Consider the following 114,197-nt stretch of genomic DNA (forward strand, 5'->3'; position numbering starts at 1 on the left):
CACGCCTCCACACCCCTTCACGGAAAGGCCGAACATCGTGAACAACCCCTGGGACGACACCGAGGGCACCTTCCTCGTGCTGGTCAACGACGAGGGACAGCACTCCTTATGGCCGTCCTTCACCACTGTCCCCGCCGGGTGGACGGCCGTCCGCGGCCCCGCCACCCGGCAGGAGTGCCTCGCCTACGTCGAGGAGAACTGGACCGACATGCGGCCCAAGAGCCTCGTCGAGCACCAGTCGCGGCTCTCGGAGGTGCGGTCCGCATGAAGGACGAACGCGCGCCCCTCAGCTACCCGTTCAACGAAGCGGTCGCCCTGGACGTCGACCCGCTCTACGCGAAGCTGCGCGCCGAGGAACCCGTCGTACGGGTCAGCTGCCCTTTCGGCGAAGACGCCTGGCTGGTCACCTCGCACGCGGACATGAAGACGATCCTCGCGGACCCCCGGTTCAGCCGGGCGCTGGCCGCCGAGCACGACGAGTCCCGCCTGACCCCGCTGCCCATCCACACCAGCATCCTGGGCATGGACTCCCCCGACCACACCCGGCTGCGCCGGCTCCTGGCCAAGGTCTTCACCATGCGCCGGGTCGAGCTGCTGCGCCCGCGCATCGAGCAGGAGGCCGACCGGCTGATCGACGCGCTGATCGCCGAGGGCCCACCGGGCGACCTCATGGAGGGCTTCGCGGTGCCCTTCGCGGGCACCGTCGTGTGCGACCTGCTCGGCGTGCCCTTCGAGGACCGGGAGCAGTTCCGCGGCTGGCTGGACGCCTTCTCCGCCACGACGGTGATGACGGAGGAGGAGATCGAGGCGGACACCGAGCGGCTGCACGGCTATATCGCGCAGCTGATGGTGCGCAGGCGCGCGGAGCCGCAGGACGACCTCATCAGCGCCATGGTCAAGGCCAGCGACGAGGAGGAGAAGCTCTCCGAGAAGGAGCTCGTGGAGCTGGCGAGCGTGCTGCTGATCGCCGGGCACGAGACGGTCTCCTCCCAGCTGATCGACTCCCTGCACGTGCTGTTCACCCACCCCGAACAGCTCCGGCTGCTCAAGGACAGGCCCGAGCTGATGCCCGGGACGGTCGAGGAGCTGATGCGCTTCGTACCGCTCATTTCCCATGTGACCTTCGCGCGCTATGCCACGGAGGACGTCGAACTGAGCGGGACGCTGGTGCGCGCGGGCGAATCCGTACTGCCCGCGATTCCGTCCGCGAACCGCGATGAATCGGTCTTCGAGAATGCCGACCGGTTCGACCTCACGCGGGAGCACAATCCGCATCTGGGATTCGGTTACGGAATCCACCGCTGCCTGGGCGCGCCGCTCGCCCGGCTGGAAATGCAGGTGGCGCTGGATTCGCTGCTGCGGCGGCTTCCCGAGCTGCGGTGCGCGGTTCCGGCGGAATCGCTGGAATGGAAGGACGGCATGCAGGTGCGGAGCCTGCTGGAGCTGCCGGTCCTCTGGTGACGCCAGGGTAGAAGCAGGGGAAAGAGGGGGCCTCCTCGCCGGCGCGAGGAGGCCCCTTTTCGTTCATGTGCCTCAGGCGAGGCGCCAGTCGGGGGCCGTGGGGCTGCTGTCCCGGGTGGCGCCCGGGTCGCGGCTGACCACCGGGCCGAGGGCCGCGTCGATCGCGGCCATGACGTCGGCCTCCAGGCGGATCCCGGCCGCCTTGGCGTTGTCGGCGATCTGCTCGGGGCGGGAGGCACCGATCACCGCGGAGGCGACGTTCGGGTGCTGGAGCACCCAGGCGAGGGAGAGTTGAGCGATCGTCAGACCGAGGCCGTCGGCGACGGGCCGCAACTGCTGGACGCGGGCGAGGACATCGTCCTTGAGCCAGGGCGCCAGCACGGGCGAGCCGTCGTTGGAGTCCCGGGCCCGGGACTCCTGCGGCCACTGCCGCCCCGGCAGATACTTCCCGGTCAGGACGCCCTGGGCCAGTGGCGACCAGACGATCTGGCCGACGCCCAGCTCCTCGCAGGCGGGCATGATCTCGCCCTCGGGCACCCGCCACAGCGCGGAGTACTGCGGCTGGCTGGAGATCAGCGAGATGCGCAGCTCCCGGGCCAGGGCGTGCCCGCGCCTGAGCTGGTCGGCGGTCCACTCGGAGACCCCGATGTAGTGCGCCTTGCCCGCGTGGACCACGTCGGCGAACGCCTCCATGGTCTCCTCCAGCGGGGTGGAGGGGTCGAAGCGGTGGGCCTGATAGACGTCGACGTGGTCCGTGTCCAGCCGGCGCAGGGAGTTGTCGATGGACTCACGGATGTGTTTGCGGGAGAGGCCGAGGTCGTTGCGGCCCGGGCCGGTGGGCGCGAAGACCTTGGTGAGGATCTCCAGCCCTTCCCGGCGCTCGCCTTTCAGCGCCCTGCCGAGGGATTCCTCGGCGAGGCCGTCCGCATAGACGTCCGCGGTGTCGAAGGTGGTGATTCCGGCGTCGAGCGCGGCCCGCACACAGGCGAGTTCCGTCTCCTCACTTCTCGAAGAACTCCGGGTCAGCCAGTTGCCGTAGGCGACCCGGCTGACTATCAGTCCGCTGCGTCCCAGGTGACGGAAATCCATGAGCCCACATTAGCAACGGAGTTGATCCCGTCCGGTGGGAACGGGAATTCACGGATGGTGCGCTCCGGCGCCCGGCAGCAGCGTCCCCGGCTCGGCGTCGGCGACCTCGACGGCCTCGGTCTTGGGGCTGCGGCGCTGCCGTCTGGCGGCCCAGTGGGCGAGCCAGGAGAGGATCATGCACATCCCGATGTAGATCGGCGAGATGATCATGACGACCGGGATGAACGGGAGCCCGTAGTCGAGATTGCTGGCGATCAGCTTGCCCGCGTGCAGGAACTCCTCGTAGGTGATGAGGAAGCCCAGCGAGGTGTCCTTCAGGGCCACGACCAGCTGGCTGATGATCGTCGGCAGCATCGCCCGGAGGGCCTGCGGGACCAGCACGAAGGTCATCACCTGGGTCTTGTGCATGCCCAGGGAGTACGCCGCCTCCCGCTGGCCGCGCTCCACGGAGTTCACGCCCGTGCGGAAGACCTCCGCGAGCACCGAGCCGTTGTAGAGCGTCAGTCCGGTGACGAGGGCGGGCAGCGGCTGCACCTTGAGGGCGACGAAGACGAAGAAGATCATGACCAGCACCGGCATCGCGCGGAAGAACTCCACGAGCAGGGTGGCGATCCAGCGCACCGGCCGGTGCTCGGAGAGCCGGGCCGTGGCGAGCACCCCGCCGAGGGCCAGGGAGAGCACGGCGGCGAAGGCGAAGGCCTTCAGGGTGTTGCCGAGGCCGCGCAGCAGCAGTTCCTGGATGCCCTTGTAGGTGAAGGGATCCCACTTCTGCGCCGTGAACTGGTGGGTGTCGAAGAGGAGATACACGAACCAGGCGAGGAGGCCGAGGATCACGGCGGTCGCCGCGACGCCGTAGATCAGGTGCCGCCGCCGGGCCTGCGGCCCGGGGACGTCGTAGAGCGCGGTCGTGGTCATCGGGCGACTCCCCAGCGCTTCTCCAGCACGTTGAAGAGCGCGCTGATGGTCAGGGTCACGATCAGATAGCCGACGGCGATCCAGACGAAGGACCAGATGATGCTGTAGCCCAGCTCGTTGAGGGTCTTGTAGGTGCCGAGCAGCTCGGTGACGCTGAACGAACCGGCGATCGCGGAGTTCTTGGCGAGCGCGATGAGCGTCGAGCCGACCGGCGGGATGACGGAGCGGAACGCCTGCGGCAGCACGATGGCGCCCAGCGTCTGCGTGAAGGTCATCCCGAGGCTGCGGGCGGCCTCGCCCTGGCCGGTCGGCACGGTATTGATGCCGGAGCGCACGGCCTCGCAGATGAAGGCCGAGGTGTAGCAGCCGAGGGCGAGAACTGCGAAGAGCTGGAAGGGCAGGACGACGCCGAACCGCGGCAGGCCGAGCAGCACCGCGAAGAACAGCAGGGTGAGCGGGGTGTTGCGCAGCACCGCCACCCACACCGTGCCGAGGACGCGCAGCGAGCCGACGGGGGCGACGCGGAAGGAGGCCATCACGAAGCCGAGGACGAGCGCGAGCAGGGAGGCGTAGACGGTGAGTTCGACGGTGCCGAGCAGCCCCTTGCCGTAGAGGGACCAGTTGTCGGTCAGGACGTTCATGACGGGCTCCCGTAGCGGTCGACGGCCGGGGGCTTGGGGGCCGGCACCCCGGACAGGCCGAGGGTCGCGTCGTACGCCTTCTTCCAGTCGCCGTTCTTCTCGTGCGCCTCGATGGCGTCGTCGAGGGCGAAGCGCAGGGCGTTGTCCCCGCGGGGCACGCCGATGCCGTAGGGCTCCTTGGAGAACGGCTTCCCGGCGATCCTCAGCTCGTCGGGCGCCTTGGCGGCGAAGCCCATGAGGATGGTGTCGTCGGTGGTGACGGCGTCCACCTGGAGGCTGAGGAGGTTGTCCACGCAGATCGAGTAGGTGTCGTAGGCGACGGCGATGGCCTTGGGGTAGTCGCGCTGGATGCGCTGGAGCGGTGTGGAACCGGCCGCGGAGCAGACCTTCTTGCCGGCCAGGTCCTGCGGCCCCTCGATGCCCTTCTCGTCCTTGCGCACCAGCAGCGACTGCCCGGCGATGTAGTAGGGCCCGGCGAAGCCGACCTGCCGTTTGCGTAGGTCGTTGATGGTGTAGGTGCCGACGTAGTAGTCGATCTGGCCGTTCTGGAGGGCGGTTTCGCGGTTGGCGGAGGCGATGGTGCGGAAGCGAATGGTCTTCGGGTCGAAGCCCAGGGAGGCCGACATCATCTTGGCGATCTCGATGTCGTAGCCGGAGTAGACGCCGGTCGCGGGGTCCTTCTCGCCGAGGTAGGGCTGGTCCTCCTTGGCGCCGACGACGAGGTGGCCGCGGCTCTTCGCGGCCCGCCAGGTGGCGGAGTCGGGCAGCCGGAAGCCGGTGTCCACGTGGTAGACGGGCAGCTGGTCGGGCTTGGGCCCCTTGACGGGCGGGCTGCCCTCCTTGCCGCAGGCTGCGGCGAGCAGGGCGAGGGCGGCGAGGGCGAGGGCCGCGGCAGCGCGGCGCGTACGGCTCGGCATCGGCGCGTTCACCAGCCCTCTCAGTGCTTGAGGATCTTGGAGAGGAAGTCCTTGGCCCGGTCGCTCTCGGGGGCGGTGAAGAACTCCTCCGGGGTGCGGTCCTCGACGATGCGGCCGTCCGCCATGAAGACGACGCGGTTGGCGGCGGAGCGCGCGAAGCCCATCTCGTGGGTGACGACGACCATCGTCATGCCGTCCCGCGCGAGCTGCTGCATGACCTCCAGCACCTCATTGATCATCTCCGGGTCGAGCGCCGACGTCGGCTCGTCGAAGAGGAGCGCCTTGGGGTCCATCGCGAGGGCGCGGGCGATGGCCACCCGCTGCTGCTGGCCGCCGGAGAGCTGGGCGGGGTACTTCTCGGCGTGGGCGAGCAGGCCGACGCGCTCCAGCAGTTCGCGGGAGCGCTTGTCCGCCTCCTCCTTGCCGCGCTTGCGGACCTTGATCTGGGCCAGGGAGACATTGGCGAGCACGGTCTTGTGGGCGAAGAGGTTGAAGGACTGGAAGACCATCCCGACCTCGGCGCGCAGCCGGGCCAGCTCCCGGCCCTCGTCGGGCAGCGGGTGGCCGTCGAGGGTGATGGTGCCGGACTCCACGGGTTCGAGGCGGTTGATGGTCCGGCAGAGGGTGGACTTCCCGGAGCCCGAGGGGCCGATGACCACGACCACCTCGCCCCGGCCGACGGTCAGGTCGATGTCCTTGAGGACGTGCAGCTTCCCGTAGTGCTTGTTGACGTTCCGCAGTTCGATCAGAGGATCGACGGCCATACCCAGCCCTCTCGCTGTCCCGCGCTGGACACACGCTGTCGGCGCACATTACCGCCCTTGCGGGCGGTTTGCCGGAATAACACCCGCATGTGGGTGTTTCACCCGGAGCCGCGCCCCGGCCCCCGCCGGGTCGCCGACCGCCGTGGCCTAGGTACGCAGACCGGCCTGGGTACCTAGCCTGTACACCGTCGGAGGGCACCAGGGGGAAGGAGCCGACGGTGGGCGACAGCAGGCCCGTCTACCAGCGCATCGCGGACGATCTGCGCCGCCGCATCGACGAGGGCGGGCTCGCCGTGGGGGACCGCATCCCCTCGCGGTCCGAGCTCAAGCGCGCGTACGCGGCCAGCGACCAGACCGTGGACCGCGCGGTGCGCGTCCTGAAGGCCGCGGGGTATGCGGAGGGCCAGTTCGGGCGGGGGGTCTTCGTCACCGACCGGGTGCCGCTCGGCAGCCTGCTGCGCTCGACCGGCGCGGTCGACTCCCCGTTCGCCGCCCGGATGACGGCCCGGGACACGGCCCTGACCTGGGAGGCGTCGTCCAGCGAGGCGGCCGCCTCGGACCGGGTCGCCGAGCGGCTGCGGATCGGGCCGGGCGAGCGGGTGCTGTGCACGCAGTACGAGTACCTCGCCAACCGCCACCCCGTGCAGCTCGCCACCAGCTGGGAGCCGCTCGCCATCACCGAGGGCACCGACGTGGTGCTGCCCGAGCGCGGGCCCTACGCCCGGCGCGGCGTGCGCGGCAGGCTGGCGGCCATCGGCATCCGGGTCGTGCGGGCACAGGAGCTGGTCGGCTCGCGCCCGGCGACGACACCGGAGGCGGAGGCGCTCGGCTGCGCGGCCGGGCAGTGCGTCACCGTCATCGAGCGCACCCACTTCGACGGGGACGGCCGGGCGGTGGAGACCTCCGACATCGTCGTCCGCGCCGACCGCTGGCGGCTGGAGTACGACATCCCCTTCGTCAACTGAAGCCCCGCGGCGGGGCCGTCAGTTCTCCGCCAGCTCTCCGTAGAGCTGGGACAGCTCGGGAGCGCCGTCGGCCGCCCAGCCCTGGCCCGCCTCGACCACGTCGATCTCCCGCCCGTTGGCGAGCCGGACGACCGGCTGGCCGTCGGAGCGGATCCACCAGCCCGCCCCCTCGACCGTGCGCACGACGACCGTGCCCAGATACAGCCCCGCGTCGTTGCCCAGCCACGGCAGCAGCTCGGGGTCCTCGCGCCAGCGCGGCTGGAGCTGGTCCAGCGCCTCCAGGGACGTCGGCGAGTCGTCGAGGGCGACCCCCGCCGACTGCGCGTGCGCGCGCAGCAGTTCGCATTCCGACAGCAGCTCGGCCAGGCCCTCCGGGTCCCTGTCGACCGCGTCCGCCAGCGCCACCCCGTGCGCCGGGGCGTGCCGCTTGCGCCAACTGTCCAAGAAGGGAATGTTCATACCGGCAAGGATCGCACTCGCACGGATGGCCTCACCACAGGCGCGCGGCGCCCGACGTGGCCGGTTGGCCTCCTTGACGTTCCCCAGGTGTCTCCTTAGCTTCATCCCGCCACATTCAGAGCGGGGAACGCTGGGAGGCATGACTCACATGCTCCGGACATCGAGGCTCGGCGGGGTACGGCACAGACGGTGGACGGCGGCCGGGGTCGTCGCGGCGGGCGCCGTCTGCGCCATTGCCGCAGCGAACACCCCGGCGCTCGCCGACACCGCGCAGCGCGAAAGAGAGCCGCTCCCTCTGGAGCGGCTCTTCGACAACACGGCGACGGGCGGGAACACCCGGCCGGGCGACGCCGACTTCGACGACGCGGGCAACGCCCTGTCGGCCCAGGACCTTTCCGCCGCCGGCTGGAGTCCGGGCCGCACCCTCACCATCGACCGCTCCGTGCTCCACTGGCCGCGCTCCGCCGCAGGTCAGCCGGACAACGTACGGGCCGCGGGCCAGAGCGTGCGGCTCCGCGGCAGCGGGGAGGCGCTCTCCTTCCTCGTCGCGGGCACCACCGAGGGCGCGCCGGGCGGGGACGTCACCGGCACGGGGACTATCCGTTACAGCGACGGCTCCCGCAGCACCTACCGGCTGACCGCGCCCGACTGGCGGCGCGGCCCCCTGACGACGAAGGCCGTCGGACTCCCCCATCTGAACACCCCCACGGGCCAACGGGCGGAGACCGCGCGGCTGTACGCGGTGACGGTGCCGGTCGCGCGCGGCCGCGAGGTCGAGTCGGTCGTGCTGCCGCAGGAGCCGGGGCGGAACACCGCGCTGCACGTGTTCTCGATGGCGTTGCGGGGTCCCACGAACGGGTGGACCGGCAGTTGGGCTGCTTCACCTTCGGGTTACGCCGCGGTGGGACCGTGGACCGACCGGACGCTGCGGCTGGTCGTGCACGGCAGCGCGGGCGGGCCGCGGACCAGGATCCGGCTGGAGAACACTTTCGCGCCGCGCCCGGTCCGCATCGGGCACGCCACGGTGGCCCTCCAGGGGCGCGGCGCGGCGGCGGCCGGCCCGCCCCGGGCGCTGACCTTCGACGGGCGGCCCGGTACGGAACTGCCCGCGGGCGCCCAGCAGTTCAGCGACCCGCTGGGGTTCCGGGTGCCCGAGGGCGCCGACCTGCTGGTGAGCATCCACCTGCCGGGCACGGTCCGGGCGCTGCCCGTGCACAGCTACACCAACTCGATGTCCTATCTGACGGCCGACGGAGCCGGTGACCGCACTGGCGAGCGCGGCGCGGGCGCGTACTCCGCGAAGCTCGACTCCTGGCCGCTGCTGACGGGCGTGGACGTCGGTGACGGGGCGGGGTCCGTGGTGACGCTCGGGGACTCGATCACCGACGGCGAGCGGTCGACGCCGGGCGCCAACGGGCGCTGGCCGGACCTGCTGGGGCGGCGGCTGCGCGGCCAGCACTCGGTGCCGAAGTTCGGGGTGCTCAACGAGGGCATCTCCGGCAACCAGGTCGTGACCGACCGCTATCCGGGCGACAACACGAGCACGATCCTGAGCGGGGTCAGCGCGGGCCACCGGCTGGAGCGCGACGTCCTGGCGCAGACCTCGGCCCGTACGGTCGTCGTCTTCGAGGGGGTCAACGACATCCGGGCGGGCACCACAGCCGCGCAGGTGATCCCGGCGCTGCGGGCCATGGCGGCGCGGGCGCACGAGCGCGGCATGCGGTTCGTCGCCGCGACCATCGCGCCCTGCGGCGGCTTCTACGACTGCACGGCGAACGCCGAGGCGCAGCGCACCGCCATCAACCGGCACATCCGGGCGAACGGCGGGGCGTACGACGCGGTGCTCGACTTCGACGCCGCGATCCGCGACCCCCGGCAGCCCGACCGGATGCTGCCGGCCTTCGACGGCGGCGACCACCTGCACCCCAATGACGCCGGGATGCGGGCCTTCGCCGACTCGGTCGACCTGCGCAAGCTGATCTGACGCGCCGCGCGGGGCGGGGCGCCCGGACCTCAGATCTCCAGGTCGACGACGACCGGGGCATGGTCCGAGGCGCCCTTGCCCTTGCGCTCCTCTCGGTCGACATAGGCGTCCTTGAACGCCTCGCCGAAGGGGGCGTTGCCGTAGACGAGGTCGATGCGCATGCCCTTGTTCTTGGGGAAGGAGAGCTGGCGGTAGTCCCAGTACGTGTACGGGTGGTCGTACTTCAGGGGGCGGGGCACGACGTCGGACAGGCCGATGTCGCGCAGGGCGGCCAGAGCGGCGCGCTCGGCGGGGGTGACGTGCGTGGCCCCCTCGAAGACCGCGGGGTCGAAGACGTCCTCGTCGGTCGGCGCGATGTTGAAGTCGCCGAGCACCGCGAACGGCCGCTGCGCTTCGGCGTCCGCGGCGACGGCGTCGCGCAGCGCCTCCAGCCAGCGCAGCTTGTACGCGTAGTGGTCGTGGCCCACCTCGCGGCCGTTGGGCACATAGACCGACCAGAGGCGGGCGCCCCCGCAGGTCGCGGAGATCGCCCGGGGCTCCTGCGCTCCGTCGTAGTCGGGGCCGCCGGGCAGGCCGCTGGCCACGTCCTCCAGGCCGACGCGGGAGAGCAGGGCCACCCCGTTCCACCGGCCGGTGGCGTTGACCGCGGCCTCATAGCCGAGCTCGCGGAGCTCGTCGAAGGGGAAGGCGTCCTCCGCGCACTTCGTCTCCTGTATGCACAGCACGTCCGTGCCGCTGCTCTCCAGCCAGGCCAGCAGCCGCGGGAGACGGGCGGTGATCGAGTTCACGTTCCAGGTGGCGATGCGCATGGGCCAACCCTAACGGCCGGGTGTGACAGTGTCAGAGCGTGACGGTCTCGCCGGGCGCGAGCCGGGTGTGGTCCGTGCCCACGCCGGGCCCGTCGGGACCGAGCATCCGGTCGTAGACCGGCCGGGCCAGGTCGGTGAGCAGCGCGTCGTGGATGTCGATGGCGCGCCGCGGGTTGACCTCTCGCAGGTAGTCGATGACTTCGGAGACCTTGTTCCACGGGGCCATGACCGGGACCATCAGGGTGTCGACGGGCCGGCCGGGCACGGTGAGCGCGTCCCCGGGGTGGAAGACCGAACCGTCCACGAGGTAGCCCACGTTGGTGATGCGCGCGATGTCCGGGTGGATCACGGCGTGCAGCTGCCCGTGCACCTCCACCTCGAATCCGGCCGCGGTGAAGGTGTCCCCCTCGCCGATAGTGTGCACCCGGCCGGGGAAGGCCGCCGAGACCTGCTCGGCGACGCTGCGCAGCGTCCACAGCTCGGCCGCCGGGTTGGCGTCCAGGGCGGCCCGCAGCCGGTCCTCGTGGAAGTGGTCGGGGTGCTCGTGGGTGATGAGGATCGCGTCCGCGCCGACGGCCGCGTCCTCCTCGCTGAAGGCACCGGGATCGATGACGAGCGTGCGCCCGTCCTTCTCCAGACGGACGCACGCGTGGCTCTTCTTCGTCAGCTTCATGATCCCCATACTGCTACGCCACACTGCTACGCCGCGCTACGCGGGAGGAGCCGATTCCTCCGCGATGACGCGTCGCGCGACCTGGAAGGCGGCGCCCGCGGCGGGGACACCGCAGTAGACGGCGGTGTGCAGAAGCGTTTCCTTGATGTCGTCCGGGGTGAGGCCGCAACGCAGCGCAGCGCGCGTGTGCACAGCGAGGTCGTCGAGGTGCCCGCCCGCGGTGAGGGCGGTCAGGGTGATCAGGGCACGGGTCCGGCGGTCGAGCCCGGGCCGGTCCCAGGCCCCGCCCCACGCGTAGCGGGTGACGAAGTCCTCGTAGTCGCCGGTGAGCTCGTCCTTGGCCGCTTCGGCGGCGTCCACGTGGGCGTCGCCCAGGACCTCGCGCCGGATCCGCATGCCGCGCCCGTACGGGTCCGGGTCCGGGTGGTCCGGACCCGGGGCGGCCGCGCCGGCGGCTTCCGGCTCCAGGACGGGCGGCGGCCCGAACCCGCCGGTCACAGGCGGTACGGGCGCGGGGGCGCCGGCACCCGGCGTGACGGCGGACTGCTGGACGGGCGGGAACCCGTACCCCGAGACGGGGCCCGGCAGGTGGCCGGGGGCCTCACCCGGGGCGTGGCCCGAACCCGGGGGCCGGCCGAAGCTCTGCCCCGGGGCGTGGCCCACGACGTGATCGGCCACGGCATGATCGGCCACCGCGCCCGGCATCTGTCCCGCGGTCCGCCCCTCCACCTGCCCGGGCACCACGCCCGGACCGTTCCCGGGAAAGCCCGGCCCGTGACCGGCCGACCGACCCGGATCCGAGCCCGGAGCGTGACCGGACCCCGGCCCCGGAACCGACAGCCGGTGGTCCCCGGCCTGGCCCGATGCCACGCCCGCCTCCGAGCCGTGCCCCGGGAAGCCCGGCGCGTGACCGGCCGAGGGTCCCGGCTGCGGCGCCGGGGCGGGACCCGGCGGCAGACCACCGGGGCCGGTGGCCCGGCCCGGCAGGTGGCCGAAGGCCCCGCCCGCGGCGCTGCCTGGGGCCTGGCCCGGCGCCGCACCCGCGTGCCCCGTCTCCGAACCCGGCGCGGGGCCGAACGCCTGCCCCGGCATGGGGCCCTGCGCGGGTGATGCGGTCCGGTTCGGCGGCGTCGGTGAGGTGACCGGGGTCAGGCCCTGCTGCGTGGACAGCTGCCAGGCCGTCGTGAAGTGGCGGACCAGCAGGTCCGTGACGGCCGCGGGTGCCTCGACCGGTGCGAGGTGGGACGCGCCGGGGACGACCGCGAGCCGCGCGTCGTGGATGCCCGCGACCAGGACCCGGGCGTCGGCGGGCGGCGTCACCTGGTCCTCCGCACCGACGAGCACCAGCGCGGGCACGCCGATCCGGCCCAGCTCGGCGCGCACGTCGAAGGCGGCCAGCGCATCACAGGCGGCGACGTAGCAGCCGGGGTCGGTGGTGCTGACCATCTGCACGGCCCAGTCCACGATGGCGGGCTGGGCGGCCGCGAAGTTCGGGGTGAACCAGCTCTCCGGCGCCGACCGGGCGATGGGGTCCATACCGCTCGTACGGACGGTGTTGCCGCGCTGGTGCCAGGAATCGGCCGTGCCGGAGCGGGCGGAGGCGGCGATCAGGGCGAGCGCGGCGAGCCGGTGCGGGTGGCGCAGAGCGAGGTCGGCACCCATCGCGCCGCCGATGGAGCAGCCCGCGTACCCGAAGCGGTCGACACCGAGGCCGTCGAGCGTGGCGAGAAGCCGGTCGGTGAGCTCCCCGACGGCCGGTGCGGGCTCGGCGGGCGCGCCGCCGTGACCGGGCAGATCGAAGCGGAGGACCCGCCAGTGGCGGGTCAGCTCCGGTATCTGCCGGTCCCACATATGCCATGTGGTACCCAGCGCGGGCCCCAGGACCAGGACCGGAGCGTCTTCTGGCCCGTCGGAGCGGTATTGCAGGGTTTCAGCCTTCGTCTTACTCACCCCCTCACGCTCCCACATCTCACAGATCTCACCGACAGGGGTCCGGGCCCCCACCCAGGCCACCCCAGGCTTCCGCCGCCGGACGAAGAACATCCATCCCCGGCTTCACGTACCGCTTCTTCGTCGTCCGGTGCGGGCCGAATCCCTCGCCGCTCCAAGTGAGGGGAACGTTTGACGAGGCCGGCGCCTCCTGACACAGCGACTGGACCCGACCACTCACCGACCCGACCGCTCACCGGGAGTCGCCATGTCGAACACCACGCCGCCGATGCCGGAACTGGCAGGCGTCAGTCATCACCACATCGAGGCGCGGGGGGTGCGGCTGCACATCGCCGAAGCCGGCTCGGGAGAACCGGTGCTCCTGCTGCACGGGTTCCCCCAGCACTGGTACGGCTGGCGGCGGCTGATCCCGCTGCTGTCCGGGGAATACCGGCTGATCTGCGTCGACCTGAGGGGATTCGGCTGGTCCGACGCCCCGACCCGGGGCTACGACACCGACAGCCGGGTGGCCGACGTGCTCGCCGTGATGGACGCCCTCGGCCTGGAGCGGGCCGCGCTCCTCGCCCACGACTGGGGCGCCTGGACAGGCTTCCACCTCTGCATGCGAGCACCTGAGAGGTTCACCCACTTCCTCGCCCTCAACATGCTCCATCCCTGGCCGCTTCACCGGAGGCTGATGCCGCACGCATGGCGGTTCTGGTACACCGCACTGTTGGAGCAGCCCCTGCTCGGCCGCTGGGTGCTGCACCACCGGCCGGCCTTCACCCGCTATCTCATGCGCAAGGGCGTCGCGCGGAAGGGCGCGTGGGAGCCGTCCGCGATGGCCGAGTTCCTCCGCTCCAGCAGCGAACCCGCGCGGGCGCGGGCGGGGGAAGCCCTGCACCGGGCGTTCGCACTGCGGGACATCGCCAAACTGGTCCTGGGCCGGTTCAAGAAGCTCCGGCTCACCACACCGACAGTGGTCATGGCGGGTGCCGAGGACTTCATGCTGCCGCCGAGCGTCCTGTCGGGCGGCGAGCGGCACGCGGACGACCTGCGGATCGAAGTGGTCGCCGAGTGCGGGCACTACCTCCACGAGGAACGCCCCGACCTGGTGGCGAAGGCCGCTCGCGAGCTGTTCTCCCGCTCTCGCTGAACACCCTCCGGCCCGTTTCCCGTGGCACCGTGCGCCCACGGGAAACGGGCCGGGCCGTTGCTACGGAATCGCCTGATCCGCAAAAAAGTCGAAACCCCGCGGAGTATGTGGACCGGGTACCGGCTCTTATCTGGTGTCGGTTGCCTCCGATCGATCGGTGAGCACCCGGTCTCCCACGAATCTCCATGACAGGGCCGCGTTTTCGCTGCCCGAAAGCAATGGCAGACCGAGCAGAGGGAATACGAATGCCCGACATGACCGCGCTGAATCTCGGCGTGTTGCCCCGACCCACCGCATCGCTTGGGGTGCTGCCGGCCGTCGCCGCCGAGAAATTCCCCGACACGCCGTTCCTCAGCGATACGCCGTGGCGCACCTACGACGGTCCGGTACGCAATTTCGCCGAATTCGCCCTGGCAGTCGACGACTACGCCGACCGGCTCTGGGCGGCGGGAATCCGCCGGGGCGACGTCGTGGCGGTCGTCCAGCGCAATCACATCGAGGTCGAGGCCGTGATGTGCGCGCTCGGCAAGGTCGGCGCGCTCCCCGCCCTGCTGTCCTCGGCCATGGAAACCGGTGAACTCCTCGAGTGTTTCGCACGCTTGGAGAATCCATATCTGCTCGTCGATTCCTTCGGCCTCTCCCGACTCGTCGACTCCCGGCGCACGCTGCGTGCACTGACCCGCAACGTGCTGTGTTTCGAGACGACCGACGAGAAGTGGGTGGTGCCGGTCCAGGACCGAATGCGGCACATCACCGACCCCCGCGACGAGGACGACTGGTTCGTCATCACGCACTCATCGGGGACCACCGGCGCCCCGAAGCTGGCGGCGCACTCCACCCGGTCGCTGTTCGGCATGGTCGCCCCGATGATCATGATATTCCGGGACCAGTACTCCACGAACGACCTGAACGCCAAGCACCTGTCGTTCGTGCACGCCCGCACCTGTGCAGGCACCCTGGCCTCCCTGGAGACCGCGATGCCCGCACTGGCCATCGCCGACCCGGACCCGGCGCACGTCAAGCGGCTGTTGCTGACCCACCGCCCGACCTCCGTCGAGACGCACCCGAACGTCTACATCCAGTGGGAGTCGCTCGCCGCCGACCCGGACCGCCCCTTCCAGCACGTCGAGCGGTTCATCAGCACCTTCGACGCGATGCACCCACGCACCGTGCGCGCCCTGCTGGGCGCGTCGGAGCAGCCCGGCGCCCACTACTTCCAGGCGTACGGGCAGACCGAGTCGGGCCCGATCTGCCTGCGCATCGTGACCCGTGAGGAGGCCGCGGACTACTCGCCGCGCAACGTCGGCCACCCCGGCGGCGGCATGGAGATCCGCATCGTCGACGAGCACGGCACCCCGCAGCCCGCGGGTACGCCCGGCACCATCGAGACCCGGTCGCCCGGCCGCATGCGCGGCTACGTGGGCGGCGACCCCATGCCGCCGGAGGACGCCTGGTGGCCCATGGGTGACATCGGCCGACTGCTCGACGACGGTTCCCTCGAACTGCTCGACCGCGTCGTCGAACACGTCGACGCCGTCGACAGCCTCCTGGAGAAGGAGGACCACCTCCTGGAGGCACTCCCCGAGCTCGTCGAGCTGGTCCTGGTCAAGGCCGGGGAAACCGACGAGGACACCGACGGCCGACTCTTCGCCGTCGCCTGCCCCCGCCCGGGCACGCTGCCCGACCCCGAACGGTTCCGCGCCGTGGCCGCCGAGGTCGGACTGCCCGACCTCCAGGTCCGCTTCTGGGACTGGGAGGCCATGCCCGTCACGGGCTCGTACAAGGTCCGCCGCTCCGTGCTCCGCCGCAAGCTCGCCAACCGCATCCAGCGCACGCACACACCCGACAAGGAGGCGTGAACGACATGGTCCACCTGTGGCGCCTGCTCTCCGAGTCCGTCCACGACGGCACTCTGCTCCACACTCCGTCGCGCAGGGAGGAACCGGTCTCCGGGCCCGCGCTCCTCGCCCGTGCAGAGCGCACCGCCGGGCACATCCTGGCTCTCTGCGACGGTCGCGCACCCCGTCGAGTCGGGCTGCTCATGGGCAACGGCGAGCCCTGGGTGCGCGGCCTGCTCGCCCTCCTCCGGCTCGACGCCGCGGCGGTGCCCCTGGCCCTGCCCGTGGCGTTCGGCGGAGCCGACGCCTACGCCGCGCACATCCAACGGCTCGCGGCCGATGCCTCCCTAGACGCCCTGCTCACCGACGGCAGCGTCGGGGGGCGGATCGTCTCCCGGGTCGCCGCCGCCGTGCCACACCTGCCGGTCATCGACATCGCCGAGCCCCCGCACCAGACCCCGCAGCTCCCGCCGACGCGCGGCGGCGGCGACGCGCCCGCGGTCATCCAGTACACCTCGGGCAGCACCTCCGCGCCCAAGGGAGTGGTGGTCAGCCACGACAACGTCGCCGCGGGGCTCGACGCCATCCAGGCCGGCACCCGCTGGAGCCCGCGGGACAGCCTCGGCCAATGGCTCCCGCTCTTCCACGACATGGGCCTGTTCACGATGCTCGCCTCGCTCAGGCAGGGCACCCCGGTCACCCTGTGGCAGCCGGGGGACTTCGTCCGCCGCCCCATGCAGTGGCTCGGCGAGTTCGCCGCCTCCCGTTCGACGATCCTGCCGGCCCCCAACTTCTTCTACGACTACCTCGTCGCGGCCGCCGCCAAGGGCATCCCCGACGACCTCGACCTCTCCGCCTGGCGGTACGGCGGCAACGGATCCGAGCCGGTGCGCCTGAGCAGCCTGGAGGCGTTCCACGAGACCTTCGCCCCGTACGGCCTGCGCTCCCACGTCGTACAGCCCAACTACGGGCTCGCGGAAGCCACGCTCATCGTCAGCACCGGCGTCCCGCGGTCCCCCCACCGCGGTCTCCTCGTGGACCGCGCCAGCCTGTCCGTGGGCGAGCGGGTCAGGGAGGTCCGCACAGCGGGCCCGGCCGTGCGCACCGTCGTCTCGTGCGGCCCGCCGGTGACCGGGATCGCGCTCAGGATCGGTGACGCCGACGGCACCCCGCTCGACGACGGGGTCGTGGGCGAGGTGCAGATCGGCGGGGCGCCGGTCTCCTCCGGATACCTCGGACTGCCCTCCGAACAGCAGCCCTTCACCCCCGACGGGATGCTGCGCACCGGAGACATCGGCTTCGTGCGCGACGGCGAGCTCTACGTCATGGGCCGGCTGAAGGCCATGGCCGTCGTCCGGGGCCAGAACTACTACGCCGAGGACGTCGAGGAAATCGTCAAAGCCACCCCGGGCGTCGACCGCAGGCACTGCGCCGCCTTCGCCTGGGACGAGGACGGACAGGAGCGGATGGTCGTGGTCTGGGAGACGAAGCTCGAAGCGGACGGCGCCGCCGCCGTCGGCGAGGCCATCCGCCGCCGGCTCGCCGAACACCTGGGACTGGGCGCGGTCGAGACCGTCGCCGTCTCCCCGCAGGTTCTCCCCTTCACCAGCTCCGGAAAGGTCAAGCGCTCCGGCGCGGCCGAGCTCTACCGACAGATGGACCACCCCGTTACCGCATCGGAAGGACACCACCAGTGAACGCGATCGAGACCTTGGACATCGTCGTACGGGCCCTGGCCGTCGAGGCGGGCGTCCCCGAACGCTCCATCGACACCGGCAAGCCCCTCTCCGCCGTCCCCGGCATCGAGTCGGTCAAGGCGCTGCGCGCGATCACCTCGATCGAGGACCAGTGCGCGGTGGTCATCCCCGACGACTTCCTCTTCGAGACCGCGACCGTGCGCGAACTCGCCGAGTTCGTGTCCTCTCTGGAGCGGGAGGACCACGCCGCATGAGCGTCAGCACCGCTGTGCCCGACGCGCTCCTCCGAGCGCTCGGCCGGTTCACGGTCGTCCCCCGGGACATCGCCCGGTACGAGACGGACACGGTGACCGCCGCCCAGGCGCTGCGCACCGATCCGGACCACGTGGCGCGGCTCGCGGCCGAAGGGCTGCCGCACGTGTCCGACCCCGACCGCGGCCCCCTGTTCGACTACGACGACCTGATGAACGTCGGAATGTTCTGCGGCACCGGACAGACCGTGCCCGAGCTGGGACTGCGCTTCCTCATGAGGTTCGCGGCCGCCCCGCGCGCCGGCTGGTACGAGCCCAGGGCATGGGCAGTCGGCGTCCGCCCCTTCCGCAGGGTCGGCGGCGAGCCGGAGGACACCGCCGACGAGCGGACCACCGTGCTGCCCGAAGTGACCGTGCGGGTGCCCGACCTGTCCGCACCCGGCGTGCAGTTGCTCTCCGAGGAGACCTTCGACGACCCCTTGCGGGCCGACGGCTACGAGGCGGTGATCCGTCTCACCGGGGCCGACCGGACCGTGCGCGACCCGCGGATCCACGCCGTGTGGAACGAGGTCGTCGAGGCCCTGACGACGCGCCGGGTCACCTATCAGACGGTGCCCGAAGCGCTGCGCACCGACCACCACCGGGCCTGGCGGCTCGGCGTCGTGGACTGCGTGGTGGCCTCTCGGCTGCTTACCGACCGCCTGCGCGCTGCCGGCTTCCAGGCCACGGCCCGACGCGGCTACCTGCTCGGCCTCTTCGGCAGCGACCACGCCTGGTGCGAAGTCATCGAGGACGGGGTGCACAAGTCGCTGGACCCCGTGTTCGCGTTCGTGGCCACGGTCGGCGACGAGCGCGGCGTCGCCGAGTCCCCCGAATTCGCCGCGGCCTGCTTCGGCAGCCGGTTCAACCGGCTGCTCCCGTGCCGCACGGACAGCGCCGATCCCCTCGTGTACTTCGACGGGGACGCCGCCCCCTACTGGGCCATGGCCGGCGTGGGCGCCCGCCCTTGGAGGAACTCATGACCCTCGCTCGGTCCTTCGTCCGGGACAGCCTGGACCACCCCGGTCTGCTCGACCGTGTCGGCGATGACGAGATCCTCGCGCAAGCGGGCGTCAACTCGGGCGAGTTGATCCGGCTCGCCCTGCGCCTCGAGGAGCACCTCGGCAGACCGCTCGACGACGAGGAACTGTTCGCCCTGACGTCGATCCGCGCGATCGCCGACCTGATCGGGAACGAGGCAGCCTGAGATGTGGCTCGGACACGTCGTGCGCCGTGGACTCGACCAGCGGCCGGACGCCCTCGCCCTGCGCGACGTCCGCCGCGACGTCAGCTGGCGGGGACTGCACCGGGACGTCACGGCCCTCGCGGCCCGGCTGCGGTCCGCCGCGGGGCCGGGCAACAGGGTCCTCGTCCTGAGCGACAACAGGGTCGAGGTCATCGAGACCTATCTGGCCTGTGCCGCGGCCGGCCTGGTGGCCGTGCCGGTCAATCCGGCGCTCACCGACCCGGAGCTCACCGCGATCGTGGAGTCGGCCGAGCCCGCCGCCGCAGTGGCCGATACCGCCGGCCTGGCCCGCGTCGAACGCCTCCTGCCCGGGCTCCCGCTGACGGACGTGGCCGAGGTCGCCGAGCTCCCGGACCCGGGAGACGAGCCGGCCGGGGAGCGGGGCGGCTCCCTAACCGACCCCGTCATGATCCTGCACACCTCCGCGACGACCGGACGGGCCAAGGGCGTCGTCGTCGACCAGCGCTCCTTGCAGACCAACGCGCTGTCCTGGCTGGCGGACGTACGGCCGGAGCCGGGCACCACCTTTCTCAACGCCGGGCCGCTGTTCCACGGCAGCGTGGTCATCGCCCTCGACCACCTCGCCGCGGGCGGCACCGTCTGCGTGCTCGAGCGATTCACCCCACAAGGCGCTCTGGCGGCGCTCCAGCGGTGGAAGATCGAGCACGCCTTCCTCGTCCCCTCCATGGTGCGGCTGCTCCTCGCCGCCAAGGGCCTCGCCACCACCGACCTGCGGGCCCTGCGACTGCTGCTGCACGGCGCCGCCCCGATGCCCGGGCAACTGGCGCGCGAGGCGCGGGAGCGCCTGGGCACCGAACTCCAGGCGGTCTTCGGGATCACGGAGGGTGGGGGCCCCGTGCTCACCCTGGCACCGGGCGTGCCGGCCGGCGAGCCGCCGGTCCCCGGCGCGGTCTGCGTCGGACGGCCGATGCTCGGAGCCGCGCTGCGCATCGTCGACCGCGAGGGCGACGATGCCGCCCCCGGCACCGTCGGAGAGCTGCACGTCACCGGCGACGGCCTGATGCAGGGCTACTGGAAGCTCCCCGAGGCCACGGCGGAGGTGCTGCGCGACGGCTGGCTCAACACCCACGACCTGGGCTGCCTCGACGAGGCGGGCCGGGTGTGGGTCGTCGACCGGCGCAACGATCTGATCCTGCGCGGCGGGCAGAACGTCTACCCCGTCGAGATCGAGCACGTACTGCGCCAGTCCCCACAGGTCGCCGATGTGGCGGTGGTGCCCCTGCACTCGGAGCTCTGGGGGCAGACGCCCGTGGCGTTCGTCCAGCCCGAGACGCCCGACGGCTTCGACGAGGCCGAACTGCTCGACCGATGCGTCGAGGGTCTCGCCTCGTACAAGCGGCCCAGCCACTTCCTGCCCCTGGAACACATCCCGCGCAACCCGGCCGGCAAGGTACTGCGCCCACACCTGCGTGACCTGGCCGCCCGGCTCATCACCGAGGGGAAGGACACCCCATGACCACGACCGACTACTCGCGGCCGGAAGTCCTCACCGCGCTGGCCGGCAGGTGGGCCGTGCCCCTCGGCGGCGACGCCGTCATCGAGTGGGACTACGACCGGCGCAACGACAAGCTGGTCCGGCTCTACCAGCAGGGCAAGCAACGGCAGTGGGACATGGACGAGCGGCTCGACTGGGACCACGAGGTGGACCCCGGCGACCCGCTCGGCCTCCCCGACGACTTCATATCCATCGCCGGCTCGCCCCTGTGGGACCGGCTGCCCGAGAGCGAGCGGCGCACCGTCCGGCGGCACAGCAGCGGCTGGCTGTACTCGCAGTTCCTGCACTCCGAGCAGGCCGCCCTCGTCGCCGTGGGCAAGATCCTGCTCACCGTGAACGGTCTGGACTCCAAGCTGTACGCGGCCACCCAGATGATGGACGAGGCACGCCACGTCGAAGGGTTCAACCGTTTCCTGCACACCAAGATCGGTCTGCGCTACGGCCTCTCGCCGTCGATCGCCGCCATGTTCGAGCACGCCATGCGCGAACCCCGCTGGGACTTCGGCGTGCTCGCGGCCCACATCCTCGTCGAGAACATGGGCCTGGCCACCTTCGGGGTGCACCGCGAGCGGCTGCGGGACCCGCTGGCCCGGGCGTTCAGCGCCTACGTGGCCCGGGACGAGGCACGCCACGTCGCCTTCGGCCGGCTTCTGCTGCGCGAGCACTACCCCCAGCTGAGCGACGCAGAGCTCAAGGAGCGCGAGGACTTCGTCGTCGAGGGCTGCTGGGCGCTGCGCGACCGGTACGTCGACGACGAGATCTGGCACACCCTCGGGTACGGCGAGGAGGCCGTCGCGGCGTCCCGTCGCTCACCCGCCAAGCGGGAGTTCCGCCGCCTGGTCTTCATGCGGATCGTCCCCGGTCTCAAAGAGATAGGCATGTTCGGGCCGCGGGTGCAGGAAGCGCTGCGGAAGATGGGCGTCCTCGGGTTCCACTCGGTCGACGAGGCCGCGCTGCGCGCGCTGGACGACAAGGCGGCCGTCGACGCGCTGACCCGGCGCGAACTGGAGCACCGGCGCCGCGACATCGACTCGGTGGTGGAGCTCGGCCGCCCGGCCGACGCCACCTGAACCGCACCCGCCGCCCGGCTCCCGTCCCCAGCCGGGCGGCGGGCCCCGTGCCGCCAGGCACGGCAGCCGCCTCGGGACAACACCCTCCCGTCCATGGACAAGCGGAGAAGCCACCATGCTCGAAACCCCTCTGCCCCCTGCCCGGCCCAGCCGGCTGCGCGGCCTCGCGGCGCCCGACGCCGACACCCCGGGCCGCCGGCTCCTGACAGGCCTGGCCGACGGCACGGCGCCCAGCCCACCGGCCGCACGCTCCCTCGCCCTCCCTCCCGCGACATCGTGGGAGCCGGGCCTGATCCGTTGCGAGACGGAGTTCGACGCGTCGCTCACGCTCACGCCGGGAGTGGTCTTCGGGGGCTGGATCGCCTGCCTGGTCGACCACTTCGCCGGCCTGGTGATGCTGTCCGCCCTCCCCGACCGGGCCGGATTCCTGACCGCCGGGCTGCACGTGGACTATCACCTGCCCCTGGTCCCCGGCCCCGTCGCGATCGAGACCGGGCTCGTCAGCAGTTCGAGCCGGCGCGCCGTCGCCGAGGTGCGCTTCGAGCAGGGCGGCCGGCTTGCCTGCACGGGCACCGTCGAGCAGATCCTCCACCGCGCCGGGAGCGGCCGTGCGTGACACCGGACTCACCGCGGAACACATCGCGTTCCGGGACCTGGTACGCGACTTCCTGGAGCGCGAGGTCGTTCCCTTCCATGCCGAGTGGGAACGTGCCGGCCTCGTCGACCGCCGGGTGTGGCGCACCGCCGGCAAGCTCGGACTGCTCGGCATCGACGTGCCCGAGGAATACGGCGGCGGCGGGGTGCGGGACTTCCGCTACCAGGTCCTCATCAGCGAAGAGATCATGCGGGTCGGCGCCACCGGCATCGGCTTCGCACTTCACAACGATGTCGTCGCCCCCTATCTTCTCGAACTCGCCACCGACGAGCAGAAGCGGCGCTGGCTCCCCGGCTTCTGTTCGGGAGAGCTGATCACCGCCATCGCGATGACGGAACCCGACGCCGGCAGCGACCTGCAGGCCATCCGCACCACCGCCCGCCGGGACGGGGACGCCTACGTGCTGAACGGTGCCAAGACGTTCATCACCAACGGCATCCACGCCGACCTCGTGCTCGTCGTCGCGAGGACCGGCTCCGGCCGGGGCTCCCGGGGGCTGAGCCTGTTCATGGTCGAGCGCGGCATGCCAGGGTTCGAGCGGGGCCGCAAGCTGGAAAAGATCGGCATGGCGGCGCAGGACACCGCGGAGCTGTTCTTCCACGATGTCCGGGTCCCCGCCGACAACCTGCTCGGACGCCCCGGCCGAGGCTTCCTGTACCTGGCCGGCAACCTGCCGCAGGAACGGCTCGGCATCGCGGCGTACGCGGTGGCCGCGGCGGAGACGGCGTTCGCCCAGACACTGGAGCACTGCAGGACGCGCACCGCCTTCGGCCACCCGATCGGAGCCTTCCAGCACGTCCGCTTCGAACTGGCCGAGATGGCCACCGAGCTGGACGTGGCCCGCACCTACGTCGACCAGGCCGTCGCCGAGCACAACGCGGGCCGCCTGCACGCCGTCGGAGCCGCCAAGGCCAAGTGGTGGGCCACCGACGTCCAGCGTCGAGTCCTCGACCGGTGCCTCCAACTCCACGGCGGCTACGGCTACATGCGCGAGACGCCGGTGGCGAGGGCGTTCGTCGACAACCGGGTGCACCCGATCTACGGCGGCACCAACGAGGTCATGAAGGAGATCATCGGCCGTGACCTCGGCGTCTAGCCCGACCAGCGCACCCGCCGCGCACCCCTGCCCCCTGCCGGAATTCGGAGACGCCACGTGAACGACAGGAAGTTGGAAGTCTGCATCATCGGCGCGGGCCCCCGTGGCCTCTCGGTGCTCGAACGGCTCTGTGCCAACGCGCGCCGACAGGTGGCCGGCCTCGCCGTCGTGGTGCACGTCGTGGACCCCAGCCGCCCCGGCGCGGGCCGCGTGTGGCGCACAGACCAGTCGCACCACCTGCTGATGAACACGGTCGCGTCGCAGATCACGCTGTTCACGGACGCGAGCGTGGACATGGCGGGCGCGCTCGCGCCGGGCCCCAGCCTCTACGCGTGGGCACGCGACCTCGTGGGCACGGACCCGCGCTACGACGACCAAGTGCGGGCCGAGGCCAGGGACCTGTCCCCCGACTCGTATCCCACGCGCGCCTTCTACGGCCACTACTTGGAGTGGGTCTTCCAGCGCGTGGTGGGCACCGCGCCCCCCGGGTTCCGCGTCGCCGTCCACCCCCTGCGCGCCGTTCGACTGCACGACGAGGACGACGGCCGGCAGTGCGTCACGCTGGCGAACGGCACCCGCATCGACGGCCTCGACGCAGTGGTCATGGCGCAGGGACACCTCCCGGTGGTCGAGGACGAGGACGAGCGGCGGCTGTCGGAGTTCGCCCGGCGACATGCGCTGCGCTACGTGCGTCCCGCCAACCCCGCGGACACGGACCTCTCCGGAGTGGCACCCGCCGAGGCCGTCGCCCTGCGCGGCCTCGGCCTCAACTTCTTCGACCACATGGCCCTGTTCACCGCCGGGCGCGGCGGCTCCTTCGAACGCCGCGGGAGCGCCCTCGTCTACTGCCCGTCAGGTCAGGAGCCGACCTTGTACGCGGGCTCCCGACGCGGCGTCCCCTACCACTCCCGCGGCCGCAACCAGAAGGGCGCCCACGGCTTCCACCGCCCCTGGCTGCTCACCCCCCGGAAGGTCACGGAGTTGCGGCGTGCCGCGGACCGCCGCGGCTTGGACTTCTCCCGCGAGCTGTGGCCGCTCGTCGCCAAGGAGGTCGAGACCGTCTACTACTCGTCCCTGCTCACGAGGCGCGCGTCTGCCGGCGAAGCGCGCCGCTTCCGGGAGCGCTCGCTCCCCCTGGCCTGGGGGTCGGCCGCGGAAGCCGCGGCGTTGGAGGAGTTCGGGATCGGACCGCGGGAGCGCTGGGACTGGGATCGCCTCGCGCGCCCCTACGGTGACCATTCCTTCCGCCACGCCGACGACTGGCGCGCGTGGCTGCTCGACGCCTTGCGCCGGGACGTGGCGGAGTCCGCGGCGGGCAACGTCGAGGGGCCGCTGAAGGCCGCCCTGGACGCCCTGCGCGACCTGCGCAACGTGATCCGGCTGCTCGTCGACCACGGCGGGCTCACCGGCCGCTCCCACCGCGAGGACCTGGAGCGCTGGTACACGCCTCTGAACGCCTTCCTCTCGATCGGCCCGCCGCCCAGCCGGACGGAGGAGATGATCGCCCTCATCGAGGCCGGCGTCCTGCACGTCCTGGGGCCGGACATGCGGGTGCTCATGGACGAGCGGGCCGGTGCCTTCGCCGTCGACTCGCCCGCCGCCCCCGGCTCACGGACCGTGGTGAAGACCCTGGTCGAGGCGCGGCTCCCGGAACCCGACCTGCGACGCACCGCGGACCCCCTCCTCCGCCATCTGGTCGCGACGGGCCAGTGCCGCCCCTACGCGATCCCCGACCCCGACCGGGGCGACCACGAGACCGGCGGACTCACCGTCACCGAACGCCCCTACCGGCTCGTCGCCGCGGACGGTCGGCCACACCCGCGCCGCTTCGCCTACGGGGTCCCGACCGAGTCCGTGCACTGGGTGACCGCCGCGGGCATCCGCCCCGGCGTGAACTCCGTGACCCTCGGCGACTCCGACGCGATCGCCCTGGCGGTGCTCCACCTCGCGACACCCACCCCGTTCCCCACGGCCCCGGCCGTACGAACCGCGCGAACCCCGCTCAGGGAGGTCTCATGACGACAGTGACGACAAAGCGGTGGACCACACCTGTCGGGGTCGAGGTCACCCGCCGGTCGGAACCCCTGGACCCGGGCCGGGCCGACGCGGAACTGGCCCTGCTGGAGGGCGCGCTGGACACCCGGCGGGGCCTGCTGCTGTCCGGGCGCTGCGAGCAACCCGGCCGCTACCGCCCGTACGACCTCGGCCACGTCGACCCACCCGTCGAGGTGAGCGCCGTCGGCGACCAGCTGCGGGTGCGGCCGCTCAACGAGCGCGGACGCGTGCTGCTGCCCGCCGTCGCCGACGCGCTGGCGGCCCACGGGCCGCAGTGGGAGTCCGACGCCCTCCTGGTCCTGGGCATCGGCGACGGACCGGCTCCGGCCACAGGGGACGGACGCGCCCCGGTCACGGAGGAGGAGCGGACCCGGCGTCCGTCCGTGCTGAACGCGGTGCGTGACCTCGTCACCGCCTTCGCCGGCCCGCACGACGCCCTGTGGGGGCTCTACGGGGCCTTCGGATACGACCTCGTCCTACGGTTCGACCCCGTGCCCCTGCACCAGATCCGGGACCCGCGTGACCGCACCATGGTGTTGCACCTCCCCGACACGATCCTGGCGGTCGACCGGCAGCGCGGCAGCGCCGTGCGGCACGCCTACGAGTTCACGTACGCGGGCCGCTCCACCACCGGTCTCGCGCGCAACACCCCCGACGCCCCGTACGGACCGCCGGCCGAGCCACTCGTCCACCGCGACCACGCGCCCGGCGAGTACGCCCAGTTGGTGCGCCGCGCCCAGCGGTACTTCCACGACGGCGAGATGTTCGAAGCCGTTCCCGGGCAGAGCTTCCACCGCCCCTGTCCCTCGGCACCCTCCGAGGTCTTCCGTGCGCTGCGGACGCGCAACCCGGCGCCGTACGGCCTGCTGATGAACCTCGCGGAGGGGGAACACCTGGTCGGCGCGTCGCCCGAGATGTTCGTCCGGGTGGATCCGGCAGCCGCGACCGTGGAGTCCTGTCCGATCAGCGGCACGATCGCGCGCGGCCGAAACCCCCTGGAGGACGCCGGGAGGATCCGCGCGCTGCTCGACTCCCGCAAGGAGGAGTCGGAGCTCACGATGTGCACCGACGTCGACCGCAACGACAAGGCACGTGTCTGTGTGCCGGGCACCGTGGAGGTCCTGGCCCGCCGCCAGATCGAGACGTACGCCACGCTCATTCACACAGTCGACCACGTACGAGGCCGGCTGCGCCCCGACCGCGACGCCCTGGACGCCTTCCTCACACACATGTGGGCCGTCACCGTCACCGGCGCGCCCAAGCGCGCCGCCATGGCCTTCATCGAGGAGCACGAACGCAGTCCCCGCCGCTGGTACGGCGGAGCGGTCGGCCGCGTCGGTTTCGACGGCGGTCTGGAGACCGCCCTCACCCTGCGCACGATCCAGATCCGCGACGGAGTGGCCACCGTGCGCGCGGGTGCCACGCTGCTCCACGAATCCGACCCGCGGGCGGAGGAGGACGAGACCGTCCTCAAGGCGTTCGCCCTGCTCGACGCGGTGGAGAACACCGTGGTGGGCAGCTCCCCGGTCCGCCGGGCGCGGCCGGCGCGAGCCCGCACCGCAGGAGTTGGGCCGTCCTGCCGCGTGCTCCTCGTCGACCACCAGGACTCGTTCGTCCACACGCTCGCCGACTACTTCCGACAGACCGGGGCGGAGGTCGTCACCTACCGCGCGGGCTTCCCGCCGGACCTGCTCGGCCACATCGCACCCGACATGCTCGTGCTGTCACCGGGCCCGGGGCGCCCCCGGGACTTCGGCATGTCGGGCCTGATCGACGCGGCGCTCGACCGCCGACTGCCGGTCTTCGGCGTCTGCCTCGGCCTCCAGGGTCTGGTGGAACACTTCGGAGGAACCCTGCGCACGCTTCCACTGCCCGTGCACGGCAAGCCCTCGGCCGTCGACGTGGTGGACGGCGGTGGCGTCCTCTTCGCGGGCCTGCCCACCCGCATCCGGGCGGGCCGTTACCACTCCCTGTGCGCCGACCCCACCACACTGCCCGAGGTGCTCCAGGTGACAGCCCGCACCCAGGACGGCACCGTGATGGGCATCGAACACCGCGAACTCCCGGTCGCGGCCGTCCAATTCCACCCGGAGTCGATCATGACCATGGAGGGCGGCGTCGGCCGGGCCCTGGTCGCCAACGCGGTCGCCGGACTCTCCCGGACCGCATCCCGCACCGACGTGGGGAGCCCGCGATGAACAGCGAGGAGAACCGGGAAGCGCGGCCGGGCGGAATCGTCGGGCGGACCGCCCGCGACATCCCCCGTTCCCCTTTCGCGCGCAGTGCCCGCCTCGCCTCGCTGCCGCTCGGCTTCGCCGGCCGCTCGGCACTGCGCTTCGGCAAACGTCTCCTGGGAGGGCCCGCCGATCTGCTCGCCGGGGAGGTGCAACGGCGCACCAGCATGCACCTCTTCCGGGTGCTCGGCGAACTCAAGGGCGGCGCGATGAAGTTCGGGCAGATGCTCTCGGTCTTCGAGGCGGCACTGCCCCCGGAGGTCATCGGTCCGTACCGGGCCTCCCTCACTCTGCTCCAGGAGGCCGCTCCCGGGCTGCCGCCCGCACGCGTCCACGCCGTCCTCGCCACCGAGCTGGGACACGACTGGCGCGAGCGTTTCAGCTCCTTCGACGACGCCCCGGCCGCGGCCGCCTCCATAGGCCAGGTGCACCGGGCGGTGTGGCGGGACGGCCGCCCGGTGGCAGTGAAGATCCAGTACCCCGGCGCCGGCGAGGCACTGCTGGGCGACTACACCCGGCTGGGCGGCCTCATCCGGCTGTTCTCCGTGGTGATGCCCGGACTGGACGTCGAACCGATGCTGCGCGAGCTGCGGGAGCGGGTCGCCGAGGAACTCGACTACCGCCTGGAGGCCACGGCGCAGCAGGCGTTCGCCGACGCGTACCGGGGCGACCGGGAGGTCCTGGTCCCCGACGTGGTGGCCTTCACCGAGCGGGTGCTCGTCACGGAGTGGATGGAAGGGACGCCGCTCGCCGCCGTCATCCGGGAAGGAACGCAAGCGGAGCGCGATCACGCCGGACTGATGTACGTGCGCTTCCTGTTCTCCGGCCCCGAGCGCGCCGGCAGGCTGCACGCCGATCCGCACCCGGGAAACTTCCGCGTGCTCGACGACGGCCGGCTGGGCGTCATCGACTTCGGCGCGGTCAAGCCCCTGCCGGAGGGGTTCCCCACCGCGCTCGGCACCCTGAGCCGGCTCGCCCACCAGGGCGACTGGGACGCCGCCCAGGACCTCCTGGTGGCCGAGAGGCTGCTCAGCCCCGGCGCGCCGCTCGACGATGCCGCGCTCGGCTCGCTGCTCCTGCCCATCGCGACTCCGGCGCGGGAGGAGACGTACCGATTCACCCGGGAATGGCTCCGCAAGGAGGTGGTCCAGGCAATGGACCTCCGGGAGGGCGGCCTGTTGCGCCACTTCAACCTGCCGCCGGCGTACGTCCTGGTGAACCGTGTGGTCGGTGCCGCCACGGCGGTGCTGTGTCAACTGGAATGCGACATCCCGTTCCGCGCCGAAGCCGCCCGCTGGCTCCCGGGGTTCACCGGGCCCCGGACATCACCCGGCCCCGGACCGGCCGCAGTCGAAGGCCCGGAGCCGCTCCGGCCGTGAACACGGTCCGGCGCGCGCCGGGCTTCCCGCGGCGCGATCTGCGGGCGCGCGGGCCCTTCGGCGGCACGTGGCGAAAAGAGTGCGTGGGCACGCTCCTTTCGCGCTAGCGTGCGGAGCATGAGCCTTCACGTTGTCATCGGCTTCGGGCCCACCGGCTCGGCCACCGCCCGCCTCCTGGCAGAACGGGGCTGTTCGGTTCGGGTCGTCACCAGGTCCGGCGGGCACCCCGAACCAGGCATCGAACACGTCGCGTTGGACGCGACGGATCCCACCCGGCTGACCGACGCCGCGCGGGGCGCGGCCGCGATCTACAACTGCGCCGCCCCGCCGTACCACCGCTGGACGCACGACTGGCCGCCGCTGGCCCAGTCGGTCAACAAGGCGGCGGAAGCCACCGGAGCCGTGCTGGTCCTGCTGGGCAACCTCTACGGCTACGGCCCGGTCAACGGCAGGATGACCGAGGACCTGCCGCTCACGGCGACCGGCCCCAAGGGGCGCGTCCGGGCCGCCATCTGGAAGCAGGCCCTGGAACTGCACGAGCAAGGCCGTGTCAGGGCCGTCGAAGTGCGCGCTTCCGACTTCTTCGGCCCCGGCGTGACCGACGGCGGCCATCTCGCCGCCCGGGCCGTGCCGCAACTCCTGCACGGCAAGCCGGTCACCGTACTGGGCAACCCCGACACCCCGCACAGCTGGAGCTACGTCCCCGACATCGCCGGGGCCCTCGTCGAGGTCGCCGGACACGAACGTGCCTGGGGGCGGGCCTGGCACGTCCCGACGGCGCCCCCGCTCTCCGTCCGGGAGATGCTCGCCGAACTCGCCGGCCAGGCACAGGTGAAGCAGGTGCCGGTGCGCAGGATGCCCCCGGCCGTGCTGCGCGCTCTGTCTCTCTTCTCCCCCCTGCTGCGAGAACTGGCTGAAGTCCGCTACCAGTTCGACCGCCCGTTCGTGATGGACTCGACCGCCTACTGCACGGAATTCATCGCGAGTGCCACGCCCGTGGACGAGCAGTTCAAGACGACAACGCAATGGTGGCGTGAACGGCTGGACACCACCAGTTGACAGTCATGGTGCCGCACCGCGGCACGGAAGAGGGGGGCATGATGGGTTCGGCTACGGGTGAACGCAATGACATCGCGATCGTGGGGATGGCCTGCCGGTTTCCGGGAGCCCGGAATGTGAACGAGTACTGGCGCCTGCTGACCGACCCGCGACCACAGTTCGACACCGTGCCCGGCACGAGGTGGCGCAAGGAGTCCTTCGTCAGGTCCGATCTCCGTGACACGAGCTCGACGTACACGGACAAGATGGCCCTGCTGGAGGACGTCGACCAGTTCGACGCGAAGCACTACAAGATCCCGCCGAGGCGTGCCAGGGCGATGGATCCGCAGCACCGGCTGCTGATCGACCTCGCCCGCGAGGCGATCCAGGACGCGGGATGGGAGGTCGGCGGGTTCGACGCCGAGGAAACCGCGGTGATCATGTCCCTCAGCGACAGTGGATACCGCGACATCAGTGCACTGCACATCCGGCTCAGGCAGCTCGCCGGCGGTGAGTTCGGCTCATCGGCCGCCGGGGTGCCGTGGCAGGAGGCCGCCCGTGCGGTCGACGGGCTGCACGGCACCTCCGCGGCCGGGCTGCTGCTGAACATGGGTCCCAACACGGTCAGTTCCGTGTTCGGCCTGCACGGCGAGAGCTACGCGTTGGACGCGGCCTGCTCCGGGGGGATGATGGCCGTGGCCAACGCCGTGTTCGCCCTGCGCGCGGGGCGGTGCCGGATCGCCCTCGCCGGTGGAGCACAACTGCTGTTCACCCCCGACCTGCTGGTGGGCCTGTGCCGGATCGGCGCCATCTCGCCCAGCGGGAGGTGCCTGCCGTTCGGCGCGGAGGCGGACGGTTTCGTCCTCGCCGAGGGGGGCGGGGTCCTGGTCCTGCGTCCATTGGCCGACGCGCGGGCTGCGGGCGACCGTGTGTACGCGGTCATCCGCGGGGTGGGAACGGCCAACGACGGGACGACCCAGGGGGGCATGTACCCCGAGGCCCGCGGCCAGCTCCGAGCCCTGCGCCGGGCGTACAGCGACGCCGACCTCACGCCGAACGCGGTGGGCTACCTGGAGGCGCACGGCACCGGGACCACTGTCGGCGACCGCATCGAGGTCAGCGCGCTGCGCGAGCTCCGCGGCGAGGGGTGCGCACCCGCCTACCTCGGCGCGGTGAAGGCGATCGTCGGCCACTCGCTCGGCGCGGCGGGAATCGCCGGGCTCGTCAAGGCGACGTTGGCCGTGCAGAAGGGGAAGGTGCCACCACAGCCGTCGTTCGAGGTGGCCGACCACCTCGGGCTCGAAGCGGCGGGACTGACGATCCCGAAGGCGCCTGCCGACTGGGGGGAAACCGGACAGCCGCGCCGGGCGGGGGTGAGCGCGTTCGGGTTCGGTGGTACGGATATCCACATCGTGCTGGAGGGAGCCGTGGAGGCGCGGACGCGGCGGGCGCCGGCACCCGGCCCCCACCTCCTGGTGCTCAGCGCCCGCGACCGGGCAGCGCTGGCCCGCTACGCCCGGGACCTCGCGCACACCATCGTCACCGACGGTCTGCCGCTGGACGCGGTGGCCAGCACCCTGGCCCACCGGGCACCACTCCCCGAGGGTCTCGCCGTGGTGGCGGACGCCCCGGTCGACGCCTTCGGCAAACTGACCGCCGCCGCGGCGGCCATCGAGGCCCGCCGGACCGGTGACCTGGGGACCGGCCTGGTGGCCGGTGCGGTGCCCCCGGACGAGCCGCGGACGACAGAGGTCACCATGCTGGGTCCGCTGGCCGCCGAGGAGCGCGCGGCCGTGTTGACCGACCTCGCGCGGAACGTGGTGACCGGGAGCGGACCACGCCCGCTCGTGGAGCGGACGCCTCTCTGCACTCTCCCCCCGAGCCCGCTCAGCCCGGGCCGCCACTGGGTCGTGGACGAAAAGAAGCGGAAGGTGACGGCAGCAGGAGCGCCCGCGACGGCCCCGGCACTGCCGGTGCCAAACGCTGCGGAGCGGGCGACGGAGGCGCGGCCCGACGACACCTCGTCCGTCGCCGCGATCGTGCTGGAAGAGGTGTCGCGCACCAGCGTCTTCCCGGTCTCCGACCTGACCGCGTCGATGGCTCTGGGGCACGACCTCGGGTTCGACTCCCTGATGTTGCACGAACTGCAGGCCGGCATCCGCAAGCGGATCGTGGACTTCCCGGACGAGGGCATGTTGTCCCCCGACCTCACCGTCCAGCGACTGATCGCCATGGCCGACGGCCGGCTCGCCGGAGCCGTCCTCGTCCCCAGTGCGCTCCCGCACGGGGAACCGGGGCCGCAGTGGTCGGTGGAGACGGCCCGGGTCGACGACTTCCCCGAGGTTGAGGAGTTCGAACGGCGACTGCGCTCGGTCGGTGACACCAATGTGCCCAACCCGTACTTCCGTGTCCATCAGGGAAACATCCGCCGCACCACGACCATAGAGGATCGTGAGTACCTCTCGTTCAGCGGTTACAACTACCTGGGGCTGTCCGGGCATCCGACGGTCAGGGACGCCGTGTGCGAGGCGGTGGAGCGGTACGGAACCTCGGTCTCCGCGAGTCGGCCGCTGGCCGGGGAACGGGAGTTGACCCTGCGGCTCGAACGTACCCTGGCCGACCTGCTCGGCGTCGAGGACTGTCTCGTGCTGGTCAGCGGGCACGCCACGAACGTCACCGCCATAGGGCACGTGGTGGGGGCGCAGGACCTGGTCGTGCACGACGAGCTCGCACACGACAGCATCCTGCAGGGCTGCGCGCTGTCCGGGGCGGCGCGACGCCCGTTCGCGCACAACGAACTCGACCAGCTCGAACACATCCTGAGCAGGAACCGGTCGCGTTTCAGGCGCGTACTGATCGCCGTCGAGGGCGCCTACAGCATGGACGGTGACCTGGTGGACCTGCCCGGTGTGGTCGAGCTGAAGAAGCGCTACGGGACGCTGCTGCTGATCGACGAAGCGCACAGCATCGGCACCGTGGGGCAACACGGGCGCGGAGTCGGCGAGTTCTTCGGCGTCGACCGCGGTGATGTCGACCTGTGGATGGGGACCCTGTCCAAGGCCCTGGCGAGTTGCGGCGGTTACCTGGGCGGCTCGGCCCGGATGGTGAGGTGGCTCAGGCACACGCTGCCGGGCTTCGTCTACAGCGTCGGCCTGACCCCGGCGAACGCGGCCGCCGCACTGGCCGCCACCGAGTTGATCTCCGCGGAACCTCACCGAATAGGCACATTGCAGCGGAACGCGAAGCAGTTCCTCGACCTGGCCCTCGCGGCGGGCCTCCCCACGGGGTCCAGCAGGGAGACCCCGATCGTCCCATGCATCATCGGTGACTCCGACAGGACGCTGAGGGTCGCGGACAGGCTGTTCCGGCGAGGTGTGGTGGCGGATCCCATCTTCCACCCCGCCGTCGAGGAGAACCTGGCCAGGCTCCGGTTCTTCGTCACCAGCGAACACACCGAGCAGGACATCCAGCGGACCGTGTCGATCCTGTCCGAGGAGCTGGAACCGAGCCGGTCCTGAATCCCCACGGGCGTCAGGCGCGGCGCGCGAGGCACTTCAGAACAGCGTGCGCTCGACCCGGCAGATCACCACTTCCTCCTCGGACGAGGCCGCACCGGACCGTTCTTCGGTGCGGCCTATCCGCTGGGACAGCAGATAGGCGATGACCTCCGCCTCCTGTTCCTGGATGTCGTCGTAGGTCGCGCGCATGAGCATGTCGCGCACGAGGGTCGGCGAAAGGTTGGGGAAGAGGACCCGGGCGCTCACCTCGTCCAGCTGGCCCGAACCGCGATGACAACAGATGATGTGGCCCAGTTCATGCAAGATGATGTGCTCCTGGTGAGCGCTGGACGTGTTGGCGTCGTAGAAGATGAGGTCCTCGACGCGGGCGCTGACCCACATGCCGCACGGGAGGGTCGCCTGCATCTGCATCGGAACCAGGGTGATGGGGCGGTCGCGTACAGCGCTGAGGTGGGAGCACAGGCTCGTCACGTCGGCCAGGGCGGGCAGTTCGAGCTCGGCAATCCGCCGGGCGCCGGCCTTGCGGAGCCTCCTCAGCTGGTTGCGCCGGGTGTGGCCGGCCGGGAGTCCTTTCACCGCGTCCCTCACTCCGGGTCGGCGACGGGAGGGAGGCCCTGCATCTGGCGATACTGATCCATGATGACCGTGATGGCCTGGAGGTTCTCCTCCTTCATGCCGGCCGCGCGCATGGCGACAGCGCGGACGCCCACCTGGCGCATCGCCTCGATGGTGGCGATCTCCGCGAGCACGGATTCGGCCAGCTTCTCGTCGAAGAAGTAGGCCACGGACACGCCGAAGAACCCGGCCAACGCGGCGAGCAGATCCCCGGAGGGGTTGGTGCGCTTTCCGGTGCGCAGCTGGGAGAGGTAGACGCCGCCGACCCGGAGATCGGGGTTGGTGCGCTTCAGCTCAGCGGCCACTTCGGCGTTGGTCCAGTGTTTGCCTTGAGGGCGGACCGCTTTGAAGAGGTTGTCCAGCCGCACTGCCAGGGTCGACCGATCCCCTGCCTCGTTTGAGTCGGGCATCGCGAACCACCTCCCGCCGACTTCTCATTACTTAGCTCGTGGCTATCTCAAGTGTCGCAGACTAACTACTAGTTGACAATCGGGCGGGCCTCCGCCACGGTGGTACCGCGAATAGCTGTCAGCTAACTTCGCCAGTGGCCAACAGGGGAGGCCATTGATGAACTGACAGTCGCGCCGTCGCGGCCGACGTCCGCGATCGGCGTGGCCCTGTCGAGCCGGAAGCCGCACAACGGCCCGGTTCCGGCAGGGCCGGCCCGACGGCGCGGTCACGCCAGTGCCCCGGACGGCAACGGATCCGGGAGAGTTCCCCATCGCAGTCATTCCCCAAGTGCTCCACCCAGGGCGGGAGTCGGAGATTGACTCATGGGACGGACCCGCGTGGACCTAGGGGGAGCAGTGACGGGGGGAACGGTGGCAGCGGAGACGGAAGAGAAGCCCTCGGGCGAGCTGGACCAGGACACCTTGGAAAGGCTGGTGCGCGGAGCACAGCGCGGCGACGCGCTGGCCATGGACGAACTGCTCGGCGTGCTCACCCCGTACATCGGTCGCATCTGCGGCCCCGTGGCCCTGCAGGACGGCGCGGACGCCACCCAGGAAGCGCTCATCCAGGTCTTCCGCAACATCCGCCAGCTCAAGACCCCCTCGGCTCTGTTCGGATGGGCCCGTACCGTCGCGGTGCGCGAGGCCGTGAGGTATGCGAAGCAGCGCCGACGGGTCGTGGTGTCGGAGCTGGACGACGAACCGGCACCCGACGACCTGGAACTCGCGTCCGACGTCGACGACGCATTGCGAAGGCTCTCGCCCGAGCATCAGGCGGTACTGACTCTCCGTCACATCGAGGGACTGAGCGAGAAGGAGGTCTCCGAGATACTCGCCGTCCCCATCGGTACCGTGCGCTCCAGACTGTTCCGGGCCCGGCACTTGTTCCGCAACGCATGGCAGTGACCGGCGGCTCACCGGCACCGCAGGGAGGTCCGGCGGCCGACCCGGTCGATCATCCGGAGGCCGCGGAGCCGTCCGAGCGGGCGCAGCAGGCCCTGTGCGGGTGCCAGACCGCTCTGCCGCAGCCCGCCCAGCACCGCGAAACGCGTTCCACAGCCCTCCGGCACACCGGCCATCCCGCCGACCACATACCGGCTCTGCATCAGGCACCAACCCGGCTGGAGCAGCACGTCGAACCAGGCGCGGTGCCCGAGCGGCCCGTAGGCCCAGGCGTGCTTGCGGTCACCTGCTCCGGGCGAGACGTGGAAGGCGCGCACCGTCGGGATCAGATGGGGCAGTTCGCCCTGCAGGTCACTCGCCACCGCCCAGACCTCCGCGAAGGGGGCTTCGACGTATGCTTCCGCGTACATCACGGCGTTGAGCCCCGCAGCCATGACACGCAGCCGTCGTACGGGGTCCAGGCCGGTCATCGTCTTCTCAGTGGTCATCGCTTCCACGCTTTCCGGAAGTTCTTGCGGGCCCGGTGCAGTCGTGACTTGACCGTGCCCTGGGAGATGTTGAGGAGGATGCTCGCCGATCGCTCGTCCAGGCCTTCGAGCTCGCGGAGGACCAGGACGGCTCGGTGCTCGGGGGGCAGGCGGCGCAACACGTCTCGCACGTCGGCCTCCAGTTCCGTGCTCCATGTGCCGGGCAGGTCGCGGAAGTCGCTCACCGGGGTCTCCCGCGAGGTCCGCTTCGCCACCCGCATGGCCTCACGCACCGTGATGGTACGCACCCACGCGTACAGGGATTCCGGCTCCTTGAGCCGTGGCAGGCCCTGGAAGACGGCGATGAGGGACTCCTGCACCGCGTCCGCGGTGTGGGACAGGGCGATGGGGCGGCACAGCCGACTCACATAGGGTGTCAGCAGGTCCAACAGGTCGTTGAGGGCCAGCGCGTCGTCGCACTGCGCGGCCCGTACGAGCCCGGCCGCCCTGGCCCAGGGGTCCGTCGTCGGCACCCGCCCGGGCCCGGCCGCTTCGGGCGGCCCCGGTTCGGGTCGCGCGGCATCCGCGTCGACTGTGGTCATATGTCGTGTCTCCTTGTGTCTCCTGATGGCCGGTGCACGGTGTGTTCTCCGCCCGGGCCGCGCGGCGCGGACGGAGAAACGGTCTCCGTCTTCAGAGAGGGCGTCGACGACCTCGACACTCCCGCGAACACGCGGGAGTGGACCGCACGGCCGTCAGAATTCCGGATTCGCCAGGGATTACATCACTGCCCCCTCAGCTCTAACCACGTGAGCCGACAGGACCACTGAACACCGGACACGAGGAGCAAAGGCATGTGGCTGACGCAGTTGCTGGAGCGCAACCGCCAGTGTTTCGGCACACGGGTGGCGCTCGCCGACACCCGGCGGTCGACGACCTGGGAGGAACTGGCCCGGCGCGTCGAGATCCTGGCCGCCCGCCTCGGCTCGCGCGGGGTGCAGCACGGAGACCGGGTGGCGGTCCTGTCGACAGAGAGGACCGAGGTACTGGAGACGTACTTCGCACTCGGGCGCCTCGGCGCGCTGTTCGTCCCGTTGGACCCGGCGCTGGTCCCGGGGGAGGTCAACGAGATCACCGGCCACGCGAAGGTCGTGGGCGTCATCGGTGAACGCGACCTGCTCCAGCGCATAGCCCACTGCCCGGACGCCGGCACTTGGACGCTCGCCTTCGAGGACGGGCTCTTCGCCATCGCCGACGGCACCGGGCCGACGGCTGCCCACGAACCCGACGTGCGCTCCGACGATCCGGTGGCGATCCTCTACACATCCGCCACGAGCGGCCACCCCAAAGGCGTGGTCGTGGACCACCGGTCGGTCAAGGACATCGCGCTCGGCTGGCTGGCCACGGTGGCCACACCGACCGACTCCGTGCTGGTCACATGCTGTCCGCTGTCCCACGGCACCGTCGTGCTGGCCCTGTCCCACTTGGCCGCCGGCGCCACGCTGGTCATCCCGGGACCCTGCCCCGAGGACATCGTGACGGCCGTGCGGCAGCACCACGCCACTCACCTGTGGCTGGTGCCCGAGACCCTGCGGGCGGTCCTGGCGCACCTTGCCGCACACCCCGGCGCGTCCCTGCCGGAGACACTGACGGAGGTCATCTACGGGGCCGCGCCCATGCCCGTCGAGTTGTACGCGGAAGCGGCCCGGATCATCGGCTGTGGATTCCGCCAGGTGTACGGCCTGACCGAAGCGGGCGGACCGTTCGTCACCCTCGGCCCGGACGAACACCCCGATCCGCACGGTGACCTGCCCGACGTCCTGCCTGCCGGCCGGGTGATACCCGGTATGTCGGTGCGCGTCGTCGGTGAGGACGGACGACCGCTCCCCGCCGGGCACACCGGCGAGATCCTCGTCCGCGGAGACGGCCGGATGCGGGGCTACTGGCGCGACACCGCCGCGACCGTCGCAGCGACGACCGCCGGCTGGCTACGGACGGGAGACCTCGGCCACCTCGACGCGGACGGCCGGCTGTACCTGGTGGACCGGCTCACCGACCTGATCATCCGGAAGGGGCGCAACATCTACCCCGCCGAGATCGAGCACGCGTTGCGCAAGCACCCAGCGGTCGTCGACGCGGCCGTCGTTCCCCTGACCGACAAGGACGAGGGAGAGGTCCCGCGGGCGCTGGTCGTCCTACGGCCGGGCGCGGACACCACGCACGCCGACCTCCTGGCGCACCTCGCCAGCACCGTGGCCGCGTACAAGGTCCCCAAGGACATCCACGTCATCGGGGAACTGCCGCGAAACGCGACGGGCAAGGTGCAGAAACGCCTGCTCACGGCCTGATCCGGAAAACGCCCGAACGAGGGGACACCCGTGCCTGCCACCGACCCCCCGCCGACCCTGCCGCGAGCCTTGACACGGCTCCGGCCGCGAACGCCCGGCCTGGGCTTCGGCACAGCCTATGTCCACGAAGGGCCGCCCTACGCTGTACGGGACGCCGAGTTGCGACTGACCCGGACGATGACGCCGAGCCGCAGGGCCGACTTCCTGATCGGCCGGTGCGCGCTGCACCGCGCGCTGCGGGACGCGGGGCTCTCCGCGGACGCGGTGCTGTGCGACGGCCCCCGGCCTCGGCTGCCGGCCGGGCTCTCGGCGTCGATCAGCCACTCCAACGGGATCGCGGTCGCCGTGGCCGGGCCCACGAGCCTGTTCCGCACGCTGGGAGTGGACCTCGAACTCAACGACGTGCCGCGCGAAGCGGCCCACTTGGTGCTCCACGCCAGTGAGGCGGTACTGCCCGAAGGGGACGACGCCGCGGTGGCCCGGCACCTGCTCGCCGCGTACGCCGCCAAGGAAGCCGCGTTCAAGGCCCTCAGTCCGGTGCTCGGCGCCGGCCTGCCGGGCCTGCGGGCCCTCCGGCTGGCCCCGCACGCCGACGGCTACCTCGCCCACGCTCCGGCAGGGCCGGGGCTGTGCTTGCGCGTGACCGTGCACCACCTGTCACGGGGCGTACTCGCCTGGGCTGTCCCGAACGTCTGACGCCCGCCACGGACACACCCCGCATCCGCACCCACACCCTCACCCTCACCCTCACGGAGATCGCATCGCCATGATCGCACCTCCCTCGCTCGCAGCGACGCGAAGGCCGGACTGGACGCCCGCAGACTGGCGCGAGCGCGCCGTCGCGCAACAACCGGACTGGCCTGACCCCGCGTTGCTGCACCGGATCCGCGCCCGACTGGCGAGCACGGCGCCGCTCGTGCCACCCGACGAGATCCTCGATGTCCGCAGGCTCCTGTCCCGGGCCGCGCATGCCGACGCCTTCGTCGTCCAGCTCGGCGACTGCGCCGAGACGTTCGACGCTGTGACCTTCGAGGAGACCGCGGCACGGGTGGCCCTCCTGCACGGCACAGCCCGCACGATCGCACGGGCCCTGCGCCGCCCCGTGATACCGATCGGCCGGATCGCCGGCCAGTACGCCAAACCCCGGTCCTCACCCACCGAGCGGGTGGGTGACCTCGTGCTCCCCTCGTTCCGCGGACACTTGGTGAATGCGCCGGACCCCGATCCGGCCGGCCGGCTTCCGGACGCCATGCGTCTGCTCCGAGGGCACCGGCACGCACGAGAAGTGATCGGCCTGCTGCGCGAACTCGCCGACTCCGGCATGGCGATGCCGGAATCACTGGCCGGTGGCGCGCCCGCGGTATGGACCAGCCACGAGGCCCTGGTGCTCGACTACGAGGAGCCGTTGGTACGCCACGACCCCGTCAGCGGCGCCTGGTGCCTGACCTCCACCCACCTGCCCTGGATAGGCGCACGCACCTGCGACCCGGACGGAGCGCACGTGCGCTTCCTGTCCGGAGTGGCCAACCCGGTCGGCGTGAAGATCGGGCCGACCACGGACCCCGAGCAACTCGCCCAGTTGTGCGCCCTGCTCGACCCGGGACACCATCCCGGCCGACTGGTGCTCATCTCCCGCATGGGGGCGGACGCGGTGCGCCGCGCGCTTCCCCCGCTCGTGACGACGGTGGCCCGGCTCGGACATCCGGTGGTGTGGATGTGCGACCCCGTGCACGGCAACACGTACACGAGCGGTACCGGACTCAAGACCCGCCGCGTGGACGCCGTGGCAGCCGAGATCCGCGGCTTCTTCGCCGCCGTTCGCTCCGTCGGCGGCTGGCCCGGCGGGATACACCTGGAGGCGACCCCCGCGAACGTCACAGAATGCCTCGGGGGCATTCCCGCGGTCACCGAGGAGTCGCTTCCCTCGCGTTACGAGACCGCTTGCGACCCACGGCTGAACGGTGCTCAGACCTCGCAGATCGCCGGCCTGGTCGCGGAGCTCTGCGCGACGGGCTGACGTCGGCCCCATCGTGCCGTGCAGCCGCCGGACCGCGTCGGTCCGGCGGCTGCACGTCGCCACGGGCCGGCTACCGCCCGAGGCTGAACACCTGGGCCTTGCCCAGCTTCTGATAGGCCGTTGCGACCTGGGCCAGCCAGGCCACCTCGGCCGCGAAGTCCCGCGCGTCCCGTTCCTCGAACCCGTTGGTCCCCCCGCTGCCCGCCGGCGAGACCCCGGTGCGCTTCGCGTGCAGGGCCTGCCTGATCCGGGCCGCCTCGACGAACGCCTGGCGGGACTCCTCACTCGCCCCCGAGTCCGCCGACAACGCCAGGGTTGTGACGGCGGAGTGGTCGATGTAAGGGCGCAGTTCCCGCCACCCGTCCCGGATCTCCACAACCCGCCGGTGCAGACGGTAGTGAAGGTCCGACACCTGCGTCGCCGTCGGCGGTTCCAGAACAATGTCCGGGGAGGACTCGTACAGGTCCCGCCAGAGCGGGTAGAGCGCGCGGTACGCCCCGTAACTGTCGGCCCACCGCAGCACCTTCGAACTGGAGGCTCCCCAGGACGAGATCGTCAGGCTCAGCGACACGATGATAATGCCCAGCGCGCTGAACACCGAAGGGGCGAGCTTCCACTGCCCGATGCCCACCCCGAACGCCGCTGTGAGGATGTTGACCGTCCGCGCCAGGCAGTAGAGGAACAGCACCACCGCGCCGGCCGACAGCAGCCGCAGGGACCGCCGCAGCCAGGGCTTGGTGGTCATCCTCGCGTACGGGCCGCACTGGCGGAAGATGGTCACGCACGGCACCGCCTGCGAGACGATGAAGATCAGCAGATAGGTCAGGATCAGCGGGTGGTCGCTGCCGGTGTCGAACGCCGAACTCGGCTTGTCCGGGCCGCCGGCCATGAAGAACAGCGCCGTGAGCAGCACGTCGAGGACGAGACCCGCCCCCACCCAATAGGCGACCTTCCGTCTGGCCTCCTCCATGGTGGTCGACCACCGCAAAAGGATGACCTGCGCGCTGATGCAGAAGGCCACCGCGGACAGGTGCATGAGCAGGATCGCCATGTTCCCGATGCCCAGCAACGACTTGCTCTGCAGGGCGACCGCACCCATGGTGAAGGTGAGGCTCTGCAACAACAGGGTGATCACCAGGGTGCGGTGGGCGGAGTCGCGCCAGCTCCGGTGCAGTTGGAGGAGCCGGTACAGGAGCGCGGCGTACGAGGAGAGCGCCGCTATGAGGAAGCAGATGGTCCTGATGGTGTTCACGAACTGGTTCCCTGCCACTCTGCGCGCACGAGACGTTCGGTCTAGGCGGCGTCCTCACCCAGCGGAACCACGAGCCCCACGCTCTCCGCCGCCACGGCGATGGCGTAGTCGAAGAAGGCCGCTTGGTCAGCGACGCTGTCGTGGGTGCGGCTGAACACCTCGAACACCAGGAGACCGATGAGGTTGCTCCACAGCACGATTCCGCGTTCGATGACGTCCGCGTAAGGCGCGTCGGGCACGCCGCCGAACAGCGCGACGGCTTCCGGACGGATCAGAGGTGGCCCGGGGATCGCCCGCCGGGGCGGGGCCAGTTCACCGGCCTCCAGAGCCGCCCGCACGATGCCGGCCATCACTGCAGGAGTGCGGGAAGCGGGAGCCACCGTGTCCACCGGGGCATGGTAGTCGGGCACGGGAGACCCGTAGACCAACGTGAACACCGCCGGGTTGTCGATGGACCAGGCGCGCAGCGCGCGGGTCGCGGCCAGGAAGCGCGCTCCTGCCGTCGCACCGTTCTCCAGGGCCTCCCGGTCCGCCCGCTCCATCGCGCTCGCCGAATCGTCGTAGGCGTCGATGAGCAGCGCGGTGAGCAGGTCGTCCCGGTGCGCGAAGACGGGAGTGACCTCGGTGGGGGAAAGGCCGCCGGCACGGGCCACGGCGTCCAGGGTCAGCCCACTGGCTCCCGTTTCCACGAGCAGTCGACGGGCGGTCGTCTTGAGGGCCTCGGGCAAACCGTTGTGCGGACGGTCGGTGCTACTGACGGAAGCATCCATGGGCAAAAGCTACCCGGCCGCCGGGCCACCGGGGAGCGTAGTGCGCGAAGTGCCCCGGCGACCCTTCTGTGACGTCAGCCACGCGGACACCGACGGGCCCGCGGACGAGCCCCTTCCACCTCGTCCCCCTCGCCGTCCCCCTCCTGGCCCGTGCCGGCGAGCGCCCGATCGACGAGGGAGGGAGCCGCTCCCGTGTACTCCGCCGGGTCGCACAGCTCCACCAGTTCCTTCGGACCCAACATCCCTCGAACCACGGACCGTTCTGCCAGGACCATGTGCAGCGGGCGGCCGTCGGCCCGGGCGGCCGCAGCCGCGTCGCTCACCAGCTGCTTGGCCTTCTCCCTGCCCACGCCCGCCGCCAGTCGGATGGCCAGCCGCTCCGACACCACCTGACCGCCGGTCAAGGAGAGGTTCTCCAACATGCGTTGCGGGTGCACCCCCAGGCCCTCGGTCAGTTCGACCGCCGTGAACGCCGCGCCTCCCACGAGCCGCAGGCACTCCCGCAGCGGCTGCCATTCCGCCTGCCAGCCACCACCGGAGCGCTCGTCCTCGGCCACCAGGCACTGCGTCACGGCGGTCGCGAACACGGGCACCTGGATGGCGGCGGTGCGGATCAGGGTGGCCAGGACCGGATTGCGCTTGTGCGGCATTGCCGAGGAGCCTCCCCGACCGCTCACCGACGGCTCGGTCACCTCGCCGACCTCGGTCCTGGTCAGGTTCTGGACATCGACGGCCATCTTGCCCAGCCCCGCCGCGGTGAAGGACAGAACCGCGGCCAGGTCCGCCATCGGGGTGCGCAGGGAGTGCCAGGGCAGGACCGACCGAGCCAGACCGGTCTCGGCCGCGAAGGCTTCCTCCAACGCCTCGGCATACCGCTGCGGATCGTCCGGGAACCGGCCGCCGAGCCGCCCCTGCTCGAGGTAGCCGGCGAGCGTACCGGCCGCACCGCCGAGCGACGTGGGCAGACCGGTCATGAGCACCGGGTCGATCCGCCGGCAAGCGTCCACCACCAACTGCCGCCAGCCGGCGGCCTTCAAACCGAATGTGGTGGGGACCGCCTGGAGCGCGAGCGTCCGGCCGGCCATCGGGGTGTCGCGGTGCCGGGCGGCCAGGCCGACGAGCGCGACGTCGACGCGTGCCAGGTCCGCCCTGATGATCCGCAGGGCACGCGCGGCCACCAGCATCACGCCGGTGTCCACGATGTCCTGGCTGGTCGAGCCCTGATGGACGTATTCGGCCGCGGCCGGATCCACGGCCGCCACCGCCCGGGTCAGCTCCTTCACCATCGCGACGACGGGGTTGGCCGTATCCCGAGCGGCCAACGCGAGCGTTCTGAGGTCGAAGCGGTCGGCGTCGGCCGCGCGGGCGATGGCCTCGGCGGCCGACCGGGGCACGGTGCCCAGCCTCGCCTGGGCGCGGGCCAGGGCGACTTCGGCGTCGAGCATGGCCTGCAGGAACGCCCGGTCACTGACCGCCGTCTCGATCCGGGTACCGGCGCGGACAGGGGACAGCAGCCCGCTGTCGATGAGCTCCATCATGCGATTACTCCCATACTCCCAAGCGGTCGAACAGGGTGATGGCCGGTCCACGTCGGGTCACCGAGGGCAGGGCGAGCACGGCCCGTGCCATGGCCTCGGAATCGCCCAGCGTCACCAGATCAGATGGTACGTACGTTCGCTTACGGCGAGCCCGCCCCGCTCGTGGCCGCCGCGCCGATGGAGTCCTGACCGGGGAACCCGGCCCGGCGGCGGCGCCCGGGGGCGCCGCTCCGCCCCCGGGCGGCCGATGGCTAGGGAAGCGTGACCGTTTCTCCCGGGGTGATCGTGTCGGGGTCCCCGATCTGCGGGTTCGCCGCCGTCAGTTCGGACAGCGGGACGTCGTTCGCCGCCGCGATGGACGAGAGCGTGTCGCCCTCCCGCACCGTGACGGTGCGGGCCCGGCCGTACTCCGCCGTCAGCCGCGCCAGCTGCCGGGGGCCCGGGATGCCGTCCGCGTCGGCGCCCGTGTCGCCGATCTTCTGCTGGTACCGGCGCATCGACTCGGTGTCGGCCTCCGTCCAATCGGGGCCGGGGCCCTCCTTGTAGGCGCCGCAGCCGGCCCGCACCAGAGTCTCTCCCAGGCGGGTGATGTGGTCGCCACTGCTCCCGGGGCCGTAGGCCAGACCGTCGATCACGACCTGGCGGGAGGAGTCACCGCTCTCCGGCGTCCCCTCGTCCCGGTTCTCCTCCCGGTCGGCGGGCCGGGAGGAGGTGCCGCCGCCGGCCGGGATGTCGGACTCGTCGGCCTGCTCGCCGAAGTGGACGACGCCGGGGCGCCCCCGCCAGTCGGGGTCGGCCACGACGGCGCCCTCCGGGAAGTCCGGGATGCCGTACCCGTAGATGTAGGAGGACTTGCGCGGCCGGGTCTTGAGGTAGACGCCGTCGCCCTCGGCCGAGCCCGAGTCGTTGGTGTTGCCCTCGATGGTGGTGATCTCGTCGTCCGTGTACGCGATGCAGATGCCCGTGTGCGAGCCGCCGCCGGGGCCGAAGAAGACCACGCTGCCGACGGCCGGGTAGGCGCTCCAGCGGCCGCGGTCCTGGAACCACTCCACGCCCGCCGGGCACCACGCGTAGCGCGGCACGATGTCGCCGTTCCCGCTGCGGTCCGCGGCCCAGCTCACGAACATGCCGCACCACGCCTCTTCGTTCATGCCGTACCAGCGGCCGAACTTGTTGTCGTTGTCCCAGTGCCCGTCGGAAAAGCCCTCCTGGTATCCGATCTCCTCCCGGGCGACACTGATGAATTCCCTGGCTCCGGCCATGGTTTACCCCTCCTGAATTTTGAGCATGAACATTTCCGTGGCGACGGTGATCGCAGTGGAATGAAAGCTCGCGCGATGCTGCGCGGAGGGCACGGCATGGGCGTGCACCGCCTCCGACGTGGGACGCGAGCTGTCGATCACCATGCCACATCGAGACCGGAGATGCCCTGCCGGACTCCCGTTGAACGCTTTTCCGGGACGCGTTGACCGCCGCGTTGATGCGCATTGATTTCGCGTTGATCCATCACAGATCAAGGCCCGGAAGAATGATGGACGTCGAAAAGGTTCGGCTGCTCCCAGAGCAATTCACATGACGCCGCGCCGAAGAATGCGCAGCGCTCCAGAACGGTTGGCAGAGAGAAATGTCCCCGCAGAACGGCCAGATGTACGTCCTTCGCTCGGCGACCGGCGTGGTCGCCGACGTCGACCACAGCAACACGGCACCGGGCACGAAGATCCAGGGCTGGTCGCCCAACGGCTCCAAGGCGCAGAGTTGGGTCTTCTGGGCCAAGGACAACGGCTCGTGGCTGCTGGAGACGGGGCTGACCCACGGCACCCACGGCCCCGGCCAGGCCATGGTCCTCGACTACGACTTCACCAACTTCCGGGCCCACCTGGTCAAGGAGCACGGGCAGGCCAACCAGCTGTGGCGGCTGGAGGACGCCGGTGACGGCTATGTGCGCCTCAAGAGCCTGCGTACGGAAGGCGGCGACGCCTACCTGACCGCCGACGGCGGTGGCAGCTTCCTGGGCGTGTGGCGGTCCGCCCCGGGCAACGACGCCCAGCGGTGGCGGCTGGAGGGCGTGGCGGGCTCCGGTCAGGGAGGCCAGGGCGGTCAGCAGCCCCAGCCGCAGCCTCAGCCCCAGCCCGGCGGTGGCGGCTCCGCCGTCGAGCAGATGCTGAACCTGGTCAACCAGGAGCGGGCGAAGGTCGGTCTGCCGGGCCTGGTCCTCGACGGCGGGCTGTGCGCGGCGGCCCAGCGCCAGTCCGACGACATGGCGCGCAACAACTTCCTGGGCCACGTCGGTTCGGACGGCAGCGACTTCTCGCGGCGCTTCAAGGACGCGGGCGTCCAGAGCACATCCGGGTCCGAGAACGCCGCCACCGGCTCCGACGTGCGCGGAACCATGGACATGTGGATGCGCAGCGAGGGGCACCGCAACAACATCCTCGGGCGTGACTACCGGCGCTTCGGGGCGGCCTTCGCCCCCGGCAGCGGTGGCCGCTGGACGCAGACCTTCGCGAACTGACGGCACCGAGACGGACACCCGAGAGGACACCCCCCATGGGCATCACCTGGATACCCGGTGCCGAACGCCTGGGCGGCGGGGACATCGGCGGCGGCATGGACACCCCCGACGAGCCGCCCCGCATCGTCTGGCACACCACCGAGAGCGGTGCCGGTGACGCGGAGTTCGACTCCACCGGCGACTACCTGATCGAGATCGGCGCCGAGCCGCACGTGCTCTACGACCCGACGACCGACCGCATCGGCCAGTTCGGTCCGCTGGACGAGAGCGCCCGCGCCCTGCGCAACGACGGCGACGACCGCACCAATCGCACCGGCAGGGTCTGCATCCAGGTCGAGGTGCTGGCCCGGGCGAGCGAGCCCTTCACCGACTACTGGCAGCCGGGGCCGAACTTCGCCGCGCTGCTCGACGCCGCCCGCTCCTGGGGCGTCCCGGACGCCTGGCCGGCGGGTGACCTCGCCGCCGACGGCTCCGACTCCACCAGCCGGGACAGCGACACCTGGCACTCAGAGGGCGGCCACTACGGGCACGCCAACGTCCCCGGCAACGACCACTGGGACCCGGGTGCCATCGACCGCTCGGCGATTCTCGCCGCGGGCTCGGGCGACGCCCCGGCCGCTGCGGACGACGAGCCCGGCGCCTCGTCCGGAACCGGGGCCACCGAGGTCAGCCTGGCGAACGTCGTGGCCGCGGCCGGGAGCGACCCGGACGCCCCGCAGGGTGCGACCACCCACCGCGACGACGTGCTCGTCGTGGAGCGTGCCCTCCAGGCCGAGGGCCTGCTGTCCGCCGACTGGGTCGACGGCTCCTTCGGCACCAGGACCCAGGACGCCTACGCCGAGTGGCAGAGCCGCTGCGGCTACGAGGGCGACGACGCCGACGGCGTCCCGGGCCGTACCACCCTCGAGAAGCTGGGCGCGGAGCACGGCTTCCGCGTCGCCGGCTGAACCCCTGTCTCTTCCCTCTACGAAAGGCGCCGCAGCATGTCTGTCGCCCCACAGAACGGCCAGTTGTTCACCCTCCGGGCCGCCAACGGCCTGACCGCCGACGTCAATTCCAGCCAGATCACGGCGGGCAACCGGATCCAGGGCTGGAAGCCCAACGGGTCGCAGGCGCAGAGTTGGGTCTTCTGGGCCAAGGACAACGGCTCGTGGCTGCTGGAGACGGGGCTGACCCACGGCACCCACGGCCCCGGCCAGGCCATGGTCCTCGACTACAACTTCAGCGCCGGGGTCACCCACCTGTTCACCGAGCACGGTGACACCAACCAGCGCTGGCTGTTCGAGGACGCGGGCAGTGGCTGGTACCGGATCAAGTCGGTGCGCGGGAACGAGGGCGACCGCTACCTGACGGCCGTCGGCGAGGGCATCGCGCTGGCGCTGCGGGGCCCGGACGGGGGCGACCCCGGCCAGCGGTGGGAGCTGCTGCCCGTCGGCTCCCGGCCGCAGCAGCCGGGCGGCCAGGGCGTGCGGATCACGCTGGACGCCGGGCAGGCCCCCGACCTGGCCGGCTGGCTCGAGGCGCAGAAGCCGGTGCTGGAGACCTGGTTCCCCAAGACGGTCGCGCTGATCATAGGCGACGCCTACGCGGCGCCCGCCGAGTACCGGATCGTGCTCGACCGGTCCAACACCGGCGTCGCCTATGCCTCCGGCGGCATGGTGAGCGTCAACCCCGACTACGTGCGCCGCAACCCCGGCGACAAGGGCTTCCTCATCCACGAGCAGGTCCACATCATCCAGCAGACGCGCAGCCTGCCCTCGTACTTCGTGGAGGGCGTGGCCGACTGGGTGCGCAACTACCACTTCGAGAACGGCGGGCTCCCCTCCGTCCGGTCCTCCGACAAGTACACCGACGCGTACAAGACGACGGCGTACTTCCTCGACCACGTGGCCACGCACTACGACGGCGACATCGTGCGCAAGCTGAACGTGGCCGGGCACGAGGGCTCGTACGACGGCGACGACCAGTGGTGGCGTGCCCGCACGGGCAAGACCGCTCAGCAGCTGTGGGACGAGATCCCCAAGAGCTGAGACTCCTCGGCGGGATGACTTCCCCCGTCCCGCCGAGGCGCCGTGTCCCCCGGTTCCCCCCAGCCGGGGGACACGGCCCTTCAGAGTTCCCGGAGGTGCCGCACGATGTCGTCCGCGTCCGGCAGGCCGAGCTCGCGGAAGACGCTCTCCGCACGGCGGTAGTGGTCCCGGGCCCGGTCGGCGTCGCCCTGGACCCGGTGGGCGTGGCCGAGCTGCGCGAGGGCGCGGGCGAGGATGCCCGCGTCGCCGCGCGCCTCGGCGATGTCCCGTGCCCGCGCGGCGTGTTCGGCGGCCTCCACGGGCCGCCCCGAGGCGTTGTGGGCCTCGGCGATCGCGCCGAGCAGGAGGCCCTCGCGGTAGCGGGAGCCCGTCTCGCGCCACAGGCGCAGGCTCTCGTGCAGGCAGTCGAAGGCCTCGGACGTCCGCCCGGTCCGCAGGCAGACCTGGGCGAGGTTGTGCAGCGCGTTGGCCTGACCCGCGACGTCCCCGGTCGCCCGGGTGACGGCGACGGCCTCGCGGCAGTGCGCCAGCCCCTCCTCGGCCCGGCCGGTGGCCAGCAGGGCCAGGCCGAGGAAGCCGAGCGCGTACGCCTCGATGCCGCGGCTGGCCAGGGCCCTGCCGTGGGCCAGCGCCTCGGTCAGCATGGCGTGCGCGGCGGTGAAGTCGCGCAGGGCCAGCGCGCCTCCGCCCCGTGTGATCAGGACATGGGCGAGCAGCGTCCGGTCCCCGGCCGCCCGGCACAGCTCGACGGCCCGGTCCAGGGCGGGGGCGCCGAGCCGCATGGCGAAGCGGTGCTGCACGGAGCTGCCCAGCATGTACAGGGCACGTGCTTCCGCGGTGCGGTGGCCGGCGGCGCGCGCGGCCCCGGTCAGGATCCGGGCGGCGCGCTCGATGCCGTAGGGCTGCGCGCCGAGGCGGCCGAGCGGGTCCGCGGCCAGCAGCAGGTCCGCGCAGACGGTCAGCGACAGGGAGGCGTCGCCCGCCGCCTGTTCGATGAGCCCCAGGAGCGACGTCTGCTCGTCGCGCAGCCAGGCGGCGGCCTCCTGCGGGCCGGTGAAGACCGGGCCCGCGGAGCGCGGCGGGGCCGCGTTCCCGGGGAACACGTCGTCGGGGAGCCATGCCCGGTGGGCGTCGAGGGCGGTGGCGAGGCAGAACTCCAGCAGGCGGGTGAGCGCGGCGGTCCGCTCGTGGTCCGGCACTTCGGCGACCGCGGTCTGACGGGCGAAGAGCCGGAGCAGGTCGTGGTAGCGGTAGCGGCCTGGGGCGGCCGACTCCAGCAGGCTCAGGTCGACCAGCGACTCGCACAGCTCCTCCGCCTCCCGCTCCGGCCGGGCGAGCAGCGCCGCGGCGGCGGGCACGCCCAGTTCGGGCACCTCGGGCAGGGCCAGCAGTCGGAAGGCGCGGACGTGCTCGGCGTCCAGCAGTTCCATGCCGAGCCGGAAGGTCGTCTCCACTGCGGCGTCCTCCGCCCTGAACGCGCCGAGGCGGCGCCGCTCGTCCGCCAGCAGCGCGGCGGTCTCGGCGAGCGTGTGGTCCGGCCGGGCGACCAGCCGGGAGGCCACGATGCGGAGGGCGAGCGGCAGGTGGCCGCAGGCGCCGAGCACCTCGGCGGCGGCCTCCGGCTCGGCGGACACGCGCCGTGCGCCGACGATCCGGGTCAGCAGCTCCAGGGCCTCCGCGGGTGCCATGGGCCGCAGGTCCACCAGGGTGGCCCCGGTCAGGCCGGCGAGCCGGGAGCGGCTGGTGAGCAGCACCGCGCTGCCGGGCGCGCCGGGCAGCAGGTCGCGCACCTGGGCCAGGTCGCGGGCGTTGTCCAGCAGTACGAGCACCCGCCGGGTGGCGAGCAGGGAGCGGTAGAGGGCGGCCCGCTCCCCGGGCAGTACCGGGAGGTGACCGGCGCGGACACCGAGGACGCGCAGGAAGCGGCCCAGCACCTCCATGGGCTCCGCGGGCCGGGGGTCGGTTCCCCTCAGGTCCGCGTAGAGCTGCCCGTCCGGGAAGCGGTGGCGCATCCGGTGGGCCACGTGGATGGCGAGGGCGGTCTTGCCGATGCCGCCCATCCCGCTGATGGCGCTGAGGGCGACGATCCGGCCGCTCTCCAGCGCGGTGCACAGCCGGTCGGCCTCGTCGTCGCGGCCCGTGAAGTCGGCGGTGTCCTGGGGCAGTTGGGCCGGTCCGTCGGCTCCGGCCGGAGCGCGGAGCCCGGTCGCGCCGTCCGCCTGCCGCCCGGGTCCGGCGGTGAGGATCTTCTGCTGGAGCCGGTCCAGGCCGGGTCCCGGGCGGGTGCCCAGCTCCTCGGCGAGCGCGCGGCGGACGTGTGCGTGGACGCCGAGTGCGTCCGCCTGCCGTCCGGCGTGGTGCAGCGCTGTCATCAGCAGCTCGTGGACCCGCTCGCGCCACGGGTGTTCGGCGGCCAGCGCGCGCAGCGGACCGAGCGCGTTGTCGTGCCCGCCCAGCGCGATCTCGGCCTCCCAGCGGGCCTCGACGGCCGACAGGCGCAGCTCCTCCAGCCGGACGCGCTGGGCCTCGGCGTACGGGCCGGGCACACCGGCGAGCGGCCTGCCGCGCCACAGGTCCAGCGCGGAGACGAGCAGCGACCGCGCCCGTTCGGGCCGGCCGGCGGCCCGGGCCCGCCCCGCCTCGGCCGTACGGAGCTCGAAGACCGTCAGGTCGACGTCCTCCGGGGCGACGCGCAAGGTGTAGCCGCCGTCCGTCGTCAGCAGCGTGCGCGCGGTGGCGCGGGGTGCCCGGCCGGGCTCCAGCAGCCGGCGCAGGGTGAAGACGTGGGTGCGCAACGCCCCCAGCGCGCCGGGCGGGGCCTCGTCGCCCCAGACCGCGGCGATCAGTTCCCGGGCGGACACGGGGGTGTTCGCCCGCAGCAGCAGGACCGCGAGCACCGCCTGCAGCCGGGGCGCGCCGACGGGCACCTCGGCCGGCCCGTCGTGCACGCGAAGGGGACCGAGAACGGTGAACCGGCAGGCGGCGGTTCGCCCGGATTCGCCGCCGGAGGAACGACCGGGAGAGACAGCAGGGGGCATGGGGTGTCTCCGAATGACGTGAGGACCACTTGGCGTGAGGGTCTTTTTGACGAGAGGTCAGACGAGAGGTCACAGGAGGCCGGATCGCCCGTGATGAGTTCGGCAAGTGAGGAGAGCGGGCCGCTCTCGTCAGGGGACCGGTGCCGGTTCGAACCCGTCCCGGCGCCCGGACCCGTCACCGAGCAGGGCGAGGAGGTCGTCGGCCTCCGGCATGCCCAGGCGGGCGCAGATCTCGTGCGCGGTGCGCCGGTGCGCGTGGGCGCCGTCGTGGTCCCCCATACGACCGAGCGCGGAGCCGAGCGCGGCCAGGGCGTGGGCGCGGCCGCGGTCGTTCCTGACCTCCTCCAGCGTCGCGGCCGCGGTCCGGGCCAGCTGGGCGGCCTCCTCGGCGCGGCCGGTGGCGAGCCGGTTCTCCGCGAGCCGGGAGAGGGTGAGCCCTTCCCACAGCCGGTTGCGGCGGTCGCCGAAGAAGGCCAGCGCCTCGGTGAGGCGCGCGGCGGACTCGGCGGTCCGTCCGGCGGCACCGAGGACGACGCCCAGTTCGTACAGGGCGAACCCCACCCGGCGGCCGTTGCCCAGACCTTGATGGAGCATCAGGGCCTCTTCCGCGTCCGCGACCGCCGGGGCCGTCTCGCCCGCCGCCTGGCGCACCCGGCAGCGCGCGCCGAGGGCGTTCGCCTCGCCGAGCCGGTCGGCCTGCGCCCGGAAGACCGCCAAGGCCTCGGTGAGGAGGGCGCGGGTCTCGTCGTGGTCGCGCAGGTGGTACAGGCAGCGGGCCAGCAGCACCAGGGCGTCGGCCATGACGAGCGCGTCGCCGGCCGCGCGGCTCGCCGCCACCGCCCGGCGGTAGACCACGACCAGTTCGCGGAGGCGGGCCGCGTAGTAGTGGCCGTGGCCGAGGGCCAGGTAGGCACGGCCCGCGCTGCGCCGGTCGCCCAGGCGGAGCGCCGCGGCGACCACTTCCTCGGCCGCCTGCTCGAACTCCGGCCCGGGGCGCCCGCGTTCCAGCAGCTCCTCCGTCATGAGCAGCAGGTCGGCCGCCGGGGCGAGGGCGCCGTCGGGGGCCTTGGCCGCCTGGCGCACCGCCGCGACCAGGCATGGCGCCTCCTCGGCCAGCCAGGCGCCGGCGTCCTCGGCCGTGGCGAACGACAGTCCGGGGACCGTCGCGGTCATCCCCAGGCGTTCGGCCCTGTCGAGGGCGCCGGGGTACGAGGCCCGCACCGTGGACACCAGGAACTCCAGCAGGCGGCGCAGGGAGGCGGCCCGCCCCTCCGGTGACTCCTCCGTGCCGGCGCGTCCACGCGCGTAGAGGCGCAGCAGGTCGTGGTAGCGGTAGCGGCCGGGGGTGGGGGACTCCAGCAGGCTGACGTCGACCAGGGACTCGCACAGCGCCTCGGCCTCCGGCTCCGGCAGGCCGAGGACGGCGGCCGCGGCGGCGGACGAGACGTGCGGGCCGTCGGGCAGGGCGAGCAGCCGGAAGGCGCGCTGCTGGGCCGGCCGGAGCTGGTCGTGGCCGAGTGCGAAGGCGGCCTCGACGGTCAGGTCGGCGACGCGCAGTTCCGCCAGGCGGTGCTGCTCGTCGGCGAGCCGGCCGTGCAGCGCGCCGAGCGGCCACGCGGGGCGCGTGGCCAGCCGGGCGGCCACGATCCGTACGGCCAGCGGCAGGTGGCCGCAGGCCGACACCAGCCGGGCGGCGTCGTCCGCCTCGGCGGCGACGCGGGCCCGGCCCATGACCTTGCCCAGGAGCTCGAGTGCCTCGCCCGGGGTCATGACGTCGAGGTCGACCAGGCGCGCGGACGCCGGCCCGGCGGGCTTGGTACGGCTGGTGACCAGGACGGCGCACGAGGGCGGCCCGGGCAGGAAGGCCCGCACCTGCTCGGGGCCGTGGGCGTTGTCGAGGAGGATGAGCACGCGGCGCCCGTCCAGCCGGGCGCGGAAGAGCGCGGAGCGCTCCGCCAGGCCCTCGGGTATCGCGGCGTCGTCCACGCCCAGCGCCCGCAGGAACGAGCCCAGTACGGTGGCCGGGTCGGCCGGGTGGCCGCCGACGCCCTGGAGGTCGGTGTAGAGCTGTCCGTGCGGGTAGGACTCCCGCACCCGGTGCGCGACGTGCACGGCGAGGGCGCTCTTGCCCACCCCGCCGGCTCCGGAGACCGCCACCACGGCGGCGGCCCCGGGACGGTCGGAGGTCAGCAGCGCGCACAGGTCCGCCACGAGCGCGGCGCGGCCGGTGAAGTCGGCGAGGTCGCCCGGGAGCTGGGCGGGCAGCGGCGGCGCGGCCGGGTCCGGGAGCCCGGTGGCGTCCGGCGCCGTGAGCCGGTCCCGTGCCTCTGCGAGGTCGCGGCCGGGTTCGAGCCCGAGCTCCTCGCCCAGCAGCAGGCGGGCCTCGTCGTAGACGGCGAGCGCCTCGGCGGACCGGCCGTCACGGTACAGCGCCCGCATCTGGAGGGCGCGCAGCCGCTCGCGCAGGGGATGGCGTGCGGCCAGGTCGGTGAGCTCCACGAGGACCGACTGCGAGCCGTCCAGCTCCAGGTCGAGCTCCAGGCGGGCTTCGAGGGCCGTCAGGCGCTGGTCGGCGAGCCGGGCGCGGTGCGCGTCCATGGCCGCGCCGGGGACGCCCCGCAGGGGGCCGTCCTGCCAGGGCTCCAGCGCGAGGCGCAGCCGGGCGCGGGCCTCCGCGAGCTGTCCGGCCGCCCGGGCCCGGCCCGCCGACGCGACGTGGTCCTCGAACCGGGCGAGGTCCACGGCCTCGCGCGGCACGTGCAGCGCGTAGCCGTCGGGGACGGACACCAGGACCCGGGGGGACTCCCCCGCGGCCCGCTCCGGCTCCAGCAGCTTGCGCAGCCGCGAGGCGTACGTCCGCAGGGCCCCCACGGCGCGGGGCGGCGGGTTCCCGCCCCACAGGGCCTCCACGACGTCGGCCACCGACGCGGCCCGCTCCCGGCGCAGCAACAGCACGGCGAGGAACGCCTGCTGCTGCGGGGAGCCGAGCTCCAGCTCCCTGTCGCCGCGCCACGCGCGCAGCCGCCCGAGCAGCGCGAACCGCAGCCCGGTGTCCCCGGTGACCATCTTCCGCCCCACCCCATTGACGCCTTCAGGCGCGCATGCCGTACGGCGGACCGACCCCGTTTTTCCGCCAGGTGCCCGGCACGTCGCCCCCTGGCGTGCGCTTGACCTGGATATTACCCGTGGGGAATCCACCCTTTAACGTCGCCGGGCCGCCATCGCCTTCCGGCGGCTGCCCACGCTGCCCGCCGGGCGGGGCCGTGGGATCAAGGAGTGGTCGTCGAGACGACGAAGACCTGCGGGTAGTCCGGGTTGTCCAGGTTCGCGGTGATGGCGAGCGTCGGCTTGGGCTTGTCCTGCTCGCGGACCGTGCCCGCCCAGTGGTGTCCCGAGCCGAACTTCCAGCCGACCTCCGCCGCCTGGTCGTCGTCGATGGTGACCTCGCCGTTCTTGAGCGCGGAGGCGCTCGTGCCGACGTCCGTCAGCCACTTCGCGAACTTGGCGCGGGTGGTGGTGAACTGGAGGTACAGCGAGCTGGCCTTCCACGAGTTGGTCTCGTAGCTGGCCACGTCCTCGGCGTAGGACGGCACCGTCACCTCGTAGACGCGGCGCTGGAGCCGGGACGGCCAGCCCTCCTCCAGGCCGGTCGAGGCGGCCTGCTCCTTCTTGGAGTCGCTGCCGCCGCGGCTCTGCATCGCAGAGATGTAGAGGTAGCCCGCGGGGATCGCGATCAGCAGGAAGACGATCACGGCCTTGAGCCAGCGGCGCCGGGGACGGCCGCCGTCCGGCTCGTCGGGGGTCGTGGTGCGCTCGGGGAGTTCCATGGTGGCCGTCACCCGCGGCCCGCCTGTGCGTAGCGCTCGTAGCGCTCGACCCGGCGCCGGTTGGCGCGGCGGAAGCGGCGGGCGACGAGCCGGGCCAGGTCGGCGGCGCCGACCATGCCGGCCTCGGGGCCCAGCTGCGCCTTGACGATCCGGGCCTCGGGGCGGTAGCCGCGGCCGGTCAGGTGGCGGCGGAAGGCGTCCCGGGCGGGGCCGATGAGCAGGTCGTCGGCGGCGCTGACGCCACCGCCGATGACGAAGCAGGAGGGGTCGAGGGCGGCGGCGAGGTTGGCGATGCCCACGCCCAGCCACTGGCCGATGTCCTGGAGCAGCTCGACGCACATGGCGTCGCCGGAGCGGGCCAGCTCGGTGATGAGCGGCCCGGTGATCTCGGAGATGTTGCCGCCGACGCGGTCGATGATGCCGTACGCGACCGGGGACTCGGCGGCGGCCAGCTCGCGGGCCTCGCGCACCAGCGCGTTGCCGGAGCTGTACTGCTCCCAGCAGCCGCGGTTGCCGCAGGGGCAGCGATGGCCGCCGGGCACGACCTGCATATGGCCGAACTCGCCCGCGACCCCGTACTTGCCGCGCTTGACCTGGCCGTCCTCCAGGATGGCGCCGCCGATGCCGGTGCCCAGGGTGATCATCACCAGGTGGTCCTCGCCGCGGCCCGCGCCGAAGCGCCACTCCGCCCAGGCGGCGGTGTTCGCGTCGTTGTCGACCATGACGGGGACGGCGAGGCGGCCGGCGAGGCGGTCGCGCAGCGGCTCGTTGCGCCAGGACAGGTGCGGGGCGAAGAGCACGCGGTTGCGGTCGGCGTCGACCCAGCCCGCCGCGCCGATGCCCACCGCGTGCACGTCGTGCCGGTCGGAGAGGTCCAGGACCAGCTCGGTGATGGTGTCCTCGACGACCTTGGGGCTCTTGGACTTGTCCGGCGTCTCGGTGCGGATCTTCTCCAGGATGGTGCCGTCGGCGTCGACGACGCCCGCCATCACCTTGGTGCCGCCGATGTCGATGCCGACCGTGGGGACGCGCGGGGCGGTCAGGTGCGACCGGCGCTCGCGGGTGCCCACCGTACGGAGCACGGTCGCTCTCGCCGCACCCCGGTGGAGCTCGCGGTACATGCTCATCGTGCCTCCACTGCGTGGGGCCTGGCGGTACGGGGGCGTGCTCGCACGAGTCGGTGTCCCTGCGCTGGTCTCTGGAGGCTGCGCCTCACGTATACGGTCGGTGCGATTGTGCCTCACGGAGCCGTTCGGTACCGCATCGCGCGGTCCGGGCCCGGCCCCACCGGGGACCCCGGGCGGGGGCCGGAGGTCACTCCTCGCCGGAGGCGGCCCGCGCCAGCTCGTGGCTGAGCTGGTCGAGCTCGCTGCCGCCCGCCATCTGGCGCGTCAGCTCGTCGAGCGCGATCTCCGACTTCGCGTGGCTGCCGGCCATCGCACCCCGCTTGAGCAGGACGAACCGGTCACCGACCAGATACGCGTGGTGCGGGTTGTGCGTGATCAGCACCACGCCGAGACCGGCGTCGCGCGCCGCGGCCACGTACTTCAGCACCACGCCCGACTGCTTGACGCCGAGCGCGGCGGTCGGCTCGTCCAGGACCAGGACCTTCGCCCCGAAGTAGACCGCCCGCGCGATGGCGACGCACTGCCGCTCGCCGCCGGAGAGGGTGCCGATGGGCTGGTCGACGTCGCGCAGGTCGATGCCCATGCGCAGCAGCTCCGCGCGGGTGGTCTCGCGCATCCTGGCGACGTCCAGCCGCTTGAAGGGGCCCGCGCCCTTCGTCGGCTCGGAGCCGAGGAAGAAGTTCCGCCAGACCGGCATCAGCGGGACCACGGCGAGGTCCTGGTAGACGGTGGCGATGCCACGGTCCAGGGCCTCGCGGGGCGAGCCCAGCCGGATCTCCTCGCCGTCGATCGAGAAGGTGCCCGCGTCGTGCCGGTGCAGCCCCGCGATGATCTTGATGAGGGTGGACTTGCCCGCGCCGTTGTCACCGAGGACACAGGTGATCTCGCCCGCGTGGACCTCCAGGGAGACCCCTTCGAGGGCGCGGATGTTCCCGTAGAACTTGCTGACGTCCGTCAGCTCCACCAGAGCGGTCACTTGCTCGCCTCCGCACGCTTACGGACCCATGCGTTCAGCAGTGTCGCCAGCAGCAGCATCGCGCCCAGGAAGAACTTGAACCAGTCCGGGTTCCACTGGGCGTAGACGATGCCCTTGCTGGTCATGCCGAAGATGAACGCGCCGACCGCGGACCCGATGGCCGAGCCGTAGCCGCCGGTCATCAGGCAGCCGCCGATGACGGCCGCGATGATGTAGAGGAACTCGTTGCCGACGCCCTCGCCGGACTGCACCACGTCGTACGACATCAGCAGGTGCTGGCCGGAGATCCAGGCGCAGAACGCGACGCCCATGTACAGACCGATCTTGGTCTTGTTGACGGGGACGCCGACCGCGCGGGCCGCGTCGGAGCCGCCGCCGACCGCGAAGATCCAGTTGCCGACGCGGGTGCGCAGCAGCACCCAGGTGGCCAGGGCCACCAGGCCGAACCACCACAGGATGGTGACCTGGAGGTCGACGTCACCGATCGACAGGTGCGAGGCGAAGACCGCGCGGGCGGAGTCGAAGCCCTCCATGTCGCCGATGGTCTTGGTGGAGACGGTGCCGCTGATGAGCTTGGTGAAGCCCAGATTGAGGCCCGTGAGCATCAGGAAGGTGCCGAGCGTGATGATGAAGCTGGGCAGCTTGGTGCGGGTCAGCATGAACCCGTTGAAGAAGCCGATGGCCAGGGTGACCAGCAGGGACACCCCGATGCCGACCCAGACGTCGGCCGTCATCTGGTAGCTGAACATCGAGGAGACCAGCGCGGAGCTGGTCACCATCACACCGGTCGACAGGTCGAACTCGCCGCCGATCATCAGCAGCGCCACCGGCACCGCCATGATCCCGATCGTCGAGGACGCGTAGAGCACGGTGGACAGGCTGGACGGCTGGAGGAAGCTGTCGGCGACGAAGGAGAAGAAGAGGAAGACCGCCGCCGCGCCCACGACCGAGCCCAGCTCGGGGCGGCCCATCAGGCGGCGCAGATAGCCCTGGCGCAGCAGGCGCTCGTCGGCCTGCGCGGTGGTGGCTGTACTCATCGGGTGCCCCGCTTCGTGTACTCGGCGAGGGTCTTGGCGTCATCCTTGGTGATGATCTGCGGGCCGGTGAGGACCGGTCGGCCACCGCCCAGCATGTCGCGGTTGTACTTGTAGAGCCAGAGCAGGTCGACCGCCTCGTAACCCTGGAGGTACGGGTCCTGGTCGACGGCGAAGCCGAGCGAACCGTCCTGCAGGGCGTCGGCGACCTTGGCGTTGAGGTCGAAGGTGTCGACCTCCGCCTTGCTGCCGGCCTGCTGCGCGGCCTTGACGGCGGTGGGCGCGAAGGGCGCACCGAGCGTGACGACGGCGTCGATGTCCTTGTCGGACTGGAGCTTCGCCTCGATGGAGGACTGCACGTTGGGCATGTTGGTGCCCTCGACGTAGAGGTTCTGCAGATCGCCCTTGAAGGACTTCTTCACACCCGCGCAGCGCTGCTCGTGGCCGACGTTGCCCTGCTCGTGCAGGACGCAGACCGCCTTCTTCTTCCCGCGCTTGTTGAGCTCCTCGCCGACGGCCTCGCCCGCGATCGTCTCGTCCTGGCCGATGTGGGTGAGCGCCCCGAACTCCATGGACTTGTCGGAGCCCGAGTTCACGGTGATCACCGGGATGCCGGCCTTCTTCGCCTTGGCGACGACGTCCTTCATCGCGTCGGGCTTGGCGAGGGTGACGATCAGGCCGTCGACCTTCTGGTCGATCATGGCCTGCACGTTCTGGGCCTGCTTGTTCCCCTCGACGTCGTGCGCGTAGAGGAACTTGATGTTGTCCTTGGCCGCCGCCTGCTTGGCACCGTTCTGGACGATGTCCCAGAAGGTGTCGCCATCGCCCGAGTGGGTGACCATCGCGAAGGTCCAGCGGGGCGTGTCGACATTGGCGCGCCCCTGGGAGGCCTTGGCCGCCCGCTCCTCCGCGCGCTTTCCGCCCGTACTGCTGCACCCCGCCAGGGTGGCGCCGAGCACCGCTGCCAGCACGGCGCTCACCGCACGTACGCCTGTCCGAACCCTTGCCACGAGGAGTTGCCCTTCTCACTGTCTTTCACGGTGCGGCCGGACCCCGGTCCTGCGGGCCCAACCGCCCAAGTATCCGTCACCATCCGTCACCGCCGTCCGCCGGGGTTTCGGCGGGCCCGCGCGGGGCTGCTGCATGTGGGTGGAGTTCTAGTGGCGGACGCCACACCGCGTCAAGACTTTGTCCGAACATTCTGACGGACTGACCTGTCCGGCACCCTAGGGGCGCACCAGCAGCTGGAAGTCGAAGGAGTAGCGCGACGCCCGGTATATGTGCGAGCCGAACTCCACCGAACGCCCGGTGTCGTCGTACGTCGTCCGCTCCATCGTCAGCAGCGGCGCGCCCTCCGGCTCGGCGAGCCGCGCCCCCTCCTCGGCGGTCGCCGCGCGGGCGCCGACCGTCTGCCGGGCGCTGTGCAGGGTGATGCCCGCCACGCGGATCAGCCGGTAGAGGCCGGTCTCCGCCAGCTTCCCGCCGTCGAGGTCGAGCAGACCGACGGGCAGGTGGTTGCGCAGGTGCGCCATGGGCTCGCCGTGCGCGAGGCGCAGCCGCTCGATCAGGACGACGTCGGCACCCTCGGCGACCCCGAGCGCGGCGGCCACCCGCGCCGTGGCAGGCTCGACCAGATGGCGCAGCACCTGCGTGGCCGGCTGCTGGCCGGCGGCCTCCAGATCGTCGTAGAGGCTGCTCAGCTCCAGCGGGCGCTTGACCTGGCTGTGCAGGACCTGGGTACCGACGCCCCTACGCCGTACGAGCAGGCCCTTGTCCACCAGCGACTGGATGGCCTGCCGGACGGTAGGCCGGGACAGCCCCAGCCGGCCGGCGAGGTCGATCTCGTTGCCGAGGAGGCTGCCGGGGGCGAGCGCGCCCTGCTCGATCGCGGCTTCGAGCTGCTGCGACAGCTGGTAGTAGAGCGGTACGGGACTGCTGCGGTCCAGGCTGAACTGGAGGGATCGATGGGTCGCCACGAAGGGAGCGTAACCGGGGGACCGGATGACGGGAAGTTCGGAGGTCAGGTTGTCCTGACATTGCCCCGGAGTCAATGGAACCCGGCTCTTCCCTTACCGGTACGGGTGACCCGGCCGTCAACTCCTCGCCGACGACTCGCGTCTTGTGCAATGCAGATACAACGTAGATGTCAGTGAATATGCACTGATTTCGCATGTGCTCCTGTCCTGCCCGGTCGAGGGGAAGGCGAGGTCATGGAAGAGCTGGCTCTGGGGGTGGCGCTGGGCTTCAGCGCCGGCATCAGCCCGGGCCCCCTGCTCGCCCTGGTGCTGTCGGGGACGCTGCGCGGCGGGCTCGGCGTGGGGCTGCGGGTGGCGGCGGTGCCGCTGATCACCGACCTGCCGGTGATCATCCTTTCGGTGACGGTGCTGTCCGTACTGCCGGGGCGGGCGGTCTCGGCGGGAGGCGTGATCGGCGGGCTGTTCCTGGCCTGGCTGGCCGCGTCGACGATCCGTGAGTCCCGTACCGCCGAGATCCCGGCGGTACGGGAGGCCGCCGTGGTCCGGGCCGAAGGCCGGCGGACGCTGCGGCAGGGGGTGCTGATCAATCTGCTGAGCCCGCACCCGTGGGTCTTCTGGCTGACGACCGGAGCGCCGCTGCTGGTGGCCGCCTGGCGGGACAGCCCGCCGGGCGCGGGCGGCTTCCTCCTCGGCTTCTACGCCCTGCTCGTCGGCAGCAAGGCGGCGCTCGCCCTGATCGTGGCCCGCGCCCGCCACCGGATCGGCACCCGCGGCTACCGGCTGCTGCTGGGCGGCTCCGGCGTACTGCTGCTGGCGGCGTCCGCCCTACTGCTGGTCGAGTTCGGCTCCGCCCTGGCGGCGTAGACCACCCTCACCCCGATGAAAGCCCGGTACCCGCCATGACCGAACGAACTTTCCCACCCGGCTCAACCGCTCCCCCGACCCACCCCGTTTTCGTGTGTACGCGACACCTTGCCTACGGGGGTACCGAACCATGAACGACCTCGCGTGCATCCGGCTGTTCGACGAACGGGAGGCGGCCGCCGACGAACGGCTCCGCTCCGTGGCCGACTGGATCTCCGGTCACGTGGCCCGACCGCACCCGGACCTGGGCCGCCGCGGCGCGGTCTGCCCGTTCGTCCCGCTCTCCCAGCGCCTGGGCCTGATCCGCTTCGCCCTGGCCACTCCGCCGGTCGCGGACGAGGCCGGACTGGAGGCCGCCGCGTCTGCTTTGAAAGCCCATTGGCTGGCCATGGAGCCACGCGGCGGCCCGCACGCCATCGACAAGACGATCGTGCTGGTGCTGCCGGGACTCCCGGAGGACCTCGTGGTGCGGGTCCACGACCGCCTCAAACCGGAGTTCGTCGGGGACGGCATGATGCTCGGCGAATTCTTCCCGGACCACCCGGGCCCGGGCCTGCACAACCCCGCCTTCCGCCCACTGCACAGCGACACTCCCCTGCTGGTGGCGCGCAGCATGGTCGCCAACGACTTGCCGTTCCTGACGGAGAAGCACTATCCGCCGGAGCGGCGGGCGGGGTTTGTGGCGGCGTTTCTTGAACATCAGTCATCTGCGAGCGCGGCGACGCGACGGCGGGCGCGGGAGGAACTGGAGCTGGCGCGGGGGGAGATGGGGCGGTGCCCGTTCCTCCAATAGCGAGCTCATGCGTGGTCGGCACCGGTCAGGCCAGCACCACCGCCTGACCGGTACGTCGAGAACCCGCCAATTGTCCTGATCAAACCTATGGATCAAGGTGCGCGTGGCTTATACAGTCAATCGACCTGATTGAACCTGAGATATGAAGGGCGATTGCTGTCTTGAAGCTGTCCCGAATGGCCTCGCTGATCACCACCACCGCCATTGCCCCGGCCGTCCTGCTCGCCTCCCCGGCCTTCGCGAACGCCGCCGCCCCGGCCCCGTCCACGCCGCCGGCCCAGAGCGCCCCCGGCCAGGCCCCGGCGAAGAAGCCCGTCGACAAGGATCAGCAGGCCGAAAACGACCGTGCCGAGATCCTGCGCATCATCGGTGCCGCGAAGCCGGGCTCCGTCGTGGCCGACGACGGCAACGCGGCCATCGCCAACGGCCCGGCGGCGATGCGCGCCTTCCTGGAGACCGGCCAGTACATCGCCCAGGACACCGACAACAGCATCCTTATCTCGCGGATCTTCAACGAGGGCGGCTACGGGGTGAGGGAGGCTGCCAAGGCCGCACTCAAGGGCACACCCGAAGACCGCGTCGCGTTCATCAAGACCGGGCAGTACACAGCCCGGGACGACGACAACAAGGTCCTCATCTCGCGGATCTTCAACGAAGGCGGCTACGGAGTCAGGGAGGCGGCCAAGGTCGCACTCGACGGCACACCCGAAGACCGCGTCGCCTTCATCAAGACCGGGCAGTACACAGCCCGGGACGACGACAACAACGTCCTCATCTCCCGGATCTTCAACGAAGGCGGCCCCGAGGTCAGGAAGGCGGCCAAGGCCGCACTCAAGGGCACACCCGAAGACCGCGTCGCCTTCATCAAGACCGGGCAGTACACAGCCCGCGCCAAGGACAAGGGGCCCCGGAGCTGACGCTCCAGCCGCTCAACTCTTGCTCCCCTATTCACCGGAGCCTGCAAAGAGGGAACACAGAAGCCCTGCCCGAGGATAACTCCGGCAGGGCTTCTGCAATCGCCTGCTGGGCGCCAGGAGTCAAGGTGCGCAGTGCGACCATGACGGTGAGCGGTGGTGCGTCTCCCAGTGTCGGTGGAACGCGCGCCCCGCGCGGGCTCCGGCGTCATGGTCAGCGGTGGCCCATGCCCAGCGTTGAGCGTTCCTCAAACCGACGCAGGTGGGACACCGGTCAGCTACGCCGCCGACCACGACGCCGGGGCCGGATGTGTGCGGCAAGGAGACGACGCCCATCAGTGCACGCCCCGGGGGCCGATGCCGAGCTTCGCGCGCTCCTCGGTCGTGGCGATGCGCAGGCGCGTCGAGTGCGCCGTCCACAAGGACCCGTCCTGCACCGACTTGACGGTGTAGATCCGCCCCGCCACCCCCTGCGTCACGCCCACAGCACCGGTCTCCTTGTCGACCACCAGCGCTCCGGAGCGGTAGCCCATCCCCCATGGCGTCATGTTCGTCATCCGTTCGAACCTCCGTGTGCCGCTCATGTGGAGCGGGCAACTCCCTGTTGTGATCCGAGAGTTGCGTCACATCACTTACGGTGGCTAGACCAGAACTCATGACACCGGCACCGTCATGGAAAGGGTCAAACATATGGCCGAAGAGACCGGCCCGGCACCGGACCCGACGCGCTCGCTCCTCGCCTTCTTCGGCTCCGAGACCTCCCGACTCCGGGGAGAAGCGGGCATGTCCCAGGAGGCACTGGCCGAGAAGGCGCACACCACCCAGTCGATGATCAGCAAGGTCGAGGCGGCGAAGCGGGTTCCGTCCAAGGATCTCGCTCGGGACCTGGATGCGGCGCTGAAGACCGGCGGGCACTTCGGGCGACTGCATCCGCTCATGCTCACGTTCGCGTATCCGTCGTGGTTCTTGCCGTACGTCGAGCTGGAGCAGGATGCCACGTCGATCCGCGCATTTCAGGGGCAGGTTGTCCCCGGACTTCTCCAAACAGAGGAGTACGCACGGGCGATGCTCGAAGCGGTCCGAGCAGTCAATCTTGACGACACCGTCGCCGTGCGCATGAGCAGGCAGGCGATCTTCGAACGCGAAGTACCGCCCACGTGCTGGTTCGTGATCGACGAACCCGTGCTCCTCCGGCCCATCGGAGGGACGGAGGTGATGCGCGCCCAGCTTGAGAAACTTCTGGAGGTCGGCGCGGACCCCCGCAACGTCATCCAGGTCATCCCGCGGCAAGCCGGCGCACACCCGGGCCTGGCCGGACCGTTCACTCTCATGGGCTTCGACGAAGGTGCGGATGTCCTGTACATCGACGGCTTCTCCCAGGGCCGGATGGCGTTGGAACCACGCGAGATCGCCGAGGCAGTCCACACCTATGATCTTCTGCGCGCGGTGGCTCTGCCGCCAAAAGAATCCGCCGACTTGATCCGCGAGCACTTGAAGGAGCCAAGCTCATGACCGCAAGTGAACTGCCCGTCATATGGCGCAAGAGCAGCTACAGCACCAATGGTGGGCCGGACTGCATAGAGATAGGCGAGGGCCTGGCCGATGTCGTCCCTGTACGTGACAGCAAGGACGCCACCGGCCCGGCCCTTGTCTTCGAACCCGCCGCGTGGGCTACTTTCATCTCTCACGTCAAGGCCGTTGCATAGGCCCCGTTCGAGGCGGCTCCCTCAGGGGAGCCGCCTCACAGGTCAGGGTTGACCGGGTTCACCGGATCCGGCCACCAGCTCTTAAGTCAGCCGCCTAAGAGTCCTTTTTGAAGGCAAACCTCTGCGCAGTGTCCACGGAGACGGGGATGGCCAGACCATCCCGGGCCCCCTTCCCCTTGACCTGCAGGTAGATGCCTATTTTGGATCCGAATACCTCACCGAGCGACACATCGATCTCCTGGTCGTCGAAGTCGGACTTCGCCTTCAGCTCCCACGTCCCCTTGCCCGTAAACGGCTTGATGGGCTCCCCGGAGTCGGAGAAGTCGGTGGGAACCTTCACTGCGCTGAGCGACCCGTCCTTGCGCAGGGTCAGCTCCGCGCCCTGACTCCCGCGCCAGGAGCCGACGAGTTCACTCGGTTCCGCCGAGCCGTAGGGCTCGGCGGTGGAGAGGAAGACTGCGGCGCCCACTGCCAGCGCAGCGCCACAGAGTATGGCAACCGAGATAACTATTTTCTTCATCGAGTTTCCATCGTCTCGATCCAGCTCGCTTCCTGCATCTTTGTCCGGAGCGACCATCGATCAGATTCGCCGCCAGGACCAGCGACGCTCCGGCGCTCACTACTCGAAGATTACCGAGAAGCGATCTTTCCATCCGAACGACTGATCTTGAAGCTCAACCCGAACGAGCAGGTCTCGAATCTTCTCGCACTCTGCCACACCCGTAGCCTCTCGACCGAGCGCCGATCTGAATGCCAGGAATTTGGTTGCACAGTACCTTCCCTGGTTCCCATCCCGCAGAGGCAGCCTGTTGCATATAGCCTGCCCGTTGCCAGAGCGGTAAGCCGAAACGGTCCGGCAGACAAGCCGACGGACCGTCACGAAATTTTCCTGGCTAAGCGCCAGGTCGGGCTTGAGCGCGCCCAGGAACTACTCTCCTACAGGGTTCCAACCATGTGGCCGAACCAAGATGGATCATCAGTTCCACCCTCATCCTCATGCCACTGCGGTTTTCCTGACACCACAAAGCTCGACAGGTTCTCCCCCAAGACGAATAGGTATCCGGGCGTAACTTTGACACCGTACTCGCTTGCCACGAGCGTACATTCATCACTGGTTCCCTCGCGGATAACCAGCCCTTCATAGTAAGGGCGCAGGACCATCAGGCTAAGCGCTCCGAAATGTACGTCAATTCGAGTCGATGGAGGATTGTCTCGCGTGCTCCTCAGGAGCAGTCGACGATGCCCCACCGTATATTGCCAGACCTTGAAGTACCGGTCAGATCGGTAAAGTTCACTCATTTCCTCGTTCGCCCCCTTCCTCGTTCCTACCAGCTGGGCTCGTCAAGCTGCTTTTCAAGTTTTCCGTTTTCGTCGTACCACGTAATCTTCTTCCACTCGAGATTTCCCCGCTGGACCTGTAGACCAACCTGACGCATCTCCCATTCGGTCGATCTCCACCCCTCTCCGCCACCAGCCTTGTACGCATTCATGAACCGCTCTGCAGGGGTATCACCCGTGAATCCATGAAGGTTTATCGCTACCTCGCGATTTTCACGAAGGGTATTAATCACTCTCTGCTGCCAGTCCGCGAACGGTTTACCGCCAACTTGGCCGATCACCTGCGCATACTTCGGGTCGTTGAACGTATACGCGCCTTTCAGCTCACCTGCAAGCCTCTCTGAATGCTCGCTAATCCCGAGGACCATAGGGCCGCAAGTGGAGTTGTGCACCAGGATCGGCGTCGCACCTGCGAGGACATAGTACGTGTGGAGGTCTTCGACGGTGAAGTTATAGGTACGTGCGTGCTGGTCGAAGGTGCGGTTGGCTTGGACGCGGACGGTGGTTCTGTCGCTGCTCAGGAGGCTGGTGCCAGGCTTGAGTTCATTTGCCTTGAGCCAACGGTTTTCCGAGGGGCTCCAGAACGGGTGCTCGTAGGTGGCGGTCAGTTTCTGGGAACCGTTGCGAGTGGCGATCGTCAGTTCGTTGAAGCGCTTGTCGTCTTCAGTGACGATCAGGCGGGTGACCTTGCGCGGAGCTGTTTCGCCGGTCTCCGGGTTGCTCGCGAGGACCTTGTCTCCCTTTTGGATGTCCTCGATGTTGCGTGTGGAGGCGTCCCCCAACAGGACCTTGGTGCCAGCCAGGAAGCACTGAGTGCATCCCCGCCTCAGGATACGCAGGCCCTCGAACGACTTGTGCAAGAGCTTCATTTTCGAGCCGATAGAGACGTCTATCGCAAGTTCGGCGCACGCCCTGGAGTCATTCTGCTTGATGCATTCCTGGAGCTGGGTGATTCCAAGGATTTCCTTTTCCATCTCCAGCATCCGTCGGAGGCCAGGCTCGAGCTCCGCCCCCTTCAGAATGGCGTAGCATGCAATCTTGTTCTGCTGGCACCAGCGAACAGGGTTGTCAAATGCTTCGCAGCCCAACATTGGGCACTTGTACCGCTCGTACGCTTTCTGCTTTGGATCGTTCCGGGCCTTCTCCCTGGCTTCCGCGTAGGCCTTCCGTTCCGCTTCCACCTCGGCCTTCGCTTTTTCAGCGGCTATGTCGAAGGCTTCCTTGGCCGCCTTGTCAGTGGCTGCGGCGTCCTTCCCCGCTGCGGCGGCAGAGGTGCGGGCCTGGTCGGCTGCGGCCCAAGCGGTTGATGCGGAGACGTGTGCCAGTTCCGCTGAAACCGATGCGTCGGAAGCCGAGTTCGCCGCATCAGCTGATGCCCGGTTGGCGTCGGCCTCTGCCTGGCGAGCGGTCTTGGCCGATTCGGCGGCGCGGGCCGCGGAGGCTTCGGCCTCCTTGGCCGACTGGGCGGCCTGGGCGGCAGAGTCCTTGGCGTCGGCGGCTGATGCTTGGGCCTGCTTGGCGTATTCCTTGGCCTCGGCGGCCTTCTTCTGTGCAAGGGCAGCGACTTGACCTGCTTCAGCCGCGTTCTGCTGGGCGGTTGCGGCATAACCTGCCGCCTCCGCGATCAGCTGCTGGACCCGCGCCTGGTGAGTAGCGGCCAGGAGGTCCTGGCGCTGGGCCTTGTACTGGCCGGCCTGGATGAATGTGTGCAGGAACTGCGGCGGACCCTCCAGAGCGATGCGGGCCGCGCTCTTGACTTCTGGGCCCCCGCTGTCGATGAGCTGCGCCGCGCGGACGCGCTCATCCTGGATACGGGCGGCATACTGCCCGGTGGTGATGAACTCGCGGTACTTGTCCAGAGACCCGGAGGTCAGCGCCGCTCGGCCTGCTTCCTGAACTCCCGTACCACCGGCGGAGATGGTTTGCGCGATGTAGACACGGAAGTCCGCAGCACCGGCTTGATACTGGCCGACGGTCAAAAACGTGGTGATCTGCGCGGCATCGCCTTTGAGGGCCTCCTCCGCCGCCTTACGGACCGAATCCAGTTCGCTTTCCCCAGCAAGCCGTTCGACGCGAACGCGGTCGTCCTGCTGAACGGCTTCCTTCCAGCCTGTGCGTACGTAGTCGATGACCATCGCGTCCGTGCCACCGAGGGCGGCTTCGGCAGCAGCCTGGCTCCACGGACCGCTGATCTTCATCGTCAGCAACGCGAGCTTGCGGCCCTTGGCCACAATGTCCTTGGCATCGGTTCCGGGCTGAGCCGCCTCGGCGGCCAGGCGCTGGGCCTCGGCGTCGAGATCCTTGGTCTGCTGAGCCGCCCGGGTCTGATCCGCCTGACGCTTGTCGTCTATCGCCTTGAGATCTCTGGCCCGTTCGATGCCCTCATTGGTACGGGTGAGAAGTTCGGCGGCCTCGACCTGACGGGCCAGATCGTAGGTGGCCTTCGCCTTGACGACTGCCCCACTGGCGAAGTCGGCGGCCGCCTTGGCGGCCTTGGCGTGGGCGGAGGACTTGTCGGCTGCACCAGCAGCCTCGCCCGCATGCGCTGCGGCTTCGTCAGCTGCCCTGGCAGCCGCTTCCGCATGCTCTGCGGAGGATCTGGCCGCGTCGCGCGCCTCACCGGCGGCAGTGGCGGCCTTGCGGGCGAGGCTTTCGGCAGCGTTGGCGGCGCGAGTCGCTTCCTTGGCATGGCGACGAGCAGCTGCGGCCGCCTCCCGGGCTTCGGCGGAATGCACATCGGCCTGATCGGCGTATCCGCTCGCTTCGTCAGCGGCATCGGCAGCGTCGGCGGCATTGCCGCCGGCCTCGGCGGCTGCCTTCGCCGCATCCCCGGCGGCTGTCGCGGCAATCGTGGCCTGAGCAGCGGCATCCGCTGCCCACTGGGCGCCCTTCGCGGCGCCTCGGGCATCCTCGGCCGCCTTGCGTGCAGCAGAAGCGTTGCCCGCATCCGTGGCAGCATCAGCCGCCGCACTACGAGCCCGAGACGCGGCCTGGGCAGCCCCGGCCGCGGCCGCAGCCGCCTGAGCAGCGGCATTCGCTGCAATGCGCGCGGAGTTGTTGGCCGCACGGGCGGCATCAATGGCTTCCTGCGCGGCCTCGGCGGCCTGGCTCGCCGCAGATGCCGCACGCCCTGCCGCACTGGCGGCATCCTGCGCGTCGTCCTTGGCCGCCTTCGCCTCGGCGGCAGCCTTCTTCGCCGCCTCCTTCGCAAGCTTCGAAGCCGTGACAGCGCGAGCCGAAGCCTCCTTGGCAGCTTCAGTCTCCGCAGCCGCCTGACTGCCCGCTTCACGTGCCAACTCAGCCAATTGGGCAACGCTGGTCTGCTCCTGGTCACGGGAGCGCGCCACATACTGACCGACTTGCAGGAACTCGCGAACGTCATCCGGAGTCCCGGTGAGCGCAATCCTGCCGGCTGTCCGGACCTCGGGCCCGCCAATACTCAGGATCTGTGCGAGCTGAACTCGGTCATCCTGATCACGCTGGGCGTACTGCCCCTGCTCCAGGAACGTCCTGACGTCACCGGCCGTACCGTTGAGTGCGGCACGGCCGGCCTTCTGAACGCTATTTCCGCCCGTACTGATGATTTGGGCCACGCGGACCCGCTGATCCTGCTCGAACGGAGCCTTCCAGCCGTCGTCCAGGAACCTCTTCAGCTCAGCAGGGGTTCCGGTCAGGGCCTTGAGAGCGGCTTCCTGCACGGCCCGGCCGCCCACACTGGCCTTCTGGGCCGCAGCCACCCGGCCGTCCTGGACCGTCCTGTCATCCACCTGAGTCAAGAAGCGCGCTACGTCATCATCGCTGCCTGTCAGAGCAACTTCCGCGGCAGCCTTGACCCCAGGCCCCCCAGCCTTCCACAGCTCAACGACCTGACCTCGGATGGTGGGCACTGCCGGCGGGACACTCCGAGGGAGGTCCGTGGCACTGTCGGCCATGGCAGGTGCGGGACCAAGCAGGCCCACCACGAGAGCTATGGGTAACAGGCTCAGGCAAAGCAGGCGTATAGCGCGCGATGCTCTCCCTGCCGGTGCTGTTAGGCGTCCTCTTCGTCTCAAGAAAATGCTCATCTCGCGGACTGACAACTTCCGTTGCCAGATGCCGAACGTCGGCACCGCGGGCCAAGTATGCCGACTTTACAAATCCTTCACGCATCGAATCCAGTCAATTAAGCGGACTGGCCGAAAGTGACCCGCTGCCGAGGAAGCGACCGGCCTTGCCCCCGGAGGACGGTCACCCGCTCCCGCAACTTGCATACAGCACAGAATGTGATGCGCGCCACACAGCCTCCGATTACCGCCCGCCAGGTGACGCTCGGAGGGCCTAGGGTGCCAGCGGACCCGAGGGAAGGGTTGAGTCAAGAAGCTGCTGTCGCAAGCCAAGTCACGGCGTGCTCACGCAAGGTGATACGTTGTCACCCCAGCTTCACCTTTATCTGGCCATTACGCATGCTTTGCAGCGTCAAGTCGAAAAGGAATCTCTGGTGATACCTCGCGTGCGCAGAACCTCGGTTGCTGGTGCTATCGCAGTCGCATCTCTCATCTCGGGTGCTCTCACACCCGGCGTCTCGATGGCCGCTCCCGGCCCTACGGACGATCCCATTCCGCCTTCAGCAGTGGAGACCTTCGAGTACCCAAACGCGGCGAAGATCCTCAAGGAGAAGGGGATCGCCCTACGCAAGGGAGACGGCCACATCCTTCTGGCTGATTGCAGCGTCTCAACGGACATCCAGGTCTTCACCCATCACAACGCAGAAGGCCGATACTGCTTCAAGGTCACGGGAACCGGCAAGTCCGGTTACCTCTCGCTGGAGATCCCCGAGACCTTCATCGTCGTAACCGGGGAATATGCGGTACGGGCCAGCGTCACCGCTGACGGAACCACCTCGACCGTCGACGTACCCAAGAACAACTCGCGGAGCGTCGGCGAAGGCACTGTCCCGCCCGGGCCTCCGGCTGTCCTGGTGGAGCTCCGCGTCACCGGCTGAACAGTCCCTGCGCGTAAGACTCCATAGATTTGGGCCCATCCTGGTCCCCACCAGGGTGCAGATTTCGAGGGAAAGACATGTCTGTCACACGCCCGCACTTAGCATGGGCGACCGGGCTCGCCGCGACAACCATCGCCGCCGGCCTGTTGACCGGTTCCCCTGCTAACGCTGTTGTGGGTGATGCTGCGAAGGACGGATCGTTCCAGTTCGCGGCGAAGCTCGACATCGGTGGCCAGCGCAGTTGCAGTGCGGCTCTGGTCGCCCAGCAGTGGCTGGTCACCGCCGCCAGCTGTTTTGCCGATGACCCGGCGCTGGGCTCGAAGGTCGCCCCAGGTACACCGAAACTGAAGACCATCGCCACCGTCGGCCGCGCGGACCTGACTCGTGAGTCAGGCAGTGTGGTGGACGTTGTGGAACTTGTTCCGCGCCAGGACCGTGACCTGGTCATGGCCAAGCTCGCCAGCCCTGTCATCGGCATCACCCCTGCCGGCGTGGGCTCCAACGCTCCGCTACAGGGCGAGGAACTGTGGTCTGCCGGCTTCGGACGTACCAAAGACGAGTGGGTCCCTGACCGCCTGCACTACGCGAAGTTCACCGTGGGGGCCGTGAAGGACACCACGGTCAGCCTCTCCGGAAAGTCCGAGGGAGCGGCAGCGTGCCAGGGCGACACCGGCGGCCCCGCGTTCCGTGACATCGGTGGTCGCTATGAACTGGTCGGCATCAACAGCAGGTCTTGGCAGGGTGGTTGCTTCGGCTCCGACGAGAAGGAAACCCGCACCGGCGCCATCGACACCCGCGTCGACGACATCGCCTCCTGGATCCAGACCACCTCCTCCCGCGACCTCCTCCGCGGGAAAACCTGGACTGACGCGCAGCACATGGTCCCGGGCTACTTCACCGGTGGCTCGCCCGGCGGCAGCCGGCACATGGATCTGTTCGTCGCCTGGAAGGACGGGTCGGCCAGCATTTTCCAGGGCGCCGACCACAACAACCCGAAGTATCCCTTCACCGCCGAGTACAAGGTCGCGGGAAGCGGCTGGCAGTACGCCACTTCGGTCGCGGGCGGCAACTTCACGGGCAGCGGTACCGACGGCCTGGTCGTGCGCTGGCGCACGGGTGAGGTGACGCGGTTCTCCCATGTCGACCAGAACGGGTTCAGCAAGGAAGAACAGCTCAGGCCCGCCAACGACACCTGGGTGAAGTACGCCAAGCTGATGACGGTCGGCAGGTACACCGGCAACGCCCAGCGCGACGACCTGCTCGTCGTCTGGGTCAACGGCTCCATTTCGCTCTTCTCCGACGTCGGCGCCAACGGGCTGAAGCAGGAGAAGCAGCTACAGACGGCGATGCAGGCCGGGACCTACATCGAGCAGATCAGTGCCGGGGAATTCACCGGCAAGGGGACCGCCGATCTCCTGGTCCGCTGGGCCAACGGTTCAGCCAGCATCTTCCCGGGTGTCAACTCCGACCCGGCCAAGCCGTTCCGCGACGAGATCCAGATCCGCGACGACAAGTCCGCGTGGAAGAACACCCTGTCGGTCACTGCAGGGGCCTTCGCCACCAACGCCCGTCCCAGCGACATCCTCGTCCGCTGGTCCGACGGCAATCTCGGTCTGTACCCGGCCGTGAGCGCGAGCGGCACGCCTCCAGAGGTTGAACTCCTCAAGTAACGGCTCGGCCCGCTGGGCCGATCGTCACCGGCCAGACGTCCCGGGTGCCTCTTCACAGGAGCGGCACCCGGGGCTGTGGGACTTGCCGTGATCAGGCCCGGACAATCCCGGCCCAACCATGCTGTCCGGGGTTCTGTGACGTCGCGTTCGAGAGAGCGCGATCTCGGCTGCCCAGAGGCAGACCTGACAGAAAGTCATTGTTTTGATTCCGAGATCTCATCCGAGCAGCGGCGCCGCGCGTCCCGACAGGCGCCACATGCTCGGACGGAAGTCGCGCAGGTTGGTGGCGCGCGCACTTACCACAGCGATGACAGCTGGATTGCTGACCGTCGGCGTCACCGCCGAAGGTGCGCATCCTGCGCTGGCCACGACTATCAACCAGACGAATCTGCCGCAGAGTGCGCCCAGCGACGGGCGGCACTCGGTTTCAACGACCGAGTCCGCGGCAGTTACAAAGGACTGGAAGGTGCCGCGCCTTGCGGTGATGCCTTTGGGGGACTCGATCACCTGGGGAGCCGGTAGTTCCGCCAATTCCGGCTACCGCGCTGAATTATGGAACCGGCTGGCCACGCACGCCGACAGCCTGGACTTCGTGGGGTCGGAGCGGAACGGCAAGCTGCCCGACCCGGATCACGAAGGACACTGGGGCTGGAATATCCACGGTCTGTTCGCCAACGTCGACAGATGGCTGCCGGCGGCGAACCCCAATGTGGTACTGCTACACATCGGCACCAACGACATGCATGACAACGAGCATGTGGACACGGCCCCTCGTCGCCTCGGCGAACTCGTGGACAAGATAACGGCGCTCGCCCCCGGCATGACCGTTCTTGTCTCCTCCCTGGTGCCTTCTGCGGATGCCGAAACCCAGAAGCGCATCGAGAAGTTCAATGCCGTGATCCCACAGCTGGTGGCAGAGCGGCAGGGCAAGGGCCTGCACGTCGGGTACGTCGACATGAGTGCGGTCACCACACGAGACCTCGCCGACGATATCCATCCCAACGACAACGGATACCTCAAGATGGCAGAGGCCTTCTACAACGGCCTCGGCCGCGCGGCCGCTGATGGCTGGATCCGACAGCAAGTCGACATCAAACCCGCCCCGTCCCGCAAGGCGCCTCCCGGCGACTACCGGGTTGATGTCAATGGTGATGGCAAGGCGGACTACCTGGTCGTTCACGACAACGGTGCCGTGGACGCCTGGATCAACAACGGCGGGAATGGTCACGGCGGGTGGACCGCGTTCGGCACCTTCGCATCCGGCGTGGGCGCACCCGGTGACAAGGTCCGCTTCGCCGATATCAACGGCGACGGCAAAGCCGACTACTTGGTCGTCCAGGACGACGGCGTAGTGAAGGCGTGGATCAACAACGGCGGGAATGGTCACGGTGGGTGGACCGCGTTCGGCACCTTCGCATCCGGCGTGGATGAGCCTGGCAGCAGGGTGCGCTTCGCTGACATCAACGGCGACGGCAAAGCCGACTACCTCGTGGTCCAGGACTACGGCGTGGTGAAGGCGTGGATCAACAATGGTGGGACCAAACACGGTGGGTGGACCGCGTTCGGCACCTTCGCATCCGGCGTGGGCGAGCCTGATGACAGGGTGCGCTTCGCTGACATCAACGGCGACGGCAAAGCCGACTACCTCGTAGTCCAGGACAACGGCGTGGTCGACGCCTGGATCAACAACGGCGGCAGCGATCACGGCGGGTGGACCGCGTTCGGCACCTTCGCATCCGGTGTCGGCGAACCCGGTGACAAGGTGCGGTTCGCCGATATCAATGGCGACGGCAAGGCGGACTACTTGGCCATCCAGGTGAACGGTGCTGTCGATGCGTGGATCAATAACGGCGGGACCGACCACGGCGGGTGGGGCGACTCGGTCAATTTCGCCACCGGTGTCGGCGAACCCGGAAGTAAAGTCCGAATCTAAAGCGATTTGAGAAACCGAGCAGGTGGAAAACGACATGTATGTTGCCAGACGGGGCGAACCGGATCGCGGGCCGACAATGGCCCAGCCGGCGAAGTCCAGGCTCTACGCCCTGGACGGCCTGCGCCTCATCGCGGCTCTGATGGTGGTCGCTTTCCACACCATGGCTTACAACGGCACCGGCTGGGCCACTTCGGTGGAGAGCCACTTCCCCAACACCTATCTTTTCAGCTATTACGGATGGCTCGGAGTCCAACTCTTCTTCCTCATCAGCGGATTCGTCATCTGCATGAGCTGCTGGGGCAAGAGCGTGGGAGAGTTCGCCATCTCGCGGGCAACGCGCCTCTACCCCGCCTACTGGTTTGCCGTCCTGGCTGCCGCGTTCATACTCTGGTTGCTTCCTGGGGTGCGAGACGTTCCCACGCTCAGCAACCTCGCGGTCAATCTGACCATGTTCCAGGACCCGTTGGGTGTCGACCGCGTGGACAGCGTCTACTGGTCCCTGTGGGCGGAGTTGCGGTTCTACCTGCTCTTCACCCTTGTTGCCTGGAAGGGCCTGACCTACCGACGCTTGGTCATCTTTTGCCTTGGGTGGGCCGTGGCCGGGCTTTTCGCCGCCAAGGTCGACAACGGACTGGTCGCAGCCGTGGTCATGCCCGAGAACTGCTGGTATTTCATCGCGGGCATCGCGCTCTACCTCATCTACAGGTTTAAGCCGAACGCACTCCTGTGGTCCATCGTCGGCGGCTGCTTCCTGCTCGGCCAGCATTTCCTGGTCGATGCCCACAAATCCAACCAGTACTACGCGGGAATCAAGGCACCACTGTGGCCGGCCTTGGTTCTTCTCACCGTCATCTTCGTCGTCATGGCGGCAGTTGCCGCCGGGTTCACCAACTGGATCACCTGGCGCTGGCTGCCTACCGCAGGCATTCTGACCTACCCCCTCTATCTTCTCCACGAAGACATAGGCTGGATCTTCATACGGCACTTGGAGCGTCGCCTCCACCCCTACGCCATCATGGCGGTTCTGCTCACGGCATTGCTGATCGCCTCATGGCTCGTCCACCGGCATGTCGAACGCCCGCTGGGGCGATGGATGGGCCGGAAGCTGAAGGTGAGCCTCGAAGAGATGCGTATCCACAGCTACCCGAACAGCTACAACATCACCGGCAAGCTCTCGGATCTGGAATCCCTCAACCAGCCGTACGACCCGCGAGCCGCCGCGCACGTCATGCCTTCGCGCCAGGATCGGGGGCCGTCGGAGTGATACCGGGCTTCGCCCGCTTCCGCTCGGCCTGCTCAGCTTGGCGAACAACACATCCCCGAACAAGGAAGAGTGACATGTCAGCCAGACGTCCACGTGCAGTGTGGGTCACAGGACTGCTCATATCCGCCGCCACCGCGAGCATGTTGACGGCTACCCCCGTGCACGCCATCGTGGGCCAGAGCGTCAACGACTCGTTCGCGTTCACAGCCAAGCTCGACATCGGCAACCAGGTGGATGGCCAGCGCAGCTGCTCGGCCGCGCTCGTGGCGCAGCAGTGGCTGGTCACCGCCGCCAGCTGCTTCGCCGACAATCCCGCTCAGAGCCTCAAGGTCCCCGCCGGTGCGCCCAAGCTGAAGACGACCGCCACCATCGGCCGCGCCGACCTGACTCGGGAGACGGGCAATGTGGTGGACGTGGTGGAGCTCGTCCCTCGCGAGGACCGTGACCTGGTGATGGCCAAGCTGGCGCAGCCGGTCGCCGGTATCGCCCCCGCGAGCCTCGGTTCCAACACTCCGATCGGCGGCGAGGAGCTGTGGGTCACGGGTTACGGTCGAACCAAGGAGGAGTGGACGCCTGACCGCCTGCACTACGCGAAGTTCAGCGTGGGAGCCGTGAAGGACACCACGGTCGGCCTCGTCGGCAAGTCCGACGGTGCGGCCATCTGCCAAGGCGACACCGGCGGCCCGGCATTCCGGAACATAAACGGCCGCTTTGAGCTGGTCGGCGTGAACAGCCGGTCCTGGCAGGGTGGTTGTTTCGGGTCCGACGAGAAGGAAACCCGCACAGGTGCTGTCGACTCCCGTGTCGACGACATCGCCGCCTGGATTCAGAAAACCTCCTCCCGCGACATTCTGCGTGGGGCGAACTGGAGCAACACGGCTCACATGAGCTCTGGTTACTTCACCGGGAAGTCGGCTGCCGTCAAGCGTCGCATGGACCTGTTCGTCGTCTGGAAGGACGGCTCGGCCAGCATCTTCCAGGGCGCCGACCACAACGCCCCAGAGTACCCGTACTCCGCGGAGTACAAGGTTGCTCCGGCGGGCAGTTACTGGAAGGACGCCAGAGCCGTCGCCGGCGGCAGCTTCACCGACAGCGGTTCGGATGGCATCACCGTGCGGTGGGCCAGCGGCAAGCTCTCGACATATCTTCATGTCGATGAGAACGGCTTCCATGACGAGAAGACGTTCGGTGCCGTCGGCAGCTACTGGAAGGGCGCCCGCCTCATCACGGTCGGCCGTTACACGGACAACCCCCTGCGCGACGACATGTTCGTCCTCTGGGATGACGGCTCGACCACGCTGTACTCCGACCTCGGCACCAACGGCATCGGCAAGCAGTCCCAGCTGGACAAGGGATGGACCGAAGCCGCGCAGATGAGCTCCGGCGAGTTCGGTGGGGGCAAGACCGGTGACCTCCTGATCCGCTGGAACGACGGCTCGGCCACCGTGTTCTCGGCCTTGGACCCCTCCGGCTATCACGGCAGGACCAGCATTCGTTCCCTCAACTCGCCCTGGAAGAACGTCCAGAACCTGACTGTGGGCTCCTTCGCCGCCGGCGACAACCGCCCCGACGACGTGCTTATCCGCTGGGCCCCCGGACCGCTCAGCTACTACCCCGGCGTGAGCACGGCGGGTACGACGCGCCCCGAGGTCCAGCTCGTCGGTTGACCCCGCCAGACACGGCGCAGCCTGCATTCCACTTTGTAATGCAGGCAGCGCTGTGTTCTCAGTTCATCCCCACACCTTAGATCCGGACTCTGCTTCCTGGGGCGACGGCAGAGGAGACCGGACCGATCCCGGTCCATTCATCATGGCCATCGCCCCCGTTGTTCACCCAGGCGCGGATCACGCCGATGTCGTCGACCGTGAGGTAATCCGCCTTGCCATCGCCGTTGATGTCGGCGAAGCGCACCTGATCCACGGGTGCCCCGGTGCCGGTGGCAATGACACCCGCCTTGGTCCACTTGTCCTGGCCTGTGGAGCTGTCGTTGAGCCAGGCGTGAACGGCACCACTGCCGTCGACCACCAGGTAGTCAGCCCGTCGGTCGCCATTGACATCGGCGAAGCGCACCTGGTCACCCGGCACGCCGACACCGGTGGCGATGACGCCCGCATCGGTCCACCCGTCGTGGCCGCCGGCCCCGTTGTTGACCCAGGCGCGTACGGCACCGTGGTCGTCCACGACCAGGTAGTCGGCTCGGCCATCGCCGTTGATGTCGGCGAAGCGCACCTGGTCGCGGGGTACATGGCCACCAGGAGCGAAGGTGCCCGCGTCGGTCCACTTGTCCTGGCCTGTGGTGCTGTCGTTGAGCCAGGCGTGAACGGCACCACTGTCGTCGACCACCAGGTAGTCGGCTCGGCCGTCACCGTTGATGTCGGCGAAGCGCACCTGGTCGCCCGACGCACCGACACCTGTGGCGATCCGTCCGTTCCGACCCGCCTTGGTCCAGGCGACGTGGTTTTTGTCCCCGTTGTTGAGCCAGGCGCTGACGGCGCCGTATTCGTCGACCACGAGGTAGTCCGCCCGGCCGTCACCGTTGATGTCGACCTGGTAATCGCCCAAGGGCAGCTTGCGAGGCGAGACGGGCCTGACGTCGACGCGCTCGCGGATCCAGCCGTCCGCTGCCGCCCGGGCGATGCGGTTGTAGAACGCGTTGGCCATCTTGACGTATCCGCCGTCGTTGGGGTGGAGCCAGTCACCGAGGTCCTGGACAGTGACTTCGGCCATGCTGACGTACCCGACGTTCATTCCCCTCTTCCGCCGCTCCTCGACCACCTTTGGCACGGCGGTGTTGTACTTCTCGATGCGTGCCAGTGTGTCGGGATTGGTGGAGGGAACCAATGAGGAGACCAGTACGGTCACACCAGGGGCGGCTGCCGTTATTTGGTCGATCAGGCTGCCGAGTCGGTCGGGGGCGGTGTCCGCGTGATAGTTCTGATCCACGTCGTTGGCGCCGATATGCAGCAGCACTACGTTGGGGCGGGCCGCCGCCAGCCACTTTTCGATATTGACGGACAACTCGTCGATCCGCCAGCCCGAATGCCCTTCGTGGTCCCGGTCGGCCAGTTGCCGGCCGTGCTGCTGCGAACCCACGAAGTCCAGACTACTGGCGTGCGGGGCCAGTCGGTTCCACAGTTCGCCGCGGTATCCGGAGTTCGTGGTGCTGCGGGCGCCCTCGGTGATCGAGTCCCCCAGAGGCATCACCGCGAGCCGCGGCACCTTCCAGTCGGTGGGGGACGCGTGCGCGGACTCCGTACGGGCGGCGCCGAAACCGGCGGTCAGCAGCGCCACGACCATTGCGTACACGACCAGTCCAGCCGGCACACGGGATTTCGGTGAGCGACGCCCAGCGGAAAGCGTTGAACGGCTTCTTGAAGTATGTATGGGAATCAAGTCCGTGAATCAAAGACCGCCCACGGGGCGGCCTGGCCGAGCTCCGCGACACCATGACGTCGCAGAGCCCAGTCATTGTCGCAAATCCCCCACAACAGTTGATCACGTTCCCCGGATAAACCCGCCGCTCACACCCCCCGGCTCATGAACAGCGCCGTCTCCCCCTCCGACTCCGTCCCCACGTACAGCGACGTGTCCAGCCCGCACAACACAAAGCCCAGTCGGCGATAGGCCCGCACCGCCGGGGCGTTCACGTTGGTGACCTCCAGCCAGGCCGTGCGCGCGGAAAGTTCACGTCCGTGGGCCAGAGCTCGCTCCATCAGGGCAGTGCCGATGCCTCGGCCTCGGTGGGTCGGGGCGACCCTCAAGTCGGCGATGTGGAGGCGGCGGTTCCAGGGGGCGTATGCGAGGGTGATCGCGCCGCGCACGTCGCCCTCGGTGTCGACGGCGACGATGACGTGTTCCTGGCCGTCGGTCTCCTCGTCGTCCGGATAGACCTTGCGCAATGGAGGGTCCACCGGGACGGGGTGGATGCGGAATTCCCCGTCGGTCGCGGTCACTTCCAGGATCGTGTCGGTGGTGAAGGAGTTGTCGATCTCCTCGGCATGCTTGCGGTCTTCCGGGGTCGCTACGCGGTAGATCACCATGACTTCACCGTACAGCGAGGGTCTCCCAGAACATCAGCTCGTAGGACTGGATCAGGCGGCCGTAGCGGTGGGCCGTCGGTTCCGAGAGCAGGCCGGTGTCCAGGCCGGAGGTGACCGCTGCCAGGGAGAGTTCCTCGGCCTCGGGGGACGGTTCGGCGAAGAAGTCGAAGAAGCCGCATGCGCGGTCGTCGAAGCCGTAGTGGTCGCACATGGCACGGCTGACGGTCCCGCAGTAGCCGGACCAGGCGGCGAAGTTGGCGGTGAGCGCGACCACCGCGTCGACCGGTTCGGCGCCGAGTGCGAGCCAGGCCGCGTACGCGGGGTAGGCCTGGCAGCCGGCCTGTGGCTCGTAGGCCCGTACCGCGTCCTCGTCCAGGCCGCAGGCAGTCGCGAGGGCCGTCAGCCGGTGCAGGGCCTCGGTCTCGCCCTCCGCGAGGAAGCGGAAGAAGGCGGCCACGGCGGGCTGAGGTGCCGCCCGGTCGGCCAGGTGCAGGAAGCTGCGGCGGTCGCCGGGGATGATGTGGTGCTGTTCCAGGGCGAGGGCCGCGAAGACCTCGCGGGGTGCCTCGCCTGTCGCGATCAGTGGCACCAGCGGGTTCGCCCCGTCGGCGGGCGCGAGCCCGCCCACCGCGTCCGCCAGCACTTCCCGGGCCGTACGAGCCATCTTGACGCCTTCCTGTCCCGAGCGGTGAGGAGCCCCGGGAACAGGTTGTCAGAAGATCGCGGCCCGGTGCCCGGCCGCCGCGCTCACTTCGCGTTCGCTCCGGCCAGGTAGAAGAGGAGGAAGAGGAAACCTGCGAAGAAGTGGACGGCTACGAGATAGATGAAGATCCGGATCGTCACCGACATCGGGGCCCGGTCCTGCTCGTTCACCTTCTTCACCACCGGTTCGGCAGCGGTGGCGTCGGCGGTGTTCAGTTCCTGCGAGGCGTTGCTCATGGCATTCCCCTCCGGGTCGGTGCGGCGCCGCCGAGGCACAGCTCGGTCGCGCCGCTCTGCATCAGCGTGTGCATGAACAGCAGGTCCACTCCGCTGCCCGACGCGGCCGCGATGCGGTGCGGGGTGAGCGAGTCGAAGTGCGCGGCGTCGCCGGGGTCCAGCACGTGGACGGACTCTCCGAGGGTCAGCCGCAGCCGGCCGCCGGTGACGTAGAGCCACTCCTCGCCGGGGTGCACCCGCACCAGTTCGGCCTGGTCGCCCGCGCCCGGGGGCACGTGCAGGCGCAGCGCCTGCATGGCCCGCCCGGAGCCGCCGGCCCGCCAGTACGTCCAGCCGCCGGACTCCTGGGCTTCCATGCGGTCCGCGCGCACAATGGGATCGCGCTCGGGGATCGCCTCGCCCAGGAGGTCCGATACCGTCGTCCCGTACGTACGTGCCAGCGTGAGCAGCATCGGCAGGGACGGGGTGCGGCGGCCGGTCTCCAGGCGGGACAGGTGCGCGGGTGACAGGCCGACGCGCGCGGCGGCGGCCTCCAGGGTCAGGCCACTGCGTCTGCGCAGGTCGCGCAGGCGTGGGGCGACGGACGGCAGGTCTGCGAGGTCGGCCGGGCCGGGTGGCGCGGCCAGGTCGGGCGACGGGCTCATGTGTCCGGTATAGCCCCGCCCATGCCTCAGAGGCAAAGTTTTTGCCTGCGAGGCAAATCAGCCGCCCGAGAGCCTGAGGCAAAGATTCCGCCGGGGCCTCCACCAGGGCTCCTCATGGGTTTCTCTTGATCACTTCATCTCTCGCCCCACCCCCGGTGAACAGCCGGGAAACTCTGCTTTTTGGCATTGACATGTCATGAGCTACGCGCGTCATGCTGGGCGTCATGACCAACCCCCCTCGTTTCATGCGTACCGCGGCGCTCGCCGCCCTGACCTCCGTGGTGCTGCTCGGCGGCCCCGCCGTCGCCGCCACTCCCACCGCCGCCCACCCGGCCTCCGTCTCCGCCACCGCCTCCGCCTCCGTGAAGATCGTCGGCGACATCTGCTACGGGGATCTGCCGTCCCAGGCGCACGACACCATCACCCTGATCGACAACGGCGGCCCCTTCCCCTATCCGAGGGACGGGATCGTCTTCTCCAACCGCGAAGGCGTGCTGCCGCAGCAGGCCGGCGGCTACTACCACGAGTACACCGTCAAGACCCCCGGTGCCCCGGACCGCGGCGCCCGCCGCATCATCACCGGCCAGCAGCAGCACGAGGACTACTACACCGCCGACCACTACGCGACATTCGACCTGGTCGACTTCAGCTGCTGAGCCTGCCGGCTCGCTGAGCCCGCTGAGCCATCCGGGCCCGCACGGGCCCGGAATCCACCGCGAGTTGCGTCCCGCCGTCACCTCCGACGGCGGGACCTCCGCTGTAATGGCCGGGTGAGCTCCCGGTCCGTACGCGTCCTGATCACCGCGATGGCAGGCGCCGCCTGCCTCGCCCTCTCCCAGGCCCCCTCCGCGGCCCCGCCGGCCGTCCCCGACCTCGGCCCGAACGTCACCGTCCTCGACCCCGGCATGCCCAGGGCCGTGATCCAGCGGAAGGTGGACGAGGTCTTCCGGCAGCAGGAGCGCAACCAGTTCGGGCCCGCCCGGCAGGCGCTGCTGTTCAAACCGGGCGCCTATGACGTCGACGTCAACGTCGGGTTCTCCACCCAGGTCGCGGGCCTGGGGATGTCGCCCGACGACGTCACGATCCGGGGTGCCGTGCACGCGGAGGCCGACTGGTTCCAGGGCAACGCCACCCAGAACTTCTGGCGCGGGGCCGAGAACCTCTCCGTCACCCCCGCCTCCGGCGCCGACCGCTGGGCGGTGTCCCAGGCCGCCCCGTACCGCCGGATGCATCTGCGCGGCGACCTGCGGCTCGACGACGGGGGCTGGGCCAGCGGCGGCTTCCTCGCCGACTCGCGGATCGACGGGCAGGTGCGCTCGGGCACCCAGCAGCAGTGGCTGTCCCGCGACAGCCGCTTCGGCGGCTGGACCGGCGGCACGTGGAACATGGTGTTCGTGGGCGTACGGAACGCCCCCGCGGGCACCTTCCCCCACCCGCCCTACACCCGGGTCGACCGGACACCCCGCGTACGCGAGAAGCCGTTCCTCTACGTCGACCGCGTGGGCGCCTACCGCGTCTTCGTGCCCGCGCTGCGCACCGCCACCTCGGGCACCACCTGGGAACGCGGCGCCCGGCAGCCGGGGGCCTCGCGTCCGCTCGACCGGTTTCTCGTCGTCCGGCCGGGGACGCCCGCCGGGCGGATCCAGGCGGCGCTCGCGCGCGGCAAGGACCTGCTGTTCACCCCCGGCGTCCATCACCTCGACCGGACGCTGCGGATCACCCGTCCCGGCACGGTCGTCCTCGGCCTGGGGCTCGCGACCCTCGTCCCCGACCGCGGCGCGACCGCCCTGTCCGTCGCCGACGTGGACGGCGTCCGCATCGCCGGCCTGCTCGTCGACGCCGGTCCCGTCGCCTCGCCCGCCCTGATGGAGATCGGCCCGCCCGGCGCCCGCCGGCGGCACGATCGCGACCCCGTCTCGCTCCACGACGTGTTCTTCCGCATCGGTGGCACGGGCGTCGGCAAGGCGGTCCGTACCCTCGTCGTCAACAGCTCGGACGTCATCGGCGACGACCTGTGGCTGTGGCGCGCCGACCACGGCGCCGGCGTCGGCTGGGCCGCCAACACCGCAGCCGAGGGCCTGGTCGTGAACGGTGACCGCGTCACGATGTACGGGCTGTTCGTCGAGCACTACCAGCGCCGGCAGACCGTCTGGAACGGCGAGGACGGCCGCACGTACTTCTTCCAGAACGAGCTGCCCTACGACCCGCCCTCCCAGGCCGCCTGGAGGCACGGTGCCACCAAGGGGTACCCCGCCTACGAGATCGGCGGCCGGGTGACGCGCCACGAGGGCTGGGGGATGGGCAGTTACGGCCACTTCACCGCCGATCCGCGCGTGGTGGCCGACCGGGCCTTCGCGGCGCCCCGGCGGCCCGGGGTGCGCTTCCACGACCTGGTCACGGTCTCGCTCGGCGGCACGGGCACCATCCGCCACATCGTCAACGACACCGGCGGGCCGTCCGACGCGACCACGAATGTGGCGTATCTGCGCTCCTATCCCTGACGGTCCGCAGGGTCCCACGCCCGCCAACGGCACTACCCTGTCCGGGCCTTGACCACCCGGAGTACTGTGGCGATCTTGGGCGACTTGAAGGGGCAACCATGAGTACGGACACCAGCGAGATAGTCGATCTGGCGGCGATGGGGCAGGAGTTCGCCAGAGACCCGTACCGCGTCTACGCCGAACTGCGCGCGATCGGCCCCGTGCACCGGGTGTGGATGCCCGAAGGCGCGGAGGCCTGGCTCGTCGTCGGCTACGACGAGGTGCGCGCGACGCTCAACGACCCACGGCTGTCGAAGGACTGGCAGGCGGCCGCCGGTGACGTCGGGCTCATCGCCGTGGCCCCGGGTCCGCACATGCTGATCCAGGACGCCCCGCACCACACCCGGCTGCGCAAGCTCGTCACCAAGGAGTTCACCCCCAGGCGCGTCGAGTCGATGGCCCCTCAGGTGCAGCGGATGACGGACGAACTGCTCGACGCGATGGCCGCGGTCCCCGACCGCCGCACCGACCTCGTCGACGCCCTGTCGTTCCCGCTGCCCATGGGCGTCATCTGCGAGCTGCTGGGCGTGCCCTCCCTCGACCGGGAGGCGTTCCGCGCCTGGTCCGACATCGCGGTGGGGTCCGCGCCGCTGGAGGAGAAGGCCGTCGCGTCGAGCGCGGGCGGCGCCTACCTCGCCGAGCTCGTCGCCGCCAAGCGCGAGGAGCCCGGCGACGACCTGCTGAGCGCGCTGATCCGCACCACCGACGAGGACGGCGACCGGCTCTCGTCCGACGAACTCCTCGGCATGGCCTGGCTCCTGCTCGTCGCCGGGCACGAGACGACCGTGAACCTGATATCCAACGGCGTCCTGGCCCTCCTCCAGCACCCCGACCAGCTGGCGGAGCTGCGCGCCGACCCCGGCCTGCTGGAGAACGCGATCGAGGAGATGCTGCGCTACGACGGGCCGGTGGAGACGCCGACCTACCGCTTCACCACCGAGCCGGTGGAGATCGGCGGCGTGAGCATCCCGGGCGGCGGCGCGCTCGTCCTGCCCGTCCTCGCCGACGCGGACCGCGACCCCGCCCGCTTCCCGGAGCCGCACCGCTTCGACATCCGCCGCGACGCCCGCGGCCACGTCGCCTTCGGGCACGGCATCCACTACTGCCTGGGCGCGCCGCTGGCCCGCCTGGAGGCACGGATCGCGATCCGGTCGCTGCTGGAGCGCTTCCCGGAACTGGCGCTGGATGTGCATCCGGGGGCTTTGGCCTGGCGGGAGGGCATGCTTATTCGGGGGCCGCGGTGGGTTCCCGTGCGGTTCTGATCGACGGCCTTGAGGTGTAGGTCCGTTGCGCCTGCGGCGGAGCGCCCTGCGGGCGCGTCCTCAAACTCCCCCAGCTACCGCTGGGAGGTGCCCCCACGGGCTGAAATTGCGCACCCCGGGGGGTCTGGGGGCTTGCCCCCCAGTTTCGGGAAGGGGCGGGGCTGGGGAAATCAAGACGCCAGCGAGCCGTGCACCCGTAGCCGCGCCACGCCCCCGTCGGGGTGGATGTCGAGGCGGACATGCGTCGCCACCACAGGCTCAGGCAGCACGAACCGATGCACCGCATCAGGCTCAAGCCGCGTCCGAGGCACGACCTCCCTCCACCCGGAGGAGTTCGCGGCATCGAGCACCGACACCGTCGCCCACCCCGCCGAATTCCCCTTGTAGCACCCCGTGTCGATCTCCACCGCCCGCAGCTCGGAGCGCCCGGTGAGGCGGTAGCGCACCCAGTCGTGTCCGTGGTCGCGGCGGCGTCGCGTCTCCCAGCCGTCGTCCATGCGGTGCGACCGGCCGGGGTGGATGGTGTGGAAGGGGGAGGAGTAGAAGCGGTCGGAGGCGTCCTCGACGTGGCCGCCGTTCTCCAGCGCGGCGAGGTCGAAGGTGCCGAGGGCGGCGAGCCAGACCAGGTCGGGTACGGATTCGCCGTGGACGCGGAGGCGGGCGACGCCGCCGTCGGGGTACTGACTGAGCCTCACATGGGTGAAGCGCTCCGGGCGGTGGACGACGAAGCCGTTGGCGGCGTGGCCGCCGACGGGCGTGCGGGGGACGAGGACCGTCCACTTCACGTCGTCGGCGAGCAGTTCCTCCGGTGAGGGTGTGCCGGGCAGGGCGGTGGCCTCGACGCCGACGGCCTGCGGGTGGTTGCCGCGGAAGTGGGCGGTGTCGACGACGATTCCGTGGATGATCCCGGGTGCCCCGAGCCGGACGAGTGCCCAGTCGTGGTCGTCGTCGGCCGGGTGCGGGGTGTCGGCGGAGGCGCCGCGGCGGCGGCGGGTCTCCCAGCCGTCCATGATCTTGCCCTTGTGGCCGAAGTGTTCGGGGTCGAAGTGCGCGGCGCCGGGCTTGAGGAGGTTCTCCCGCTCGGCGAAGAACTCGTCGTTGGCGGCGATCACCCCGGCGCCCAGCCGCCGGTCGGCGAGGTCGGGGAATTGGTCGAAGGGGAAGGCCGCGGTGCGGTAGTCGGCGTACGGGTCGCCGCCCGCGTAGGGGTTCGCGTCGCCGGTGAACGAGGGTATGTCCGCAGGGGTGCCGTTCATGTGCTGCGCTGCCTTTCGAGGAGGAGGCCGGTGGGCTCGGTGGGGCCGCCGTGGCCGGTGATCCGGCGGCCGCGCAGCCAGGCGGCCCGTACGACGCCGTGCAGGGTCTTCCCGGCGTAGGCGGTGACGTGGTTGCGGTGGTGGAGCGCGGCCGGGTCGACCGTGAAGGTCTCGTCGGGGGCGAGCACGGCGAAGTCGGCGTGGCGGCCCGCCTCGATGGCGCCCTTGTCGTCGAGGCCGGCGAGGGCTGCGGGGCCGCCGGACATCCAGCGGGCGATGTCGTGGAGGGTGTGGCCACGCCGCCTGGCCTCGGTCCAGACGGCGGGCAGGCCCAGTTGGAGGGAGGAGATCCCGCCCCACGCGCGTCCGAAGTCGGGGACCTTGAGGTCGGTGGTGCAGGGCGAGTGGTCGGAGACGACGCAGTCGATGGTGCCGTCGGCGAGCGCGGCCCACAGGGCGTCCCGGTTGGCGGCCTCGCGTATCGGCGGGCAGCACTTGAACTCGGTGGCGCCGTCGGGGACTTCCTCGGCGGTGAGGGTGAGGAAGTGCGGGCAGGTCTCGACGGTGACCCGCACCCCGTCGGCCTTGGCCGCGGCGATCATCGGCAGGGCGTCGGACGAGGACAGGTGCAGGATGTGGACGCGGGTGCCCAGTCGGCGGGCGACGGATATCAGCCGGGCTATCGCCTCGTTCTCGGCGGCGCGGGGGCGTGAGGCGAGGAAGCCGGAGTAGCGCGGGCCCTCCGGTTGCGGGGCGCGTAGCAGGTGACCGGGGTCCTCGGCGTGGACGATCAGCAGTCCGTCGAGGGCAGCGATCCGGGCCGCGACCGCTTCCAGGTCACCGGGGCCGAGCGAGGGGAACTCCTCGACGCCGGAGGGCGAGAGGAACGCCTTGAAGCCGAAGACCCCGGCGTCGTGCAGGGGCCGCAGGTCCGCGAGGTTGCCGGGCAGGGCGCCGCCCCAGAAGCCGAGGTCGACGTGGGCCTTGTCGCGCGCGACGCCCTGTTTGGTCCGCAGGTGTTCGAGGGTGGTGGTGGGCGGGAGGCTGTTGAGGGGCATGTCGACGAGGGTGGTGATGCCACCGGCGGCGGCCGCCCGGGTCGCGGTCGCGAACCCCTCCCACTCGGCGCGGCCGGGGTCGTTGATGTGCACATGAGTGTCGACGAGGCCGGGGAGCAGGACGTCGTCACCGAGATCCTCGACGACGGCCCCGGTCCCGTACGCCGGGCCCGGCGTGGGTCCGGTCCCGTACGGCAGGTCGGTCTCGTACGGGAGGACAGCCTCGATCCGGCCGTCGGCGACGGTGACGGAGGCGGGCCGGACGCCCTCCGGGGTGACGACGCGCGTGGAGCGCAGTACCAGCTCCACCGGTGCCACCGGGACCCTCGCATCGGTTGCGGCCACGCGCACGCACCCTCCTCCGGCGGGCCTTTCGGGCCCTTCGAGCCGAAATTTCAACGTTCTGTTGAACCGCGGTGCACGCAGTCTTCAGCCGTGTCCCGTACCCGTCAAGACCCCTCGACCCCTTGCGCATTTCATGCACCAGAAGTCGGTTTTCAAATTGTGGAAGGCGGGGCGTAAAGCCCCCGATGTCCCGGTAGGCTTCTGCCACCCCTGTACCGGAAGGACCCAGACGTGCCCTCGCCCGCCGACCCCCGAACCGCCTCGACCAGTGGCGGTGTCCAGTCACTGGAGCGCGCCTTCGATCTGCTGGAGCGCATGGCCGACGCCGGTGGCGAGGTCGGGCTGAGCGAGCTGTCGACGACCAGCGGGCTGCCGCTGCCGACCATCCACCGGCTGATGCGCACGCTGGTGGCCTGCGGTTATGTGCGCCAGCAGCCCAATCGGCGGTATTCGCTCGGCCCGCGGCTGATCCGGCTCGGCGAGAGCGCGTCCCGGCTGCTCGGCACCTGGGCCCGCCCGCACCTGGCCCGGCTGGTCGAGGAGACGGGCGAGACGGCGAACATGGCGCTGCTCGACGGCGACGAGGTCGTCTATGTGGCGCAGGTGCCGTCCCGGCACTCGGTGCGGATGTTCACCGAGGTGGGCCGCCGGGTGCTGCCGCACACCACGGGCGTCGGCAAGGCGCTGCTCGCCCAGAGCCCGGACGACGAGGTGCGGGCGCTGCTGGCCCGTACGGGCATGCCCGCCGCGACCGAGAAGACGATCACCACTCCGGACGTCTTCCTGGAGGCGCTGGCGCGGGTGCGCGAGTCGGGTTACGCGGTGGACGACAACGAGCAGGAGATCGGCGTCCGCTGCCTGGCGGTGCCGGTGCCCAATTCCCCCACGTCCGCGGCCATCTCCATCTCGGGCCCGGCGGGCCGGGTCACGGACGCGGCCACGGAGAAGATCGTGCCGCTGCTCCAGGAGGTAGCCGCGGAGCTGTCGCTGGCGCTGGCGGCCACTGCCTGACCCCGGCCGGCGACGCCCTCAGTCCCCGCCGGGGGCTTCCCGGGGGCTCGGGACCCGCTGCGCGCCCTCTTCCGGGGCGCCGCGCGCGGCCTCGTCCAGGGGTCTTCCCGGGCCCTGCTCCGGCACCCGCGCACCGCCGAACCGGTCGACCGCGGCGCGGAGTTCGGCGAGAGCCGCCGCCAGGGCGCTGACGGAGCCGACGGCGCCCGCGACCAGCAGCAGGGAGCGGCGCAGCCGGGGCACTTCGGGTTCGCCCCCGCGCGCCATGGCGTCGAGCGCGGCCAGTTCGTCCTCGGCGGCGTCCCGGTCGGGTAACCGGGCCGGGTGTGCCGCGAGCGCCCGGCGCAGCCGGGACACCGCGTCCCTCAACGCGTCCACCCTAGGGTCCTGACCGACGCGGTCCACTCTCTCCTCTTCCACCACAACGGCGCCTTCCGCCACGACACTCCCCCTCCCACGCGCTCGCGCCGATCAGTTAACGCACTTTCCGTACAGCGCGCTATACGCACAGCGAAATTAAGTCCGTACTCCGCACGCACGGGTGACGAGGCGGCCTCCGCCCGACAGGGCGAACGGATGCGGTATGCAGGGTCCATGACGCGGATCACGGATACGACATATGCACCCGGGGCGGCACCCGTCGCCGGGCTGCTGCTGGCCGCGGGAGGCGGGCGGCGGCTGGGCGGCCGGCCCAAGGCGCTGCTCGGCCACCGGGGCAGGCCGCTGGTGGAGTTCGCGGCCCGGGTGCTGCGGGACGGCGGCTGCGTACCACGGTACGTAGTGCTGGGCGCGGGCGCGGCGGATGTGCGGAACCGGGCCGAACTGCCCGGCTGTGTCCTGGTGGACAACCCCGACTGGGCCGACGGCATGGGGTCCTCGCTGCGGGCCGGGCTCGCGGCGCTGGCCCCGACGGACGCCTCGGCGGTGCTGGTGACGCTCGTGGACCAGCCGCGCGTGGGGGCGGAGGCGGTGGCCCGGCTGGTGGCCGCGCACCGGGCGGGCGCGGGGCTGGCCGCGGCCGCGTACGGGGGCGAGCGCGGCCATCCGGTGCTGTTCGCGCGCGAGCACTGGGCGGGCGTGGCGCGTTCGGCCGCAGGCGACCGGGGCGCCCGCGCGTATCTGCGCGAGCACGCCGCGGAGGTGACGCTGGTGGAGTGCGCGGACGTCGCGGCGCCGGACGACGTCGACACCCCGGACGATCTGCGGCTCCTGGACTGAGGGTCGGCGGGTGCGGGGCGCGGGATTCCGGGGGCGCGGGGCCTGGCACCGGGCGCCACCACGCCCCATTGAACTTCCACCATGAGAAAACTATTCTCCATTTGATCAGGATTCGTGCGGCACTGCGTGCCGTCCTCGCTGAAGGAGTGACAGTCCATGTCCGCACCAGCGCCGTCCTCGCCGGTCATCGTCGACGCCCCGCCCGTGGAGCGGCAGGCAGAGGTACTGACGGAGGAGGCGCTCGCCTTCGTCGGCGCACTGCACAGCCGGTTCACGCCGCGGCGCGACGAACTGCTCGCCCGCCGCGCCGCACGCCGCGCGGAGATCGCGCGGAGCGCCACCCTGGACTTCCTGCCCGAGACCGCCGGGATCCGGGAGGACGACAGCTGGCGCGTGGCGCCCGCCCCGGCGGCGCTCCAGGACCGGCGGGTCGAGATCACCGGCCCGACCGACCGCAAGATGACCGTCAACGCGCTCAACTCCGGGGCGCGGATCTGGCTCGCCGACTTCGAGGACGCCTCGGCGCCCACCTGGGAGAACGTCGTAGGGGGCCAGCTCAACCTGACCGACGCCTTCGAGCGCCGCATCGACTTCACCGACGACCGCGGCAAGGCGTACGCGCTCCGGCCCGCCGAGGAGCTCGCCACCGTCGTGGTCCGCCCGCGCGGCTGGCACCTGGACGAGCGCCACCTCACCGTCGACGGCCGCCCCGTCCCCGGCGCCCTGGTCGATTTCGGCCTCTACTTCTTCCACAACGCCCGGCGCCTGACCGACCTCGGCAAGGGCCCGTACTTCTACCTCCCCAAGACCGAGTCGCACCTGGAGGCCCGCCTCTGGAACGACGTCTTCGTCTTCGCCCAGGACCACATCGGCATCCCCAGGGGCACGGTCCGCGCCACCGTCCTGATCGAGACGATCACGGCCGCGTACGAGATGGAGGAGATCCTCTTCGAACTGCGCGAGCACGCCTCGGGGCTGAACGCGGGGCGCTGGGACTACCTGTTCTCGATCGTCAAGAACTTCCGCGACGCCGGGCCGCGCTTCGTCCTGCCCGACCGCAACGCCGTGACGATGACGGCGCCGTTCATGCGCGCGTACACCGAGCTGCTGGTGCGCACGTGCCACCGGCGCGGGGCGCACGCCGTCGGCGGCATGGCGGCCTTCATCCCCTCCCGCAAGGACCCCGAGGTCAACAAGGCGGCGTTCGAGAAGGTCCGCGCCGACAAGGACCGCGAGGCGCGCGACGGCTTCGACGGCTCGTGGGTCGCCCACCCCGACCTGGTGCCGGTCGCGCGGGCCTCGTTCGACGCGGTGCTCGGCGACCGGCCGCACCAGAAGGACCGGCTGCGCGAGGACGTACAGGTCACGGCCGCCGAGCTCATCGCGGTCGACTCGCTGGAGGCGAAGCCGACGTACGAGGGGCTGCGCAACGCGGTGGCGGTCGGCATCCGCTACATCGAGGCGTGGCTGCGCGGCTCGGGCGCCGTCGCCATCTTCCACCTCATGGAGGACGCGGCCACCGCCGAGATCTCCCGCTCGCAGATCTGGCAGTGGATCAACGCCGGGGTGGTGTTCGGCAACGGCGAGAAGGCCACCGCGGAACTGGCCCGCCGGGTGGCCGCCGAGGAGCTCGCCGCGATCCGCGCCGAGGCCGGGGAGGAGGCCTTCGCCGCGGGCCGGTGGCAGCAGGCCCACGACCTGCTGCTGAAGGTCGCCCTGGACGAGGACTACACGGAGTTCCTCACGCTGCCCGCGTACGAGCTGCTCGACCGGCGGGCCTGAGGGCGGGAGAGCCCTGGCCCGAGTGGCGAAACAGCCGTATGTGACGGGTGATTGGATGATTGTTCACCCGATTCAGTGATTGTGGCTCATGTGTGCCCTGGCTCACCCTGGAAGGGAGCAGGGCACACCCGCCGGTCGCCCTGCACTCGCGGACGACGGGGGAGCCACCATGGCCGAAGCGGCAACGACCAGCAGCCCCCGTCCCGTTGCGCGATCGTCGGGCCCGGCCTCCGGCCCCGGTCCGACGACGGCGGTCCCCCGCGCCGGCACGGCGCGGCAGGGCTCCACCGCACACCGCGAGAGCCCCGGCGGGCCCGCGCTCCGGCCCTGGCTGCCGCTCGCCTTCGCGGACATCGAGCTCGGTCAAGAGGTCACGGCCTACGCCGGGCGATGGTGATGACCACCGCCTGGAGCGCGGAGGAATTCACGACCGCGCTGCGCGCCCACTCCGACCGCTACTGGCACAAACACCCGCTGCACCTGCGCCTGCACCGCGGTGAGCTGAGCCGCCAGGAGCTGCGGCAGTGGATCGCCAACCGCTGGTATTACCAGAAGTGCCTGCCGCAGAAGGACGCTGCCGTCGTCGCCAACTGCCCGGACGCCGAGGTGCGCCGCCGCTGGGTGCAGCGGGTCCTCTATCAGGACGGCACCGACGACCGGCACGGCGGTCACGCCCAGTGGCTCGACCTCGCCGAGGCCGCGGGCCTGAGCCGCTCGGAGGTGCTGGACGAGCGCCATGTGCTCCCCGGCGTCCGCTTCGCCACCGACTCCTATGTGGCCTTCGCCCGGACCCGCCCGTGGACCGAGGCCGTCGCCTCCTCGCTCACCGAGCTGTTCTCACCCGACCTGATGCGCGAGCGTCTCGCCGCGCTGCGCACGCACTATCCCTGGGTCGCCACGTCCGGCCACGCCTATTTCGCCGAGCGCCCCGCCGCGGCCACCTGCGACGCCCGGCACGCCCTGGAGCTGGTCCTCGCCCACTGCACGACCCGGGAGCGGCAGCAGGCGGCCCTGGCCGCGCTGGCGTTCAAGTGCGATGTGCTGTGGAGCATCCTCGACGCCCTCGAGCACGCGGGCCGGGCCCGGTGAGGCCGGGCGGTGCCGGGGCGGCGGGGCCCACGGCGGGCACCGGGGTCCGGTGGCGGCTGCGCGGTGGCGTGCGGCTCGGCCACGACGCCGTCCGGGACACCGGCGTGCTGCTGCACCCGGAGGGTGTCCTGGTGCTCAACGAGACGGGCGCGGCCGTGCTGGCGCTGTGCGACGGCGCCACCGACGAGCACGCCCTCACCGGCGCCCTGGAGAGGACCTATGCGTCAGTGCCCGCCGGGGAGGTCCGGGCCTTCCTCGCGGAGCTGGCGCGGCGGCGGCTGATCGAGCCCTCCCCCGGTCCCCCGGAGCGCAGCGGTGGATAGGCCGCTGGGGTTGCTCGCCGAGCTGACGTACCGCTGCCCGCTGCGCTGCGCGTACTGCTCCAACCCCGTGGAACTCGACGCGTACGCGGACGAGTTGACGCTGTCCCAGTGGCGGCGGGTGCTGGCCGAGGCCCGTGAGCTCGGGGTGCTCCAGGTGCATCTGTCCGGCGGGGAGCCCCTGGTGCGGCGGGATCTGGCCGGGATCCTCGCGCACGCGCACGGCCTCGGTCTCTACACCAGCCTGATCACCGGCGGCCAGGGCCTCACCGCGGCCCGGCTGTCGGCCCTGACCGCCGCGGGGCTCGACCATGTGCAGATCAGTGTGCAGAGCTCCGACGCCCCGGAGGCGGACGCCCTCGCGGGCCGTCCGGTGCACCGGCGGAAGCTCGCCGCGGCCGCGCTCGTCAAGGACGCGGGCCTGCCGCTGACGCTCAACGCCGTGCTGCACCGCGCCAATATCGGGCGCGCCGGGGCGCTGGTCGAGCTGGCCGTGCGGCTGCGGGCCGACCGGCTGGAGCTGGCCAACGCGCAGTATTACGGCTGGGCGCTGCTCAACCGCCGGGCCCTGCTGCCCACGCGCGAGCAGCTCACAGACGCCGAGTCCGTGGTCCGCGCCGCGCGGGAGCGGCACGCGGGGCGGCTGGAGATCGTCTATGTGGTGTCCGACCTGCACGACGGGGTGCCCAAGCCCTGTATGCACGGCTGGGGCGGCCGCCAGCTGACCGTCGCGCCCAACGGCGATGCGCTGCCGTGCTCGGCGGCGGGGCGGATCCCCGGGCTGGTCGTGCCGAACGTCCGGCGGGCAGGGCTCGCCGACATCTGGTTCCGCTCCGAGGCGTTCAACCTCTTCCGCGGCACGGAGTGGATGCGGGAGCCGTGCCGCAGTTGTCCGCGCAAGGAGATCGATCACGGTGGCTGCCGCTGCCAGGCGTTCCAGCTGACCGGTGACGCCGCGGCCACCGACCCCGCCTGTGCGCTCTCCCCGCACCACGCGCTGGTGCGCGACATCGTCCGCGACGCCGAGGCCATACCCGGCGCCGCACTCCCCCGCGGCTGATCCCGCCCGCTGCCCGTCCCCCGTACCCGCCGCCGTACGCCCGCACCCACCACCCGGCCCCCGCAGGAGGCGACGCCATGAACCCGCTGCCACCGGACGGGGTGTCGGTCACGACCCAGCACAACGACAACCGCCGCACGGGCGCGAATCTGCTGGAGACGGCGCTCCACCCGGGAAACGTCCGTCCGGACACCTTCGGCAAGCTCTTCAGCCGCCCGGTGGACGGTCAGATCTACGCCCAGCCGCTCTATCTCGCCCAGTGCCCGATCGAGGGCCACGGACCGCGCAATGTCGTCTTCACGGCGACGATGCACAACAGCGTCTACGCCTTCGACGCCGACGACCCGGCGGCCTCCGCACCCCTGTGGCACGCCTCCCTCGGCCCCTCCGTCACCCTGCCCGACGCGAACGTGGGGCCGCCGGGGTACCGCGACATCTCGGTCGAGGTGGGGGTGGTCGGCACGCCGGTCATCGACGTGGAGCGGCACGTCCTGTACGTCGTCGCCTTCACCAAGGAGCAGGGCGCGTACCACCACACCCTGCACGCGCTGGACCTGTCCACCGGCCGGGAGGCCCTGGGCGGGCCGGTGCGGATCACCGCCACGGTGCCCGGCACGGGTGACGGCAGCGCCCAGGGGAAGCTGACCTTCACCAGCAACCGGCAGATCCAGCGCGCCGCGCTGACCCTGGCGGGCGGCCGGGTGTACGTCGCGTTCGCCGCCTACGGCGACCAGGACCCGTACCACGGCTGGGTGTTCGGCTTCGACGCCGGCGACCTGCGGCGCACGGGGGTGTACGTGACCACGCCCGCCACCCAGCGGGGCGGCATCTGGCAGGCGGGCCAGGGCCTGGGCGTCGACGACCAGGGGAATCTCTACTTCATGACCGGCAACGGCGGCTTCCGTCCGGACGGTTCGGAGCTCGGGGACGCCGTCGTCAAGCTGACCCCCGGCCTCACGCTCGCGGACTGGTTCTCCCCCTTCAACAACGCGGCCCTGGACGCCGCCGACGCCGACCTGGGTTCGGCCGGGCCGCTGCTGATCCCGGGCACCCGGCTGTTGCTGGGCGGCGGCAAGGAAGGCAAGTTCTATCTGCTGGACACCGGCAACATGGGCCATTTCCACGCCGGTTCGGACAGCCAGATCGTGCAGAGCTTCTTCGTGGTGACACCGGATAAAAACACCCATCACATCCACGGCGGGGCGGTGCACTGGAACTTCCGCGGCGGCGGGCCCTGGGTGTACGTCTGGCCGGAGAACGCCTTCCTGCGGGCCTACCGCTTCACCGGCGGCACGCTCCAAACGGCCCCCGCGTCGACGAGCACCACCACCGACCCCAGGGGCGTGCCCGGCGGGTCGCCCGGGATGCCCGGCGGCTTCCTGTCCGTCTCCGCCCACGGCGACGACCCGGCGACCGGCCTCGTCTGGGCGGCCCACCCCTACCGCGACAACGCCAACCAGGCCGTGGTGGAGGGCGTCCTCCGCGTCTACCAGGCGACCGACCTGACCCGGGAGGTGTGGAACAGCAAGATGAACGCCACCCGCGACGACGTGGGGATGTTCGCGAAGTTCGCGCCGCCGACGGTCGCCGCCGGCAAGGTGTACGTGCCGACGTTCTCCGGCGCGCTCCACGCGTACGGACTGCTGGGCTGACGGGAGGGCGGGCCGGCGATGAGGCTGCGCGTCCTGGGCACCGCGGCTGGCGGCGGGCTGCCCCAGTGGAACTGCGCCTGCCGCGGCTGCTCCCGGGCGCGGGCCGCGGGCCCCGCGGTGTGGCGGAGCCAGGAGTGCCTGGCGGTCAGCGCCTCCCCCGACGCCTGGTATCTCGTCAACGCCTCCCCCGACGTCCGTACGCAGATCCTCGCCACCCCCGGTCTCGCCCCGCCCGGCGGCACCCGGCACTCCCCGCTGCGCGGCGTGCTGCTCACCGACGGCGAGCTCGACCACACGGCGGGGCTGCTGGCGCTGCGCGAGGGCGCGGCGCTCGACCTCTTCGCCCCGGCGGCCGTGACGGCGGCCCTCACCGAGGACTTCCCGCTGCGCAGCCTGCTCGCCCCGTACGGCGCGGCGCGCTGGCGGCCGGTGGCGGGTGAACTGCGGCTGGACGACGGGCGGCTGCGCGTCACCGCGATCCCCGTGAGCGACAAGCGGCCGCGCTACGCGGCGGGCTCCACCCGGCCCGGCCCGTGGGTGGTGGCGTACCGCTTCGACGACGCCGTGACGGGCGCGGCGGCCGTCTACGCCCCCTCCCTCGCCCGGTGGCCCGAGGAACTGGACGCCGCCCTGTCCGGGGTGGGGTGCGTGATCCTCGACGGCACCTTCTGGAGCGAGGACGAGATGGAGCGGGTGACGGGTCACGGCCCGGGGGCCCGCGCGATGGGCCATCTCCCCATCGGCGGCGTCGGCGGAACGCTGGGCAGGCTGCGGGGCCGTACGGGCATCAGGTGCCTCTACACCCACCTGAACAACACCAATCCGGCCGCGGACCCCGCCTCCCGTGAGCGTTCCGTGCTGGCGGACGCGCTGGTGGAAGTGGCCTCGGACGGGCAGGACATCCGGCTGTGAGCGCCGGTGCGCGGGCTCAGCCGGCGACCGCGCCCAGGGCCACGAAGCCGCAGACGAGGACGGACAGCAGGAGCAGCAGCGGCCAGACGAAGCGCAGGTATTTGTCGTAGCCGACCTTCGCGAGCGCGACGCCGCCCATGATGACGGCGGTGGTCGGCACCCAGAGGTTCATCACGCCGCTCGCCGCTTCCCAGGCCGTGACCACCACCGAGCGGGCGACCCCCGCGAAGTCGGCGAGCGGGGCGAGGATGGGCATCGCGAGGGTGGCGTGGCCGGACGTCGAGGGGATCAGGAACGCGAGCGGCAGGTTGACGATGTAGACCATGACCCCGAAGAGCGCCGCCGGGGTTCCAGAGACGGCACCTTCGATGGAGTGGAGGACCGTGTCGGTGATGCGCGCGTTGTTCATGATCACGGTGACGCCCCGGGCGAGGACGATGGTCAGCGCGGGGGCGATGAAGTCGCCCGCGCCCTGGACGATCTTCGCGCTCACCTGCTGCTCGCCGAGCCGGGCCAGCACGCCGATCAGCACGGCCGCGACGAGGAAGAGGGCGGCCAACTGCGCGAAGGACCAGCCGAGTTCCCATCCGTACGGGGTCGCGTCGGCCTTTCCGGTGAGCGCGCTCGCCCAGGGGATCACCGAGAAGATCATGAAGGCGAAGACCAGCGTGACCGCGCCGAGCACGGCCTTCTGCAGGCCCGTCAGCTCGGGCGGCTCCTCCGCCGCCGCTGCCAGCTCCCGGTCGCCGGGCAGGAAACCGACCAGGGAACGGCCGGGGTCGGTGCGCACCTTGTGCGCGTAGCGGATGACGTAGCCGATGGTCACGGCGGTGAGGACGATCCACATCGCGAAGCGCAGCGCGATGCCGTCGCCGAGCGAGATGTCGGCGGCCGAGGAGGCGACGCCGGTGGCGAAGGGGTTGACGGTCGAGGCCAGCACGCCGACGCCCGCGCCGAGGATGATGGTGCCGGTGGCGACCATGCGGTCGTAGCCGAGGGCCAGCATCAGCGGCACGATCAGGCCGTAGAAGCCGAGGGTCTCCTCCGCGAAGCCCTCGACCGTGCCCAGCAGCGAGAAGACCGTCATCACCCCGGCGATCAGCAGGGCGCCGCGCTCGCGCAGCCGGTGGGCGAGCCGTTCGATGCCGCGGTCCAGGGCGCCGGTGGCGAAGACGACGGTGATGAACGCGCCGATGGCCAGGACGAAGAGGAAGACTCCGGCGCTGCCGTAGAGCGCGCCGACCGCGTCCGGGGCGACCTCGCCGGTTTTGCTGTCGCGAATGCCGTAGAGGCCGTTGACGGGCGACAGGAAGAGGTCACCGAGGCGGTGGACGAAGTCCCCGGGCGCGGCCTCGCGGTGGTAGGTGCCCTGGAGGGGCTTGCCGGTGTCGTTGCGCCGGTAGGTGCCGGAGGGGATGACGAAGGTGAGGGCCCAGACGGCGAGCGTGACGATGGCGAGGACGGTGAGGGCACTGGGGAAGGTGATTTTCCTGCGGCCCGGGGCCGCGGCCGTGGGGGCAGGGCCTTGGGGTGGCTGGTCCACGGCGAAACCTCTTTCTTTGCAGGGGTTTCACCTATTTTGCTCCGAGGGTGGGGCGAGGGGGTGGCTGACGGCGGGTGTGTCCGGGGGGTTCTTCTCCCCGGCCCCGCCGAAGAGCAGGTTGAGGGCCACCGCCGTCACACAGCCGGCGCTGACCCCGGAGTCCAGGATGATCTTCAGTGTCGAGGGGATCGCCGTGTTGTCGTAGAACGTCCGGGAGACCACGGGGATCAGGCCGACACCCAGCGACGTCGCGGCGACCAGCAGGTTGTCGCCCCGGTCCAGGCCCGCCTTGAGCAGGACGTTCACCCCGCTCGCCGCCACGCTGCCGAAGAGCACGATGCCCGCGCCGCCGAGCACCGGCCGGGGCACCACCGCGATGAGCGAGGCGAAGACCGGGCTCAGCCCGAGGAGGACGAACATCAGCCCGCACGTCGCGACGACGAAGCGGCTGCGCACCCGGGTGATCGCGACCAGGCCGATGTTCTGGGCGAAGGCGCTGTTGGCGAAGCCGTTGAAGAGGGGGCTGACGGCGGTGCCGAGGGTGTCGGCGCGCAGACCGCGCGCGATGACCTTCTCGTCGGCCTCGCGCCCGACGACCTCGCCGAGCGCGAGCATGTCGGCGGTGCTCTCGGTCATGCAGACCAGCATGAGTACGCACATGCTCACGATCGCGGAGACCGCGAAGTGCGGGGCGCCGAAGTGGAAGGGGCCGGGGAAGCCGACGAGCCGGGCGTGCTCGGCGGGCGAGAAGTCGACGGCGCCGACGGGAATGGCGATCAGGGTGCCGACGACCAGGCCGAGCAGGATCGCGATCTGCTGGAGGAAGCCCTTGAGCAGTCTGCGCAGGCCGAGGACGACGGCCAGGGTCGCCCCGGCCAGGCCGAGGTCGGTGAGCGAGGCGGGCCGTTCCGGGTGCCCGTCCTGGATCCAGCCGAAGGCGACCGGCAGCAGGGTGATGCCTATCAGGGTGATGACGGTGCCGCTGACGACGGGCGGGAAGAAGCGGATGAGTTTGCAGAAGTAGGGGGCGAGGACGAAGCCTAGGACCCCGGCCACGATCACGGCCCCGTAGATGACCGGGAGGGCGTCCCGCTTGTGCGGCTGGGCGTCCGCGACGGCCAGCATGGGGGCGACGCCGGCGAAGGAGACGCCGTTGACGAACGGCAGCCGGGCCCCGACCTTCCAGAACCCGATGGTCTGGAGCAGGGTCGCGATGCCCGCCGTGAAGAGCGCGGCGCCCACCAGGAAGGTGATCTCCAGTGGGGAGAGCCCGATGTACGCGCCCAGGACGAGGGGCGGCGCGACGACCCCCGCGTAACTGGCGGCGACGTGCTGGAATCCGCCGGCTATCAGCTTTCCCGGCGGCAGCAGACGGTCGACCGGGTGGACGTCGTCACCGTCGGGTGCGGTGCTTCGCTCGGTGAACCTGGGCACTGTGGCCACGGCGGTTCCTCCTGTCGATTTTCGTGTCGCCGATGATGTGACACGGCTTCAGGGAGGCGGCGTTGCGAAGGGGGTGGGCGGTGGGGTGGGCGCCGGAAGGAAGACGGACCGGGGCGCCGTCGTGCGGGCGCCCCGGTCCGCCGCCCGTGGGCCCGGTGGGTCCACGGGCCCGGCCGAGGGCCGTCCCCCTCGGCCGAGTCTCGAAAGCGGTCGGGCCGGGCCGGAGGGCGCCGGGCCGGAGGTCAGTCCCCTGCCGCGATGCGCGCCAGGCGGCGGGCGGCGTCGCGGGCGGCACGCGCGACGGCGTCCTCGTCGACGGTCGTGAGCCGCCCGTCCTCGACCACCGCCCGCCCGTTGACCAGGCACAGGGTCACGGGCGCGGCGGCGCCGAGCACGAGGGCCGCGACCGGGTCGGCGATGGTCGAGTGGCCGAGTCCGTCGAGCTTCCAGAGCACGAGGTCGGCGAGCTTGCCCGGCTCCAGGGAGCCGATCTCCGCGGCTCTGCCGAGGACTTGGGCGCCGCCGTATGTGCCCAGGCGCAGCACCTGACGTACATTCAGGGCGGCCGGGCCGCCAGCGAGCCGGTGGATGAGCAGGGCGTTGCGCAGTTCGGTGTGCAGCTCGCCCGACTCGTTGGAGGCGGTGCCGTCGACGCCGAGGCCGACGGGGACGCCCGCCCGCAGCAGGTCGGGGACGCGGGCCGTGCCGGCCGCGATCCGGGCGTTGGAGGAGGGGCAGTGGCCGACGCCCGTGCCGGTGCGGGCGAAGGCGGCGATGTCGGTGTCGTTCATGTGGACGCAGTGGGCCATCCAGACGTCGTCGCCGAGCCAGCCGGTGGACTCGAAGTAGTCGGTGGGGCCCATGCCGAACAGCTCCTTGCAGAACTGTTCCTCCTCGACGGTCTCCGAGCCGTGGGTGTGCAGGCGCACGCCCTTGCGGCGGGCCAGCAGGGCGGCCTCGCGCAGCAGTTCGGTGGAGACGGAGAAGGGCGAGCAGGGGGCGACGCCGATCCGCAGCATCGAGTCGAAGGAGGGGTCGTGGTGGGTGTCGATGGCCTCCTCGGTCGCGATCAGCGCGGCCTCGGTGGTCTCGACCGCGAAGTCCGGGGGCAGGCCGCCGTCCGACTGCCCGCGGTCCATCGAGCCGCGGGTGGGGCTGAAGCGCACGCCCATCTCACGCGCGGCCCGGATCTCGGCACCGAGGAGGTCGCCGGAGCCGCGGGGGAAGACGTAGTGGTGGTCCATGGCGGTGGTGACGCCGCCGCGGACCATCATCGCGAGGGAGCCCCGCGCGGCGGCGTACACCATCTCCTCGTCGATACGCGCCCAGGTGGGGTAGAGGGCGACGAGCCAGTCGAAGAGGGGGGAGTTCTGGGCGAGGCCGCGGGTGAGCCACTGGTAGAAGTGGTGGTGGGTGTTGACGAGGCCGGGGGTGAGCAGGTGACCGGTGCCGTCGACGCGGCGGACGACGCCGGTGAGTCCCTCGGGCGCCGGCCCCGCGCCCACGGACTCGATCCTGTTCCCGGCGACGACGACGTGGCCGCTCGGGTGCTCGGTGTCCCGGGCGTCGACGGTGGCGACGGCGCAGTTCTCGATGACGATCCGGTCGGGGGTGCGTGGTGGGGGTGGGGGTGCGGCCACGGTGATTCCTCGCTGTCGTTTCACGGGAGGTTCACGGGAGGTTCGTCAGGTCCACCGGTATGGCGGGCTCGGCGCCCTCGCGCAGGACGGTGGCCTCGATGAGGCCGTACGGGCGGTCGGCCGCGAAGTAGACCTCGTTGTCGTTCGTGAGGCCGAACGGTTCGAGATCCGCCAGGAAGTGGTGCTTGTTGGGGAGCGAGAGGCGGATCTCGTCGATCTCGGGGCGGTGGTCGACGACCCGCGAGCCCATCTCGAAGAGCGTCTGCTGCAGGGAGTAGGAGTACGTGTCGGCGAACGCGGTCAGCAGGTGGTCCCGGGTGGCCCGGTAACTGCCGTCCCAGTCCGGGGATCTGACCGTGTCGTCGAACCGGGCGTGCCGCCAGCGGGCGTGGACCTGGGTCGCGAGGATCCGGTCATGGGTCTCCGGGAGCGTGGTGTAGCGGTCCTTGACGTAGCCGTGGAACTCGGAGTCGGTGGTGTTGAGCACGACGAGGTCCTTGAGCCCGGAGATCACCTGCCACGCGCTGCCGTCGAAGGTGACCTGCGCGGTGCGTGTCTCCTGGTTCGTACGGACGAAGGAGTGCCTGCCCTCCCCCGGGGTCTCTATGCGCTCCCAGGTGTACTCCTCCAGCCGGATGCGCGCCGTCCTGACGGCCTGTTGGCTGACGACGAAGTGCCGGGCCAGGTGGACCCCGAACGCCTCGGCCGAGGCGATGCCGCGTTCCTTGGCGAAGGCGAACACGGTGTTCTTGGTGGCGTCCGTCGTCAGGACACGGGAGTTGGATCCCGAGAGGTGGACCTCTTCCATGTCTCCGGAGAGCGCGACCGAGACGTTGAGGTCCTTGAGGTGGTGGGTGGTCCCGTCGCGGGTGACCTTCAGGACGCGGCACTCGGCTTTGCCGTACTGGTTCTGGCCAAGGATGGGCATGGGGGTCGCTAGCTCCCTCGGTATACGGAGTAGCCGAACGGATTGAGCAGCAGCGGTACGTGATAGTGCTCGCCCGGCGCGACCGCGAAGGCGATCGCCACTTCCGGGAAGAAGGCTGCGCCCTCGGCTCGTTCACGGGACAGGTAGGGCTCGACGGCGAAGAGCAGCCGTGCCTGGGTGGTGCCGGCGGGCAGCGCCGGGAAGTCCTTGCAGCGGCCGTCCGCGTCGGTCACCGAGGTGCCGGCCGGCTCCCACCGGGCGTCGCTCTTCTCCCGTGCGGACAGCTCGACGGTGACGCCCCGGGCGGGGCGGCCCGCGGTGGTGTCCAGGATGTGGGTGGACACGGTCACGGTGGTCGTCCCGCTGCTCATGGTGGTGCTCCTCCGTCGTCGGGCGCGGGCGTCGCGATCGCCTCCGGCGGCCCTTCGGCGAGCCGCGTCAGCCGGATGCGGTTGATCTTGCCGAGCTCTGTGCGCACGATCTCGCGCTCGCGTTCCGGCGTGTTGTCGATCCGGTTACGGATCGCGTCATACAGCTGTTCGGCGGTGAGTCCGGTGGCGCAGATCAGGAAGACGTGCCCGAACTTCTCCTGGTAGGCCAGGTTGTGCGCGAGCATCCGCGCCTTGAGGGCGGCGGGCGCGCCCGCCATGCCCCGCTGTTCGCGGGCGGAGGCCGGGTCGCCCGGGGCGGGGCGCCCGATGGGCGGGTGGCCGGCCATGGCCTCGGCGAGGTCCGCCGCCGTCAGAGCGGCGACAGCGGCGTCACCGGCGGCGCACAGAGCGGCGGTGTCGGAGTAGGGGCGGCGGGCGAGCAGCGCGCTCGCCCACGTCCGGCTGGCGCAGATCTCGCGGAGCACGGCGCGGGCCGCGCCGTCCGCCACCGCGTTGAACCGGGTGAGCCCCGGCGTCGAACTCGAAGTCACGGGTGCCTCCGTGGCCGCTTGTCGATGGGCGTGGAAGGGCTGCGCATAGCTAACGCCTCGAAGAACGCAGCGTCAACAGTTTGTTGAATTCCCTCGCCCGCTAATCCGCGCGGCGCTCCCCGCCCCGGGCGGAGTTCTCCCGGTTGAGGTAGTTGTAGACGGTGAAGCGGCTCACGCCCAGCGCCGAGGCGACGGTCTCCACCCCGTGCCGCACGGAGAAGGCGCCGCGCGCCTCCAGCCCCCGCACGACCGACTGCTTGGTCCTGCGGTCCAGTTCGGACAGCGGCATCCCGTGCCGCCGCTCCAGGTCGGCCAGGATGCGGTCGAGCGAGTCGGACAGGTGGGGCAGGCGTACGGCGACGATCGCGCGCCCCTCCCACGACAGCAGTACGTCGTCGCCCCGCGCGTGTTCCGGCTCGACCATCTCGCCGCCCATGGCATCGACGAGCGGGCGGACCGCGGCACGGAAGGTCTCGTCGGCGGCGCCGGTCACGAGCCGTCCTCCCCGACCACGTTGAGCTGCAAGGACACTCGGGTCGCACCGGCGCGCAGCGATGTGCGCAGCACCTCGTCCACCGCCGCCAGGACCACCTCGGCGCGGCCCTCCGCGGTGGTGCCGAACGGGCCGACGTCGACGGCGTCCAGGTCGGCGCCCTGGACGGCCTCGCGCGCCGCCACGGCGTGGGGCGGGGCCTCGTCGAGGTCGAAGGGCTCGGTCGTGAACTCCACTCGCAATCGCAGCATGCGCACACGGTAGCTCCGCCCCTCCCCTTGACAGCCTTCTCGGCACGCAGGCACGCTTCCGTTGAGCAGAATTCAAGTTCCGCAATACGGAAGTGAGTGAGACCCTCATGGGCCTTCCGGAGCTGCGCTTCGATGTGAATCTGTCGATCCTCTTCGCCGAGCTCCCCCTTCTGGAGCGACCCGCGGCGGCCGCCGCGGCGGGGTTCACGGCGGTCGAGCTGTGGTGGCCCTGGCCCGGCAGCCCCACGCCGGAGAAGCATGAACTCGACGCTCTGCGGCGGGCGTTGACCGACGCGGGCACCCGGCTCGTCGGCCTGAACTTCTACGCCGGGCACCTGCCGGGCCCCGACCGGGGCGCGCTCTCGGTCCCCGGCCCGGAGTCCGACCGCTTCCGCGCCAACCTCGATGTCGCCACGGACTTCGCGGCCTCGGTGGGGTGTACGGCGCTCAACGCCCTCTACGGCAACCGCGTCCAGGGGGTGGAGGCGCGGACGCAGGACGCGCTGGCGCTGGAGAACCTCGTGCGAGCGGCGCGTGCGGCGGACCGGGTGGGGGCGGTGCTGCTGATCGAGGCGCTCAACGCGGTGGAGTCGCCGCTGTACCCCATCACGGGTGCGGCGAGGGCGGTCGAGCTGGTCGAGGCCGTGAACGCGGCGAGCGGGCTGGGCAACGCGCGCTTCCTGATGGACCTCTACCACCTGGCGATGGGCGGTGAGGACCTGCACGCCGTCATCGACGCCTGCGCCGCCGTGACGGGTCACGTCCAGATCGCGGACGCGCCGGGGCGCGGGGCGCCGGGGTCCGGGGTGCTCGACTTCCCCGATCTGCTGGGGCACTTGGGGAAGGCGGGCTACGGGGGCTGGGTGGGGCTGGAGTACGCCGCGCCGGGCGCCGACGCCTTCGGCTGGCTGCAGAACTTCCACCGCGCCGCAGGGTGAACGACCCCGCGAGCACCCGACCCGGCCGCACACCCACAACGAAAGGAATGCTCATGCCCACCCCCCGGATCGCCTGGATAGGGCTCGGGGTCATGGGATCCCCCATGGCCGAGAACCTGCTCAAGGCCGGATATCACGTCACCGGCCACACCCTCGAGAAGCACAAGCTCGACCGGCTCGCCGCGGCCGGCGGGGTGCCCGCCGGTTCCGTTGCGGAGGCGGTGCGGGGCGCCGACGTCGTCGTCACCATGCTCCCCGCCGACCCGCACCTCGAAGCCGTCGCCCACGGCGAGAGCGGCATCCTCGCCCACGCGGGCCCCGGCACGCTGCTGATCGACATGTCGACCGTCGCGCCCGGCACCTCCGTCGCCCTGGCCGAGGCCGCCGCCGCCCGGGGCCTGCGCGTGCTCGACGCGCCCGTCTCCGGCGGTGAGGCCGGTGCCGTCGAAGGGGTCCTCTCGATCATGGTCGGCGGGGAGCGCGCCGACTTCGAGCGGGCCGAGCCGCTGTTCCGCGCGCTCGGCACCACGGTCGTGCACTGCGGGGCGCACGGCTCCGGGCAGACCGTGAAGGCCGCCAACCAGCTGGTCGTCGCCGTCAACATCCAGGTCTGCGCGGAGGCGGTCGTCTTCCTGGAGAAGTCCGGCGTGGATCTCGCCGCGGCGCTGGACGTACTGGCGGGCGGGCTCGCCGGTTCGGCCGTGCTGGAGCGCAAGCGGCACAACTTCCTCGCCCACGACTTCGCGCCCGGCTTCCGCATCGACCTGCACCACAAGGACATGGGCATCGTCACCGACGCCGCCCGCGCCGTCGGCGCCGCCCTCCCGCTCGGCGCCGTGGCCGCGACCCTCGTCGCCGCGGCGCGCGCGCAAGGCGACGGCGGTCTGGACCACTCCGCCCTCCTGCGCGGCGTCGAGCGGCTGTCGGGGGTGGCCTCGTGAGGGGGGCGGCACGCGTGCCCGCCATGGAGGCAGCCGTACGGATCATGAAGGACGAGGGCGTCGACATCGCGTTCGGCTGCCCCGGCGCCGCGATCCTGCCGCTGTACAAGGCGATGGAAACGGTGGGCGGCATCGAGCATCTGATCGTCCGTCACGAGGAGGGCGCGACGCACATGGCCGACGGCTGGGCCCGTACGAACGGCCGCGTCGGCGTCGCCCTCGCCACCTCGGGGCCGGGCGCCACCAACCTCGTCACCGGGCTCTACACCGCGCACGCCGACTCCGTGCCCATGGTGTGCGTCACCGGGCAGGCCGTGTCGGCAAAGCTGCACCAGGAGGCGTTCCAGGCGGTCGACATCGTGGAGATCGTCCGGCCGGTCACCAAGTGGGCCGTGCAGATCAAGGAAGCCGCGCAGATCCCCTGGGCGTTCCGGGAGGCGTTCCGCGTCGCACGCACGGGCCGTCCCGGGCCGGTGCTGATCGACATCCCGCTCGACATCGCGCGGCGGGAGATCCGATACGACCCCGCGCTCGACGCCCGGCTGCCGGTCGCCGCCGTGCCCCCGCACCCGCCCCGCGTCGAGGCCGCCCTGGACCTGCTGCTGGCCGCCGAGCGGCCGCTGGTGCTGGCGGGCGGCGGGGTGATCCTCGCCGAGGCGTCGGCCGCGCTGCGGGAGCTGGTGGAATACCTGCGGGTGCCGTTCCAGGTCACCCTGATGGGCAAGGGCGCCGTCGAGGACGACCACGAGCTGCACATGGGCACGACCGGCATCCAGACCTCCCAGCGGTACGCCAACGCCTCCTTCCTGGAAGCGGACTTCGTGCTCGCCGTCGGCGCCCGCTTCGGCGACCGGCACACCGGCGCGGACCTCGGCGTCTACCGCGGCGACCGGACGTTCGTCCACGTGGACATCGAACCCGCCCAGCTGGGCAAGGTCTTCGAACCGGACCTCGGCATCGTCTCCGACGCCGGGCTGTTCCTGGCCGCCCTGCTGGACGCGGCGCGGGCACGCGGCGCGCGGCCCGCCGTCGGGCCGTGGGTGGAGCGCTGCCGCGAGCTCAAGCGGACGCTGGTGCGCCGGGAGGACTTCGCCACCACACCGGTCAAGGCGCCCAGGGTCTACAAGGAGATCAACGAGATCTTCGGGCCCGACACCTATTTCGTCACCGCCATCGGCCTCTACCAGATCTGGGGCGGCCAGCACCAGAAGTCCCATCTGCCGCGCCGCTACCAGGTGTGCGGCCAGGCGGGCCCGCTGGGCTGGGAGATCCCGGCGGCGATCGGCGTCAAGAAGGCGCTCCAGGGCCTGGGCAGGGGCGACACCGAGGTCGTCGGCATCGTGGGCGACTACGGCTTCCAGTACATGGCCGAGGAGCTGGCGGTCGCCGCGCAGTACGACGTCCCGTTCGTACTGATCATGCTGAACAACGAGTACCTGGGCCTGATCCGCCAGGCGTCGATCGGCTACGGCATGAACTACCAGGTCGACATCCACTACGACGAGACGGGCACGGACAACGTCAAGCTGATGGAGGCATACGGCTGTTCGGGCCGCCGCGTCGTGGACCCGGGCGACATCCGCACGGCCGTCGAGTGGGCCCGCAAGGAGGCGGTGTCGACGTCGCGTCCGGTGCTGGTGGAGATCTTCATCGAGCGCGAGGCGAACACGCCGCACGGTCCGGACATCGACTCCGTGCGGGAGTTCGAGGCCCCTTACTGAACGGGGCTCCGCCCCGGACCACGAACCGCGCTGACGCGCGGTGTCCTCAATCGCCGGACGGGCTTGATTTGCCGCACGTAATTGCCGCCCTGCAACACATCCAAGCCCGGCCGGCGATTGAGACCGCCCGCCGCAGGCGCGGCGGACCCGCACCTGGCAACGGACACGCGCCCCAGCACAGGAGCGCCCTTCCCCATTCGCGCCCCCGGCGCCCCCGCATCGGGGACGATGGGCCCGTACTCACACCTACGGACCCGTTGCTGGAGCCGAGAAAATGGCCAAGAGCGTGCCGGTTCACTGCCCGACGTGCCGTCGGGAGCACTCCTTCACCCCGCCCACCTTCCCCTGCGCGTGCGGCGCCCCGCTCACCCTGCCCGTACTCGCGGACGCCACACCCGAGTTACTGGTGCACCGCACCTGGCGCGACTCCTGGGTGGCGGTCCGCTGCCCCGCATGCGACCGTCAGGACCAGTGGCCCCGGCCGGAGTTCGGCTGTTCCTGCGGCACGGTGGTGCGGCTGCCCGTCGAGCCCGCGCGCGGACCGGCCGAGGGGAAGCCACAGGCGCTGCGGCCCGCGTTCCGTCCGGTGGCCATCCGCACCGCCGAGGACGCGGTCGTGGCGGCCGAGCGGTATCTGACCTGGCTGGGGTTCACGGCCGTGACCCGGCCCGGTGACCCTGTCGAGTCGGGGGTCGACCTGCGGGCCGAGGGCCTGGTCGCCCGGATCGACCCCACCACCCTGCCCACGTCGCTGCGGGCGGTGGAATGCCTGTGGCTGCACGGCCTGACGGACTGCGCCACCGGCGCGTTCTTCTCTCTCGCGGGGTACGAGCGGGACGCCCGCTCGCGCGCCGACGAGCTGAGACTTCCGCTGTTCGTCATGGATCTGACGGGCACTCCGCAACCCCTGAACGGCCCCGCCGACGAGCTGGTCGAGCAGGGGCCGGCCTGACCACGCGGGACCGGGCCCACACCTCCAACCTCAATTCTTCCTCTGAACCGGAGCCCCGGCGTGGCACATCGGCCGCCTCCGGGCGCAGACTTGGCTCGGGCCCGCGAAGCGGACGGGGGATCGCGGGCCCCTCCAGCCGTCCTCAGCTCGCGCGGGCGGCGGTCAACAGGCTCGTCGTGGCCCGCTCCCTCAGCTCCACCTTGCGGACCTTGCCGCTGACCGTCATGGGGAAGGACTCCAGGATCCACAGATGGCGCGGGATCTTGTAGTGCGCGAGACGGCCCCGGCAGAAGCGGGCGAGCTCGTCGCGGCTGAGGGTCGCGGCGGGGTCGCGGAGGACGACGCAGGCCATGACCTCCTCGCCGTACTTCTCGTCCGGGACCCCGATGACCTGCACGTCGGAGATCTTGGGGTGGGAGTAGAGGAACTCCTCGATCTCCCTCGGGTAGACGTTCTCCCCACCCCTGATGATCATGTCCTTGATGCGGCCGACGATGCGCACGTATCCGTCCTCGTCCATCACCGCGAGGTCACCGGTGTGCATCCAGCCCTCGGCGTCGACGGCCTCGGCGGAGCGCTCGGGCTCCTCCCAGTAGCCGAGCATCACGGAATAGCCGCGGGTGCACAGCTCGCCGGCCTCGCCGCGCGCGAGCGTGGCGCCGGTGTCCTGGTCGACGATCTTCACCTGAAGGTGCGGCAGGACCCGGCCCACGGTCCCCGTGCGGCGCTCCACCTCGTCGTCCGCCCGGGTCTGGGTGGACACCGGTGAGGTCTCCGTCATGCCGTAGCAGATGGCCACCTCGGACATGTGCATCTCCGTCATGACCCGCTTCATCACCTCCTCCGGGCACGGCGAACCGGCCATGATGCCGGTGCGCAGCGAGGAGAGGTCGTAGGTGGCGAAGTCGGGGAGGTTCAGCTCGGCGATGAACATGGTGGGGACGCCGTAGAGCGAGGTGCAGCGTTCCCGTTCGACCGCGTGCAGGGTGGCGACGGGGTCGAAGGAGGGGGCCGGGACGACGATGCAGGAGCCGTGGGTGGTGACGGCGAGATTGCCCATGACCATGCCGAAGCAGTGGTAGAAGGGCACGGGCAGGGCGACCCGGTCGGCCTCGGTGTAGCCGAGCAACTCCCCCACGAAATAGCCGTTGTTGAGGATGCTGTGGTGGGAGAGCGTGGCGCCCTTGGGGAAGCCCGTGGTGCCGGAGGTGTACTGGATGTTCACCGGGTCGTAGCAGCTGAGCTGCGCCTCCCGCTCGGCGAGCCGCTCGGGCCGCACCCCCTCGCCGAGGCTCAGGAGCCCGTCCCAGGTGGGGTCGTCGATGTAGACGACGTCGCGCAGCGCCGGGCACTCGGCGCGGACCTGCTCCACCATGCGGCGGTAGTCGCTGGTCTTGTGCTCGACGGAGGCGACGAGCACGCCGATGCCGGCCTGCCGGAGCACGAAGCCCAGTTCGTGGACGCGGTAGGCGGGGTTGATGTTGACCATGATGGCGCCGACCCGGGCGGCGGCGTACTGCACCATCACCCACTCCGGGCAGTTGACCGCCCAGAGCCCGACCCGGTCGCCCTTCGCCACCCCCTTGGCCAGCAGCCCGAGCGCGACCTCCTCGACGGCCCGGCCGAACTCCGCATAGGTCCAGCGGCGGCCGCTGGGGACGTCGACGAGCGCCTCGCGGTCCCCGAAGCGTTCGATGGTGAAGGCCAGATCGGCGCCGATGGTGTCGTCGATCATCGGGATGGAGGTGCTGCCGGCCGCGTACGCGGGTGTGGTCACCGGTGGTCTTCCTCTCGGTATTCGTCTCCGCCGCCCCGCTCGGTGCGTTCGCGCAGCTCGATGCGGCGGATCTTGCCGGACACGGTCTTCGGCAGCTCGGCGAACTCCAGCCGCCGGATGCGCTTGTACGGGGCGAGGGTCGCCCGCGAGTGCGCGAAGAGGGCCTTCGCGGTGCCGGGGCCGGGCTCCCAGCCCTCGGCGAGCACGACGTAGGCCTTGGGCACGGAGAGCCGCAGCGGGTCGGGGGCGGGGACGACGGCCGCCTCCGCCACGGCCTCGTGTTCGAGGAGCGCGCTCTCCAGCTCGAAGGGGGACACCTTGTAGTCGCTCGACTTGAACACGTCGTCGCTGCGGCCCACATAGGTGATGTACCCGTCGGCGTCGCGGGCGCCGATGTCCCCGGTGCGGTAGTAGCCGCCCTCCATCGCCTCGGCCGTGCGCTCCGGGTCGCCCGCGTATCCGGTCATCAGGCCGACGGGCCGCTCGCTCAGGTCGAGGGCGATCTCGCCCTCGTCGGCCGGGCGGCCGGTGACGGGGTCGAGGAGGACGACCGTGAAGCCGGGGCTGGGCCGGCCCATGGAGCCGGTCTTGAGCGGCTGCCCGGGCGGGTTGGCGACCTGGACGGAGGTCTCCGTCTGCCCGAAGCCGTCCCGGATGGTGACGCCCCACGCCCGCCGTACGGTCTCGATCACCTCGGGGTTGAGCGGCTCCCCCGCCGCGACCACCTCGCGCGGCGGGGTGCGCAGCGCGCTCAGGTCGGCCTGGATGAGCATCCGCCAGACCGTGGGCGGTGCGCAGAAGCTGGTGACCGCGCAGCGGTCCATCTCCGCCATCAGCCGGGCCGCGTCGAAGCGGGTGTAGTTGTGCACGAAGACGGTGGCCTCGGCGTTCCACGGGGCGAAGAGGTTGGACCAGGCGTGCTTGGCCCAGCCGGGCGAGGAGATGTTGAGGTGGACGTCGCCGGGGCGCAGCCCGATCCAGTACATCGTCGTCAAGTGGCCGATGGGGTAGGAGATGTGGCTGTGCTCGACGAGCTTGGGCCGTGCGGTGGTGCCGGAGGTGAAGTAGAGCAGCAGCGTGTCGTCCGCGCGGGTCGGGCCGTCGGGGGTGAAGGTCTCGGCGGCGGCTGCGGAGTCCTCGTAGGCGAGCCATCCGGCGGGCGCGCCGCCGACCGCGATCCGGGTGTAGTCGCCGGGCACGTCGGCGAACTTGCCGGTGTCCTCGGCCCGTACGAGCACGTGGGCCGCCCGGCCGCGGTCGATGCGGTCGGCGAGGTCGGCCGGGCCGAGCAGCGGGGTGGCGGGGATGACGACGGCGCGCAGCTTCATCGCGGCCAGTGCGGTCTCCCACAGTTCGGTCTGGTTGCCGAGCATGACGACGACGCGGTCTCCGGCCCGTACGCCCTTCTCCCGCAGCCAGTTCGCGACCTGGTCGGAGCGGCGCCGCATGGTGTCGAACGACAGCCGTGCCTCGCCGCCGTCCTCCTCGACGATCCACAGCGCGGTGCGGTCGTTGCCCCGGGCGATGCCGTCGAACCAGTCCAGCGCCCAGTTGAACTCCGCGGGGCGCGGCCAGCGGAACCCCTCGCAGGCGGCCGTGTAGTCCGTGCGCCGCGCGAGCAGGAAGTCCCGCGCCGCGCGGAACTCACCCGCCGGGCCCTCCACCGCGTCCGTCAGCTGCATGGGCGTCATCTGTCCTCCAGTTCACGGGTCACGTCACCGGCCCGCTCGTTAGCATCGTGCGACGGTGATCTGAGTCTCACCACCCCCGGACGGGGGTAGGCGCATTTCGCGGATACGGAGATTCCGACTTCGTGCCCAGGATGGGGAGGCTGTGATGGGAGATGCGGACGGGGCGGCGGAGGTACGGGCCGCGCTGCTGCGGATGCGCAGGAGTACGGGACTGTCGGTCGCCTTCGGGGGCCTGTTGTCGGGTTCGCGGCAGTTCCGGATATCGGACATGACCGGCACGACGACGCCCGCGCTGCGCGGGCTGGCCATCCGGACGGGCAGCGGGCTGGGCGGCAAGGCGGCCGCCCTGACCCGGCCGCTGTCCGTCACCGACTATCAGTCCTCGCACGTCATCAGCCATGAGTACGACGCGGCGGTGGCCGCGGAGGGGCTGCGTTCTGTGATGGCCGTGCCCGTGGTCGTACGGGGCCGGGTGCGCGGCGTCCTCTACGGCGCGCTCCGTCGGCCGCTCGCGCTCGGCGACCGGTCGCTGACCGCCGCGGTGGACGCGGCGCGGGAGCTGGAGCAGACGCTCGCCGTGCGCGACGAGCTGCACCGGCTGCTCTCCGTCGCCCACCGGCCGACCACCGACGGCCCCGCGATGTGGGAGGAGGTCCGCGAGGCCCACGGGTCGCTGCGCGCGCTGGCCCAGCGGGTCCAGGACCCCGAGCTGCGGCAGGAGCTCCTCGCCGCGTGCGGACGGCTGGCGCGGGCCTCCGCCGCGCAGCCGCTGCCCGTGGACGGCGTCCGCGTCGAGCTGTCGCCGCGCGAGGTGGACGTGCTGGCGTGCGTGGCGTCGGGCGCGACGAACGCGGCGGCCGCGGAGCGGCTGGGGCTCCGGCCGGAGACGGTGAAGAGCTATCTGCGCTCCGGCATGCGCAAGTTGGGCGTGCACACACGGCTGGAGGCGGTGGTGGCGGCCCGGCGGGCGGGGGTCCTGCCCTAGCCGGCACGGGCCGTGGTGACAGCGCGGGCCCCTGAAGACACCCCGTGCCGCGGGCGTGTCAACAGGTCGTCAAAGGAGCGGCACGGAGGGTCAACAGGCTGTCAATGAGCGGCTCCCCCACCCGCACCCCGGGCATAGCGTGTGCGAGCGGCGGCACCACCCCGCCGTACCGACACCTTTTTCCGAGGACCGTCATGCACCTGAGCCGTACCCCCTCCGAAGCAGCCGCCATCGCGGCCGTCGAGCACCCGCAGGCCGACGACGGGGAGCCCTCCGAACCACCCCGGCCCGCCGGCCCGGCCACCAGGGCGCTGCCGCTGTACGTTCCCGTACGGCGCTGCCCCAGTGGCTTCGCCCTCCGGGTCTTCCGATCGCCGCTCGGCGCTCGCACTGCCGTCGCTTTCACCACGGAGCGGCGGCTTTCGGACGTTCTGGGGACCGATCAGGCCTCCATCCGCCTGGCGCTGCCCGCCGTGCGGGCCCTGGCCGCGCCCCTCGGGGTGGGCCTCGTATCCGTCGATCCGCAGCTCACGGCCCCGCCGGCGCACCCCACGGACCCCGCCGCGCTCCCGGAAGCAGGCCCGGGCCCGTCCGGAGACTGAGGTCGTCCCGCCCACACCGCACCGAAGAAGGCTCCCGTGTCCCTCCCTCTCACCGCATGCGCCCCGCCCCACCCCTACGCGGGCACGCCCCTGTGGCCCGCCTCCACCCAGCCCCTGCGCACCGGCGACCTGGCCGTCGGCGGCGTGTCCCTCGCCGAGCTCGCCGACCGCTTCGGCACCCCCTCGTACGTCATCGACGAGGGGGAGGTGCGCGAGCGGGCCCGCGCCTGGCGCACCGCCCTCCCGGACGCGGACATCGCGTACGCGGGCAAGGCGTTCCTCTCCCGCGCGATGATCCGCTGGGTCGAGGAGGAGGGGCTGAGCCTGGACGTCTGCTCCGCAGGCGAGCTGGAGCTCGCCGCGCTCTCCGGCTTCCCCGCCGAGCGGATCGTGCTGCACGGCAACGCCAAGAGCCCGGCCGACCTGCGGGACGCGCTGCGCCTGGGCGTGGGGCGGATCGTCATCGACAGCACCGGCGAGATCGCCTCGCTCGCCGCGCAGATGCC

102 protein-coding genes and 1 pseudogene (1 of these 103 running past the window's edge) are annotated in these 114,197 nt (G+C 70.8%); 55 read left to right on the top strand and 48 right to left on the bottom strand.

The annotated features are described in order from the left end of the window. Nucleotides 1-37 precede the first annotated feature (37 nt). Nucleotides 38-268 carry an MbtH family protein gene (locus tag ABD269_RS26270; protein ID WP_301891479.1) on the top strand — a complete coding sequence of 77 codons (231 nt, stop codon included), beginning with the start codon at nt 38-40 and terminating at the stop codon, nt 266-268. Continuing rightward, nucleotides 265-1,461 carry a cytochrome P450 gene (locus ABD269_RS26275; RefSeq protein WP_301891480.1) on the top strand — a complete coding sequence of 399 codons (1,197 nt, stop codon included), beginning with the start codon at nt 265-267 and terminating at the stop codon, nt 1,459-1,461. The genes ABD269_RS26270 and ABD269_RS26275 overlap by 4 nt, the downstream gene beginning before the upstream one ends. A 72-nt stretch (nt 1,462-1,533) precedes the next feature. Here the strand turns inward: ABD269_RS26275 and ABD269_RS26280 are convergent, their stop codons facing one another. From ABD269_RS26280 to ABD269_RS26300, 5 genes are read right to left on the bottom strand one after another with little or no spacing between them, the layout of a single operon-like run. Further along, nucleotides 1,534-2,550, bottom strand: a complete 1,017-nt coding sequence (locus ABD269_RS26280) for an aldo/keto reductase family protein (RefSeq protein WP_344121654.1) — start codon at nt 2,548-2,550, stop codon at nt 1,534-1,536. Between the two features lie 48 nt (nt 2,551-2,598). After that, on the bottom strand, nt 2,599-3,465 hold the full coding sequence (locus ABD269_RS26285) for an amino acid ABC transporter permease (RefSeq protein ID WP_344121656.1): 867 nt from the start codon (nt 3,463-3,465) through the stop codon (nt 2,599-2,601). Continuing rightward, the gene (locus ABD269_RS26290; RefSeq protein ID WP_301891483.1) at nt 3,462-4,106 is read right to left on the bottom strand and encodes an amino acid ABC transporter permease; all 645 of its coding nucleotides are present in this window, start codon (nt 4,104-4,106) and stop codon (nt 3,462-3,464) included. Before ABD269_RS26290 ends, ABD269_RS26285 begins: the two co-directional genes overlap by 4 nt. After that, nucleotides 4,103-5,023 carry a glutamate ABC transporter substrate-binding protein gene (locus tag ABD269_RS26295; protein WP_344122083.1) on the bottom strand — a complete coding sequence of 307 codons (921 nt, stop codon included), beginning with the start codon at nt 5,021-5,023 and terminating at the stop codon, nt 4,103-4,105. The genes ABD269_RS26290 and ABD269_RS26295 overlap by 4 nt, the downstream gene beginning before the upstream one ends. 20 nt (nt 5,024-5,043) lie before the next feature. Continuing rightward, entirely contained in the window at nt 5,044-5,787 is a 744-nt protein-coding gene (locus ABD269_RS26300) for an amino acid ABC transporter ATP-binding protein (RefSeq protein WP_344121659.1), read from the bottom strand. Nucleotides 5,788-6,005: 218 nt separating this feature from the next. Here ABD269_RS26300 and ABD269_RS26305 point away from each other — a divergent pair, with 218 nt between their 5' ends. Further along, entirely contained in the window at nt 6,006-6,752 is a 747-nt protein-coding gene (locus ABD269_RS26305) for a GntR family transcriptional regulator (RefSeq protein ID WP_301891485.1), read from the top strand. Nucleotides 6,753-6,770: 18 nt separating this feature from the next. Here ABD269_RS26305 and ABD269_RS26310 read toward each other — a convergent pair whose 3' ends face one another. Next, nucleotides 6,771-7,211 carry a DUF6278 family protein gene (locus ABD269_RS26310; RefSeq protein ID WP_116214559.1) on the bottom strand — a complete coding sequence of 147 codons (441 nt, stop codon included), beginning with the start codon at nt 7,209-7,211 and terminating at the stop codon, nt 6,771-6,773. A gap of 148 nt (nt 7,212-7,359) precedes the next feature. Here ABD269_RS26310 and ABD269_RS26315 point away from each other — a divergent pair, with 148 nt between their 5' ends. After that, nucleotides 7,360-9,195, top strand: coding sequence for an SGNH/GDSL hydrolase family protein (locus tag ABD269_RS26315; RefSeq protein ID WP_344122085.1), 1,836 nt, complete (start codon nt 7,360-7,362; stop codon nt 9,193-9,195). Between the two features lie 29 nt (nt 9,196-9,224). Here the strand turns inward: ABD269_RS26315 and ABD269_RS26320 are convergent, their stop codons facing one another. From ABD269_RS26320 to ABD269_RS26335, 4 genes and pseudogenes are all read right to left on the bottom strand, one after another. Further along, nucleotides 9,225-10,004, bottom strand: coding sequence for an exodeoxyribonuclease III (locus ABD269_RS26320; protein ID WP_344121662.1), 780 nt, complete (start codon nt 10,002-10,004; stop codon nt 9,225-9,227). 31 nt (nt 10,005-10,035) lie between these two features. Further along, on the bottom strand, nt 10,036-10,677 hold the full coding sequence (locus ABD269_RS26325; RefSeq protein WP_301891487.1) for an MBL fold metallo-hydrolase: 642 nt from the start codon (nt 10,675-10,677) through the stop codon (nt 10,036-10,038). Nucleotides 10,678-10,713: 36 nt separating this feature from the next. Further along, entirely contained in the window at nt 10,714-11,769 is a 1,056-nt protein-coding gene (locus tag ABD269_RS35430; RefSeq protein WP_425572991.1) for a carboxymuconolactone decarboxylase family protein, read from the bottom strand. Nucleotides 11,770-11,847: 78 nt separating this feature from the next. Next, nucleotides 11,848-12,645 (bottom strand): annotated as a pseudogene (locus ABD269_RS26335) (alpha/beta fold hydrolase); the annotation flags it as partial. Between the two features lie 229 nt (nt 12,646-12,874). Between ABD269_RS26335 and ABD269_RS26340 the strand changes: the two are divergent. From ABD269_RS26340 to ABD269_RS26410, 15 genes are all read left to right on the top strand, one after another. Continuing rightward, nucleotides 12,875-13,762 carry an alpha/beta fold hydrolase gene (locus tag ABD269_RS26340; RefSeq protein WP_344121665.1) on the top strand — a complete coding sequence of 296 codons (888 nt, stop codon included), beginning with the start codon at nt 12,875-12,877 and terminating at the stop codon, nt 13,760-13,762. A 254-nt stretch (nt 13,763-14,016) separates the two neighbouring features. Further along, a complete protein-coding gene (locus tag ABD269_RS26345) occupies nt 14,017-15,621 on the top strand; it encodes a class I adenylate-forming enzyme family protein (protein WP_344121667.1) in 1,605 nt (534 codons plus the stop codon). 5 nt (nt 15,622-15,626) lie between these two features. Beyond that, complete coding sequence (locus ABD269_RS26350; protein ID WP_344122087.1) at nt 15,627-17,297, top strand: AMP-binding protein; 1,671 nt, start codon at nt 15,627-15,629, stop codon at nt 17,295-17,297. Beyond that, nucleotides 17,294-17,551, top strand: a complete 258-nt coding sequence (locus ABD269_RS26355; protein ID WP_344121668.1) for an acyl carrier protein — start codon at nt 17,294-17,296, stop codon at nt 17,549-17,551. Before ABD269_RS26350 ends, ABD269_RS26355 begins: the two co-directional genes overlap by 4 nt. After that, nucleotides 17,548-18,570, top strand: a complete 1,023-nt coding sequence (locus tag ABD269_RS26360; RefSeq protein WP_344121670.1) for a hypothetical protein — start codon at nt 17,548-17,550, stop codon at nt 18,568-18,570. The genes ABD269_RS26355 and ABD269_RS26360 overlap by 4 nt, the downstream gene beginning before the upstream one ends. Beyond that, nucleotides 18,567-18,794: an acyl carrier protein gene (locus ABD269_RS26365; protein WP_344121672.1), complete on the top strand. Its 228-nt coding sequence runs from the start codon at nt 18,567-18,569 to the stop codon at nt 18,792-18,794. The genes ABD269_RS26360 and ABD269_RS26365 overlap by 4 nt, the downstream gene beginning before the upstream one ends. Before the next feature lies 1 nt (nt 18,795). Continuing rightward, nucleotides 18,796-20,310 (top strand): class I adenylate-forming enzyme family protein, encoded by a 1,515-nt coding sequence (locus ABD269_RS26370; protein ID WP_344121674.1) that lies wholly within the window; start codon nt 18,796-18,798, stop codon nt 20,308-20,310. Then, nucleotides 20,307-21,419 carry a diiron oxygenase gene (locus ABD269_RS26375; RefSeq protein WP_344121676.1) on the top strand — a complete coding sequence of 371 codons (1,113 nt, stop codon included), beginning with the start codon at nt 20,307-20,309 and terminating at the stop codon, nt 21,417-21,419. Before ABD269_RS26370 ends, ABD269_RS26375 begins: the two co-directional genes overlap by 4 nt. Nucleotides 21,420-21,534: 115 nt before the next feature. Next, nucleotides 21,535-22,035: a PaaI family thioesterase gene (locus ABD269_RS26380; protein ID WP_344121678.1), complete on the top strand. Its 501-nt coding sequence runs from the start codon at nt 21,535-21,537 to the stop codon at nt 22,033-22,035. Beyond that, nucleotides 22,028-23,170 carry an acyl-CoA dehydrogenase family protein gene (locus tag ABD269_RS26385; protein WP_344121680.1) on the top strand — a complete coding sequence of 381 codons (1,143 nt, stop codon included), beginning with the start codon at nt 22,028-22,030 and terminating at the stop codon, nt 23,168-23,170. The genes ABD269_RS26380 and ABD269_RS26385 overlap by 8 nt, the downstream gene beginning before the upstream one ends. Nucleotides 23,171-23,227: 57 nt before the next feature. Beyond that, nucleotides 23,228-25,189, top strand: a complete 1,962-nt coding sequence (locus ABD269_RS26390) for an FAD/NAD(P)-binding protein (protein WP_344121682.1) — start codon at nt 23,228-23,230, stop codon at nt 25,187-25,189. Then, nucleotides 25,186-27,423, top strand: coding sequence for an anthranilate synthase component I (locus ABD269_RS26395; RefSeq protein WP_344121684.1), 2,238 nt, complete (start codon nt 25,186-25,188; stop codon nt 27,421-27,423). Before ABD269_RS26390 ends, ABD269_RS26395 begins: the two co-directional genes overlap by 4 nt. Then, a complete protein-coding gene (locus ABD269_RS26400; protein WP_344121686.1) occupies nt 27,420-28,838 on the top strand; it encodes an ABC1 kinase family protein in 1,419 nt (472 codons plus the stop codon). The genes ABD269_RS26395 and ABD269_RS26400 overlap by 4 nt, the downstream gene beginning before the upstream one ends. A gap of 117 nt (nt 28,839-28,955) precedes the next feature. Then, complete coding sequence (locus ABD269_RS26405; RefSeq protein WP_344121688.1) at nt 28,956-29,897, top strand: NAD-dependent epimerase/dehydratase family protein; 942 nt, start codon at nt 28,956-28,958, stop codon at nt 29,895-29,897. Nucleotides 29,898-29,935: 38 nt separating this feature from the next. Continuing rightward, a complete protein-coding gene (locus ABD269_RS26410) occupies nt 29,936-33,394 on the top strand; it encodes an aminotransferase class I/II-fold pyridoxal phosphate-dependent enzyme (RefSeq protein WP_344121690.1) in 3,459 nt (1,152 codons plus the stop codon). 36 nt (nt 33,395-33,430) lie between these two features. Here the strand turns inward: ABD269_RS26410 and ABD269_RS26415 are convergent, their stop codons facing one another. Together ABD269_RS26415 and ABD269_RS26420 are read right to left on the bottom strand one after the other, a co-directional pair. Continuing rightward, on the bottom strand, nt 33,431-33,982 hold the full coding sequence (locus tag ABD269_RS26415) for a toxin (protein ID WP_425572975.1): 552 nt from the start codon (nt 33,980-33,982) through the stop codon (nt 33,431-33,433). Continuing rightward, entirely contained in the window at nt 33,979-34,419 is a 441-nt protein-coding gene (locus ABD269_RS26420) for a helix-turn-helix domain-containing protein (protein ID WP_344121694.1), read from the bottom strand. The genes ABD269_RS26415 and ABD269_RS26420 overlap by 4 nt, the downstream gene beginning before the upstream one ends. 411 nt (nt 34,420-34,830) lie before the next feature. Between ABD269_RS26420 and ABD269_RS26425 the strand changes: the two genes are divergently transcribed. Beyond that, complete coding sequence (locus tag ABD269_RS26425) at nt 34,831-35,364, top strand: RNA polymerase sigma factor (RefSeq protein WP_344121696.1); 534 nt, start codon at nt 34,831-34,833, stop codon at nt 35,362-35,364. A gap of 8 nt (nt 35,365-35,372) precedes the next feature. Here ABD269_RS26425 and ABD269_RS26430 read toward each other — a convergent pair whose 3' ends face one another. Further along, the gene (locus ABD269_RS26430; RefSeq protein WP_344121697.1) at nt 35,373-35,849 is read right to left on the bottom strand and encodes a hypothetical protein; all 477 of its coding nucleotides are present in this window, start codon (nt 35,847-35,849) and stop codon (nt 35,373-35,375) included. After that, entirely contained in the window at nt 35,846-36,430 is a 585-nt protein-coding gene (locus tag ABD269_RS26435) for an RNA polymerase sigma factor (protein WP_344121699.1), read from the bottom strand. The genes ABD269_RS26430 and ABD269_RS26435 overlap by 4 nt, the downstream gene beginning before the upstream one ends. Before the next feature lie 252 nt (nt 36,431-36,682). On the opposite strand from ABD269_RS26435, the gene ABD269_RS26440 reads away from it, so the two are divergent. The 3 genes from ABD269_RS26440 (at nt 36,683) to ABD269_RS26450 (ending at nt 40,193) form a co-directional block, all read left to right on the top strand. After that, on the top strand, nt 36,683-38,176 hold the full coding sequence (locus tag ABD269_RS26440) for a class I adenylate-forming enzyme family protein (RefSeq protein ID WP_344121702.1): 1,494 nt from the start codon (nt 36,683-36,685) through the stop codon (nt 38,174-38,176). Nucleotides 38,177-38,206: 30 nt separating this feature from the next. Then, on the top strand, nt 38,207-38,872 hold the full coding sequence (locus tag ABD269_RS26445; RefSeq protein WP_344121704.1) for a 4'-phosphopantetheinyl transferase superfamily protein: 666 nt from the start codon (nt 38,207-38,209) through the stop codon (nt 38,870-38,872). 70 nt (nt 38,873-38,942) lie between these two features. Then, the gene (locus ABD269_RS26450) at nt 38,943-40,193 is read left to right on the top strand and encodes a 3-deoxy-7-phosphoheptulonate synthase (RefSeq protein ID WP_344121707.1); all 1,251 of its coding nucleotides are present in this window, start codon (nt 38,943-38,945) and stop codon (nt 40,191-40,193) included. 70 nt (nt 40,194-40,263) lie between these two features. On the opposite strand, the gene ABD269_RS26455 is transcribed toward ABD269_RS26450, so the two are convergent. The 5 genes from ABD269_RS26455 to ABD269_RS26475 all read right to left on the bottom strand — a co-directional run bounded on the left by ABD269_RS26455 (nt 40,264) and on the right by ABD269_RS26475 (nt 45,159). Further along, nucleotides 40,264-41,445 (bottom strand): MAB_1171c family putative transporter, encoded by a 1,182-nt coding sequence (locus ABD269_RS26455; protein WP_344121709.1) that lies wholly within the window; start codon nt 41,443-41,445, stop codon nt 40,264-40,266. A 41-nt stretch (nt 41,446-41,486) separates the two neighbouring features. Beyond that, on the bottom strand, nt 41,487-42,215 hold the full coding sequence (locus ABD269_RS26460) for a TetR/AcrR family transcriptional regulator (protein ID WP_344121711.1): 729 nt from the start codon (nt 42,213-42,215) through the stop codon (nt 41,487-41,489). Nucleotides 42,216-42,289: 74 nt separating this feature from the next. Then, on the bottom strand, nt 42,290-43,753 hold the full coding sequence (locus tag ABD269_RS26465; protein WP_344121713.1) for a nitrosuccinate lyase: 1,464 nt from the start codon (nt 43,751-43,753) through the stop codon (nt 42,290-42,292). A gap of 251 nt (nt 43,754-44,004) precedes the next feature. Beyond that, on the bottom strand, nt 44,005-45,015 hold the full coding sequence (locus ABD269_RS26470) for a peptidoglycan-binding protein (RefSeq protein WP_344121715.1): 1,011 nt from the start codon (nt 45,013-45,015) through the stop codon (nt 44,005-44,007). Between the two features lie 3 nt (nt 45,016-45,018). Further along, the gene (locus tag ABD269_RS26475; RefSeq protein ID WP_344121717.1) at nt 45,019-45,159 is read right to left on the bottom strand and encodes a hypothetical protein; all 141 of its coding nucleotides are present in this window, start codon (nt 45,157-45,159) and stop codon (nt 45,019-45,021) included. A 218-nt stretch (nt 45,160-45,377) separates the two neighbouring features. Here ABD269_RS26475 and ABD269_RS26480 point away from each other — a divergent pair, with 218 nt between their 5' ends. Genes ABD269_RS26480 through ABD269_RS26490 form a run of 3 tightly spaced genes read left to right on the top strand, consistent with a single transcriptional unit; the run spans nt 45,378 to nt 48,295 of the window. Continuing rightward, on the top strand, nt 45,378-46,265 hold the full coding sequence (locus ABD269_RS26480; protein ID WP_301891493.1) for a CAP domain-containing protein: 888 nt from the start codon (nt 45,378-45,380) through the stop codon (nt 46,263-46,265). Nucleotides 46,266-46,300: 35 nt separating this feature from the next. Further along, complete coding sequence (locus ABD269_RS26485) at nt 46,301-47,212, top strand: peptidoglycan-binding domain-containing protein (RefSeq protein ID WP_344121719.1); 912 nt, start codon at nt 46,301-46,303, stop codon at nt 47,210-47,212. A 36-nt stretch (nt 47,213-47,248) separates the two neighbouring features. After that, nucleotides 47,249-48,295, top strand: a complete 1,047-nt coding sequence (locus ABD269_RS26490; protein WP_344121722.1) for a basic secretory protein-like protein — start codon at nt 47,249-47,251, stop codon at nt 48,293-48,295. 80 nt (nt 48,296-48,375) lie between these two features. Here ABD269_RS26490 and ABD269_RS26495 read toward each other — a convergent pair whose 3' ends face one another. The 8 genes from ABD269_RS26495 to ABD269_RS26530 form a co-directional block, all read right to left on the bottom strand. Beyond that, nucleotides 48,376-51,243 (bottom strand): AfsR/SARP family transcriptional regulator, encoded by a 2,868-nt coding sequence (locus ABD269_RS26495; protein WP_344121724.1) that lies wholly within the window; start codon nt 51,241-51,243, stop codon nt 48,376-48,378. Nucleotides 51,244-51,462: 219 nt separating this feature from the next. Then, nucleotides 51,463-54,411: an AfsR/SARP family transcriptional regulator gene (locus ABD269_RS26500; RefSeq protein ID WP_344121727.1), complete on the bottom strand. Its 2,949-nt coding sequence runs from the start codon at nt 54,409-54,411 to the stop codon at nt 51,463-51,465. A gap of 191 nt (nt 54,412-54,602) precedes the next feature. Next, the gene (locus ABD269_RS26505) at nt 54,603-55,172 is read right to left on the bottom strand and encodes a hypothetical protein (protein WP_344121730.1); all 570 of its coding nucleotides are present in this window, start codon (nt 55,170-55,172) and stop codon (nt 54,603-54,605) included. Beyond that, the gene (locus ABD269_RS26510; RefSeq protein ID WP_116214548.1) at nt 55,169-56,287 is read right to left on the bottom strand and encodes an ROK family glucokinase; all 1,119 of its coding nucleotides are present in this window, start codon (nt 56,285-56,287) and stop codon (nt 55,169-55,171) included. Before ABD269_RS26510 ends, ABD269_RS26505 begins: the two co-directional genes overlap by 4 nt. Nucleotides 56,288-56,474: 187 nt before the next feature. Then, the gene (locus ABD269_RS26515) at nt 56,475-57,263 is read right to left on the bottom strand and encodes an ATP-binding cassette domain-containing protein (protein ID WP_344121733.1); all 789 of its coding nucleotides are present in this window, start codon (nt 57,261-57,263) and stop codon (nt 56,475-56,477) included. Then, nucleotides 57,260-58,300: an ABC transporter permease gene (locus ABD269_RS26520; protein ID WP_301891500.1), complete on the bottom strand. Its 1,041-nt coding sequence runs from the start codon at nt 58,298-58,300 to the stop codon at nt 57,260-57,262. The genes ABD269_RS26515 and ABD269_RS26520 overlap by 4 nt, the downstream gene beginning before the upstream one ends. Continuing rightward, a complete protein-coding gene (locus tag ABD269_RS26525) occupies nt 58,297-59,307 on the bottom strand; it encodes a sugar ABC transporter substrate-binding protein (RefSeq protein ID WP_301891501.1) in 1,011 nt (336 codons plus the stop codon). Before ABD269_RS26525 ends, ABD269_RS26520 begins: the two co-directional genes overlap by 4 nt. Before the next feature lie 216 nt (nt 59,308-59,523). Continuing rightward, nucleotides 59,524-60,243, bottom strand: coding sequence for a GntR family transcriptional regulator (locus tag ABD269_RS26530; RefSeq protein ID WP_344122089.1), 720 nt, complete (start codon nt 60,241-60,243; stop codon nt 59,524-59,526). A gap of 264 nt (nt 60,244-60,507) precedes the next feature. On the opposite strand from ABD269_RS26530, the gene ABD269_RS26535 reads away from it, so the two are divergent. The 3 genes from ABD269_RS26535 to ABD269_RS26545 all read left to right on the top strand — a co-directional run bounded on the left by ABD269_RS26535 (nt 60,508) and on the right by ABD269_RS26545 (nt 62,847). Further along, complete coding sequence (locus ABD269_RS26535) at nt 60,508-61,137, top strand: LysE family translocator (protein WP_344121736.1); 630 nt, start codon at nt 60,508-60,510, stop codon at nt 61,135-61,137. Nucleotides 61,138-61,267: 130 nt separating this feature from the next. Beyond that, nucleotides 61,268-61,930 carry a DUF6875 domain-containing protein gene (locus tag ABD269_RS26540; RefSeq protein ID WP_344121739.1) on the top strand — a complete coding sequence of 221 codons (663 nt, stop codon included), beginning with the start codon at nt 61,268-61,270 and terminating at the stop codon, nt 61,928-61,930. Between the two features lie 176 nt (nt 61,931-62,106). Beyond that, a complete protein-coding gene (locus ABD269_RS26545; protein ID WP_344121743.1) occupies nt 62,107-62,847 on the top strand; it encodes an ALF repeat-containing protein in 741 nt (246 codons plus the stop codon). A gap of 332 nt (nt 62,848-63,179) precedes the next feature. Here the strand turns inward: ABD269_RS26545 and ABD269_RS26550 are convergent, their stop codons facing one another. Continuing rightward, nucleotides 63,180-63,401, bottom strand: a complete 222-nt coding sequence (locus tag ABD269_RS26550; protein WP_301891506.1) for a hypothetical protein — start codon at nt 63,399-63,401, stop codon at nt 63,180-63,182. Between the two features lie 133 nt (nt 63,402-63,534). On the opposite strand from ABD269_RS26550, the gene ABD269_RS26555 reads away from it, so the two are divergent. Together ABD269_RS26555 and ABD269_RS26560 are read left to right on the top strand one after the other, a co-directional pair. Continuing rightward, nucleotides 63,535-64,356: a helix-turn-helix domain-containing protein gene (locus ABD269_RS26555; RefSeq protein WP_344121745.1), complete on the top strand. Its 822-nt coding sequence runs from the start codon at nt 63,535-63,537 to the stop codon at nt 64,354-64,356. After that, nucleotides 64,353-64,550, top strand: a complete 198-nt coding sequence (locus ABD269_RS26560; RefSeq protein ID WP_344121747.1) for a DUF397 domain-containing protein — start codon at nt 64,353-64,355, stop codon at nt 64,548-64,550. Before ABD269_RS26555 ends, ABD269_RS26560 begins: the two co-directional genes overlap by 4 nt. Nucleotides 64,551-64,644: 94 nt before the next feature. Here the strand turns inward: ABD269_RS26560 and ABD269_RS26565 are convergent, their stop codons facing one another. After that, nucleotides 64,645-65,070 (bottom strand): hypothetical protein, encoded by a 426-nt coding sequence (locus ABD269_RS26565; protein WP_344121749.1) that lies wholly within the window; start codon nt 65,068-65,070, stop codon nt 64,645-64,647. Nucleotides 65,071-65,875: 805 nt separating this feature from the next. Beyond that, the gene (locus tag ABD269_RS26570; RefSeq protein WP_344121751.1) at nt 65,876-69,820 is read right to left on the bottom strand and encodes a polymorphic toxin-type HINT domain-containing protein; all 3,945 of its coding nucleotides are present in this window, start codon (nt 69,818-69,820) and stop codon (nt 65,876-65,878) included. Between the two features lie 677 nt (nt 69,821-70,497). Here ABD269_RS26570 and ABD269_RS26575 point away from each other — a divergent pair. The 5 genes from ABD269_RS26575 (at nt 70,498) to ABD269_RS26595 (ending at nt 77,403) form a co-directional block, all read left to right on the top strand. Next, complete coding sequence (locus ABD269_RS26575; RefSeq protein WP_344121753.1) at nt 70,498-70,869, top strand: hypothetical protein; 372 nt, start codon at nt 70,498-70,500, stop codon at nt 70,867-70,869. A 77-nt stretch (nt 70,870-70,946) separates the two neighbouring features. Beyond that, on the top strand, nt 70,947-72,539 hold the full coding sequence (locus ABD269_RS26580; protein WP_344121755.1) for a S1 family peptidase: 1,593 nt from the start codon (nt 70,947-70,949) through the stop codon (nt 72,537-72,539). Nucleotides 72,540-72,846: 307 nt separating this feature from the next. Further along, nucleotides 72,847-74,472 (top strand): FG-GAP-like repeat-containing protein, encoded by a 1,626-nt coding sequence (locus ABD269_RS26585; RefSeq protein WP_344121757.1) that lies wholly within the window; start codon nt 72,847-72,849, stop codon nt 74,470-74,472. A gap of 22 nt (nt 74,473-74,494) precedes the next feature. Continuing rightward, complete coding sequence (locus tag ABD269_RS26590; RefSeq protein ID WP_344121759.1) at nt 74,495-75,736, top strand: acyltransferase family protein; 1,242 nt, start codon at nt 74,495-74,497, stop codon at nt 75,734-75,736. 158 nt (nt 75,737-75,894) lie between these two features. Next, a complete protein-coding gene (locus ABD269_RS26595) occupies nt 75,895-77,403 on the top strand; it encodes a S1 family peptidase (RefSeq protein WP_344121761.1) in 1,509 nt (502 codons plus the stop codon). Nucleotides 77,404-77,479: 76 nt separating this feature from the next. Here the strand turns inward: ABD269_RS26595 and ABD269_RS26600 are convergent, their stop codons facing one another. The 5 genes from ABD269_RS26600 to ABD269_RS26620 all read right to left on the bottom strand — a co-directional run bounded on the left by ABD269_RS26600 (nt 77,480) and on the right by ABD269_RS26620 (nt 81,359). Beyond that, a complete protein-coding gene (locus ABD269_RS26600; protein WP_344121763.1) occupies nt 77,480-79,027 on the bottom strand; it encodes an FG-GAP-like repeat-containing protein in 1,548 nt (515 codons plus the stop codon). 230 nt (nt 79,028-79,257) lie between these two features. Further along, a complete protein-coding gene (locus ABD269_RS26605) occupies nt 79,258-79,776 on the bottom strand; it encodes a GNAT family N-acetyltransferase (protein ID WP_344121765.1) in 519 nt (172 codons plus the stop codon). A gap of 4 nt (nt 79,777-79,780) precedes the next feature. Beyond that, entirely contained in the window at nt 79,781-80,440 is a 660-nt protein-coding gene (locus ABD269_RS26610) for a thiaminase II/PqqC family protein (RefSeq protein WP_344121767.1), read from the bottom strand. An 83-nt stretch (nt 80,441-80,523) separates the two neighbouring features. Beyond that, nucleotides 80,524-80,715 (bottom strand): DUF6126 family protein, encoded by a 192-nt coding sequence (locus ABD269_RS26615; RefSeq protein WP_344121768.1) that lies wholly within the window; start codon nt 80,713-80,715, stop codon nt 80,524-80,526. Further along, nucleotides 80,712-81,359 (bottom strand): helix-turn-helix domain-containing protein, encoded by a 648-nt coding sequence (locus ABD269_RS26620; protein ID WP_301891517.1) that lies wholly within the window; start codon nt 81,357-81,359, stop codon nt 80,712-80,714. The genes ABD269_RS26615 and ABD269_RS26620 overlap by 4 nt, the downstream gene beginning before the upstream one ends. A 224-nt stretch (nt 81,360-81,583) precedes the next feature. Here ABD269_RS26620 and ABD269_RS26625 point away from each other — a divergent pair, with 224 nt between their 5' ends. The 3 genes from ABD269_RS26625 to ABD269_RS26635 all read left to right on the top strand — a co-directional run bounded on the left by ABD269_RS26625 (nt 81,584) and on the right by ABD269_RS26635 (nt 85,161). Continuing rightward, on the top strand, nt 81,584-82,015 hold the full coding sequence (locus ABD269_RS26625) for a guanyl-specific ribonuclease (protein ID WP_344121770.1): 432 nt from the start codon (nt 81,584-81,586) through the stop codon (nt 82,013-82,015). Nucleotides 82,016-82,165: 150 nt separating this feature from the next. After that, the gene (locus ABD269_RS26630) at nt 82,166-83,860 is read left to right on the top strand and encodes a coagulation factor 5/8 type domain-containing protein (RefSeq protein ID WP_344122091.1); all 1,695 of its coding nucleotides are present in this window, start codon (nt 82,166-82,168) and stop codon (nt 83,858-83,860) included. A 98-nt stretch (nt 83,861-83,958) separates the two neighbouring features. Then, nucleotides 83,959-85,161, top strand: a complete 1,203-nt coding sequence (locus ABD269_RS26635; protein WP_344121772.1) for a cytochrome P450 family protein — start codon at nt 83,959-83,961, stop codon at nt 85,159-85,161. Nucleotides 85,162-85,331: 170 nt separating this feature from the next. On the opposite strand, the gene alc is transcribed toward ABD269_RS26635, so the two are convergent. Together alc and allB are read right to left on the bottom strand one after the other, a co-directional pair. After that, nucleotides 85,332-86,417 (bottom strand): allantoicase, encoded by a 1,086-nt coding sequence (gene alc / locus ABD269_RS26640; RefSeq protein ID WP_344121774.1) that lies wholly within the window; start codon nt 86,415-86,417, stop codon nt 85,332-85,334. Then, nucleotides 86,414-87,793: an allantoinase AllB gene (gene allB / locus ABD269_RS26645; RefSeq protein ID WP_344122093.1), complete on the bottom strand. Its 1,380-nt coding sequence runs from the start codon at nt 87,791-87,793 to the stop codon at nt 86,414-86,416. The genes alc and allB overlap by 4 nt, the downstream gene beginning before the upstream one ends. A gap of 258 nt (nt 87,794-88,051) precedes the next feature. On the opposite strand from allB, the gene ABD269_RS26650 reads away from it, so the two are divergent. Continuing rightward, nucleotides 88,052-88,831, top strand: coding sequence for an IclR family transcriptional regulator (locus tag ABD269_RS26650; RefSeq protein ID WP_301891522.1), 780 nt, complete (start codon nt 88,052-88,054; stop codon nt 88,829-88,831). Nucleotides 88,832-88,849: 18 nt separating this feature from the next. Here the strand turns inward: ABD269_RS26650 and ABD269_RS26655 are convergent, their stop codons facing one another. After that, nucleotides 88,850-89,272 carry a DUF5955 family protein gene (locus ABD269_RS26655; RefSeq protein ID WP_425572976.1) on the bottom strand — a complete coding sequence of 141 codons (423 nt, stop codon included), beginning with the start codon at nt 89,270-89,272 and terminating at the stop codon, nt 88,850-88,852. 153 nt (nt 89,273-89,425) lie between these two features. Between ABD269_RS26655 and ABD269_RS26660 the strand changes: the two genes are divergently transcribed. The 8 genes from ABD269_RS26660 to pqqB all read left to right on the top strand — a co-directional run bounded on the left by ABD269_RS26660 (nt 89,426) and on the right by pqqB (nt 96,864). Continuing rightward, nucleotides 89,426-90,049 carry a nucleotidyltransferase family protein gene (locus tag ABD269_RS26660; RefSeq protein WP_344121778.1) on the top strand — a complete coding sequence of 208 codons (624 nt, stop codon included), beginning with the start codon at nt 89,426-89,428 and terminating at the stop codon, nt 90,047-90,049. Between the two features lie 156 nt (nt 90,050-90,205). After that, a complete protein-coding gene (aceB, locus tag ABD269_RS26665) occupies nt 90,206-91,831 on the top strand; it encodes a malate synthase A (protein ID WP_344121780.1) in 1,626 nt (541 codons plus the stop codon). A gap of 169 nt (nt 91,832-92,000) precedes the next feature. Further along, nucleotides 92,001-92,228 carry a hypothetical protein gene (locus ABD269_RS26670; protein ID WP_344121782.1) on the top strand — a complete coding sequence of 76 codons (228 nt, stop codon included), beginning with the start codon at nt 92,001-92,003 and terminating at the stop codon, nt 92,226-92,228. Beyond that, nucleotides 92,222-92,920, top strand: a complete 699-nt coding sequence (gene pqqC / locus ABD269_RS26675; protein ID WP_344121784.1) for a pyrroloquinoline-quinone synthase PqqC — start codon at nt 92,222-92,224, stop codon at nt 92,918-92,920. Before ABD269_RS26670 ends, pqqC begins: the two co-directional genes overlap by 7 nt. Then, entirely contained in the window at nt 92,917-93,243 is a 327-nt protein-coding gene (gene pqqD, locus ABD269_RS26680) for a pyrroloquinoline quinone biosynthesis peptide chaperone PqqD (RefSeq protein WP_344121786.1), read from the top strand. The genes pqqC and pqqD overlap by 4 nt, the downstream gene beginning before the upstream one ends. Further along, nucleotides 93,236-94,300: a pyrroloquinoline quinone biosynthesis protein PqqE gene (gene pqqE / locus ABD269_RS26685; protein ID WP_344121789.1), complete on the top strand. Its 1,065-nt coding sequence runs from the start codon at nt 93,236-93,238 to the stop codon at nt 94,298-94,300. The genes pqqD and pqqE overlap by 8 nt, the downstream gene beginning before the upstream one ends. 77 nt (nt 94,301-94,377) lie before the next feature. Continuing rightward, complete coding sequence (locus tag ABD269_RS26690; RefSeq protein ID WP_344121791.1) at nt 94,378-95,952, top strand: hypothetical protein; 1,575 nt, start codon at nt 94,378-94,380, stop codon at nt 95,950-95,952. Nucleotides 95,953-95,970: 18 nt separating this feature from the next. After that, nucleotides 95,971-96,864 carry a pyrroloquinoline quinone biosynthesis protein PqqB gene (gene pqqB / locus ABD269_RS26695; protein ID WP_344121792.1) on the top strand — a complete coding sequence of 298 codons (894 nt, stop codon included), beginning with the start codon at nt 95,971-95,973 and terminating at the stop codon, nt 96,862-96,864. Nucleotides 96,865-96,880: 16 nt separating this feature from the next. Here pqqB and ABD269_RS26700 read toward each other — a convergent pair whose 3' ends face one another. The 8 genes from ABD269_RS26700 to ABD269_RS26735 all read right to left on the bottom strand — a co-directional run bounded on the left by ABD269_RS26700 (nt 96,881) and on the right by ABD269_RS26735 (nt 104,081). Continuing rightward, entirely contained in the window at nt 96,881-98,407 is a 1,527-nt protein-coding gene (locus ABD269_RS26700; RefSeq protein ID WP_344121795.1) for a YfcC family protein, read from the bottom strand. Between the two features lie 27 nt (nt 98,408-98,434). After that, nucleotides 98,435-99,850 carry a nucleobase:cation symporter-2 family protein gene (locus ABD269_RS26705; protein ID WP_344121797.1) on the bottom strand — a complete coding sequence of 472 codons (1,416 nt, stop codon included), beginning with the start codon at nt 99,848-99,850 and terminating at the stop codon, nt 98,435-98,437. Nucleotides 99,851-100,092: 242 nt separating this feature from the next. After that, nucleotides 100,093-101,490, bottom strand: coding sequence for an 8-oxoguanine deaminase (locus ABD269_RS26710; RefSeq protein WP_344121799.1), 1,398 nt, complete (start codon nt 101,488-101,490; stop codon nt 100,093-100,095). A 31-nt stretch (nt 101,491-101,521) separates the two neighbouring features. Continuing rightward, nucleotides 101,522-102,418, bottom strand: a complete 897-nt coding sequence (gene pucL, locus ABD269_RS26715) for a factor-independent urate hydroxylase (RefSeq protein WP_344121801.1) — start codon at nt 102,416-102,418, stop codon at nt 101,522-101,524. 8 nt (nt 102,419-102,426) lie between these two features. After that, nucleotides 102,427-102,789, bottom strand: coding sequence for a hydroxyisourate hydrolase (gene uraH / locus ABD269_RS26720; RefSeq protein WP_344121803.1), 363 nt, complete (start codon nt 102,787-102,789; stop codon nt 102,427-102,429). Then, on the bottom strand, nt 102,786-103,340 hold the full coding sequence (uraD, locus tag ABD269_RS26725; protein ID WP_344121805.1) for a 2-oxo-4-hydroxy-4-carboxy-5-ureidoimidazoline decarboxylase: 555 nt from the start codon (nt 103,338-103,340) through the stop codon (nt 102,786-102,788). The genes uraH and uraD overlap by 4 nt, the downstream gene beginning before the upstream one ends. 100 nt (nt 103,341-103,440) lie before the next feature. Further along, entirely contained in the window at nt 103,441-103,833 is a 393-nt protein-coding gene (locus ABD269_RS26730; RefSeq protein ID WP_344121808.1) for a helix-turn-helix domain-containing protein, read from the bottom strand. Further along, nucleotides 103,830-104,081 carry a thiamine-binding protein gene (locus ABD269_RS26735; protein ID WP_116216015.1) on the bottom strand — a complete coding sequence of 84 codons (252 nt, stop codon included), beginning with the start codon at nt 104,079-104,081 and terminating at the stop codon, nt 103,830-103,832. Before ABD269_RS26735 ends, ABD269_RS26730 begins: the two co-directional genes overlap by 4 nt. Before the next feature lie 110 nt (nt 104,082-104,191). Here ABD269_RS26735 and ABD269_RS26740 point away from each other — a divergent pair, with 110 nt between their 5' ends. The 4 genes from ABD269_RS26740 to ABD269_RS26755 all read left to right on the top strand — a co-directional run bounded on the left by ABD269_RS26740 (nt 104,192) and on the right by ABD269_RS26755 (nt 108,636). Beyond that, nucleotides 104,192-105,022 (top strand): TIM barrel protein, encoded by an 831-nt coding sequence (locus ABD269_RS26740; RefSeq protein ID WP_344122096.1) that lies wholly within the window; start codon nt 104,192-104,194, stop codon nt 105,020-105,022. A gap of 53 nt (nt 105,023-105,075) precedes the next feature. Beyond that, nucleotides 105,076-105,963: a 2-hydroxy-3-oxopropionate reductase gene (locus ABD269_RS26745; protein WP_301891540.1), complete on the top strand. Its 888-nt coding sequence runs from the start codon at nt 105,076-105,078 to the stop codon at nt 105,961-105,963. 14 nt (nt 105,964-105,977) lie between these two features. Next, nucleotides 105,978-107,684, top strand: a complete 1,707-nt coding sequence (gene gcl, locus ABD269_RS26750; protein WP_344121810.1) for a glyoxylate carboligase — start codon at nt 105,978-105,980, stop codon at nt 107,682-107,684. A gap of 274 nt (nt 107,685-107,958) precedes the next feature. Further along, entirely contained in the window at nt 107,959-108,636 is a 678-nt protein-coding gene (locus tag ABD269_RS26755) for a hypothetical protein (RefSeq protein ID WP_344121812.1), read from the top strand. Nucleotides 108,637-108,778: 142 nt separating this feature from the next. On the opposite strand, the gene ABD269_RS26760 is transcribed toward ABD269_RS26755, so the two are convergent. Both ABD269_RS26760 and ABD269_RS26765 read right to left on the bottom strand, forming a co-directional pair. After that, nucleotides 108,779-110,371, bottom strand: a complete 1,593-nt coding sequence (locus tag ABD269_RS26760) for an AMP-binding protein (RefSeq protein WP_344122098.1) — start codon at nt 110,369-110,371, stop codon at nt 108,779-108,781. Between the two features lie 38 nt (nt 110,372-110,409). Beyond that, nucleotides 110,410-112,104 carry an AMP-binding protein gene (locus ABD269_RS26765; RefSeq protein ID WP_344121814.1) on the bottom strand — a complete coding sequence of 565 codons (1,695 nt, stop codon included), beginning with the start codon at nt 112,102-112,104 and terminating at the stop codon, nt 110,410-110,412. Nucleotides 112,105-112,249: 145 nt separating this feature from the next. Between ABD269_RS26765 and ABD269_RS26770 the strand changes: the two genes are divergently transcribed. The 3 genes from ABD269_RS26770 to lysA form a co-directional block, all read left to right on the top strand. After that, nucleotides 112,250-113,089, top strand: coding sequence for a helix-turn-helix transcriptional regulator (locus ABD269_RS26770; protein ID WP_344121816.1), 840 nt, complete (start codon nt 112,250-112,252; stop codon nt 113,087-113,089). 194 nt (nt 113,090-113,283) lie between these two features. Beyond that, nucleotides 113,284-113,691, top strand: a complete 408-nt coding sequence (locus tag ABD269_RS26775) for an SAV_915 family protein (protein WP_344121818.1) — start codon at nt 113,284-113,286, stop codon at nt 113,689-113,691. A 36-nt stretch (nt 113,692-113,727) separates the two neighbouring features. Further along, nucleotides 113,728-114,197, top strand: the beginning of a protein-coding gene (lysA, locus tag ABD269_RS26780) for a diaminopimelate decarboxylase (RefSeq protein ID WP_344121820.1). 868 nt of this gene lie beyond the right edge of the window; only the first 470 of its 1,338 coding nucleotides appear in the window; it begins with the start codon at nt 113,728-113,730; its stop codon lies beyond the right edge, outside the window.

The organism is Streptomyces blastmyceticus, from assembly GCF_039521185.1.
Taxonomy (GTDB): Bacteria; Actinomycetota; Actinomycetes; order Streptomycetales; family Streptomycetaceae; genus Streptomyces; species Streptomyces blastmyceticus.

Bases quoted from the DNA above. Each gene is read 5' to 3' on its own strand.
- ABD269_RS26275 (WP_301891480.1), top strand. From the start codon at position 265: ATGAAGGACGAACGCGCGCCCCTCAGCTACCCGTTCAACGAAGCGGTC.
- ABD269_RS26280 (WP_344121654.1), bottom strand. From the start codon at position 2,550: ATGGATTTCCGTCACCTGGGACGCAGCGGACTGATAGTCAGCCGGGTC.
- ABD269_RS26285 (WP_344121656.1), bottom strand. From the start codon at position 3,465: ATGACCACGACCGCGCTCTACGACGTCCCCGGGCCGCAGGCCCGGCGG.
- ABD269_RS26290 (WP_301891483.1), bottom strand. From the start codon at position 4,106: ATGAACGTCCTGACCGACAACTGGTCCCTCTACGGCAAGGGGCTGCTC.
- ABD269_RS26295 (WP_344122083.1), bottom strand. From the start codon at position 5,023: ATGCCGAGCCGTACGCGCCGCGCTGCCGCGGCCCTCGCCCTCGCCGCC.
- ABD269_RS26300 (WP_344121659.1), bottom strand. From the start codon at position 5,787: ATGGCCGTCGATCCTCTGATCGAACTGCGGAACGTCAACAAGCACTAC.
- ABD269_RS26310 (WP_116214559.1), bottom strand. From the start codon at position 7,211: ATGAACATTCCCTTCTTGGACAGTTGGCGCAAGCGGCACGCCCCGGCG.
- ABD269_RS26315 (WP_344122085.1), top strand. From the start codon at position 7,360: ATGCTCCGGACATCGAGGCTCGGCGGGGTACGGCACAGACGGTGGACG.
- ABD269_RS26320 (WP_344121662.1), bottom strand. From the start codon at position 10,004: ATGCGCATCGCCACCTGGAACGTGAACTCGATCACCGCCCGTCTCCCG.
- ABD269_RS26325 (WP_301891487.1), bottom strand. From the start codon at position 10,677: ATGAAGCTGACGAAGAAGAGCCACGCGTGCGTCCGTCTGGAGAAGGAC.
- ABD269_RS35430 (WP_425572991.1), bottom strand. From the start codon at position 11,769: ATGCCGGGGCAGGCGTTCGGCCCCGCGCCGGGTTCGGAGACGGGGCAC.
- ABD269_RS26340 (WP_344121665.1), top strand. From the start codon at position 12,875: ATGTCGAACACCACGCCGCCGATGCCGGAACTGGCAGGCGTCAGTCAT.
- ABD269_RS26345 (WP_344121667.1), top strand. From the start codon at position 14,017: ATGACCGCGCTGAATCTCGGCGTGTTGCCCCGACCCACCGCATCGCTT.
- ABD269_RS26350 (WP_344122087.1), top strand. From the start codon at position 15,627: ATGGTCCACCTGTGGCGCCTGCTCTCCGAGTCCGTCCACGACGGCACT.
- ABD269_RS26360 (WP_344121670.1), top strand. From the start codon at position 17,548: ATGAGCGTCAGCACCGCTGTGCCCGACGCGCTCCTCCGAGCGCTCGGC.
- ABD269_RS26365 (WP_344121672.1), top strand. From the start codon at position 18,567: ATGACCCTCGCTCGGTCCTTCGTCCGGGACAGCCTGGACCACCCCGGT.
- ABD269_RS26370 (WP_344121674.1), top strand. From the start codon at position 18,796: ATGTGGCTCGGACACGTCGTGCGCCGTGGACTCGACCAGCGGCCGGAC.
- ABD269_RS26375 (WP_344121676.1), top strand. From the start codon at position 20,307: ATGACCACGACCGACTACTCGCGGCCGGAAGTCCTCACCGCGCTGGCC.
- ABD269_RS26380 (WP_344121678.1), top strand. From the start codon at position 21,535: ATGCTCGAAACCCCTCTGCCCCCTGCCCGGCCCAGCCGGCTGCGCGGC.
- ABD269_RS26395 (WP_344121684.1), top strand. From the start codon at position 25,186: ATGACGACAGTGACGACAAAGCGGTGGACCACACCTGTCGGGGTCGAG.
- ABD269_RS26400 (WP_344121686.1), top strand. From the start codon at position 27,420: ATGAACAGCGAGGAGAACCGGGAAGCGCGGCCGGGCGGAATCGTCGGG.
- ABD269_RS26405 (WP_344121688.1), top strand. From the start codon at position 28,956: ATGAGCCTTCACGTTGTCATCGGCTTCGGGCCCACCGGCTCGGCCACC.
- ABD269_RS26410 (WP_344121690.1), top strand. From the start codon at position 29,936: ATGATGGGTTCGGCTACGGGTGAACGCAATGACATCGCGATCGTGGGG.
- ABD269_RS26420 (WP_344121694.1), bottom strand. From the start codon at position 34,419: ATGCCCGACTCAAACGAGGCAGGGGATCGGTCGACCCTGGCAGTGCGG.
- ABD269_RS26430 (WP_344121697.1), bottom strand. From the start codon at position 35,849: ATGACCACTGAGAAGACGATGACCGGCCTGGACCCCGTACGACGGCTG.
- ABD269_RS26435 (WP_344121699.1), bottom strand. From the start codon at position 36,430: ATGACCACAGTCGACGCGGATGCCGCGCGACCCGAACCGGGGCCGCCC.
- ABD269_RS26440 (WP_344121702.1), top strand. From the start codon at position 36,683: ATGTGGCTGACGCAGTTGCTGGAGCGCAACCGCCAGTGTTTCGGCACA.
- ABD269_RS26450 (WP_344121707.1), top strand. From the start codon at position 38,943: ATGATCGCACCTCCCTCGCTCGCAGCGACGCGAAGGCCGGACTGGACG.
- ABD269_RS26460 (WP_344121711.1), bottom strand. From the start codon at position 42,215: ATGGATGCTTCCGTCAGTAGCACCGACCGTCCGCACAACGGTTTGCCC.
- ABD269_RS26465 (WP_344121713.1), bottom strand. From the start codon at position 43,753: ATGATGGAGCTCATCGACAGCGGGCTGCTGTCCCCTGTCCGCGCCGGT.
- ABD269_RS26470 (WP_344121715.1), bottom strand. From the start codon at position 45,015: ATGGCCGGAGCCAGGGAATTCATCAGTGTCGCCCGGGAGGAGATCGGA.
- ABD269_RS26475 (WP_344121717.1), bottom strand. From the start codon at position 45,159: ATGGTGATCGACAGCTCGCGTCCCACGTCGGAGGCGGTGCACGCCCAT.
- ABD269_RS26480 (WP_301891493.1), top strand. From the start codon at position 45,378: ATGTCCCCGCAGAACGGCCAGATGTACGTCCTTCGCTCGGCGACCGGC.
- ABD269_RS26485 (WP_344121719.1), top strand. From the start codon at position 46,301: ATGGGCATCACCTGGATACCCGGTGCCGAACGCCTGGGCGGCGGGGAC.
- ABD269_RS26490 (WP_344121722.1), top strand. From the start codon at position 47,249: ATGTCTGTCGCCCCACAGAACGGCCAGTTGTTCACCCTCCGGGCCGCC.
- ABD269_RS26510 (WP_116214548.1), bottom strand. From the start codon at position 56,287: ATGAGCATGTACCGCGAGCTCCACCGGGGTGCGGCGAGAGCGACCGTG.
- ABD269_RS26520 (WP_301891500.1), bottom strand. From the start codon at position 58,300: ATGAGTACAGCCACCACCGCGCAGGCCGACGAGCGCCTGCTGCGCCAG.
- ABD269_RS26535 (WP_344121736.1), top strand. From the start codon at position 60,508: ATGGAAGAGCTGGCTCTGGGGGTGGCGCTGGGCTTCAGCGCCGGCATC.
- ABD269_RS26540 (WP_344121739.1), top strand. From the start codon at position 61,268: ATGAACGACCTCGCGTGCATCCGGCTGTTCGACGAACGGGAGGCGGCC.
- ABD269_RS26545 (WP_344121743.1), top strand. From the start codon at position 62,107: ATGGCCTCGCTGATCACCACCACCGCCATTGCCCCGGCCGTCCTGCTC.
- ABD269_RS26550 (WP_301891506.1), bottom strand. From the start codon at position 63,401: ATGACGAACATGACGCCATGGGGGATGGGCTACCGCTCCGGAGCGCTG.
- ABD269_RS26555 (WP_344121745.1), top strand. From the start codon at position 63,535: ATGGCCGAAGAGACCGGCCCGGCACCGGACCCGACGCGCTCGCTCCTC.
- ABD269_RS26560 (WP_344121747.1), top strand. From the start codon at position 64,353: ATGACCGCAAGTGAACTGCCCGTCATATGGCGCAAGAGCAGCTACAGC.
- ABD269_RS26565 (WP_344121749.1), bottom strand. From the start codon at position 65,070: ATGAAGAAAATAGTTATCTCGGTTGCCATACTCTGTGGCGCTGCGCTG.
- ABD269_RS26570 (WP_344121751.1), bottom strand. From the start codon at position 69,820: ATGGCCGACAGTGCCACGGACCTCCCTCGGAGTGTCCCGCCGGCAGTG.
- ABD269_RS26580 (WP_344121755.1), top strand. From the start codon at position 70,947: ATGTCTGTCACACGCCCGCACTTAGCATGGGCGACCGGGCTCGCCGCG.
- ABD269_RS26585 (WP_344121757.1), top strand. From the start codon at position 72,847: ATGACAGCTGGATTGCTGACCGTCGGCGTCACCGCCGAAGGTGCGCAT.
- ABD269_RS26605 (WP_344121765.1), bottom strand. From the start codon at position 79,776: ATGGTGATCTACCGCGTAGCGACCCCGGAAGACCGCAAGCATGCCGAG.
- ABD269_RS26610 (WP_344121767.1), bottom strand. From the start codon at position 80,440: ATGGCTCGTACGGCCCGGGAAGTGCTGGCGGACGCGGTGGGCGGGCTC.
- ABD269_RS26615 (WP_344121768.1), bottom strand. From the start codon at position 80,715: ATGAGCAACGCCTCGCAGGAACTGAACACCGCCGACGCCACCGCTGCC.
- ABD269_RS26620 (WP_301891517.1), bottom strand. From the start codon at position 81,359: ATGAGCCCGTCGCCCGACCTGGCCGCGCCACCCGGCCCGGCCGACCTC.
- ABD269_RS26625 (WP_344121770.1), top strand. From the start codon at position 81,584: ATGACCAACCCCCCTCGTTTCATGCGTACCGCGGCGCTCGCCGCCCTG.
- ABD269_RS26630 (WP_344122091.1), top strand. From the start codon at position 82,166: ATGGCAGGCGCCGCCTGCCTCGCCCTCTCCCAGGCCCCCTCCGCGGCC.
- ABD269_RS26635 (WP_344121772.1), top strand. From the start codon at position 83,959: ATGAGTACGGACACCAGCGAGATAGTCGATCTGGCGGCGATGGGGCAG.
- alc (WP_344121774.1), bottom strand. From the start codon at position 86,417: ATGAACGGCACCCCTGCGGACATACCCTCGTTCACCGGCGACGCGAAC.
- ABD269_RS26660 (WP_344121778.1), top strand. From the start codon at position 89,426: ATGACGCGGATCACGGATACGACATATGCACCCGGGGCGGCACCCGTC.
- aceB (WP_344121780.1), top strand. From the start codon at position 90,206: ATGTCCGCACCAGCGCCGTCCTCGCCGGTCATCGTCGACGCCCCGCCC.
- ABD269_RS26670 (WP_344121782.1), top strand. From the start codon at position 92,001: ATGGCCGAAGCGGCAACGACCAGCAGCCCCCGTCCCGTTGCGCGATCG.
- pqqC (WP_344121784.1), top strand. From the start codon at position 92,222: ATGGTGATGACCACCGCCTGGAGCGCGGAGGAATTCACGACCGCGCTG.
- ABD269_RS26690 (WP_344121791.1), top strand. From the start codon at position 94,378: ATGAACCCGCTGCCACCGGACGGGGTGTCGGTCACGACCCAGCACAAC.
- pqqB (WP_344121792.1), top strand. From the start codon at position 95,971: ATGAGGCTGCGCGTCCTGGGCACCGCGGCTGGCGGCGGGCTGCCCCAG.
- pucL (WP_344121801.1), bottom strand. From the start codon at position 102,418: ATGCCCATCCTTGGCCAGAACCAGTACGGCAAAGCCGAGTGCCGCGTC.
- uraH (WP_344121803.1), bottom strand. From the start codon at position 102,789: ATGAGCAGCGGGACGACCACCGTGACCGTGTCCACCCACATCCTGGAC.
- ABD269_RS26740 (WP_344122096.1), top strand. From the start codon at position 104,192: ATGGGCCTTCCGGAGCTGCGCTTCGATGTGAATCTGTCGATCCTCTTC.
- ABD269_RS26745 (WP_301891540.1), top strand. From the start codon at position 105,076: ATGCCCACCCCCCGGATCGCCTGGATAGGGCTCGGGGTCATGGGATCC.
- ABD269_RS26755 (WP_344121812.1), top strand. From the start codon at position 107,959: ATGGCCAAGAGCGTGCCGGTTCACTGCCCGACGTGCCGTCGGGAGCAC.
- ABD269_RS26760 (WP_344122098.1), bottom strand. From the start codon at position 110,371: ATGATCGACGACACCATCGGCGCCGATCTGGCCTTCACCATCGAACGC.
- ABD269_RS26765 (WP_344121814.1), bottom strand. From the start codon at position 112,104: ATGACGCCCATGCAGCTGACGGACGCGGTGGAGGGCCCGGCGGGTGAG.
- ABD269_RS26770 (WP_344121816.1), top strand. From the start codon at position 112,250: ATGGGAGATGCGGACGGGGCGGCGGAGGTACGGGCCGCGCTGCTGCGG.
- ABD269_RS26775 (WP_344121818.1), top strand. From the start codon at position 113,284: ATGCACCTGAGCCGTACCCCCTCCGAAGCAGCCGCCATCGCGGCCGTC.